Here is an 89,761-nt window from a genome sequence, read left to right on the forward strand (position 1 = left end):
AGCAGCCTGTATGACCTCCAATGGCCGATTTCTATAGAGCTACGGATCAGAAGGGTTTCGAACCGGCCGTCAGGATGGGAGCCAGGGCACTACACGCAAGGAACCGCCCACCGCTCCTACCGGGAGATCTTCTCGGCCGTGGTCACGCTGGCCGCACCGCCCGCCCACTTCTCCCGCACCGCCTGACGTGCGCGCCCGCCGCCCGCACCGCCGGGGCACGGCCCGTGTGCGGGACTCGGTCCGCCGCGGCAGCGGCGGACGGACCGGGCGCGGCAGACCGGTCGGGCCCGGCGCTCGGGCGTGCTACCCCGCGGACAGGCCGGTGCCCGCGGACGGGTCGGCGGCGGCCCGCAGTGCGTCCAACAGCCCCCGCAGCGCGGGCTGTTCGAGTGCGGTCTCCCGCACAACGGCCGAGATGACCCGGAGCGGCTCGGGGTTGCGGACCGGGCGCACGACGACACCCGGATGCCGGTTGCGGAGTCCCAGCCTCGGCATCAGTCCGACTCCGAGCCCGGCCGCGACGAACCCCTGAGCGGTGGCGTAGTCCTCACTCCGGATCACGAAGTCCGGGCTGAAACCCGCTGCCGCGCAGGAGTCGATCACCGGCTCCAGGCACGGACCGGGCGGCTCACTGCCGACCCACTGTTCACCGGAGAGCTCGTGCAGGTCGACGACCTCCCTGGCGGCAAGCACGTGACCGAGCGGCAGGACGGCGTCGTACGGATCGTCGAGGAGGTGGACGACCCGGAAGCCGGGACCGACACTGCCCCGCGCCTGCACGACGACGGCCAGGTCGGTCCGGCCCGGCGCCACGTCGTGGAACGGCTCGTCCACGTCGTTGAGTTCGAGGTCGATACGGACGCCGGGATGCTGCGCCCGGACCCCGGCCAGGGCGGGCGCCACCAGCGTGGAACCCGCCGTGGCGAAGTAGCGGACCGCCAGACGGCCGGTCCGCCCGGCCCGGAGATCGGCGAGCGCCGTCTCGGCCTGGGAGACCGCCGCACCGATCAGGGCCGCGTGCTCGGTCAGCAGCAGCCCCGCGGCCGTGGGGCGCACCCCCCGGCCGACCCGTTCGAGCAGGGGGGTGCCGGCCTGCTTCTCCAGGGCCGCCACCTGCTGGCTGACGGCCGAGGGCGTGTAACCGAGATTGGCCGCGGCGGCGGTGACCGTGCCACTCGTGACCACCGCACGCAGGACTTGCAGTCGCCTCACATCAAGCATGTAGCACAGCTTAACAGAACGAGTAGAACCATTCGCTTGTCCGTAAGGCTCGACTGAGGCACCTTCGAGGAGCGGGCACCGCCACGCACCACCCCGTGACAGCCGACCCCGTCCCGCAACGACGGACGAACCCGGTGGAGGAAGCATCGTGAACAGCAGCGCACAGAGTCTGTGGGGCGGCTTGCGGGTGGCCGTGCTCGCCCTGCTCTGGGGTTCCACGTTCCTCTGGATCGAACTGGCACTGAGGGGGCTCTCACCGCTCCAGGTCACGTTCGTCCGGTGCGGGCTGGGAGCCCTCGTCCTCGTGGTCGCCTGCTACACGACGGGGCACCGGTTGCCCCGGGGCGCTGCCGTGTGGCGGCACATAGCGGTCGCGGCGTTCTTCTGCAACGCCCTCCCCTTCGCGCTGTTCAGCCTCGGTCAGCAGACCGTCGACTCCGGTCTCGCGGGCGTCCTCAACGCGACGACACCACTCTGGTCGATCGCCCTCGGTCTGGCCCTCGGCTCGGAGCGGGGAATCCACCGGGTGCGGCTGACCGGCCTGCTGCTCGGCTTCGCGGGCACGATCGTCATCTTCGCCCCCTGGCAGACCACCGGCGACGCCGGCTGGGGCGCCCTCGCCATCCTCGGCGCGGCCGCCAGTTACGCCGTCGCGTTCACCTATATGGGCCGCACGCTGGTCCGCAAGGGGACCCCGACCATCTCGCTCTCCGCGGCCCAACTCCTCGCCGCGACCGGGCTGACCACCGTCGCGATGCCCGTCGGCGGGCTGGAGCGGATCGACCCCAGCCTCACGGTGGTGACGGCCGCCGTCGCCCTCAGCGTCCTCTGCACCGCGATCACCTTCCATCTCACCTACCGGATCATCAACGACGAGGGGGCCACCAACGCCGCCGTGGTCGGCTATCTGCTGCCCGTCGTCTCCGTGCTGCTCGGCGCCGTCGTCCTCGGAGAGGACCTCGGTATGCGGGTGGTACTGGGTATGGCCGTCGTCCTGCTGGGAGTGGGGATGACACGGCGGCCGGCCGCGGCGAACGCCGGGAAGCCGGCACTCGGGAAAGCGCACTCCGGGGAACCCGCCGCCGGCGAACCCGGTCCCGCAGCCATCGCGGGCGGCGCAGCGGTCTCCGGGGTCCCGGCGGGTGCCGCCCCCGCCCCGGCGGCCCCTGTCGCGGCGGCCACCACCCCGCCGGAGGAAGCCCGATGAGCGCCCGTGCGCCGGAGCACCGGCTGTGGTCGGCACACCGCGACCTGATCGAAACGGCGGTCCGCACCGACCTCACTCACCCCTTCCGGTCCGGGCAGCCGCACTTCCCGGGGTTCGGGGACGAGCGGCGCGAGACGGTGTTCAGCCTGGAAGGAGGCGACGACTTCACCGTGCACCGCTACACGCTGGTCGGCCAGTGGGGCACTCATGTCGACCCGCCGTCGCACTTCGTGGCCGGGGCCCGCACGTTGGACCGGATCCCGGTCGAGGAGATGATCCTGCCCCTGGTGGTGCTCGACGTGGCGGACCGCGTCCGCACCGACCCCGACACCACGCCCACCCTCGACGACGTGCGCTCCTGGGAGCGCAGGAACGGCCGCGTGCCGGCCGGGTCGTTCGTCGCCCTGCGCACGGGGTGGAGCCGGCGCCGGCCGGACCCCGTCGCCATGACCAACCGGGACGAGGACGGCGTCAGCCACACGCCGGGCTGGTCGGCGGAGGTCCTGCAGTACCTGTTCGAAGAGGTGGACGCCGCCGCCATCGGACACGAGCAGTCGGACACCGACCCGGGCATCGCCGGCTCCGCGGGCGACTGCGCCCTGGAGGCGTACGTCCTGGGGCGTGACCGCTGGCAGCTCGAGCTGATGACCAACCTGGACCGGCTCCCGGAGGCGGGTGCCCTGATCGTCGCCACCTGGCCCCGGCCACTGGGCGGTTCGGGCTTCCCCGCACGGGCGTTCGCCCTCAGTCACCCCTGACCGCTGTCCCCTCGCCACTGGAACTCTCGGCCGGGCTGGTCTCCAGAGGGTCCTCTTCAGGGTCGATCGCTTGGTCTGTCAGGAAGCCGTGTTCGTCCTCCAGGTGCTCCCAACTGCACCGGTAGAGTTGGTCGGCCACCGCGTTGAGACGGTCGGGCCATATGTGCCTGTACGTGGGCGAGCTGTCGCCGGGCGCGCGCCGTCGTTCGTCGATTTGCGAGCCGCCCGCTCCAGCCCGCGTGAGCAGCCCTCACGCCATGCCCCCCGCCTGCGCTGCCGCAGACGGGGGCTCCGCCCTGTGCGTTAGTTCTTCCGGCGACGCCCCTGCGCATAGGGGCCGTGGCGATCATGTTCCCGCCATTCCTCGTCGCGGGGGTCGCGGTCTTCGCCGCCCGCATTGTGTCCAGGAGTCGAGATGCGTTCCCCATTGTTGACCTTGGCCAGCAGCGAGGCGAGGGGATCAGGGGGATCGTCGCTGAAGCGATCGGAGCCGCGCTCGGACGGCGGCCCCGGCTCTATCCTGTCGTGACGCGACCGTGATGTACCGCTCATGAGCAGCCCTCTCCGACTCGCTGGTAACCCGACTTCGACCTTGCCAGTACTGTGCAATCCTGCCGCAAGCCGACCGCCCTTGGACACACTCCAGACCTCAACGTCTGTCCGTACCTTGTGCGTTGGCCTCGCTGGCGAGGCTAAGCGCATTCGCGTGATCGCGAATGGGCCTCTGTCGTGCCCCGGGGGGCCACACAGGGGGCCAACGGGTTCTGATCAAGCCCGGCGGGCGGTCACCCCGCGCCGCTGGGCAAAGATCACGTCCATGGCCTCTGCGCCCTCAGTGATGACCGGCCGGCGCCGCTTCCGATGGACGGCCTCTGTCGTCGCCTGACTGGTGTGCCCGACCAGATGCGCGATGCGCTCCAGCGGGAGTTCCTCACCGCACCGGCTGTCCGACCCCCAGGATGTTGCCCTCGCTGTCCCGGAGCCAGGCGCCGCGTTCGCCTCGGGCGCCCCTTTCCCGGGTAGTTGCCCTCGATGTCGGCGATCCCGTCCACCGTCCTCAGCCCGGGCAGGTCGACGGTCTCGAAGACCACTCCCCGACCCTTGAGCTCGGTGACGGCCGCGTCGATGTCGTCGGCCTCGAAGGCCATCTGCGCGAAGGTACCCGGCGAGGCGCCCGCGGACCGGAAGAGCGCGAAGTCCGAACCGCCGCACCGGTACAGCAGGCCGCCGGGGCGTTCGTCGACGGGGTCGAGGCCGAGCTTCTCGGAATGGAACCGCCGGGCCCTGTCGAGATCCTGGGCGGGGAGCCTGGTGGCGATGCGGGCGCCGGCAAGTGCGCTCATGCCCTTCGGCCTCCCTTCCGGTCCGTCGTCCGGCGTACTCCTGCCGCGGAGTCTCCTGAGGCGGTTTCACGGGGCGTTCGCGGCAGCGCGGCTCGTGTGGAACCCGGACCCCGGTCGGGCATCCGCCCGGGCCCGGTCACCCAGCAGTGTCCGTCGGGTGGCATCGGCCTCCGGCCGGCCTTGCGACACGCCCGGCGGCGCCTGCGACGCGCGTGTCGCCACCCGATCGCCACGTCGTTTCGATATTCCGTCCTTGAGCCTATTGCAGGCGCCGCGACCTGTGGGAATGTCACGACACGAGAACCACGCGGAATCGTCGGGCCATTTCGCTGCAGTCGTTTGATCACAAGAACTGGTTGCCTTTCCCCCTGAAGCGCGGCGTCCTCGTCGGGGCAACGAGTCCTGGCCCGCGCCACTCGGAGGGTGGTGAAAATGCGTACCGCACGTCTTCTCGCAGGAAGTGCCCTGGCCCTGGCCGCACTTGGCATCCCGGCTCCCGCGGCAGTCGCCGAAGGGTCCGAGGTCACGGTCAGTCCCGAGGTGGGATATCCCGGATCGACCATCACCGTCAGTACGTCTGGGGTGTGCGATCCGGCCGCGACCTACGCCAAGGGACAGGCGGAGATCGGAGGTCAGATCAATCTGACCGAGAGCGGCAGCGAAGGGGAACTGAAGGGCACGTTCACCGTTCCCGACAACGCGAAGGAAGGCACGTACAGCGTCACGGTCAAGTGCCCTCCCGGGGTCCGGGTCGAGTCCGAATTCGAGGTCGCCGGGCGTCCGAACGGTGCGGTGAGCGGTGGATTCGGCGGTGGCGGCGGGATGAACAGCACGGAGATGGCCATCGGGGCCGCGCTCGTTCTCACCGCGACGGCGGGCGGCGTCCTGACACTGCGGCGTCGTCACGGCAACGGTTCGGCGGTCTGAGCGTCCCCCGGCGTCGGCCGACGGGACCCGCCGCCTCCGTAACCGAGACCGGAGCCCGCACCACTATGGGACGCAAGCACCCCTCCCCCTTCACGTCGACCGGGGTCTTCTGCGTCATGCTGCTGGTCGGCGTCGGCTTGCTGATTCACGGGCTGCGCGGCGAGACGGCTCCCCAGCCGTCCGCCGCCCAGGCCTTCACCGCACCGGTGCCGGGCCCGGCGGTCTCCCACGTCCCGGCCGTCCCGCCACTTCTGGCCGCCCCGCGCGCCGCCGCGCCCAAGACCCCGCCCGGGTCCCGGCAGCGTTCCGTACCGGTGAGGCTGCGCATCCCCGCCATCCGTGTGGACACCCCGGTGATGAACCTCGCCCTGGGCAAGAACGGCGTGCTTGAGGTGCCGCCGGTCGACAAGGCCCAGATCGCGGGCTGGTACTCCAGAGGGCCGGCGCCGGGCGAGGTCGGCGCGGCCGTCGTGGCCGGGCATGTCGACACCCCCACCGGCCGCGCCGTCTTCTACCGGCTGGGCGCGCTCACCAAGGGCAGCGACATCCAGGTCACCCGGCTCGACGGGCGCACGGCGCACTTCTCCGTGGACGCCGTCGAGGTGTACTCGAAGCACTCCTTCCCCAGCAAGAAGGTGTATGCGGGCGCCGCTGTCCCCCAGTTGCGGGTGATCACGTGCGGCGGGGGCTACACCAAGAAGACGGGCTACCTCGGCAATCTCGTCGTCTACGCGACGCTCAAGCGCATGAGCTAGCCCTCCGCCCCGGAGCCCGGTGGCCGTGGCCGTGGCCGTGGCCGCATGATGGTGTCCTCACGCCGCAAGTACGCACCGGAGGGGCCGCCGTGATCGTCGTGCCGATGACAGCCGCGCACGCGGAGGAGGTCCTCGCCGTCTACCGGCTCGGCATCGACGAGGGCGACGCGACCTTCGAGACCCGCACTCCGGCCTGGGCCGAGTTCGACGCGGCCAGACTGACGGAGCATCGGTTCGTCGCCCTGCGGGACTCCGTGCAGACGCCGGCCACACCCCCGGCACGCCCGGAGGCCACGGGCGCCGCGGACACCAAGGGAGTCGCCGCCGCCCGTGTCGGACACGTGCTCGGCTGGGTCGCGGCGTCGGCCGTCTCCGACCGCTGCGCCTACGCGGGAGTCGTCGAGCACTCGGTGTACGTCCACCCCGCCGCCCGCGGCCGGGGGGTGGCCCGCGCCCTGCTGCAGCGGCTCGTCGCCTCGACCGAGGCGGCCGGCATCTGGACGATCCAGTCCGGCGTCTTCCCCGAGAACGAGGCCAGCCTCGCCCTCCACCGGAGCGTGGGCTTCCGGGTCATCGGCACGCGCGAACGGATCGGCCGCCACCACGGCGTGTGGCGGGACGTGGTCCTTCTGGAACGCCGCAGTCCCGTCATCCCCTGACCGGACGCGTCCGCGGCAGGACGGGTGCGCGGGGCCTGCGACGCAGCCCCTTCGGCCCACCGCTTCGGCCAACCGCCGGCGGCGGCCTCGCACCGGTCGGGAGGGGTTGGTGAGTACATGTCGCGGAGGTTGTCCACAGGCTGGGGGCGGGGCGAACGGATTGTGGGCGCGGCGGCGCAGAATGGTGGGCATGACTGAGATCACCGAATCCACGGCGTCCGACGCTCCCGCCGCCGTTCCCGCGGCCCCCGCCGGGGAGCGCACGGCGGCGTCCGCGGGCGGGCCCGCGGACATGCCGGCCTGGGAGCAGCGGTTCCGCGCGCCCCGGGTCTCGCTGCCCGACTGGGCGGAGGACGCCCCGGACCACGCCCTCTTCGTCTCGAACGCGACGGGGACGTACGAGCTGTACGCCTGGGACCGCGCCACCGGCGAACAGCGCCAGGCGACGCACCGGCCGAACGGGACGACGGACGGGATACTCACCCCGGACGGCGCATGGATCTGGTGGTTCTCGGACACGGACGGCGACGAGTTCGGCGTCTGGATGCGGCAGCCCTTCGGCGGCGGGCCGGACGAACCCGCCGCGCCGGGCCTCGCGCCCTCGTACAGCGCGGGCGTCGCCCTCGGCCGGGACGGCACGGCCGTGGTGGGCCGGTCCACGGACGAGGACGGGACGACGATCCACGTCGTGCGGCCCGGCGGGGCACCGGTGGAGATCTACCGGCACCGGGAGTCGGCGGGCGTCGGCGATCTGTCCCACGACGGGACACTGCTCGCGCTGGAGCACACCGAGCACGGCGACGCGATGCACTCGGCGCTGCGGGTCGTCCGGCTGGACGGCACGACGGTGTGCGAGCTGGACGACACCGAGGGCGGCTCGGTGGAGCTGGGGCTGGAGGTGCTCGGTTTCGCCCCGGTCCAGGGGGACACCCGGCTGCTGGTCGGCCACCAGCGGCGGGGGCGCTGGGAGCCCATGCTGTGGGACGTGGCGACGGGCGAGGAGACCGACCTCGCGATCGACCTGCCGGGCGATGTGAGCGCCGAGTGGTATCCGGACGGCTCCGCGCTGCTCGTCGCGCACAGCTTCGAGGCGCGCAGCGATCTGTGGCGGTTCGACCCGGCCACGCGCGAGCTGACCCGGGTGGAGACCCCGGCGGGGACGGTCTCGGGCGCGACGGCCAGGCCGGACGGGACGGTGGAGTACGTGTGGTCGTGCGCGGCGCAGCCGCCGAAGGTCCGCTCCACGACGGGCCGGGAAGTGCTGGATCCGCCGGGTATGAAGGCGCCCGGTTCGGTCGCTGTGGAGGACGTGTGGGTGGAGGGCCCCGGCGGCCGGATCCACGCGCTGGTGCAGCGGCCCGAGGGCGAGGGGCCCTTCCCCACCGTCTTCGACATACACGGCGGCCCGACCTGGCACGACAGCGACGCCTTCGCGGCCGCGCCGGCGGCGTGGGTGGACCACGGCTATGCGGTGATCCGGGTCAACTACCGGGGCTCGACCGGTTACGGGCGGGCGTGGACCGATGCCCTGAAGCACCGCGTCGGTCTGATCGAGTTGGAGGACATCGCGGCGGTCCGCGAATGGGCCGTGGCCTCCGGCGTGGCCGACCCGGCGAAGCTGGTGCTGTCGGGCGGCTCGTGGGGCGGCTACCTCACCCTGCTCGGACTCGGCACACAGCCCGGTTCCTGGGCCCTGGGCCTGGCGGCGGTGCCCGTCGCGGACTACGTCACGGCGTACCACGACGAGATGGAGGCCCTGAAGGCGATGGACCGCACACTGCTGGGCGGCACACCGGAGGAGGTCCCCGAGCGCTACGAGGCCTCGTCCCCGCTGACGTACGTGGACGCGGTCACGGCTCCGGTGTACATCTCGGCCGGGGTCAACGACCCGCGCTGCCCGATCCGCCAGGTGGAGAACTACGTGGACCGCCTCGCGGCCCGCGGCGCGGTCCACGAGGTGTACCGGTACGACGCGGGTCACGGCTCGCTGGTGGTGGAGGAGCGGATCAAGCAGGTACGGCTGGAGTTGGCCTTCGCCGAGCGGCACCTGCGGTAGCGGTGGCGCTTCACGGGCGCCACGGGTCCCGGCCGCCCACGGGTCCCGGAGGCCGCCCGAGCGGGCAGCCTCCGGGAGCGGCCGGGCGGGGCGCCAAACGGGACCCGGGAGAGGGGGAAAGCGGGGCGTTCCGTACCGTGGAGGTGTGTACCGGTTCCTGCTGACGCCCCGCTGGTGGGGGATCAATGTCTTCGTCGCGCTGGCGATCCCTTTCTGCATCTTCATGGGGACCTGGCAGCTCGGCCGGTTCGAGGACCGCGTCGACGCCCACCGGGCCGCCGAGCAGGGCCCGGAGCCGGGCGAGCGGGCCGCGGCACCGCTCGCGGAGCTGCTGCCCGTGGACAAGAACACCTCGGGGCGGCTCGCCACGGCCGCCGGCCGGTACGGCGAGCAGTTCCTCGTGCCTGGCCGGGAACTGGACGGCCGGCGCGGCTCGTACGTTCTGACGCTGCTCCACACCGACGACGGCAGGGCGCTGCCGGTGGTGCGGGGCTGGCTGCCCACCGGGGCGACGGCACCGGCCGCTCCCGCCGGTGAGGTGACGGTCACGGGAGCGCTGCAGGCGTCGGAGACGCAGGGCAGCGACGGGGTGCGCACCGCGGGCGGCCTGCCGAGCGGTCAGCTCGGCATCATCAGTGCCGCCTCGCTGGTGAACCTCGTCCCGGACGATGTGTACGACGCGTGGATCACGCTCACCGCGGCGCCGGACGGGATGCGTCCGGTGCCCGCGGCCGCGCCGCAGGGCAGCGGGCTCGACCTCAAGGCGTTCCAGAACCTCGGATACACGCTGGAGTGGTTCGCCTTCGCGGGCTTCGTGCTGTTCATGTGGTTCCGCTTCGTGCGCCGCGAGGCGGAGGCGGCCAAGGACCAGGCGCTCGGTCTCGACCCGGTGTGACGCGGCTCCACAGCACGGCGTGACCCGGCCTCCACGGGAGGAAGCGATGAGGTCCGGCAACTGCCCGGCTCACCCGGCGGCACGGCCGGTGAGCCGCCGGGTACCACCACGCCCCGCTAGGCGGGAAGGCCCTCCGGTCCGGCACGCGCCGTTGCACAGTGCATGGCGCACGCCGGTGACCGGTCAGCGCATCCACACCGGTGGACCGTCACCGGCCCACGCCGGGTCTCGACCGGCGTGCGGTCAGGACGGGTTGAGGACGCCCGTGCGGTAGATCGTGCCGGCGCACGCGTTGGAGATCGTGGCCTCCGCGTTCGGGCCGCCCGGCTCGGGGGTGTGCACCACCGAGATGCTGCCGTCCGCGACGGTCCCGTCGTCGAGCTGGGGCTCGGTGTTCGAAGCCGTGCCCGCGCCGTCGGTCGTGCCCGAAGTGCCGTCCGTGGGCGTGGGGTCGGGCGAGGCACCGGTCGTCGGACAGGTCTCCGAGGGGACGAAGGCGAACTTCACCTCGTACGACGCCTCGGGCTCGAGCACCACGGCGCTGACCTCCTGGGACGGGTCGGGCAGTCCGCTCGCCGCGTCCCCGGTGGTGTGCGTGACCACACTGATCTTCGTGGCGTCCGCGGCGCCCGCCGTACGGAAGCCCACCGCGCCCGCCGCCCCGATCGAGCACTCGCTCGGGGAGACGTTGGAAATGCGGAACGTGCCGTACACCTTGCCGTCGGCCTCGGCGGCGCCGGCCTGCGCCGCGCTCACACCGAGCTGGCCGGCTTCACAGGCGGGTGTGGAGGCGACGGCGCTGTCGGTCGGGGTGGTCCCCGTGCCGCCCGGGGTCCCCTCGGTCGCGGCGGCACCCGGGGTCGGCGACTGCTGGGGGGCGCTCGGCGCACCGGGGACGCTCGGCTGCCGCCCGGCGGGGTCGCCGTTCGCCGCCTGCCCGCCGTCGAGGCGGTCCTGCTCGCCGGTGCCGCCCTGGGCCTGCTCACCGTGCCCGGCGTTCACCGGGTGGTCGTCGAGACCGCCCGAGCTCGCCACGTGGACGAAGGCGGGGACGGCGGTGCCGAGCAGGATCACGGACGCCGCAAGGCCGACCACGGCCTGGCGCTTGCGTGCGCGCCGCGCCGGCACGGCCCGGCGCAGATGCTCCAGCGCACCGTCGGTGGGTTCGAGGGCGCCGACGGTGTCGTGGAGGAGCCGCCGCAGGGCCGGTTCGTCCTGGTCCTCCGGGGCCTCGTGGCCGGTCCCGGCCGACGTCGGTCCGTCCCGGCCGGGTCCGTCCTGGCCCGGTCCGCCCAGCAGGTCACGGAGCAGGCGGTCCCGGCCCGGCAGGTCGTCGGCGGGGGTGTCCGCGCCGGCGGGCAGGTCGCCCCGGGTTGCCTCACCCCCGAGCCCCTGCTCGCCCGTTCCGTTCTGCGGCCCGTCGTTCACAGTCTCTTTCCCAGTCCGGTCGTTCAACGGCCCGTCCGGCCCGTAAAGCTCAGTCGTGTGCTTCCCGTCCGGTGCTTCACCACCGGATGTGCCCCGCGTGGCGCCCTTCCCTCGGAGCTCGTCCCGCGGGGCGTTCTCGCGGCCGTGCTCGTGCCCGCGTCCGTGCCTGGTCATGCCGTGGCCTCCATGGCAACGCGCAAGGCCGCGATGCCCCGTGAGCCGTAGGCCTTCACCGAGCCCAGCGATATGCCGAGCGTCTCGGCGACCTGGGCCTCCGTCATGTCGGCGAAGTAGCGGAGCACCAGCACCTCGCGCTGCCGCCGCTGGAGGCCCTTCATGGCCTTGATGAGCGCGTCCCGCTCCAGCTGGTCGTACGCGCCCTCCTCCGCGCTCGCCATGTCGGGCATCGGCTTGGAGAGCAGCTTCAGCCCGAGGATCCGCCGGCGCAGCGCGGACCGGGACAGGTTGACGACCGTCTGCCGCAGATAGGCGAGGGTCTTCTCCGGGTCACGGACGCGGCGGCGCGCCGAGTGGACGCGGATGAACGCCTCCTGGACGACGTCCTCGCAGGACGCGGTGTCGTCCAGCAGCAGGGCCGCGAGACCGAGCAGCGACCGGTAGTGGGCGCGGTAGGTCTCGGTGAGATGGTCGACCGTGGTGCCCGCGGCCACCGCATCCTCAGCACTGTCGCGCTGGGACGGTATGGGGGCAGAGTGTGCAGCCGGCATGGGAGCGATCACCGGCATCCCGCCACCGGTGCCCCTGCCGGGGACCGGCGAAGGGCGGGGACCCCGGAGCGGGAGCACCGTGATGCCGCGTGCCGGAGCCCTGCCGGCGCCCCGGATCGGGGGCGGACCCGGGGGCCGGGCCGGAGCGAACGCCCTGCCGCGGACCGGGGCCACCGCGGTGATGTCGAGTACCTCTGCCACGCCTGTTGGACTTGCCGACCCCCCTCAGGGTTGTACGCGCACACCATCGCCCGTGACGACGCACCGTATACCCTCATGCGCTCCCGATCTTCCCCAATGCCCCATTTGTCATGGCTTATCGCGGCACCGCGAAGGGGCGACCGCATAGACGCTCCCCGCACAGCAACCGGTTGCACAGTGGCGCAAATGCATCGTCGGACATGCCATCACCCCAGTTCAAGGGGCACGTCCCGGTTGTTTGATCACAGGGGGTTCACAGATCCTACAAAGAAGCACCGACACTCTGCTCAGAATTCGCGGGCGATCGCCTCTGCCAACTGAGCGGTGTTCAGGGCGGCACCCTTGCGGAGGTTGTCCCCGCAGACGAAGAGATCCAGGGCCCTCGGGTCGTCCATGGCCCGCCGGACGCGCCCGACCCAGGTCGGATCGGTGCCCACCACATCGGCGGGCGTGGGGAATTCACCGGCCTCGGGGTCGTCGAAGAGCACCACGCCCGGCGCCGTGGCGAGGATGTCGTGGGCGCGCTCGACGGAGACCTCGTGCTCGAAACGCGCGTGCACCGAGACCGAGTGGGCCGTGACGACCGGCACACGCACACAGGTCGCGGAGACCCGGAGTTCGGGCAGATCCAGGAGCTTGCGGGTCTCGGCCCGGATCGCGAGTTCCTCGGAGGACCAGCCGTAGCCCTCCAGCGCCCCGGACCAGGGGACCACGTTCAGCGCCGTGGGCGCGGGGAACGGGCCGAGTCCGTCGCCGACCGCCCGGCGCACATCGCCGGGACCGGTGCCCAGTTCGGTGTCCGCGACCAGTGCGAGCTGGGTGCGGAGCGCCTCGACACCGCACTGTCCGGCACCGCTGACCGCCTGGAGGGCGGAGACCACGAGTTCGTCCACGCAGAACTCGGCGTGCAGCGCGCCCACGGTGACGATCATCGCCAGGGTGGTGCAGCCCGGACTCGCGACGATGCCGCGCGGCCGGAGCCGCACGGCATGCGGATTGATCTCGGGTACGACGAGAGGGACGTCGGGATCCAGCCGGAAGGCTGCCGAGTTGTCCACGACCACCGCCCCCTTGGCGGCGGCGACCGGCGCCCACTGGGCGGCGACCGGGGCCGGCACCAGGAACAGCGCCACGTCGACCCCCGTCAGCGCCGCCTCGGAGAGGGCTACGACCTCGGTCTCCTCGCCGCGGACGGCCAGCTTGCGGCCGGCCGAACGCGGTGAGGCGACCAGGCGTATCTCGCCCCAGACGTCCGCGCGCTGGGACACGATCTGGAGCATCACCGCGCCGACGGCCCCGGTCGCGCCCACGACCGCCAGCGTCGGCTTGCGGTTCATCGCGCGACCACCGTCGCGCGCCGAGCTGTCACCGGCCGGTGCCTCCGTAGACGACGGCCTCGTCGGAGTCGCTGTCGAGGCCGAAGGCGGTGTGGACGGCCCGGACGGCCTCCTTGACATCGTCGGCGCGGGTCACGACCGAGATCCGGATCTCGGAGGTGGAGATCAGCTCGATGTTCACGCCGGCGTCGGACAGCGCCTCGAAGAAGGAGGCGGTGACACCCGGGTTGGTCTTCATGCCCGCGCCGACGAGCGAGATCTTGGCGATCTGGTCGTCGTAGCGCAGCGACTCGAAACCGATGGCGCTCTTGGTCTTCTCGAGCGCGTCGATCGCCTTGCGGCCCTCGGTCTTCGGGAGGGTGAAGGAGATGTCGGTGAGGCCCGTGGACGCGGCGGAGACGTTCTGCACCACCATGTCGATATTGATCTCGTTGTCCGCGATGGTGCGGAAGATTGCGGCGGCCTCGCCCGGCTTGTCCGGGACGCCGACGACGGTGATCTTCGCCTCGGAGGTGTCGTGGGCGACTCCGGAGATGATGGCCTGCTCCACCTTGCGGGCTCCTTGCTCGGCGTGCGGTTCGTTGCTGACCCAGGTGCCCCGCAGCCCCGAGAAGGACGAGCGGACGTGGATCGGGATGTTGTAGCGGCGTGCGTACTCCACGCACCGGTGCAGGAGCACCTTGGAACCGGAGCTCGCGAGCTCCAGCATGTCCTCGAACGAGATCCAGTCGATCTTGCGGGCCTTCTTCACCACGCGCGGGTCGGCGGTGAAGACGCCGTCGACGTCGGTGTAGATCTCGCAGACCTCGGCGTCCAGCGCCGCGGCCAGCGCGACGGCGGTGGTGTCCGAGCCGCCCCGACCGAGGGTGGTGATGTCCTTCTTGTCCTGGGACACTCCCTGGAAGCCGGCGACGATGGCGATGTTGCCCTCGTCCAGCGCCGTCCGGATCCGCCCCGGCGTGACATCGATGATGCGCGCCTTGTTGTGGACCGAGTCGGTGATCACGCCGGCCTGGCTGCCGGTGAACGACTGGGCCTCGTGGCCCAGGTTTTTGATCGCCATCGCCAGCAGGGCCATGGAGATCCGCTCTCCGGCGGTCAGCAGCATGTCGAACTCGCGGCCGGCAGGGATCGGGGATACCTGCTCGGCGAGATCGATCAACTCGTCCGTCGTGTCACCCATCGCCGAGACCACGACGACCACCTGGTGGCCGTTCTTCTTGGCATCGACGATCCGCTTGGCGACCCGCTTGATGCCCTCGGCATCGGCTACGGAGGAGCCTCCGTACTTCTGCACGACAAGGCCCACGTGCGCTCCTCGCTCGGTCTCTGGCCGCAGTCATCACTGCGGTCTGCGTCAGTTTAACGAGCAGCCCGGAATCGCCGCCGCCGTATCACATCGCGAGATGTCCCGCTCACGTCGTGATCACCGGCAAGGCCGGGCTGCCCGAGGATGCATCTGCCCAAGGCCTCACGGGGTACGCGGTTCTGTGGGCGGCGTCACATGTTCGCGCGTGCTCCGGCGGTGCCGGCCGCGGGTCCGCGCAGGCGCAACCCGGGGGTCGGCGCAGGCTTCTGGAAGGTAGGCGCCGACCGGCCCCCGGTGGCGACGGTGCACACCCCGTACCGGCGGGCGGGTACCCGCCCCCTCGGGCGAGGGGAAGCGGGGAGGGGCCGGATCACTGGGCCGCGGGAGCCTTCCGCAACCCGAGCGGCCTCGCGATCTCCTCCGCCATCACGCGCCCCGCCTCCTCGGCGAGGTCGTCCTCGGCGAGGTCCTCGTCGGTGTCCAGCCCGTCCAGTTCCTGCAGCGGCTGGTCGAGGCGCACATGGGAGACCAGGGACTGCAGTGCGCGCAGCGTCGCCGAGGCGGTCGGGCCCCAGTTGGAGAAGTAGGAGAACTGCCACCACCACAGCGCCTCGGTCGTGCGGCCCGCGCGGTAGTGGGCGAGGCCGTGGCGCAGATCGGTGACGATGTCCGCGAGGTTGTCGGAGATCCGGAACGGCACCGGTGCCTTGCGGGGCTCGTAGGGGTCGAAGACCTCGGAGAAGACGTCGACCGGGTCGAGGAGCCGGGCGAACCGCTCGCGCAGGTCGTCGACGTCCACGTCCGGTCCGGTGTCCGTCTCGTAGCGCTCCTCGGGGACGATGTCCTCGTGGGCGCCCAGCCGGCCGCCCGCGAGCAGCAGCTGGGAGACCTCCAGCAGCAGGAACGGCACGGCGCTGTCCGGCTCGTCGCCCCGCGCCACCTCGGTGGTGGCCACGATGAAACTCTCGATCGAGTCGGCGATCTGGACCGCGAAGTCGTCCGGGTCCTGCGTGACGGAGTGCAGCGTTGCGTCAGACATCGAGAAGTCGTCTCCCCTCGAAGGCACGCCCGAGCGTGACCTCGTCGGCGTATTCCAGATCGCCGCCAACGGGAAGCCCGCTGGCGAGACGCGTCACCTTCAGCCCCATGGGCTTGACCATGCGCGCCAGGTACGTGGCGGTCGCCTCGCCCTCGAGATTGGGGTCGGTCGCCAGGATCAGCTCGGTGACCGTGCCGTCCGCAAGCCTCGCGAGAAGCTCGCGGATGCGCAGGTCGTCCGGGCCGACGCCTTCGATCGGGCTGATCGCGCCGCCCAGTACGTGGTAGCGACCGCGGAACTCCCGGGTCCGCTCGATCGCGACGACGTCCTTGGGCTCTTCGACCACGCAGATGACCGCCGGGTCGCGGCGCGCGTCCCGGCAGATGGTGCACTGCTCCTGCTGCGCGACGTTCCCGCACACCGCGCAGAAGCGGACCTTGTCCTTCACCTCGAGCAGCGCGTGCGCGAGGCGCCGGACGTCGGCCGGCTCGGCCTGGAGGATGTGGAAGGCGATCCGCTGCGCGCTCTTGGGACCGACGCCGGGCAGCCTGCCCAGTTCGTCGATGAGGTCCTGAACCACGCCTTCGTACAACGGAACGCCTCTCTCGGAATTACTTCGACGGTTACGGTAGTTGGTCCGGTCCGACCAGGGTCAAGACCGACGCGAAAGGGCGTCAGAAGGAGAGCCCGGGGATCCCGCCGCCGCCGAGTCCCTGAGCGAGCGGACCGAGCTTCTGCTGCTGCAGCTGCTGTGCGTTCTCGTTCGCGGCCTGGACGGCGGCGACGACGAGGTCGGCGAGGGTCTCGGTGTCGTCCGGGTCGACCGCCCCGGGGTCGATGACGAGGCCGCGCAGCTCGCCGGAGCCGGTGACGGTCGCCTTCACGAGACCACCGCCCGCCTGGCCTTCGACCTCGGTCGCCGCCAGCTCCTCCTGCGCACGGGCGAGGTCCTGCTGCATCTTCTGGGCCTGCTGAAGCAACTGCTGCATATTGGGCTGGCCACCACCGGGAATCACGGTCACTCCTGGCATTTCGACGTCGATTGTTCGGTAAACCGAGCCTACGTGGTCGGGGGACGGCATGCCCCGCCCAGTGGGCACCGACTCTTTCGAGTGACTTCCGCGGGAGAAGGCACGTCCTTCGCCTACCGGATCAGGACGCTCGTGCGGGCGGATTTACCGGGATTCCGCTCCCCCGGCCCACCGTTCGGCGGTAGGAAGAACCTGCGCACCAGAACCCCACGTACACCGCACGTCACGCAGGGTTGGCACGACTGCGCCCGAGGCCGCGTACCGACGTCGTCCGCAGTCGCCGCCGCAGTCACGCACAGCCGCAGTCACGCACAGCCGCAGTCACGCACCCGTAGTCACGCAGAGCGCAGAGGAGTGCCCCGGTGAGTCAGCCGGAGATGCAGCCTGGGGGGTCGGCCCGGGAGGAGGACGGGGCCGGGGTCCCGGAGAACGGCGGCGCCCCGGACTCCGGAAGCATCCCGCGCCGCGACCACGACCGCGACCGCGACCTGGCCGGCCGGCCGTTCCCGCTCGGCGACTGGGGCGAGCCGGCGGAGCGCCTCGACGAGCTGTACCGCTGGGTGGAGGCCAACGCGCTGCGGACCGCGGACTGGTATCTGGCCGACCGGGTACGCAAACGACGCGCCGCTCGTGCGCTGCGCGCCGGCACGGCCCTGGGCGTGGTAGCGGGGGCCGCGCTGCCCCTCCTGGACCTGACGGGGACGCTGACCGGCGCGGCGGGCTGGGGGTACCTGTCGCTGCTGCTGGGCGCCGCCTGCGTGGCCTGCGACCGGTACTTCGGCCTGACCTCGGGCTGGACGAGGGACATGGCCGCGGCACAGGCGGTGCACCGCAGACTCCAGGGCCTTCAGTTCGACTGGGCATCCGAGAGCGTCCGCGAGGTCCTCGGACCCACGGAGGGCACGGCGAGCGAGGCGGCGGAGCGGTGTCTCACCGTGCTGCGCCGCTTCTCGGAGGATCTGACGGAACTGGTCCGCGCCGAGACGGCCGACTGGATGCTGGAGTTCCGGGCCGGTCCGGCCCCGCTGCTGATGCAGTCGGCACCGGTGCCGTCGCGCCCCGACCACAGCCACCCGTCGGGCCGCTTCCCCCTGCCGCACCCGCCCACCCGGCCGAACATGCCGAGGCAGCGCCCGCCGGAGGCGCGGTAGCCGGTCCGGCCTCCAACTCGGCCTGCAGGCAATCGGTCTGGTCGTCGCTGAGCTGACAGGGAAAGCCACCAGGCCCCTTCGAGGCCAGGGCTGATCTGCCGCCGTCCCGCCAGGCCGCGTGCCAGGCGTAGGCCGACTTCCGCGACACCCGTAACCGGCGGGCCACCTCCGGCGGCCGCACCCCTTGCTCGAACATCTCCACGGCATCGAAACGCACCGCCTCACGCTTCGCCCGCCCCGCGGCGGTCAGACCGCCGCCATCCGCGTACCTCATGACGAGGATGTAGCACCGCCAACGCCCCCTGTCACCCCACCCTTTCAACCTCAGCGTCAAACACCCCAGAAGCCCCGCCGGATCCCGGCGGGGCTTCCCATTCGTGCTCGGAAGTAGATCCGATCAGATTCTATGACATGACTATTCGATCCACCTCTGGGAGCGAAGTCGGGGGTTCATCGCCATACCAGGCGTATTCAAGGCCGGACAACATGCCCGTTTCAGTCCAGAGAATGATTTCGCCAATAAGCTCACCCCCCTCGTCAATAACCGTGCAAGTTACCGGCACAACCCCATCCGAGATAGGAGCAGGAGGCGCGTCATCCGTGACTCGCAAGTCAACACTTGCAGAATTGGATCCCCACAGGGCCACCACCCAAACCCGATCAAGCTGATGGCGGAGCTCTGCCGCTCCAGGGAAATCCAGTTGCAGGATCTGCTCCGCTACTGCCCGCTCCTTAGTGGTCAGCGGGCGCGGTTCAACGGGAACCCGCATCACTTGCCTCCAGGGAACTTATCGGGGTTGAACGCCGTGCCGATTCTCGGAACGCCGTTTACGACAGCTCCTCGAATAGTCACGTTCTCACCATCAATGACTCGACCCACTTCAAATCGCCCCGCTGCCGGAAGGTCGCTTACATCTCCCAGACTGTCCACGATACGTCGCATTGCCTGCTCGCGGCCGCCAGAACGAGCGACTAGGTCAGCGAAGCCATGCTTCTCCGGGTCGATAACATGCTCCAGCTTTGCTGGCGTACTCGCCGACTTGTAGGTCTCGTCCAGGATTTTCGGACAGAGTCCACCCGAATTGTGTACGAGGACCGGAGTCTGCCCCGCCAGCACATAGTACGTGTGAACGTCCGCAACAGTGAGGTTGTACGTGTCCTGATAAGCACCGTAAGTGCGGGTCGCCGTTATGGAGACCGTGGCGCCGTCGTCGGTGCGCAGCGTCATGCCCGGCTCGAGGTCCCCGGCGTCGAGCCAGGCCTGCTCCGATTCGGACCAGAAGGGATGGTGGTCCGTCGTGGCGACGATCTCTGCGCCGTCTTCCGTGGAGACCGTCAGGTCCACGTAGGACTTGTCGTCCTCCGTCAGGATCGTGGCGGTGACCGTCTTGAGTGCCGTCTGCCCTGATACGGGGTCGGTGGCAACAACCTTGTCGCCGACTTCCAGATCCTCGATGGGCTTGGTCTCGCCATCCTCCATCAGGACTTCGGTGCCCGCGACGAAGCTGTGCTTGCGAGCGCTGCAGGGAGGCGCGGACATGATCCAGTCAAGGAACTTGCCGCCCTTACGGCTGGCAGCAATGCCGTCTCCGAGCACGGGGACCAGGGCGACCAGGCTCCAGCCGGCCTCGCTCCAGTTGCCCTCCGTGGCATAGAGGACGGCGTTGCCGACGTCAGCGGCGGCTCCGAGCCCGGGAGTGAAGCCGGCCGCGTCGAGGGCGCGATGGGCCTCGGCCCTGTTCCAGTCCCTCTCCTGCTTCGGAACCCACTGGCAGCCGACGCCGTCCTTTCGGCTGGCGCACTTCATCTGCTCCTGCTGGATCCTGACGTGTCTCTCGTTGACGCCGCCGCCGTACCTGGTCTTGACCGTGACCGTGGTGCGCCTGTTGTTGCCCGTCGAGATCTGCGTCTTCGTGGAGTTGTAGATCCATGTGCCGTTGGGGCCCATGGTCATGTAGTCCCTGGTGTAGCCGCCCTTTCCATCGCTGCAGCCGCGCTCACAGTCAGTGATCGGACGCAATCCCGTTGGGTCGGAGTACGACACCGGGCTGCCGTTGGCGTACGTGTATCCGTTCATCTGCATCGGGTCGGTCATGTCGATGAGCGGGTCGGCGCTGATGAAGCGGCCGGTGGTGGAGTCGTACTCGCGGGCGCCGATGTGGGTCAGGCCCGTGGCGGGGTCGTCGATGCCGACGCCCAGGTAGGTGTGGCGGTCGGGCCAGTTGGCAGGCTCGGTGCCGCGGGGGTTGCCGTACGGGTCGTACTTGCGGCGCAGGATTCCCTGGCCGGCGGTCTGGTTGACCGAGTTCGTGGCCGTGTTGTGGTGGTCGGTGAGCAGGACGGTCAGACTGTGGCCCGTGGTCTTGCCGCCCGTGCTGCGGACCGTGGTCGGGGTGCCCGGGTGGCTGTAGTAGCGGCGGGCGTCCATGGCCTGACCGGAGGTGTTGACGGTGATCTCGGCTTCGCCGAGGTAGAGGGTGCGGGTGGTGCCGTCGTCCTCGATCAGGCGGTTGCCCGAGGCGTCGTACAGGTACGTGACGTTGGGTGTGCCGTTGTTGTCCGTGTCGACCGACGTGAGCTTGTTGCGGCGGTCCCACGTCAGGGCCTGGGTGTCACCGCCGATCACCCGCTGGGTGGTGTTGCCGAAGCTGTCGTAGGCGTAGGTCTGCTGCGAGTCCACCGTCGAGCCGGGCTCGCGCACGGTCGACTCGACCTTGGTGAGGGTGTGGGGCTGGACCGTGGGTGCGGGCTGGGAGCCGCCGATGGTGGTGCCGTGGGTATAGGTGTGGACGTCGTCCAGGTCCGCGTCGGCGAGGTCGTGGACGGTCATCCGCGTGCGGTTGCCGATCGCGTCGAACGCGTACGACTGCCAGTAGCCGCCGCCGTCGATGCCCGGGGACACCTCGGCGCGGTCGGGGCCCGAGCCCTGGGCGCCCGAGGCGGCCGGGCAGCCCGTGGTGCCCGTCCAGGCGTGGACCAGGCGGCCCATCGGGTCGTAGGCGAAGCACTGGCGGTCCACGCGTGACGACGACTGGGTGTCGGTGATCGAGGTGATGTTGCCGACGGTGTCGTAGCCGTACGTCAGTGCCGAGATCCGGGACGGGTTGAGCGTCTCGCGGTCCGTGACCGACTGGTGGATGCGGCCGGTGTTGGCGTTGTAGATGTTGGTCGTCCACACACGCCGCGGCGCCTCCCCGGAGACCGTGCGCAGCACCTCTCCGTAGGGGCTGTAGCGGGTGTCGGCCGTGTACCAGGCGAGTCCCGACGTGGTGACCGGTGCACCCTCGCCGTCGTAGCGGGTGATCACCTTCTCCGCCGCCAGACCACCGGGCGTCGCCGGAAGCTGGACCGACTGGAGCCTGCCCGTCTCGGTGTAGGAGTGGGTGTAGGCGTAGGTGCCCGCCAGGCCCGTCGTCACAGACGTCGACGGGATCGTGGTCTTCGAGCCCGTCGGCCGGTACTCGCTGTCGTAACCGGTCACCTCGCTCGTGAACGCGGCACCGTTGTGATAGCGGGTGGAGGCGACCGGGTGGCCCTTGGCTCCCGGCAGCGAGTCGAACGTCCACTTGGCCACGAGGGACCCGGTCGGTGAATCGTCGCGGAGCTCGGTCTGCCGGCCGAGGACGTCGTAGACCGTGTGCTGCTCGCGGCCCTGGCCGTCCTTCGACCAGACCCGCTGGTCGAGGGCGTTGTAGCCGAACGTCGCCGATCCCATGTCCGGGTCCGTCGACGCCGTCAGCCGGCCGCGCGCGTCGTAGGTGTACGTCCAGTCGTTGCCCTCGGCGTCCGTGACCTGGGCGAGCTTGCCGCGCGGGTCGTACACGTACGAGGTGTCGGTCACGGTCGTGAGGTCGGTCGCGGTGAAGTGCTGGATCAGGGAGGTCCGGCCCAGCGCGTCCGTCCAGGTCTTCGCCGCGCGGCTGCCCGACAGCGGCGTCGTGCCGTCGGCCGACATGCCCGTGCGGGTCAGCGTCCAGTCACCGGAGTACTGGACCGTGGCCGAGTGCTGCGGCACGTCCTCGTGGAGCGTCGTCGTGCGGATCGCCCGGCCGAGGCCGTCGTACGCCGTCTCCGTGGAGTTCGGCACCTCGAACACGGTTTCCGGGAAGAAGAGCAGCGCCTCCGGCTCGCCCTCCGCGAGGTAGCCGTTGTTGGTCTGGCGGACCGTGCCGCCCGCGTTGTACAGGGTGTCGGTGACGATCCGGCCGCCGCCGAGCGCCTCCGCCTGGGTCTGGCGCGGCCGCAGCAGACCGTCGTAGATCGCGACCGTGTCCTCGTACGTGCCGTTGTCGCGCAGGGTGCGGGTGGTGACGGCCGGCGGCTTGTTGTCCGCGATCTGGTACGTGAAGAGTGCCGACGCGCTGTCCGTGCCCTGGGTGCGCGTCGGGGACCAGACACCGGTGACTCGACCGAGGTTGTCGTAACTGCTGGTGGTCTTGCGGCCGTTGGGGTCGGTGACGGACAGCACGGTGCCGCGGGCGGGGTCCGAGTCCGAAGTGGAGGTGTGTCCCAACGCGTTGGTCGCCGTGACCTCGAAGGCCGGCCCGGTGACGGGGCTGTAGGCGGTGGTGGTGGAGTTGCCCGCGGCATCGGTGACCTTGGTGACGCGGCCCAGCGCGTCGTACGTCGTCCGCTGGGAGGTGACCCAGCCGGTTCCGGCGGCGTCGACCGTGTCGGCCTGGAACGGCAGGCCCTTGACCGGGTTGGTGCCGAAGGCACCCAGCGCGTCGTACGAGGTGCGGACGTCGGAGACGACCTGGTCGCCGGTCGCGGAAGCGGCCGCGGCGCAGTCGCCCACCGTCGTGCGGGACCGCTCGGGCAGACCGATCAGGTGCTTGCCGATGTTGTGGACGTACGAGGTCGTCGCGCATGTCCGGTCGCCCGTGGTCCAGCCGCCCGAGCCGTCGGGGGTGAGGCTGCGGGTGTACGTGGTGACCGGGAGGTCGTGGGTGGACTCGTACGTCGTCGTCGCCCGTACCGTCCGGGTGGCACCACCGCTGACCGTCTGGATCGAGTCCGTCCGGGTCGTGCCCGTGCGGTACGCCTCCAGCGCGGGCAGGCCCTCCCGCGCCCGGGAGGCGGTCTTCCTGCTGTACGGCCAGGTCAGTTCGCGCGCGACGACGCTGCCGCCAGCCTTGGTGTAGGTGATGGTCTCCGCGACCCGGCCCTGGTGGGCCGGCAGATCCTCGCCCAGGGTCTCGGTGCCCGTGGAGTCCTTCACGGTGACCGCGGTGCGGCCGGCGTCGCCGGACATGCCGCGGAAGTAGCGGGTACGGGTCTGGGACTGCTCGGTCGCGTCGGACTCGCCCGCGTTGGCGGTGACGCCCTTTTTCACGACCACGCCGGCGTAGCCGCGCCACTGGTCGTACGTGCGCAGCTCCGACTTGGTGAACTCGTCGGTGCCCTTGGCCCAGGCGGCGCCGCCCTCGTAGGTGTACTCGGTGACCACGTCGGGCTGCCGCGCGACCCGGTCCTTCTCGGTGACGCTGTCGACGACGTACTTGTTGAACCACTCCAGCGGCGGTGTCTCCAGGTCCGGGTCGGGCGACCAGTGGACCGGGAAGCAACGGGAGGTATTGGCGGAGGGTGCGGGGTGGGTCGTGCCGACGGGGCACGGGTCGGAGTAGTCGACGTGTATCTCGGCACCCGTCTCCGTGCGGATGGTCTCCACCCGCAGTCGGTCGAAGTCCGGGGTCTGGTCGGTGGTTCCCTTCGCGACACGGTTGGGCATGTCGACCTACGTCTACCCCGGAGACGGATACGGCGGCTTCGACGTCGGGCAACGCCGGGAGATGCTGCTCCCGGGCGGCGCCCCGGCCCCCGGGACGCTCACCCAGATCCTGTCCGTCGGTGACGCCACCGGCGACGGACGCCCCGACCTGCTCGCCACGGCCGGCAGCGGCCTGTGGGCCTTCACCGGGTACACGGGGTCGAGTTTCAGCGCCGTCACCCAGCTCAGCGGGGACGACTGGTCGCAGCGGGATCTCGTGCAGGTCGACGACGTAAGGGGCGGCGCCGGGCTGGATCTCGTCTACCGGACCGACAGCACCGGCAGGATCTACCTCCGGCAGGGCAAGCTCGCCGGCGCCGGTACCGATCTGTCCTCGTTCGCCGTGCAGACGGCCGCCGAGGGCGGGGTCGACTTCCTCTACGGCAGCGCGGGATGGCACTCGGACGACGTGCCGTTCGTCCTGGGCACGCCCGATGTGACCGGCGACGGAGTACCCGACGTCTGGGCCGTACGTTCGGACGGCAACGCCTCGGTGTACCTCGGGAGCGGCACCGTCCGGCTCAGTTCCACCGCGATGTTCAACGTCATCAACACCAGTGTCGGGACCAGCTGGAGCGGTCACACCGCCATCGGCTGACCCGCCGTACGCGAAGAGGGCGGCCCGCGCACACGGTGCGCGGGCCGCCCTCACGTGCGCGGGGCGCCGTCCGGCGACTCCCTCCTGGTGCGGACGGGGTCGCGGACACGCGGTCAGCTGAAGATGATCATCGAGCCCTGGCCCAGGCTCCGGGTCGCCGCCGCGTGCAGCCCCAGCCAGACATGGCGTTCACGGGCGAACGGGCTGTCGTCGTAGGGGATGGGGCCCGCCGGCTCCTCCAGGGAGGTGGGGCGGGTGGGCGGGGCCGGGGCGGACGGGGGGTTGGCGGGGTCGATGCCGATGGACGGGGCCACGTACTCGAGTTCGCGCAGCAGGCCCTGGGAGGAGCCCAGCGGGCCGCCGCCGGCGAGGAGTTCCTCGTTGGACAGGGGCTCGGGGAAGTCGACGGGAACGTAGGCACCGGCGTGGTCGTAGTGCCACACCAGATGGGACTGCTGGGCCGTGGACTCGAACATCTCCAGCAGCTGCTCGTAGTCGCCGCCCAGCTCGTCGACGGGCGTCACCGCCAGCCCGCAGAGCTGGAGGAGGTACGCCCGGCGCAGGAAGTGCAGGGCGTCGTAGTCGAAGCCGGCGACCGGGGCGACGTCGCCCGAGAGGCCCGGCATGTAGGCGAAGACGGGAACGTTGGGCAGACCGGCCTCGGTGAGGGCCTTGTCGTACGAGGCGATCTCCTCGGCGAAGGGGTTGTCGGGGCTGTGGCACAGCACATCGACGAGGGGGACCAGCCAGAGGTCACAGGCCAAGACGGGCTCGCTCTCCATCGGAGTCGTAGCAGGTTGTGCGATGGTCGGGACAGCGTAGTGCTACTAGCACATCGCGCACAGTCAGCCGTCGCCGACGACGGCCCGGCCCGGGTGGCGGCACCGGTCCGGGGGTCTGCAGGTCACATACCCATCCTCGGCCGGTCCGCGCGGTCCCGGGGCCCGCGAGTTCCCGCCGGTGCCCGGCCCCCGGACGGCGGGTGCTCCGAGGGCGGGTCCTCCGAGGGCGCCGCTGCCGCCGCCGGGAGTCCCCCGCCGGTGACACTTCCGGCCGCTCAGAGTGCCCTGCCCGCGCCCGTACCGCCGGTCCGGGTCGCCCGTGCGTTCCGCCGTCCCCACCGGGGCCGCGATCCCCGCCGGTTCCGCCGTTCTCACTCCGCACGCCGCTCCAGGCGCTCCGCCCAGCGCAGGGCGAGGTCGTCGTCCACCGCGATCAGTGCCCGGGCGCCCGTGGCGTCGCCGCCGGTGATCGCGTCGACGAGCTGCTCGTGGCCGCTCCACAGCCAGTCCCCGAACTCGGGATCGGCCCGGAGCCGGGGCACGGCGAAGACCCAGGACTGCACGCGGAGCCGGTCGAGGAACCCGGCGATGTAGCGGTTGGTGACGAGGGCGCCCAGCTCACGCCAGAACCGCAGGTCGTAGCCGATGAGGACGGTCAGGTCCCCGCAGCGGGCGGCCCGTGCCGCCTCCTCCGCCCGGCGGCGGACGGAGACCAGGGCCGCGCCCGTCGCCGGCTGCGCACGGGGGGCGCCGCCCTCGCGGAAGATGCCGTCCATGATGAGCGAGCGGGCCTCGATCATGCCGCGGAAGTCCTCGACGGAGAAGCGGTGCACCTGGAAGCCGCGGTGCTGGTTGGAGTCGAGCAGGCCCTGTCCCGCGAGGTCGACGAGGGCCTCGCGGACGGGCGTGGCGGAGACGCCGTACTGCTCGGCGATCTGCTTGACCGTGAACTCCTGTCCGGGAAGCAGCCGTCCGGCCAGCACTTCGTCCCGCAACGCGCCGGCGATCTGCTGCCGCAGGGTGTTGCGGGTGACAGCTCCGCTCGCGGGCATGATGTCGGTCCCCTCCGTCCGGTTGCGGACACCCTAAGCCCCGCGACGGCCCCGCCCCGGCCCGCCCCACGTCGTCCCGGGGCCCGCCCCGGACGCACCGCGCCTCCCGGGCCCCGCGCGAGCCCGACCGCTCGGGCGCGGCCCCGGGTCCCGGACCCGTCCGCCCCGGACGGGCCGCCCGGTGCCCGCCGCCCCGGTCCCGGCGGAGGGTAAAGGCCCCCGGCCCCGGCGCAGGCGGAAGGGCCGAGGCAACCCGGCCCCGGCCCCGTGACGGGGCGCACGGGGCCGGGGCGCGTCGGACGGCGTGTCCTGTCGGCCGCCGCGTCAGACGGTGTGCTCGTCGGCGACGGTGAGGGCGGCGTCGAGGGCGGCGAGGCCCTCCTTGGCCTCGGCCTCGGTGATGTTGCAGGCGGGGACGGCGTGGGTGCGGTTCATGTTGATGAAGGGCCACAGGCCGTTCTTCTTGCAGGCCGCGCCGAAGGCGGCCATCGGGGCGGCCGCTTCGCCGGTCGCGTTGTAGGGCACCAGCGGTTCCCGGGTGTCCCGGTTGCGCACCAGGTCCAGGGCCCAGAACGCGCCGAGGCCGCGCACCTCGCCGACGGAGGGATGACGTTCGGCGAGCTCGCGCAGGCCGGGGCCGAGGACGTGCTCGCCGATGCGGGCGGCGTGCTCGACGACCTGCTCGTCCTCCATCGCCCGGATCGTGGCGACGGCGGCGGCGCAGGCGAGCGGGTGGCCGGAGTAGGTGAGGCCGCCGGGGTAGGGGCGCTTGTCGAAGGTCGCCGCGATCTCGGCGGAGATGGCGACGCCGCCGAGCGGCACGTAGCCGGAGTTCACGCCCTTGGCGAAGGTCATCAGGTCGGGCACGACGTCGTAGTGCTGGGCGGCGAACCAGGCACCGGTGCGTCCGAAGCCCGCCATGACCTCGTCGAGGACGAACACGATGCCGTACCGGTCGCAGATCTCGCGGACGCCGGCGAGGTAGCCGGGCGGCGGGGTCATGATGCCCGCGGTGCCGGGGACGGTCTCCAGCACGATGGCCGCGACGGTCTGCGGGCCCTCGAAGGCGATCGTGTCCTCCAGGTGCTGCAGCGCCCGCGCGCACTCCTCCGCCTCGGTGGAGGCGTAGAACGGCGACCGGTACAGGAACGGCGCCCAGAAGTGGACGACACCTGCGGAGGCGGTGTCGGAGGCCCAGCGGCGCGGGTCCCCGGTGAGGTTGATCGCGGTGGAGGTGGCGCCGTGGTAGGAGCGGTACGCGGCGAGGACCTTCGCCCGGCCGGTGTGCAGCCGGGCCATGCGCACCGCGTTCTCGACCGCCTCGGCGCCGCCGCTGGTGAAGAAGATCTTGTCCAGGTCGCCGGGGGTGCGCTCGGCTATCAGGCGGGCGGCTTCGGACCGGACGTCGACGGCGAACGCCGGGGCGAAGGTGGCCAGCCGGCCGGCCTGTTCCTGGATCGCCTCGACGACCCTCGGGTGCTGGTAGCCGATGTTGGTGTAGACGAGGCCGCTGGTGAAGTCGAGGTAGCGGTTGCCGTCGTAGTCCCAGAAGTACGAACCCTCCGCGCCGGCCACGGCGAGCGGGTCGATCAGGCCCTGGGCGGACCACGAATGGAAGACGTGGGCACGGTCGGCAGCCTTCACGGCCGCGCCGGCCTGCGGGTCGGGTTCGACATGAGGGGTCATACGGCCAGGTTAAGGAGGCGCGGCTCGGAGCCGACATGGCCACCTTGTATGGCCTCGGCCACTTTCATGGGCAAGGTGTCGCGGCACGGGAACACGACCCGGGGCGCTTGACAGCACGCTGTCGTTATGACAGTCTACTGTCATCGGGGAATTCCTACCGCAGGGCCAGGGAGGCCGGCATGACCGCCGACACGTCATCCGCCAGCAGCACCACCGCCGTCGCCGATACCGCGCCGGCCGGGCGGGCGGTCCACGTCGCCGTCTACGACACGTTCGCCGACTGGGAGACGGGGCACGCGACCGCCTGGCTCGCCCGCACCGGCCACACCGTGCGCACGGTCGGCCCCGACACGGACAGGCCGGTCACCACGATCGGCGGTCTGCGCATCCAGCCCGACCTGGGCCTCGACACCCTGCGGCCCGAGGACAGCGAGCTGCTCATCCTCACCGGGGCCGACCTGTGGGACACGGACGACGAGCTGGCGCCGTTCGCCCGCAAGGCGCGGGAGTTCCTGGACGCGGGGGTGCCCGTCGCCGCGATCTGCGGCGCCACGGCCGGGCTGGCCCGCGAGGGACTGCTGGACGACCGGAAGCACACCAGCGCCGTCTCGTTCTACCTGGCCGCCACGGGCTACGAGGGCGGCGACTACTACGTCGACTCCGACGCCGTGACCGACGGCGACCTGATCACCGCCGGCCCGACCGAACCGGTGGCGTTCGCCCGCGAAGTGCTCGGCAGGCTCGGGGCGTTCGAGGACGGCAAGCTCGACGCCTGGTACCGGCTGTTCCACGACTCCGACCCGGAGGCGTTCGAGGAGCTCAACGCATGACGGGCGGCAGACGCGACGGTGCGGGCCACGGCCCGCACCGCGCACCGGCCCGTACGGACCACGAGCGGATCCGGGCGCCTCGGGGGCCCGACGCCGCCCCGATACCCGGACCGGCGCAGGCACCGGGCGGCAGCCCGGACCATGGACCGCGCAACGGGCCGGACCACGGAACGGCCGTCGCACCCGCCCGGGAGCCGGCTTCGAAGCGGTCGGCCCGGGAGAGGCAGGAGATGCTCAGCACCGCCGCCATCAGCGTCTTCCGGCTCAACGGACAGTTCCTGGGCGTCGCGGAGGAGTTGGCCCGCCCGGCCGGGCTGACCTCCGCCTGGTGGCAGGTCCTCGGTGCCGTGCTGCCCGAGCCTCTCCCGGTTGCCGGTATCGCCCGTGCCATGGGCATCACCCGGCAGAGCGTGCAGCGGATCGCGGACCTGCTCGTCGGCAAGGGCCTCGCCGAGTACGTACCGAACCCGGCGCACCGCCGCGCCAAGCTGCTCCGGCCCACCGACGAGGGCAGGGCCGCGATCGACAGGATCAACCCGGGGCACGCCGAGTTCGCGGGGCGTCTCGCGGACCGGCTCGGCGACGAGCAGTTCACGGAGACGGTACGGGTGCTGGAGCGGCTCTCCGCCGCGATGGAGGCGCTGGCATCCGACGGGCGGCAGGAGACCGCGGGCGGGGACGGGCCCGCGGGGGCGAGCCGCTGACGCGCCCTCCGCCCCCGAGAGGACCCGCTCCCCGAGGGGCGCCCGGCTCCCGGAACCCGCAGGCCTGATCCCGCCTCCCGCCTCCCGCCTCCCGATCCGTCGATCCGTCGATCCGTCGTACCGTGCGATCGCGGTCCGGCATGCCGTGCCGCGGACCGTCGTGGCGTGTTCGTCCGTCCACCGCCCGGCCGTACGGCGACCGTCCGGGAACCGGCGGAACGGCCGCAGGTGTCTCCTCACGCAGGTGTCCCTCCGAGCGGGTGTCCGCTCCCGGCGACTCCCTCCTGGTGCGGACGGGGTCGCAACAGGCCGGAACGCGGGTGCGATCCGGCCTGATCCCGGCGGGGACGCGGTTGCCTGTGGGCGCCGGCTCGGGGCGCACTATTCTCGTGCGATCGGGCACGCGCACAGATCCGTACGCGCGCACACGTACACGCACACGTGCGTGTACGTCCACGTATGTCGGGGGAGGGGCGCTCGGCCATGGAGCAGCTGGCATCCGGAGATCCGCGCCGCATCGGGGCGTACCGACTGCTGGCCCGCCTGGGCGCCGGCGGCATGGGGCACGTCTATCTGGCCCGCTCCGACCGGGGCCGTACGGTCGCCGTCAAACTGGTACGGCGGGAGCTCGCCGAGCAGGAGGAGTTCCGCAGCCGGTTCCGGCAGGAGGTCGCGGCCGCCCGCCGGGTCGGCGGAGCGTGGACGGCTCCGGTGCTGGACGCGGACACCGAGGCCGAGGTGCCGTGGGTGGCGACGGGCTATGTCGCCGGGCCGTCCCTCCACTCCGTGATCTCCGGCGGACAGGGCGGCCCGGCCCACGGGCCGCTGCCCGAGCACTCCGTACGTACCCTCGCCGCCGGACTGGCCCGTGCGCTGACGGACATCCACAGCGCGGGCATCGTGCACCGCGACCTGAAGCCGTCCAACGTCCTGATCACCATCGACGGGCCCCGGGTCATCGACTTCGGCATCGCCCGCGCCCTGGAGACCGTCGCGGACGGCGGGCTGACCCGCACCGGGGCGCTGGTCGGTTCACCCGGGTTCATGGCCCCCGAACAGGTCCGGGGCGACCGGATCACCCCGGCCTGCGACGTGTTCTGCCTCGGCTCGGTCCTGGCGTACGCGGCGGGCGGGCGGCTGCCGTTCGGCTCCGCGGACAGCGGCGTCCACGCGCAGATGTTCCGCATCGCCGAGGAGGAGCCGGATCTGTCCGGGGTCCCGGAGTCGCTGCGGGAGCTGATACGGGACTGCCTGCGCAAGGAGCCCGGGGCCCGGCCCACGCTGGAGCGGATCCGGGAGCGGGCGGGGGGCGTGTCGGAGGACTCCAGCGTGCCGTGGCTCCCGGGGACCCTGATCGCCCAACTCGGCAGCCACGCGGTGAAACTGCTGGAGGTCGAGCACCCGGAGAGCTTCACGGACACCACGGGGGCAGGCCCTGCGGCAGGGGCGCAGGCGCCCGGATTCGGTCAGCGCTCCCCGGGCACCGCGCAAAGCCCGCCGGCACCGGGTCCCGCCGCGCACGACGCCCCGGCACAGGGCTCCCCGGCGCAGTTCCCCGTCGACGGCGCGCGGGCCGCCGCGGGCGGCACACCACCGCCCGGTGACCTGCCCTCCGCTCCGGGACACCCGGGCGGCGCCCGGGGCGCGACGGGTGTGCCGGGTGTGCACGCCCTTCCCACGATGGCCGGCCCTCCGACTCCTCCCCCGGGCCCGGCGCCCACCCCCACACCGTCCCCGCCTCCCGGATGGGCGACGCACCACCCGGCACCCGCCCCGCGCCCCGCGGCCCCTCCGTACGGCACCTACCCGCAGTTCGGCCCGCCGTCGGTGCCCGGGGCGCAGCGCAGTGACAGACGGGGCACGGTGGCCCTCGTCGCCGTGGCGGTGGTGGTCGCGGTGGCGGCCGGCAGCTCGGTCTACGCGCTCATGAACGGCGAGCACACGACTTCCCCCGCCGCACCGGGCCCGTCGACGTCAGCGCCCCGCTCGCCCGACGCCTCCGGGGGACAAGGCGGGCCGACCGCCGACGACACGCCCGCGACGACGGAGCCCTCCCCCACCGCACGCGCCGGGATCGTGCCGGAGGAGTACACGGGCACCTGGCAGGCCGAGTTCACCACCGCGGACGGCAACACCAACACGCGGATCATGACCATCACCAGCGGCTCCGCCGGCGACACCGTCATGACGCTGACCGGGCGGGGAGCCAACTACGACTGCCGCTGGTCCGCCACCCTGCGCGCCTCCGGCCCGCCCCTCGAACTCGGCCCGACGCAGGTCACCTTCGGCGACCGCCGGAGCTGCTCGCCGGGCCAGTGGAGCCGTCTCGACATGCCCGACGACCGGACGATCGTGCGCGAGCTCGTCGGCTCGGGGGGACAGCCGCTGACATACACGAAGGTGGGCTGAGCCCGAGGCGGGCCGCGGCCGGCCGGGTACGGGCGACACGGGCGGAGCACGGCAGACGCACACCGGGACGTACCGGGGGTGGGGGCGGGCTCAGCGGCGGTTCCAGCGGAGGGCGAGCGTCCCGTCCCCGCCGAGCTCGGGCTCCACCTGGGTGCCGAAAGCGCGCCCGGCCCTGCTCAGCACCTCGCACAGCCATCCGGAGTCCGGCGGCGACGCATGGTGGAGGGTCATCCGCCGCGCCTGCATGGGCACGATCCGCAGGGCCGCCAGCTCGCCGGTAGCCGCGTCCAGCGTGGGGAAGTAGAGCAGCCGCAGGTCGTCGCGGTAACGCTCGTAGCCCGTGATGCCCTCGTAGTCGTCGATGAGGTCGCCGCAGCCGTACAGGATGAGCTTGCCGCGGTGCACCTGGATCGGCCGGGGATGGTGGGAGGAGTGGCCGTGGACGAGGTCCACGCCGCCCTCGACGAGCCGGTGGGCGAAAGCGCTCTGGCTCTGCGACACCCCGTACCCCCAGTTCGATCCCCAGTGGATCGACACGACCGCGAGGTCGCCGGGCTCGCGCACCTCGCGCAGCCGCCGGACGAGCACGTCGGCGCTGCGGACCGACAGGTCGGGGACGTAGTCGACGCCCGGCCTTTCCTCGGCCGCCGCCCAGCGCGAGGGAACCCCGGCCGACGCCATCCCGCACGACAGGACCAGCACCCGGCCCCCGCTCCTGGTGGGGACCGCGACCGGCCGCTGCGCCTCGGCCCGGTCCCGTCCGGCCCCGGCCGGCCCGAGACCGGCGCGGCCGAGCACGTCCACGGTCTCCTCCAGGCCGCGCCGCCCGAAGTCCAGCACGTGGTTGTTGGCGAGCGCGCACACGTCGGGCCGCGCGGCCGCCAGGAACGGCAGGTTGTCCGGGTGCATCCGGTACGTCACCGCCTTGCCCGAGGCGAAGTCGTCGCTGGTCGTGACGCTGCTCTCCAGGTCGATCACACGGACGTCCGGGTCGAACCGGTCCAGCACGCCGAGCGCCGCGCCCCAGGGCCAGGTGTAGTCGACGGGGCGCGGGATCGCCCCGTTCACCGCCTCCGCGAGCGCCACGTAGTCCCGGGCGTCCCGGATGTAGCTCTCCCGCAGCGCGGGATCACCGGGGTGCGGAAGGATCTGGTCGACGCCCCGGCCCGGCATGACGTCGCCGCAGACGAACAGCGTCACGAGATCCCGGCCGTTCATGCGGCAATCTTCCCATGCATGACCGTTTTGTACGGGTACGGATGCGCGGGTGTACGGGAAGGGCCGCCGGCATCAATCCCGTCACACTCCGCAGCCGGGACAGCCCGCCGGCGCGAGCGCCGGAGAGCCCCATGGCGATGCCGGTCCACAGGCCGCCGCCACGGGGACGCTGTCAGCCCAGCAGCTCGCAGGCCGCCGTGCGCAGCAGCAGCGGGTGCACGAAGCGGTCGTTCGCGACGGGCGGGACGCGCCAGGCCAGAGGCCATGTCGGCCCGTCGAGCGCCGGGACGGGTACGTAACCGACGCCTCCGGCAACCGAGTTGTAACGGGTCACCCCGCGCGGCCACGAGCGGTGGGCCGTACTGGCCGCCGGGAGCAGGAAGTAGACGCCGCGGCAGCCGTTCGCCTCGGTGACGATGGGACCGGGGTCGCCGCCCGTCATACGGTCCAGCAGATCGGCCAGTCGGCGTCCGTCGTCGCCGTCGACGCGTACGGCGTCGAAATGCACGCCCGCCTTGCGGAGCCGGAATCCGGAGACCGGGATCCAGTCCATGTCCACTCGTCGATTATCCGTATTCACGGCGACAGTGTGATGCCGCCCGGATAGCGTTCTCCATAGCCTTGCGAGGCAGGTCGGACACCCTTTGACCTGCGCGGACCTGCCTTGATCAAGGTCGAATTCGGCGGGGACGGATTGAGACCGGTTGAGTCCGGTTGAGTCGAATGGTGATCGCAATGGCGCGAGCGGAGAACAAGCAACTGGCGGGTCCGACGGCACGGCTCGTGGCGGACGTCGCCCGCAAGTTGCGCGTACGGAAAGGCTGGACGCAGGAGCAGCTCGGGAAGGAGATCGGCTTCACGGGTTCGGCGGTGAGCGCGATGGAGACGGGCGCGCAGCCGGCGAGCGACGCGATGCTGGTGCAGCTGGAGCGGGTGCTCGGCGACGGGATGGACATCTTCGAGCAGGCGAGGACGTACGTACGGCTGGAGAAGTACCCGGCGCAGTTCAAGGACTACGCGCTGCTGGAGCAGAAGGCGATCGGACTCCATCTGTACGCGACGCTCGTGGTGCACGGACTGTTCCAGACGGAGGACTACGTGCGGGCCCTGATCGGCGGCGGATATCCGCCGCTGCCGGAGCAGCGGGTGGAGGAGCTGGTGGAGGCGCGGTTGGCGCGGCGGGCGCTGTTCGAGCGGGAGCCGGTGGCGCTGATCGAGGTGGTGCTGGAGGAGTCGGTGTTACGGCGGACGATCGGCAGCCATGAGGTCATGCGTGGCCAGATGCGGCACCTTGCGCAGTGCGCGCGGCGGCGTAACGTGACGTTGCAGGTGCTGCCGCTGGAGGCGGGGCTGGGCGGTGAACATGCGGGTGACCGAGGCGGGATGACCCTGGTGGAGACCCCGGAGCACGACCACCTGGTCTATCTGGAGATTCAGGGCGAGAGCCTGCTGATCAAGGACCCCGGAAAGGTGAGTACGTACGCACAGCGTTATGCGAAGATCCGGGCACAGGCCCTGGGTCCTCGTGAATCGCTGGGCCTCATCGAGCAGTTGGCGGGAGAGCAGAGATGACCGACAGCCTGCGCTGGTTCAAGTCGAGCTACAGCGACAGCGGCGGCGGCGAGTGCGTCGAAGTGGCCTTCGACTGGCGCAAGTCGTCCTACAGCAGCGACTGCACCGGCGCCTGCGTCGAGGTCGCCGCCTGCCCCCACGCCGTCCATGTCCGCGACTCCAAGGACCCCGAGGGCCCGGTCTTCACCGTGGCCCCCGGGGCTTGGGCGTCGTTCGTCGGCCACGCCGCCGGGGCGTAGCCGACAGGCCCGGGAGCCGGTCAGTCCTGGGCCGGCATCACCCGGGTCACCTTGCCCTTCAGATCGGCCTCCAGATAGCCGGCGACATGGTCGTCCACGCGATAGACGGCCAGCCCCAGCGGGGTGCCGAAGGTGTCGTCGGCCGGACGGACCAGGACGTAACGCATGGTCGGCCGCTTCACGTTCAGGTCCTTCTCCGCCCGCTTGAGCAGGGCGGGGACGACGTCCCAGTCGAAGTCGTCCAGGCTGAACGGGCGGTCGCCACTGATCAGGGAGCCGCTGATGATGCCCTTCCGCACGCCCTGGCCCGGGCGGTAGGTGTAGCTGTCGTACTTGGTGTCGCTGCCCTTGACCATGATCTCCGCGGACACGTAGTCCGCGTAGACGGTGAAGTCGGCCGCGCGGTCCGTCCCGGTCGCGGCCTTGATCTCCTTCACCGCCGTCCGGATGCCGTCCGGGGTCAGCAGATCGGTCTTCGCGTCGGCCTGGGACGCCGAAGCCGATGCCGAAGGGGCCGCCCCGGACGGTGCGGGCGTGGCGGCCTTCGTCGCGGTCGCGGCGGGGCCGGGTGAACTCGCCGCCTCCTCGCCGCCCTTGCCACCGCCCTCCGGCAGCAGGGTCCACACCAGGGCGCCTGCCAGCACGGTCGCGACGGCGGCCGCGGCGATCGCGACCCGGCCCTTCGCACGGCCGCCCGGTCCCGCCGGCGTCTGCCGTGTGGGGCCCGCCGGATAGGGGGTCGGCGGTCCGACCGGACCCGGCACGGCGTCGTGCGGAGCCGACGGCCCGAAGCCCATCGGCGGCCCGAAGCCCGCGGGCGGTCCGAACCCGCCCGGAGCCGCGGTCGGTGCGGCCGTCCGCCCCGGCGGAGGTGACAGCCGGTACGACGTGGTTCCGCCCGCCCCGCCCGGAGCAGTCGGAACACTCGGCGGACCCGGCGCGCCGGGAGCCGAGTCCCGGCCCTCGGCCGCTTCCGCGAGCATCCGGTCGGCGGTCTCCGCGTCCGCCCGGCCGGCCGGGTCCTTGACGAGCGCGGCGCTCAGGAAACCGGTCAGCGATCCGGCCTGGACAGGCGGCGGAAGCTCCTCGCTGAGGAGGGCCGCCAGCGTCGCGAGGGTGCTGCCCCTGCGCAACGGGTGACGCCCCTCGACGGCGACGTACAGCATCATCGCCAGCGACCACAGATCGGAACCCGGGCCGCCCTCGCTACCGGAGATGCGCTCGGGCGCCATGTAGTCGGGCGTGCCGATGATGGACCCGGTCGCGGTCAGCGCCGTCGACTCCCTGATGGCCGCGATACCGAAGTCGGTGAGGACGGGACGTCCGTCGGGGCGCATCAGGACGTTGGCGGGCTTCACGTCCCGGTGCTGGATGCCGACGTCGTGCGCGGCACGCAGCGCGGCCAGCACCTCGCGGCCGAGACGGGCGGCCTCGGCGGGCGCCAGCGGCCCCTTCTCCAGCCGGTCCTGGAGTGATCCGCCGGTCACCAGCTCCATGACGAGCCACGGGTAGGTGTGCTCCCCGCCGTCCACCACGTGGTGGATGGTCACCACATTGGGGTGGTCGACGCGGGCGAGCGCCCGTGCCTCGCGCAGCACCCGGGCCCGGAGCATCGCCGCGCCCTGCGGGTCGTACTCGGCGAGACCCGGATCGGGCGGCCGTACCTCCTTGAGCGCCACGGACCGGTCCAGGACCAGATCGCGCGCCCGCCACACCATGCCCATACCGCCGCCACCGAGCCGCGCCTCCAGCTCGAAGCGCCCGTCTATGACCCGTCTGCCGGATTCCCCGTCGCTCATGGCCGGGAGCCTACGAGATGCGGGCGGGACGGCCCCGCGCAGGTGGCTCCAACGCCCCGGCCAGGAGCGTCCCACGCCGACGTCGCGCGCGGATCCCACCCAGGAGCTCGCGAAGGCGCCGGGCCGTTCACCAGCAGGCTGACCCGGCGCGGCGCCGAGGGCGGGATCGCGGTCCGGGAGTCGCGTGCGGTGCGCGAACTCGGTACGCACCGGTGGCTACGCCTCACTGCGTGTCAGCCGAATCAGTCGGGGACGGCGGCGCAACGGGCGCACCCACCTGGCCGCCCCGCGGGCCGGGAACGACGGAGCGGGCGGCACGGGCCGCCCACTCCTGCCGATCCGCCGAACGCGTCAGCAGTACAGGTTCCCGCCCGTCGGCACGCCGAGGATCCGGGTGAAGCGCTGGTAGTTGTTCACACGGCTCTGGACCTGCGCCGGGTTCTTGCCGTCGCACTCCAGGGAGCCGTTGATCGAGCGGATCGAGTGGCCGAACCCGGCCTGGCTGACCATGGCGTTGTGGCCGGTCATCGTGCCGGGGCCGCTCTGGGTGTTCCAGTACCAGAGGCCGGTCTTCCAGGCGACGGCGGACTCCCGCTCCACGCGCCAGGGGTTGCCCAGCAGGTCGATGCCGAGGGCGTCACCGGCGGCCTTGTAGTTGAAGTTCCAGCTGAGCTGGATCGGGCCGCGGCCGTAGTAGGCGGCCTGGCCCGCCGGGCAGCCGTAGGGCTGGCCGCGGTCGCAGTAGTGCGGATAGTTGGCGGTGTTCTGCTCCACGATGTGGACCAGGCCGCCCGTCTCGTGCGCGACGTTGGCGAGGAAGGCGGCGGCCTCCTGCTTCCGGACCGTGTCGCTGCCGGTCTTGGCGAAGGCCGGGTACGCACTCATCGCCGCGGTCAGCCCGCTGTACGTGTAGAAGGAATTCCGGTTCGGGAACATCTGGTTGAACTGCGACTCGCTGACGACGAAGCCCGAGGGATCCGGGTTCGGGTTGCCGCCACCGCCGCCGCAGGCGCCCCGGTCGGCCCAGACCTCGGCGGAACCGGGGGTCTCGTTCTGGGTCCACCACCTGGCCTGCCAGTTGCGGCCGTTGTGGGACGCGGTCATGCCGCCGGTGTAGACGGACGAGGAGTTCCAGGCCGCGGCGCATGCGGCCGCGGACGCGGTCGAGGGGACGAGGGCAGTGAGTCCGAGCACCGCCACGAAGGCGGCGAGCAGGGTGATGATGCGACGCGACAACGTTATCGTCCTTTCCCTGTGGGGGCTGTGGGGGATGCGGGGCGGGGGAGGAACGCGGGACGGGATTCCCAAGTCGTGTCGCCCTATGGCGTGTTGAGCACTGAACAGGTATTGGTCTGAACCTGTCAAGGTCTAGACCAGGACTGGACCAGGAATGGCCTGAACCCCGCCTCCCCGTTGCCGCGGCGGGCACCGGGGGGGGCGTACAGAAGGGAGTTCGGCGTCGAGGGGCCGGCCCGTGCGGCACCGCCCGTCGCGCACGGTCACGGTCGTCCACGGCGGGAGACGGACCCCCGGTCAGAAGCACCGTCCCGTCGCGCAGGAGCACGGCTCCGCGGGACGGGGCCCCCGCGCGGTGCGCGGGGGCCGTCCGGCCGTGCGTCATCGCCCGCCGGGGCGGGCCGGTCGGCCGGGGCGGCCCGGGAAACCCCGGGCCGCGCAGCGCCGTCCTGTGCCAGACTCGGGCGCGTGAGCCGACGACATTGACGCACGGCAGCAGGTCCTGGAACGGGCAGTCGCGGACCGCCGCGGCGGGTGAGCACCCGGCGTCCCCGTCCGTTCCGCAGAAGGACCACCACCCATGCCCCTCACTTCGTCCTGCCCTCCCCCGCTCCGGGCCGGTGTGCGCCGGCTCGAGCGAACGCTCTACCTCTACGCGGGACTCGAGGACTTCGTCCTGCTCTACCCCGTCTACGCACTGCTCTTCGCCCGGCACGGCCTGGACACCGCCCAGATCTCGTCCCTGTTCGCCCTCTGGTCACTGACCGGACTGCTGGTCGAGGTCCCGTCGGGTGTCTGGGCCGACACCGTGTCCCGCAGGCTGATGACCGTCACCGGGCCGCTGCTCACGGCTGCCGGGTTCGCCCTGTGGGTCCTGTTCCCCTCGTACGGCGCGTACGCCGCCGGATTCGTGCTGTGGGGTGCCGGGGGGTCGCTCCGCTCCGGTGCCATGGAGGCCCTGGTTCACGACGAGCTCGAACGGCTCGGTGCCGCTTCACGCTACGGCCGGATCATGGGGCGCGCCGCCGCCGTGAGCATGGGCGCGACCGCCACGGCCACCGCGGTGGCGGCACCGGCCTTCGCCTGGGGCGGCGAGCTGCTGGTCGGCGCGGCCGGCGTCGCCGCCTGTCTGCTGTGCGCCGCCGTGGGCGCGACGCTGCCCGAACACCGAGGGCCCACCGACCGGGGTGCACAACGGCGCACTCGCCGCGGGGCGTACACGGCGGCCCTGCGGGCGGGGTTCACCGAGGTGCGCGGCAGCCGTCGGGTGCGGCACGCCCTGCTGCTGTCCGTCGTCGTCACCTCGGTCTGGGGCGCGCTCGACGAGTACGTACCACTGCTGGCCGCCGCCACCGGTGTCGCGACGGCGACGGTCCCGCTGCTGGTCCTGGTGGTCTGGGTCGGGGTGACGGTCGGTTCGCTGCTGGTGGGGCCGGGCGAGCGGCTCTCCGGGCGGGCGCTCGGGGCCGCCGTCGCGGCGGGCGCCGCGGCGCTCGCCGCGGGTGCGCTGAACGGCGGCCCCGGTGGGTTCGTCCTGGTGGGGGCGGCGTTCCTGGTCTTCCAGCTGACCGATGTGCTGGCCGACGCCCGGCTGCAGGAGGCGATCACCGGCCCGAGCCGGGCCACCGTGACCTCCCTCGCGGGTCTCGGGACGGGACTCACCACACTGCTGGTCTACGGGACGTACGCGGGGCTGTCCGCTCACGCGCCGCACGGCACCGTGTTCGCCCTGCTCGCCCTGCCGTACCTGGCGGTCGCCGCGGCGCTCGGCAGGACACGGACGTGAGGCGGAACGGACGTGAGGCGGGGAACGGACGTGGGCCCGGGGGACGCCGCCGGGAGAGCAGACGCGGAAGCCGCGGGCCGGTCTCAGCCGCGGCCCCGGGGAGAGGCCGAGGGCCGGGCGGAGGCCGCGTGAGCGGCGAACAGGCCGGTGGCCGGCGAGCACTCGGCTCACCGGCCACCGGCCGTGGTAACGGCGACGTGCCGCGAGGGGTCCCGCGGACCTACAGGAACGAGTTGATCTCGATCGTCTCGTCACGGCCCGGGCCGACGCCGATCGCGGAGATCGGCGCCCCGGACATCTCCTCCAGGGCCTTCACATAACCCTGCGCGTTCTTCGGCAGGTCGGCGAAGGACTTGGCCTTGGTGATGTCCTCGGACCAGCCCGGCAGGTACTCGTAGACCGGCTTGGCGTGGTGGAAGTCGGTCTGCGAGTACGGCAGCTCCTCGACGCGCCTGCCGTCGATCTCGTACGCGACGCAGACCGGGATCTGCTCCCAGCCGGTCAGCACGTCGAGCTTGGTGAGGAAGAAGTCGGTCAGTCCGTTGACGCGGGTCGCGTAGCGGGCGATGACCGCGTCGAACCAGCCGCAGCGGCGGTCGCGGCCGGTGGTGACACCGCGCTCACCGCCGATGCGGCGCAGCGCCTCGCCGTCCTCGTCGAACAGCTCGGTCGGGAACGGGCCGGCGCCGACACGGGTCGTGTAGGCCTTGAGGATGCCGATGACCCGGCTGATCTTCGTCGGGCCCACGCCCGCGCCCGTGCAGGCGCCGCCCGCCGTCGGGTTCGAGGAGGTGACGAAGGGATACGTGCCGTGGTCCACGTCGAGGAGCGTGCCCTGGCCGCCCTCGAAGAGGACGACCTTGCCGTCGTCGAGGGCGTTGTTCAGGATCAGCGTGGTGTCGGCGACGTACGGCCGGATCTGGTCGGCGAAGCCGAGCATCTCCTCGACGACGCGGTCCGTCTCGATGGCGCGGCGGTTGAAGACCTTGGCCAGGAGCTGGTTCTTCTGCTCCAGCGCCGCCTCGACCTTCTGCGTCAGGATCGACTCGTCGTACAGGTCCTGGACCCGGATGCCGACTCGGTTGATCTTGTCGGCGTACGTCGGGCCGATGCCGCGGCCGGTGGTGCCGATCTTGCGCTTGCCGAGGAAGCGTTCCGTCACCTTGTCGAGCGTGACGTTGTACGAGGTGATCAGATGGGCGTTTCCGCTGATCAGAAGCTTGGACGTGTCGACGCCACGCTCGTTCAGCCCGCTCAGCTCGGAGAGCAGGACCGCCGGGTCGACGACGACTCCGTTGCCGATGACCGGGGTGCATCCCGGCGAGAGGATTCCGGAAGGGAGGAGGTGGAGCGCATACTTCTGGTCACCGACCACCACGGTGTGGCCGGCGTTGTTACCACCCTGGTAACGCACCACGTAATCCACGGATCCACCGAGGAGGTCGGTGGCCTTTCCCTTGCCTTCGTCACCCCACTGAGCACCGAGCAGCACAAGTGCGGGCACAGGCGTACACCCCTTCCGGGCGGGGCATGTCCATGGTCGGGGGCCTGAGCCGCCAACCGGTGTGCCCCGGAATAGACGAAGCCCCTGGCGCAATAGCGCAAGGGGCTCTTGCACAAAGATGCTACCCGAGGAAGGACCGAGGTGTCGGCTCCCGACCAGCTCCTGGTGGTCATCGACCCGGTCGCCCGCCGTTTCGACGGCGAGTCCGTTCGTATCGCGAAGGATGTGCTGTGTGCCGGATCGGCGGCGAAGATCTGCCTGCCCGACGGTCCCGAGGAATTTTCCCGTGCCCTCGCCCGCAGGGGGTCCCGGCGCCCCGTCGTGATCGGTGACGACCGCGCGCTGCTGCGCACCGTGGGCCTGCTGCACCGGGCGCGGGAGCTCGCCGACGAGGCCCTTTCGCTGGTCCCGGTCGGGGGCGGCACGTCCGTGGAAGTGGCCCGGTCGCTGGGTGTGCCGACCGGCGCGGTGGCGGCCGCCCGGGCGGTCCTCGACGGAGCCGCTCATCCGCTGGACCTGCTCGCCGACGACAGCGACGGGGTGGTGCTGGCCGATCTGCACATCCCGGCGGGTCCTGCCGCCGCGGGGGCACCGGGGCGGACCGGCTCGGTGTGGCACACCTGCCGCTCCCTGGTGCGCACGTTCGTCCGTCCCGTTCCACCGGCGCCTCCGGGTGTACGGACGCACCGGCTGCGGGTGGAGGCGGACGGAGTGCTGCTGAGCGATCTGGACGAGCCGGTCGAGGACGTACGCGTCCGCGCGGCCGAAGGCGCCGCGGAGGTGACCGTGCACCGCAGATCCGACCCGGGCCCCGTACGGAGCCTGGCCAAGGTCGTCACCGTCTCGGGTGCCGACTTCCGCTACCGCGCAGACGCCCTCGTCGCCGGACCGGTCCGGCGACGCACCTGGACCCTGCGGCCCCGGGCGTGGTCACTGACCCTGCCGGGGCCGCGGACCGCCGGGGAGTGACGTGACCGTCCGCCGGCGCCCGCCACCGCATCCTTCGGCGGGCGCCGTACCGGTGCCGTCGTACGCGCGCGCCGTACGGACGGGGTCGGGTGCTGTGGGGCGGCCGGTTCTCTCAGCGACGCATCGCGTCGGCGAGGGCCGCCGGTACGGTGACCCGGACGGCCGGTCCGTCATGGCCGTCGGCGGCCGTCCTCCGGACCGGGGAGTGCCGCATCGCCGTGGAGCCGGGAACCCGTGTCAGGGACGGTCGAGCATCCGCTCGCGGTGCTCCCGCCAGCGCTCCATCATCGCCGTGAGCTCGTCCTGGACGAAGTCGAAGAACGCGACGGTCTCCGCGAGCCGGCGGCCCGCCGGCGTCTCGGCGCCGAGGCTCGTCACCCCTTCTCGCAGGGATTCCGACCAGCGCTTCAGAACGGCATCGCGGTTGGTGAGCGCCTCGTACCACTGGTCGCTGTGGACCCGGTAGCGCTCGCGGCGGGAACCGGGCTCGCGTTCCCGCGAGACCATGTGCTGCTGCGACAGATAGCGCACGGCGCCGGACACCGCCGCAGGGCTGACCTGCAGTTGCTCTCCGAGCTCGGCGGAGGTCAGCGCGCCGGAGTCGGAGGAGAGCAGCGCGGCGAAGACCCTGGCGGGCATGCGCGTCATGCCGGCCTCGACGAGCTGGGCCGCGAAGCGTTCCACGAAGCGCGAGACCGCCTCTGCGTCCCTGGCCTTCTCCGTCATCGGCGTCATCCCCGGATCATCTCCCCTGTTCACGGACCCGGATCCGAGTTTATACGCTTCCTTAACTTCACAAACTTATGAAGATAGCTTAGCTTCTGAATCATGACGAAGGCCATCAGTGTCGCCGGACTGCACAAGTCGTTCGGCCGGGCACTCGCACTGGACGGTCTCGACCTGTCGGTCGGAACCGGCGAGGTCCACGGCTTCCTCGGGCCCAACGGCGCCGGGAAGTCCACCACCATCCGCATCCTGCTGGGACTGCTGCGCGCCGACTCCGGCGCAGCCCGGCTGCTGGGCATGGATCCCTGGAGGGACGCCGTCGAACTGCACCGCCGGATCGCGTACGTCCCCGGGGACGTGACGCTCTGGCGCAACCTGTCCGGCGGCGAGGTCATCGACCTCTACGGCCGGCTGCGCGGCGGACTCGACAGGGCACGCCGGAACCGGCTGACCGAGCGGTTCGAGCTCGACCCCACCAAGAAGGGGCGTACGTACTCCAAGGGCAACCGTCAGAAGGTGGCCCTGGTCGCCGCGTTCGCCTCCGAGGTCGACGTGCTGATCCTGGACGAACCGACGAGCGGGCTCGACCCGCTGATGGAGGAGGTCTTCCAGAGCTGCGTCGCCGAGGAGCGCGACCGCGGCCGGACGGTCCTGCTCTCGAGCCATGTGCTCAGCGAGGTCGAGGCGCTGTGCGACCGTGTCAGCATCATCCGCAAGGGGCGGACGGTGGAGAGCGGTTCGCTCGCCGACCTGCGGCACCTCACCCGCACCAGCGTCAGCGCCGATCTCGCGGGCCCGCCCGACGGGCTCGCACGACTGCCCGGTGTGCACGACCTCGACGTCCAGGGCCCGGCCGTCTCCTCCGAAGGCGCCGGATGCCGGGTGCGGTTCCAGGTCGACACGGACAAGCTGGATCCGGTGCTGCGCTCGCTCACCGAGTCGGGTGTGCGGTCGCTGACCAGCACCCCGCCCACGCTGGAGGAGCTGTTCCTCCGCCACTACCAAACCGATGCACACGGCACGGGCACGGGCGCGGAAGAGGCGATGTCACGATGACCGCCGTCGCACGGACCACGGCACTCCCCTCGCACAGGGGCGGAGCACGGCCACTGGCGGGCACGGGGACACTGGTCAGGCTCGCCCTGCGCCGCGACCGGCTCATGCTGCCCATCTGGGTGGTGGTGATCGGCGCGATGGTCGTCAGCGGTGTCGGATCGCTCCAGACGCTGTACGACACCGCCGCCAAGCGCACACAGCTCGCCGAGTCGATGTCCGCGAACAGCTCACTGCGCAGCCTTTACGGGCCGGTGTTCGACGACAGCATCGGAGGGCTGGTCGCCTGGCGGTTCGCCACCTTCGCCGCCGTGCTCGCGGCGGTGATGAGCCTGATCATCGTGGTCCGCCACACCCGAGAGGAGGAGGAAACAGGACGTCAGGAACTGATCTCGTCGGCGATGGTGGGGCGACGGGCGCCGCTCACCGCGGCTCTTCTCACCGCGGTGATCGCCAACACGTCGGTCGCGCTGCTGATCACCGCCGGGCTGTCAGGGCAGGGATCCGCGGGCGCGCTCGCCCTCGGGCTCGCGGTGGGTGGGACCGGCGTGCTGTTCGCCACGACGGCGGCGATCGTCGCCCAGCTGACCGAGAGCGCCAGGCCCGCCAAGGGAATGACGGCCGGCGTGCTGGGGCTTGCGTTCGTGCTGCGTGCGGCGGGTGACGCGAGCACCGTCGACGGATCGTCCGTGCTGACCTGGCTCTCGCCGATCGGCTGGGCCGAGAACGTCCGGGCCTTCGGCGGCGAGCGCTGGTGGGTGATCCTGCTGATCGCCGCCGCCGGAGGTGTCCAGGGTGTCATCGCGTACACGCTGGCCGGGCGACGCGACGTCGGCATGAGCTTCCTGCCGACCCGTCCCGGACCGACCGAGGGGAAGCTCACCACTGCGGGCGGGCTCGCCTGGCGGCTGCAACGCGGCACCCTGCTCGGCTGGGCAGGGGGCTTCCTGCTCGCCGGGATCGTCTTCGGCGGGATGGCGAGCGGCGCGGCCGACATGGTCGGCGACAACGAGCAGGCCAAGGAGATCTTCCAGCGGATGGGCGGGCAGTCGGCACTCACCGACGCCTTCCTCGCCGCGATGGTCGGCATGTTCGGGCTGATCGCCGCCCTGTACGCGGTCGGGTCCGTCCTGCGCATGCACGGCGAGGAGACCTCCCAGCGCGCGGAACCGGTCCTCGCGAACGCCGTCGGCAGGACCGCCTGGGCCGCCGGTCATCTGGCCGTCGCCTTCGGCGGCACCGTACTGATCATGCTGCTCGCCGGGGCGGGCCTGGCCCTCGGCCACGGCGGGGACCTGCCCGCGATCACGGGCGCCGCGCTCGCCCAGGTGCCGGCCGTGTGGACGCTCGCGGGCGTGGCGCTGCTGCTGTACGGGGCCGTCCCCAGGGCTGCGGCGGCGGGCTGGGCCGTGGCGGGGCTGTGCCTCGCGCTCGGCTGGGTCGGCCCGGCACTCGACCTGCCCCGGGCCGTGCTGGACCTCTCGCCCTTCGGCCATCTGCCGAGGCTCCCGGGGCCACGGATGGACTGGCCGCCGGTGCTGCTGCTGACGGCGCTGGCAGTGGCCCTGGTGGCCGCCGGACTCGCGGCCTTCCGCCGCCGGGACCTGCAGACCTGACCACCGCCCTCCCGGGCACCCGGCGTCCCAACCGTCGTGGAGCGGGGGCGCCGAGGCCCACCCCGCCGGTCTCCGGAACCACCGGGGACGCTCCCGCGTCCGTGGCAGTCATGAGGGAAGAGACCAAGGGCTCCGCGGGCTGCCTCCTCGCGGCCGGGGGCGCGGCCACCGCGCTGCTCGCCTGGGCACCACTGGCCAGGATCAGCATCGACGGCGGCTTCGAGCATTGGCACCGGGACCTGAGCGTGCTCTACGTCGACCTCCCCCTGATCGCCCTGGGCGGAGCACTGCTGCCGCTCGCCGTCTGGGCCGCCGGTCTGCGGTGGCTGCACCGCCCCTGGCTCGCCGCGGTGGCCGCGGTGGCCGTGCTCGCCCTCGGTGTCTGGGGCCTGACCAGCTGGTGGATACCGTACGAGCGACCGGAGTTCGTCTACTGAGACCGCACGCACGGGAGCACCTCACAGCTCCACGCGCAGCTCCCGCAGCCCTCTGATCACATAGCCCGGCTTCCACTCCGGCTCCGCCGCGAGCCGCATCGTCGGTGCCTGCCGCAGCAGTTCGCCGAAGGAGGCGGTCAGTTCGACCCGGGCCAGGGGAGCGCCCAGGCAGTAGTGGATTCCGGCTCCGAACGTGATGTGCGGGTTGTCGGCGCGGCCGAGGTCGAGGTCGCCGGGGCGCTCGAAGCGGGACGGATCCCGGTTGGCCGAGCCGAAGAGCAGGGCCAGCTCCGAGCCTCGCGGGACGACCGTGCCGCCGATCTCGATGTCGTCGAGCACCCAGCGCTCGAACATCTGGAGCGGGGTGTCGTACCGCATCAGCTCTTCCACGGCCGTGGACAGCAGCGCGTGGTCGGCCCGCAGCCGCGCCAGTTCGCCCGGGTGGCGGAACAGCGTCCACCAGCCGTTGGCGGTGGTGTTGACGGTCGCCTCGTGACCCGCGTTGAGCAGCAGCACGCAGGTGGACACCAGCTCCTGCTCACTGAGCGTCTCCCCCTCGTCGTGCGCCGAGATCAGCGCCGAGACCAGGTCCCCGCCCGGCTCGGCGCGGCGCGCGGCGATCAGCTCCCGCAGATACGCGGAGAACTCCACCGAGGCCCGGACGGCGCGCGCCGCGGTCTCCTCGGACGGGTTCAGCTCGAACATCCCGCAGATGTCCGCGGACCAGGGCCGCAGCAGGCCCCGGTCGGACTCCGGTATCCCCAGCATCTCCGCGATGACCGCGACCGGCAGCGGCTCGGCGACCTCCGCCAGCAGGTCGCCGCCGCCGTTCTTCACCAGCCCGGCCACCAGTTCGGCGGCCAGCCTGCGCACGGTCGGCTCCAGCGCCTGCACCGTGCGGGGGGTGAACGCCTTGGTCACCAGCCGCCGGATCCGCGTGTGGTCGGGTGCCTCCAGGTCCAGCAACCCGTTGTCGTTCAGCGTGTGGAAGGGCTCGTGCCCCGGCGGCGGGGGCGTGCGCCCGAACTCCTCGTGCGTGAAGCGGTGCAGATACGTACGGCCGAGCCGGCGGTCCCGCAGCAGCGCGGACACGTTGGCGTGGTGCGGCACGAGCCACTGCCGCGTGGGCTCGAACCAGTGCACCCGCCCCCGGGCGCGGAGTTCGGCGTATGCCGGATACGGGTCCGCGGTGAAGGCGGGCGACCAGGGAGCGAAGACAGCGGCATCCATACGCGGACGCTAGCCGCCCGCGGCGCGGTTCGGGAGGGGTCCCCGGGTGGTTCGATGAGGGAGGTCACCATGCGTGCCGACCCGACCGCGCCGGGTCACCACCGCACATACCGTCCTGGAGGCACCGATCCTGTCCACCCCCCTCGCGGAGGCACTGTCCGTCCTCCTGCTGCTCCTCGTGCTCGCCTGCGCGGTGGCCAGGCCCTTCGGCCTGCCGGAAGCCGCCGTCGCCGTACCGGCGGCCGCCGTGCTGATCGCCGCCGGCGCGATCTCCCCGGGTCACGCGGCCGAGGAGGCGGCACGACTCGGCCCGGTGATCGGCTTCCTGGCCGCGGTACTGGTACTGGCCCGGTTGTGCGACGACGAAGGGCTGTTCCGTGCCTGCGGTGCCTGGATGGCGCGGCGGTCGGCGGGGCGGCCGGGGCGGCTGCTCGCGTCCGTCTTCGGGCTCGCCTCGGTGATCACCGCGGTGCTCAGCCTCGACGCGACGGTCGTGCTGCTCACCCCCGTCGTCTTCGCGACCGCCGCCCGGATGGGCGTCAGGCCGAAGCCCCACGTCTACGCGTGCACCCATCTGTCGAACACGGCATCGCTGCTGCTGCCCGTGTCCAACCTGACGAACCTGCTGGCGTTCTCGGCCAGCGGTCTGGGCTTCACCCGGTTCGCCGGGCTGATGGCCCTGCCGTGGCTGGCCGCGATCGCCGTCGAGTACGTCGTCCTCCGCCGGTTCTTCGCCGCGGACCTGAACACCGGGGCCGGCGCCGGGACGTCCGGCGCACCCGTCGCCCTGCCGGTCTTCGCGCTCGCCACCGTGGGCTGCACACTGGCCGGCTTCGTCGCAGCCTCCGCGCTGGGTCTCGAACCCGCCTGGGCGGCCGCCGCGGGAGCACTCGTCCTCGGCGTCCACGCGGCCGCCCGCAGGCGCAGCACCGTGCGCGGCATCGTGAACGCCGCCTCCCTGCCGTTCCTCGCGTTCGTCCTCGGACTCGGCATCGTGGTCCGCGCGGTCGTCGACAACGGTCTCGCGGACGTCCTCGGGCAGATCGTCCCGTCCGGCACGTCGCTGCCGGAACTGCTCGCGCTCGCGGCCCTGGCCGCCCTGCTCGCCAATCTGATCAACAATCTGCCCGCGGTGCTGGTGCTGCTCCCCCTGGCCGCCCCCGCCGGACCCGGCGCGGTGCTGGCCGTCCTGCTGGGCGTCAACATCGGCCCCAATCTGACCTACGCGGGATCGCTGGCCACGCTGCTGTGGCGCCGGATCCTGCACCAGCACGAACACGAGGTGGACCTCGGAGAGTTCACCCGGCTCGGTCTGCTCACGGTACCGGCCGCACTCGTGCTGTCGGTCGTGGCACTGTGGGCGTCACTGCTCGTGCTCCAAGGCCCGGGAGGCTGATTCCCATGCCCGTGATCGCCTGGATCGTCGAGGGCACCTGGCCCGCGTGCGTCGAGGCCGTGCGCGCCCGTGCCGCCGAGGGCGAGGACGTGACGCTGCTGCACGTCAGCGAACCGGCCTCGGCGGGCGTCGCGCACGGAGCGTTCGCCGGACTGCTCGGGCGGGGCCACCACGAGGACGATCCGGGGGACCGGGTGGAGAGCCTCGGGGCCGACTCCGCCGTACGGCTGCTCGCCATGGCGGCGGAGCGGTTCGGCCGGCCGTGCACACGGCTGGAACGCACCGGCCGGGCGGAGCGGGAGGTCGTCGCTGCGGCCGAGGGCGCCGATCTGCTCGTCGTCGCCAGGGACGGGGACCGCGGGCACCTCGGGCCGCGCAGCCTGGGCCCGGCCGCGCGGTTCGTCGTGGACCACGCCCCCTGCCCCGTACTGCTCGTGTGGCCGGAACCGGCGCCGGAGCTCGGGAGCCTGCCGCCGGAACCGACGCACCCGCCCGGCACACCACCGCGGCCCCCGGATCCCCCGCCGCACGAGCCCGGACCGCCGCCCGGAGCGCCCCCGCACGCCCCGCCACATGCACCGGGACCGCCCGGCACACCACCGCGGCCCCCGGATCCCCCGCCGCACGAGCCCGGACCGCCGCCCGGAGCGCCCCCGCACGCCCCGCCACATGCACCGGGACCGCCCGGCACACCACCGCGGCCCCCGGATCCCCCGCCGCGCCCGCCGCGCTGAGCCGCCCCACCCGCCCGAACCCCGCCCGCCGTCCGCGACGTGCGCAGACCTCCCGTGGGGTACGCCCTGCCGGCAACGGCCGTCAGCCCGGCGTGACCAGCCTCGCCTCGTAGGCGAACACCGCCGCCTGCGTCCGGTCGCGCAACCCCAGCTTCACCAGGATCCTGCTGACGTGGGTCTTGATCGTGGACTCCGCGACGACGAGGTGCGAGGCGATCTCCGCGTTCGACAGACCCTGCGCGATCAGGACGAGTACCTCCGTCTCGCGTTCGGTCAGATCGCCGATCCGGGCGAGGGCGGGCGTCCTGGGCTCCGCCGAGATCCGGGAGAACTCCGTGATCAGCCTGCGAGTGACGGTCGGCGCGAGCAGGGCCTCGCCGGCCGCCACCACCCGTACCCCGTCAGCCAGTTGGCGGGCGGAGGCGTCCTTCAGCAGGAAGCCGGAGGCACCGGCGCGCAGCGCCTGGTACACGTACTCGTCCAGGTCGAAGGTCGTCAGCACCAGCACCTTCGCGTCGCTGTCGGCCGCGACGATCTCCCGGGTGGCCTCGATGCCGTTGAGCTCGGGCATGCGGATGTCCATCAGGACCACGTCGGGGCGCAGGGCGTCGACCTGCGCGACCGCCTCCCGGCCGTTGACCGCCTCGCCGATCACCTCGATGTCGGGCATGGCGTTCAGCAGGACGGAGAAGCCCTCGCGGACCATCGCCTGGTCGTCGACGATGAGGACGCGGATGGTCATGCGGTCTCGTCCTTCGCGACGGGGAGGAACACGGCGACCTCGTAGCCGCCGTCCTCCGTGGGGCCGGTGGTCATCTCGCCGTTCAGCATGGAGACGCGCTCGCGCATCCCCGTGAGGCCGTGGCCGGTTCCGGTGGAGAGGGGCGGGCGGAGCCCTCGTTCGGAGGAGCCGGCGGGGTGACGCGCGGGTTTCACCGGGCCGCGGGCCGGGGCGTTGACGACGCGGACGCCGAGCCCGCCGAGGACGTACGACACCTCGACCTTCGCGGACGCGCCCGGCGCATGGCGCAGAGCGTTGCTCAGGGCCTCCTGGACGATGCGGTACGCCGAGAGCTCGACGCCCGGGGGGAGCGGCCGGACCGCTCCGGTGACCGCGAGTGAGACCTCGAGGCCGGCGTCCCGGACGTTCCCCAGCAGACCGTCGAGATCGGCGAGGGTCGGCTGGGGCGCGTCGGGGGCCTCGTAGTCCTCCGCCCGTACGACACCGAGGACGCGGCGCAGTTCGGCGAGCGCGGCCACGGCGTTCTCCCTGATCGTCGCGAACGCCTGCTCGAGCTCGGGCGGCGGGTTCTCCACGCGGTAGGGAGCGGCCTCCGCCTGGATGGCGACGACCGACATGTGGTGGGCGACCACGTCGTGCAGTTCGCGGGCGATGGTGGTGCGCTCCTCCAGCAGGGTGCGCCGGTCGCGCTCGACGGCGGTGACGCTCTGCTGGGCCGCGACCTCGCGCTCCGCGTCCCTGCGGACCTGCGCCAGTGCCACGACGAGCAGCGCGACGGCGGCGACGAACATCAGCGGTGCGGTGACGCCGGGATAGCCGCGGCCGAGGACGGACTCGGCGAACAGGCCGTACGTCCCGGTCAGCAGCCACATCCAGAAGGCGGCCCGCGGCCGGGTCCGTGCCGCGACGACGGTGAGCACGGCGAGATGGGAGGCCATGGTGGCCGGTGCCCACGGCCACTCGCCCCATGTTCCGGCGAGGACCGCGAGGAACGGCGTCGTGGCGAGCGAGGCCCAGAAGGCCAGCACCGGACGGACCAGCGTCATCAGCACCGTGGCCGCGGGAACCGCCGCGAGGACGAGGAGGACGAGGCCGAAGGCATCGGCGGTGGTGGAGGCGCCGATGAGCAGCACCAGCAGGGCGCCGCCCGCGACGACCGCGTGCGGGGTCCAGGCGGCGTACCGGCGGATCCGCGCCGGCAGCCGCCGGACCACCGGTCCGTCGCCCGCCAGCGGAGCCAGCGGCCGGTACGCGAAGGCGTCGTGGATGAGGTCCTGCCGCAGCCCGCCGAGCGCGCCCATGGCCAGGCGGAACTCGGGGCTGCGGCTGTCGGCTGCGGTGCGCGGTATGCGCTGCGTGGTCGGCGTGTCGGTCACGTCAGCAAAGGTACGGCCGGAGTACGGACGCGGTCGTCACCTGTGGTGGGGATCCTTCCGCGTCCGTCCCAGGTACTACTCGGGTCCTCCCGGGTCAGGCACGGAACGCGGGCGCGTGCTCGGCGGCCCACTCGGCGAAGGTCCGCGCCGGGCGGCCGGTGACCCTCCGCACGGTGTCGACGACGGTCCGGCCCTCGGGCGGGGTGTTGCCGTACACGTCGAGCAGGAAGTCGACCGCGTCCTGCGGCAGACCGGCGGCCCGCCACCTCGAGACCGCCTCGTCCGGGGTGAGTTCCGTCAGTGCGATGTCCCGGCCCCGGGCCTTCGCGAGCGTGTCCACCTTGTCCTGCAGGCTCAGCACCTCGGGCCCGGTGATCAGGTACGTCTCCCGGTCGTGGCCGTCCTCGGTGAGGGCGACCGCGGCGACGGCTCCGATGTCGGCCTCGTGGACCATGGCGCTGAGCCGGTCGATGAACGGCTCGCCGACCGTGTCCTCGGCGCGGATCCCGTCGGCCCACGCCAGTGCGTTCGCCATGAACTCGACCGGCATCAGCACCGTCCAGGCGAGACCGCTCTTCTGCACGGCGTCCTGGAGCGGGGTGTCACCGCCGCCGTTCAGCACGGTGATCCGCCGCACCCCGGCCTCACGGGCGAGTGCGACGATCTCCGGTCCGGTCTCCAGCGGGGCCGTGTACTCCCCGCCGAAGGTGATGAGGTGCAGTCCGGTGACACCCCCCAGGGCCGGTGCCAGGCTCGCCGGATCGGTGAGGTCGCCGCGGACCGCCTCGGCGCCCGCAGGCAGCGAGGCGCGGGCCCGGCCGGGGTCGCGGGTCAGGGCGCGGACCGTGTGCCCGCGGTCGAGCAGTTGGGCGACGACCTGGCGGCCGACCGTCCCGGTGGCTCCGGCGACGAGGATCTTCTGGGGGTGCGTGGGGTTCGTCATGCGCTCACCGTAGGAAGGCTTGCGGACACCTTCCGTCCGCGTCTCTTCCGTGCACGGCACCCGGTGGCGACCGCCGCGCCCGCCGGGGCGGGGCGGAAGCCGTCACCAGGCGAGCTGCGCGATCTCCTCCGCCACCACCGCACAGGCGTCCGCCGACGGGTCGATGAGCGGGAAGTGGCCGACGTCGCCGAGCAGGGTGAGACCGACCGTCTCGCCCGCCTTCGCGGCCGCGTCGACGAAGGACTCGGCGACGGCCTGTGGGACGACGGTGTCCTCGCGGCCCTGGACGACGGCCGTGGCGATCCCGGTGGGCAGCAGCACGGCCGGATCCGCGGAGCCCGCGCGCGCCTCGAACTCCGCGTCCCCGCCGAGGAGCTGGTGCACCGCCCCGCCGCAGACGTCCAGCTCGGCCGCCCGCCCCAGGTCGGCGATCGGCGCCAGTGCGACGACCCCGCGCAACCGCGGCGCGGCCGGGAGCCGCCAGGGCGAACCCGCCGGCAGCACGTGCCGGGCGGCCGCCCACAGCGCGAGATGCCCGCCCGCCGAATGGCCGGTGAGGACCGTGCGCCGCGGGTCGGCCTGCGGCAGCGCCGTGCGGGCCAGCTCCGGCAGCGCGTCCATCGCCGCCGCGACGTCGTCGAACGTCTCCGGCCAGCGCCCGGCGACCGGCCCGCCGCCGCCCTCCTCGCCGCGCTGCTGGGGCAGCGACGCACCCCTGCGGTACTCCACGTTCGCCACGGCGAAACCGCGCCGCGCCAGGAAGTCCGCGAACGGGGTGACGTGCTGCCGGTCGTACGGCGCCCGCCACGCCCCGCCGTGCAGCACCACCACGAGCGGCGCCGGCTCCCGGCCCTCACGCGGCGCGTAGAAGTCGACGACCTGGTCCGGGTGTTCGCCGTAGGCCGCCGAGGCGTCCGGTGCGACGGCCGGGTGCGACAGGGCCGAGGCCTCCTCGGCGGCGTCGCGAGCGGCGGCGGGGTCCGGCATGCTGCTCCAACCTTTCGGTGAGGGGGCCGAGTCGGCCTGGCCAGCCGGGACGGTACCAGGCCGACTCGGCCCCTGTGATCAGCCGCCGGCCGCGGAGTTCGCCGCGGCCAGGACCTCGGCGAGGACCCGTGCCGCGCGCTCGGTGTCCGCGAAGCCGACGTACAGCGGGGTGAAGCCGAAGCGCAGCACGTCGGGGCGGCGCAGATCGCCGACCACACCGCGTGCGATCAGGGACTCCATGACCGCGGGTGCGTCGGGGCAGGCCAGCGCCACCTGGCTGCCCCGCTCGGCGTGCGCGGCCGGGGTGAGCGAGGTGACCCTGCCGCGCGGCACGTACGCCTCGACGCACTCGAGGAAGAAGTCGGTGAGGGCGAGGCTCTTGGCCCGCACCGCCTCCACCGTGACCCCGTCCCACACGTCGAGCGCCGCCTCCAGCGCCAGCATCGAGAGGATGTCGGGCGTGCCGACCCGGCCGCGCACCGCACCCTCGGCCGGTGTGTAGCCGCGGGTCATCCCGAAGGGGTCGGCGTGCGAGTTCCAGCCGGGCAGCGGCGAGTCGAAGCGGTCCTGGTGGCGTTCGGCCACGTACAGGTACGCGGGCGAACCCGGCCCGCCGTTGAGGTACTTGTACGTGCAGCCGACCGCGAGGTCCACCCCGTGCTCGTCGAGGCCGACGGGCAGCGCGCCCGCGCTGTGGCACAGGTCCCAGACGGCGAGCGCGCCCCGCTGGTGCAGTGCGGCCGTGATCCCGGGCAGGTCGTGGAGGCGGCCGGTGCGGTAGTCGACGTGGTTCACCAGCGCGGCGGCCGTGCGCGGGCCCACCGCGTCCGGAACGTCGGCGGGGTCGACGACGACCGTCCGGTGGCCGGTGAGCCGGGCGGCCGACTCGGCGATGTACCCGTCGGTGGGGAAGGTCGTGGCGTCGACGAGGATCTCGTCACGGCCCTCGGGCGCCATCCGCACCGCCGCGACCACGGCCTTGAAGACGTTCACGCTCGTGGAGTCGCCGACGACGACCTGACCGGGGGCGGCCCCGACGAGTGGGGCTATCCGCTCGCCGATCCGCTCCGGCGCCGTCCACCAGCCGCTCTCGTCCCAGGAGCGGATGCGCAGTTCGCCCCACTGCCTGCCGATGACGTCGGCCATCCGGTCCCGGACGTGGCGCGGCAGGGCGCCGAGCGAGTTCCCGTCCAGGTAGACCGTGCCGTCGTCGAGCGCGAACAGCTCACGCCGCTCGGCCAGTCCATCCGCCGCGTCCAGCTTCGCGGCCCGCTCCGTCAGACGCGTCTCAGACATGGCTGCGCGCCGTCCACAGCTCGGGGAACACGTTCTTGGCGGCACGCTTCTCCAGCCAGGCGACGCCGGCGGAGCCCCCGGTACCCGCCTTGGCGCCCATGGCGCGCCGGGTGGCGACGAGGTGGTCGTTGCGCCAGCGCCACACCAGTTCACCGACGTCGGTCAGCGCCTCGCCGAGGCGGACGAGCTCGGCGTCCTGGTCCTCGCTCGCGTACACCTCCGCCCACACCCGCTCGACCTCGGGCGACGGCTCGTAGCGCTGCGACAGGTCGCGGTCGAGGACGGACCGCGGAACGGGCAGGCCGCGGCGGGCGAGCAGCCGGAGCACCTCGTCGTAGAGGCTCGGCTCGTGCAGGGCCTTCTCCAACTCGGCGTGGACGCGCGGGGCGCCGCGGTGCGGCACCAGCATGGACGCGGACTTCTCACCGAGCAGGAACTCCATCCGCCGGTACATCGCGGACTGGAAGCCGGAGCCCTCGCCGAGGGCGCTGCGGTAGGCGTTGAACTGCACGGGGGTGAGTTGCGCGAGCGGCCGCCAGGAGGCGTTGAGCGCGTCCAGCTCCCGCACGGAGCGCTTCAGCGCGTCCATCGCGACGGGCACCTCGTCGCGGCGCAGCGCCCGGGAGGCGGTCTCCCACTCGTGGACGATGACGGTGAACCAGAGCTCCATCACCTGGGTGGTCACCAGGAACACCATCTCGCCGGGATCGTCGGAGAGGGGGTGCTGGAGGTGGGTGAGGACGTCCGCCTGGACGTAGTCCTCGTACGGGGTCGTGCCCGCGAAGTCGAGGTTCGGGGTGACCGAACCCGCTCCGGAGGCATCGGGAAATTGCGACATTCGCCGTCTCCTGACACATGTGTCCGGGTAGCGGTCCGCTCCTTCCGTAGGTGGTCTCGGAGCCCCGGTCCCCTGCGCGCATCATAAACACGGGTCCCGCCGGTGACGCGAGGGGCGGGTGCCCGGTCGGGGCACCCGCCCCTCGTGCGGATCGGATCGGCGGGGCTCAGCCGAGAGTGTCGGCCGCCGTCTCGGACGAGTCGCGCAGGAACGTGCTGCAGCGCTCGTACTCGCCCTGCTCGCCGATCGCCTGCGCGGCGCGGGCGAGCGCGTGCAGGGCACGCAGGAAGCCGCGGTTCGGCTCGTGCTCCCACGGCACCGGGCCGTGGCCCTTCCAGCCGCTGCGGCGCAGCGCGTCCAGGCCCCGGTGGTATCCCGTACGCGCGTACGCGTACGACTCGACGACCCGCCCGGCCTCGAACGCCTCGTCGGCGAGCTGGGCCCAGGCGAGCGAGGAGGTGGGGTACTTCGCGGCGACATCGGCGGGGGCCGTGCCGTTCGCGAGCATCTCCCGCGGCTCGGGATCGTCGGGCAGGTGGGTGGGGGGCGGTCCCCCCAGCAGGTTCTCGTGGATGGCCATGGGTTCAGTGTCACAGGTCGCCGGCGGATCCGTGGAGCCGGTGCCCGCCCGTGCCGCGACGGCGTCGTCCTCTCCGGCCGGGTCCGGGACGCGCCGGGACGGGGGCCGTGACGTGCGACGGAGCAGGGCCGCGGGGAGACGGCGGGCGGAGGCGGCACGCGGCGGAGCGGCGGAGCGTGGATGAGGCGCCGTGTGGATGGGGCGGTGGCGGTCGTCCCGGGGCCGTGACCCCCGCCACGGCGTCATCCGGGTCGTCGATCCGTCCGGCCGCCCCCGGTGTCCCCGCGCTCCGGCTCGGGCACCGGCTCCAGAGGTGGCGCGCCCACACCGCAGTGCACCTTGCATGCGGCATGGCCGGGCACCTCCGCCGGCCGCCGCACCATGGCCCACGCCAGCACCGCGCCCACCACGAGGATCAGCGCGCACAGGGGCATCGCCCGGGCGAAGGCCGCCGCGAACTGCTCCGGAATCCGGTACGCCTCCGGCCCCATCCCGGCCAGCATCGGCAGCGCGGCCACGGCGAGCAACCCGGCGGCCCGGGCCGCCGCGTTGTTGACACCGCTGGCGATCCCGGCCCGCGCGGTGTCCACGGACGCCAGCACGGTCGCGGTCAGCGGGGCCACCAGGATCACCATCCCCAGGCCCAGCACCAGCAGCGCGGGCAGCACATCGGCGGCGTAGGCGGCGTCGGGTCCGACACGCAGCATCAGCAGCATCCCGGCCGCGCACAGCAGCGGCCCGACGGTGAGCGGGATGCGCGGTCCGATCCGCTCGCCCAGCTGGCCGGCCTCTGCGGAGAGCAGCAGCATCAGCACGGTGGTGGGCAGCAGCGCGGTACCGGCGGCCAGGGCCGAGTAGCCCGAGACGACCTGGAGTTGCAGGGCGGTGAGGAAGAAGAAGCCGCTGAACCCCGCGTACACGCAGACGGTGACCAGATTCACCGCCGTGAACAGCCGGGAGCGGAAGATGGACACCGGCAGCATCGGATCCTTCCGGCGCTGTTCCAGCCGGACGAACACGGCGCCCGTGAGCACGCCGGCGACCCCTGTCCACCACGAGCCGTCGATCAGCGCGTACGTCACCAGCGCGAGGCTCAGCGCCCCCAGCGCCGCGCCCAGCACATCGAAACGGCCGTGCGCCGCGGGGTCCTTCGACTCGGGGACACGGCGCATCGCCACGGGCACGCACAGGGCGGCCAGCGGCACGTTCAGCAGGAAGACCCACCGCCAGCCGGGGCCGTCGACGAGCCATCCGCCGACGAACGGCCCGACCGCCGCGCCGACGCCGCCGAAGCCGGACCACAGCCCCACGGCCCTGGCCCGGTCGTCCGGGTGGAAGCTCGCCTGGATCAGCGCGAGCGACCCCGGAGTGAGCAGCGCCCCGCCGACGCCCTGCAGGGCCCGGGCGACGATCAGCACACCGGCGTTCGGCGCCAGTCCGCAGGCGAGCGACGCCAGCGCGAACCACACCACTCCGACGAGGAACACGCGCCGGCGCCCGTACCGGTCCCCCAGCGCCCCGCCCAGCAGGATCAGCCCCGCGAGGGTGAGCATGTAGGCGTTGACGGTCCACTGGAGTTGGGCGAGATCGGCGTCGAGGTCCTCACCGATGTGGGGCAGGGCGACATTGACGACGGTGGAGTCGAGCATGGCCATGCTGGACCCGAGGACGGTCGTCAGGACGATCCAGCGCCCGGTGGCCGACGCGAGCCTGATGTCCATAGGGCGAATCATTCCGCCCCACGGTTATCCCGGCGACCCGGCTGCGGGTCGTGGAACCGCGGCCGGAGCGGCTCGGTACAGGGCCCGCGCGGGGCGGGCCGGAGACCAGGGCCGGACCCGGTCCGGGGGCTCGGCTCGCTCCGGTCCCGGCCGGGCCCACGGCCGGGGGCACGAGCCGGTCGGCCCCGGGCGGCGGCGTCAGACCAGCCGGGTCAGGGCCCGCACCAGCGCCTCCGCGCCCGCTTCCGCCTTGGACCGGGGACACCCCAGATTGAGGCGGACGAAGCCGTGGGCCCCGTACACCGCGCCCGGCATGATCGCGACGCGTTCCCGCTCGACCAGCTCCCGCTGCAACGCCTCGTCGTCCACGCCCAGCGCCCGGAGGTCGATCCACGCCAGGTACCCCGCCTGCGGCGGCTCCCAGCCGAGGACCGGGAAGGCCGACCGCAGCCGCTCCTCCAGCATCGCCAGGTTGCCCGCCACATAGCCGCGGGCGGCGTCCAGCCATCCGGCCCCGTCCCGGTACGCGGCGACGTGCGCCGTCAGCGAGAGCACGGCCGGGGAGGCGAGCCCCTCACCCGTCTCCATCCGCCGGACGAACGCCGCATGCTCCTCCGGGTCGCCGATGATCCCGTAGGAGCCGTTCAGCGCCGGGAAGTTGAACGCCTTCGACGCCGAGGTGACCAGGGCCCACCGCCCCCGGTCGTCCGCGAACCGGGTCCACGGCANAGCGAGAGCACGGCCGGGGAGGCGAGCCCCTCACCCGTCTCCATCCGCCGGACGAACGCCGCATGCTCCTCCGGGTCGCCGATGATCCCGTAGGAGCCGTTCAGCGCCGGGAAGTTGAACGCCTTCGACGCCGAGGTGACCAGGGCCCACCGCCCCCGGTCGTCCGCGAACCGGGTCCACGGCAGGTGCCGGTGCCCGTCGTGCACGAAGTCCGCGTGGATCTCGTCCGAGATCACGGCGACCCCGTACGTCTCCGCCAGCAGGGAGAACCCCTTCAGCTCGTCCTCGGTCCACACCCGTCCGGTGGGGTTGTGGGGCGAGCATAGGATCAGCACCTTCGCGTCCGTCCGGGCCAGCTCCCGCTCCAGCCCCGCCCCGTCGCCCACCGCGACCCCCCGGAGCCGGCGCCCGAGGCCCGTCACCGCCTTGCGGAATCCGTCGTACGTGGGGGTGTGGACGACGACCCCGTCCCCCGGCTCCGTCCACATCCGCAGCAGTTGCGACACCTGGTTGAGGACCGACGGTGCGTACACGATCCGCTCCGGATCGAGCGCGGTGTCGTGCCGCCGGGCGTACCAGCCGCGTATCGCCTCGCGGAACGCGCCGAGCCGCCAGTCGGTGTACCCGAAGACCCCGTGTGCGAGGCGCTCGCGCAGCGCGTCCAGCACCTGCGGCGGCGACGCGAAATCCATGTCGGAGATGGTGAACGGCAGCAGTCCGTCCGCGCCGAACCGGTCGGCGGCACCGTCCCACTGCACGCTGGCGGTGCCCCGCCGGTCGACGGGGGTGTCGAAGTCGTACGGAGCGTGGTGCGTCAACGTCGGATCCCTCCGGACAGGACGAAGGCCCGGCACCGTTCGCCGGTACCGGGCCTCACGTCGGCTGGGTCTCGTCCCGCTCGCCTCGGCCTGCCGCCGGTTACTTCATCCTGTTGCCGGCGGCGCGCAGCACCTGGCAGGCCTCGAGGACACGCTTCGACATGCCCGCCTCGGCCGCCTTGCCCCAGGTGCGCGGGTCGTAGGTCTTCTTGGAGCCGACCTCGCCGTCGACCTTCAGCACACCGTCGTAGTTCTTGAACATGTGGTCCGCGACGGGGCGGGTGAAGGCGTACTGGGTGTCGGTGTCGAGGTTCATCTTGACGACGCCGTTCTCCAGCGCGACCGCGATCTCCTCGGCCGTGGAGCCGGAGCCGCCGTGGAAGACGAAGTCGAACGGCTCGGACTTGCCGTACTTGGCGCCGACCCCCTCCTGGAGCTCCTTCAGCAGCTCGGGGCGGAGCACGACGTTGCCCGGCTTGTAGACGCCGTGGACATTGCCGAAGGACGCGGCCAGCAGGTAGCGGCCCTTCTCGCCCAGGCCGAGCGCCTCGGCGGTGCGGATGGCGTCCTCGACGGTGGTGTACAGCTCGTCGTTGATCTCGTGCGAGACGCCGTCCTCCTCACCGCCGGTCGGGGTGATCTCGACCTCGAGGATGATCTTGGCGGCGGCCGCACCGGCCAGCAGTTCCTGGGCGACGGACAGGTTGTCGGCGAGGGTCTCGGCCGAGCCGTCCCACATGTGCGACTGGAAGAGAGGGTTCTGCCCCTGGGCGACACGCTGCTCGGAGATGGCCAGGAGCGGGCGGACGTAGCCGTCCAGCTTGTCCTTCGGGCAGTGGTCGGTGTGCAGGGCGATGTTGACCGGGTACTTGTCGGCCACGATGTGCGCGAACTCGGCGAGGGCGACGGCGCCGGTCACCATGTCCTTGTTGTACTGGCCACCCAGGAACTCCGCACCACCGGTGGAGATCTGGACGATGCCGTCGCTCTCGGCCTCCGCGAAACCGCGCAGCGCAGCGTGCAGGGTCTGGGACGAGGTGACGTTGATGGCCGGGTAGGCGAACTTGCCTGCCTTCGCCCGGTCGAGCATCTCGTTGTAGACCTCGGGGGTTGCGATGGGCATCTGTCCGCTCCTTGTGATGTGCGGTTTGCGTTGCTTGGCACCCTGACCTGGGGGCGACGTCATCGTCGCACCTATCTTCCCANCCGGTCGAGCATCTCGTTGTAGACCTCGGGGGTTGCGATGGGCATCTGTCCGCTCCTTGTGATGTGCGGTTTGCGTTGCTTGGCACCCTGACCTGGGGGCGACGTCATCGTCGCACCTATCTTCCCAGACGCCCATGGGGGCTCAGGGGACAAGGGGCGGGACGTTTCACGTGAAACGCCCGCCCTTTGCGATAAGCGCAGGTCAGATCCGGCCGCCGGAATCAGGCGAGACCGAGGTCCGACAGTTCGAATCCGGTCAGATAGGGCAGCCCCGCCTCGGCGATCGCCCCTGCGGCGCCGCGGTCCACGATCGTGGCCACGGCGACGACCTCGCCGCCGGCCTCACGAACGGCCTCCACCGCGGTGAGCGGCGAACCACCGGTCGTGGAGGTGTCCTCGACGACGAGGCAGCGGCGGCCGTTGACGTCCGCGCCCTCGATACGCCGCTGCATCCCGTGCGTCTTCTGGGCCTTCCGCACGACGAACGCGTCCAGGCGCCCGCCGCGGGCGGCGGAGGCGTGCAGCATCGCGGTCGCGACGGGGTCGGCGCCCAGCGTCAGACCACCGACGCAGTCGAAGTCCAGGTCCTTGGTCAGATCGAGCATGACCTGGCCGACCATGGGCGCGGCCTCACCGTCCAGCGTGATCCGGCGGAGGTCGATGTAGTAGTCGGCCTCACGACCCGAGGAGAGGGTCACTTTGCCGTGCACCACGGCCTTGTCCTTGATCTGCTGGAGCAGCTCAGCACGTACGTCAGTCATGGCCATGAGCTTAGGCCCTGCTCTGCGGCCCCGGCCGGGACCGCCTCCGGCGCCCGCCACGCTCCGAGCCCACCGGCGCGGGCCCCGCGCCGGTGTCGCCTCCGAACCCCGGCCCGGCCGCCCGGCACCGGAGGGCGCCGCCGCTGGTGCCGTATCAGGCGACGTTCGCCCCGTCGCGGCGCCCGGCACGGCGACTCGCGGCGTTGCCGGATCAACCGAGTGGGCCCACCACGAGGCCGATCCGGCGCCTTGCGATCCTTCCCCCCGGCCCGGAGGGCCGGGGGAGACCCCGTGCACCGGACGCCGCTCCCTGACGGGCAGACCCCGCCTGACACGGCACGGGCTAGACGAGCCGTCGCCACGACCATGTCGTCGCGATCTCGAGGGGGTCGATGGGCGTGACCAGGCGCGGGTGCGTGTTGAGGCCGTTCGGCGGGCCGGACTGCGGCTCGACGCAGACCGCCTCCTCCTGCTCGTCGTAGACGACCACCCACTCGGTTCGGCTCTTCACCGTCAGTTCCAGCTGTTCCGGCCAGGTGAGGGTGACGTCGACACCGTCCTCCATGCCGAAGCAGTCGTCCCAGGGGCCGGGCGTCGGCCCGATCCGCCGGCCGGTGGGCAGGTAGTCGGAGCCACGCTCCTCCTGCCAGTCGGCGATGAAGTCGAGCCGGACCCCCTTGGCGTCGGGGAAGGCGTGGCGCTGGAACCACGGGTGCCAGCCCGCCTGGGCGGGGAACGAGTCGTCGTACGTCTCCACGCCGAGTTGGAGCGTCAGTGAGTCCTCGCTCAGCTCGAACGTCTGGGTGACGAGCCCCGTGTACGGCCAGGGTTCGCCGAGCTCGTAGGTGAAGACGGCCTCGGTGGGGCCGGTACGGGCGGTCCGCCACGCGGTGTCCCGGCCGGTGCCGTGGATGGCGTGCGGCGGGTTGTTGACGGGCAGCTGGTGCTCCACACCGCCGTTGCGGAAGCGGCCGTTCTCGGTACGGCCGCACCAGGGAACCATCGGGAAGCAGCCGTATCGCTCGCCCTGCCGCAGCAGCTCGGTGCCCGCGATGCGCAAGCTGCCGATGCGGCAGCCGTTGCGCGGAGTGACGGTCAACTCGACGTCGCCGGCGGTGAGCCGGACGTTCTGTTCGCTACTCACACCCCGACCCTACTGGCGGACGGCCGGGCGCGCCCGAGTCGCGTGGGCCGGTCGGGGGCCCTCGGCTACCTGCGGCGGCGCAGTGCCCGTCCGACGACGACGGCGGAGGCGATGGCGAGCGCGGCGGCGGGGGCGACCCAGCGCAGCGTGCTTCCGGCGGAGGTGGGCTGGGGTGCCGGGACGGGTGCGTACCGGCCGCGCGGCGGTGCGTGGTCCACCTCCTCCGCACTGCGGCCGATCATCGTCCGGCGGGCGTGGGCCGCTTCGGCGGGCGGCTCGTCGTCCTCGCCGAACACCTCGTCGGCCAGGGGGTCCAGCGACGAGGGGGGCACATCGACCCCGAACAGGGGCGCGTTCTCGTCCTGGTCGTCCGCCGCGTCCTCGAGCGCATCGCTCCCGTTCGCCGAAGCCCCCGCCGGGTCACCGCCCGGGGCAGGGGACGCGCCTCCGGCCGTCGCGTCCGGCCGCCCTGCCGCGTCGGCCCCGCCGGCGGCCGCGTCGGCGGCCGCGTCGGCGTCGGCGACCGGGGCGGTCCTGTCGGCCGTGCCAGAGTCGCTCGCGGGTGTGGCTCCGGCCGCGGACGCGCTGCCGGACTCGTCCGGACCGGCAGGTGCGCCCGCGTCCTCGTCCGCGGCGGCCGCCCCGCGCGTGTCGTCCTCCGCCGTGGCACCCAGGGACGACGCGAAGCGGTCGAGCAGCCGGATCGCGGCCTGTTCGGCCCTTCCGGGGGCCGCCTCGGCGAGACGGCCGTCCGCATGGGCCGTTCCGGTGAAGACGAGCGCGGTGCCGCCCTCCGCCTCGGTGAGCCGGAGGGTCAGTGCCAGCTTGGCCGAGCCGTGGCCACGGGCCTCGGTGCCCTCACCCTCGACGGCGAAGCCGCCGTCCCGTTCGGAGATCCGGAGCGCACCGCGGTAGGTGATCGTGTGACCGCCCACACGGACCTTCAGGCGGCCCGCGAGCGGGCCCGCCGACGCGTCGGCGTCCCGCTGTAGTCCCGGAACGCACCGGGCAACCCGCGCGGGGTCGGCCAGCGTCCGCCGAAGCCTGTCTGCCGGTACCGGAACGAACACCTCATGCTCCATGGGAACCGAGCCTACTCAGCCCCGGCCCGACGGGGGCCCTTCTGCGCGGAACCGGCACAGTCCACGGCCCTCACTCGGCGTACCGCGGGCGCAGCAGCGTCGACGGCGGGACGTCCCGGGGACGCTCGTCCTCGACGCCGAGCACCCCGGGCCCGAGGGGCGGCGGGGCGCCCCGCGCCGCGGGGACCGCGAGGACGAAGCCGCGGTCGGGCCGGCCAGGCGCGCGGTACGGCCGGGTCGTGAAGCCCGCGGCACGGATCGTGGACTCGACCGTCCAGTACGCGTGCGGGCGCGCCCCCACCGCTCCCGCGTGCACGGCGAGCCGTCCGCCGTCCGCGAGGACCCCGGCGGCGAGCCCGTAGAACTCCTGCGAGTACAGCTTGGTGCTGGGCGTGACGCCCGGGTCCGGCAGGTCCGAGACCACCACGTCGTAGGCGTGGCGGGGTGCCGACGCGCCCCGCAGCCAGCGGAACGCGTCCGCGTACACGACCTTCAGCCGCGGGTCCCGGTACACCTGCCCGTTCAGCGCGGACAGCGCCGGATCGGTGCGCGCCAGGTGCACCATCCCCGGGTCCAGTTCGACCACGGTGACCGAGCGCACCCCCGGGTGGCGCAGCACCTCGCGCGCCGCCATTCCGTCACCGCCGCCGAGGACCAGCACCCGCGCGTGCGGGCCCCGGCGCATCGCCGGATGCACCAGCGCCCGGTGGTGCCGGTCGTCGGCCCCACCGCTCATCTGCAGCCGGCCGTCCAGGAACAGATCGACCGGCCCGTCCTCCGCACCGGTGAGGACGACCTCCTGCACCCCGGTGTGCACGGCCACCCGCACCGGCTCGCCGTACACGGCCCGCCGCGCGGCGGCCTCGAAGTCGGCGACCAGCGCCGTGGCGGTGGCCAGCACGGCCAGGACGGTCAGGTTCGTCCCGAGCAGCCACCACCTCGACCGTGGCGAGATGTCCCGCCGGAACAGCCACAGCACCAGCGCCCCGCCCGCCACCGCGTTCACCGCGCCCGTGAGCAGCGCACCGGTCAGCTGGCCGAGCCATGGCAGCAGCAGGAACGGGAACGCGAGACCGCCGACGAGCGCGCCCACGTAGTCGGCCGCGAAGAGGTCGGCGACCGTGCCCGCGGCGTCCTCCTCGCCCCGGCCGCCGCGCCGGGACGCCCGCTGGATCAGACTCATCAGCAACGGGATCTCGGCGCCGATCAGCACCCCGATCGCGAGTGAGAAGGCAACCAACGCGTACCGGGCCTCACCGAGCCAGGCGAACGCCGCGTACAGCACGAAGGCCGAGCAGCCGCCGATCAGCGCGAGCGCCGCCTCCACCAGTCCGAAGCCGACGGCGGCGTGGCAGCGCAGGCGCTTGGCGAGGAGCGAACCGACGCCCATCGCGAAGACCATGACCGAGAGGACGACGGACGCCTGGGTGACGGAGTCGCCGATCAAGTACGAGGCGAGGGCGACCAGTTCCAGCTCGTACACCAGACCGCAGGCGGCGCAGACGAAGACCACGAGGAGGACGAGGAACCGGCCCGTGTCCGGACGGACGGGCGGTGGCCGCATCCCGCCCTGCACCGGTGCTGACACAGGCTGGTCGATCATGCCGTAACGCTACGTCACTCATCCATACCGAAGCGTCACCCACACGGGTGCAACCGCCCCGAAATGCCGCGGCGACGGTTGGGGTCAGCGCGGGGCGGGCACGCGTGCGCCGACGTGGGTGCGGGTCACTACCAACTGGCCCTCCTGCGGGTACGCGTGCCAGGTCCGCCACCGCACCTGGCCGTCCACCTGCTGGGCGACCATCGCCGTGAACGCGTGCGGCGAGCCGGGGAACGTGCCGGCCAACCCGTGCGGATGGTCCGCCACCAGCGCCAGCAACTCCTGCGCGCGCCCCGCGAAAGAGCCCTCGGACAGCGTCTCCACGCGCGCGGCGAACTCGTACTCCCAGTGCCCGAGCCGCCGCGCCACGCCCAAGGGCAGCGGTGTGCTGCGGCCTGGCATGCACGCCACCGTCTCGGAGCAGATGCCGTGCTCCCCTTCGAGCAGCACCTGGTGCGAGGCGCCCAGAAGTCTCAACTGCAGCTTCGTACCAGCCAGTTCCAGATCGAGCTCGGCGAGCGCGGGCAGCGGCTCCCGACCCAGTGCCCAGGCCAGGTCGGCCGCGCGGGTGTCGGTATAGGAGGTCTTCAGGGTCGTGAGCATGGGTCGGCTCCGCAAAACACGCGTGACGGGTGGACCGGGGCGCCCCGGAGGCAGCACAGGGAGGGTGGGGGATCTGCCGACTCGGGTCCACAGACGGTCCGAGGGCTGGATGTTCTCAACAGCGAGGGAACCATGAAGTACGCGGCGTCCACAGTGCTTTTACCCAACTTGACGTGCATTCCATCCCCTGGGGGGCCTTACGGTTCAACTGTTCAACAGAAACCCATGACGGAAGTGCACAACGACGGCGGATTAGTGCATCGCCCGTCAACAGGAAGGCGCCCGGCGGAAGTTCGCTCCGCCCGGGCGCCCCCGGCTCCGGCGAGCCGGCTGCCCCGTGTCAGCCGCCCCGCCGTCGTACGGGTCGTGGTCAGTCGGGTCGTGGTCAGTTGCCGCCTCCGCAGCCACCGCCACCGCCACCGCCACCGCCACCGCCACCGCACGAGGATCCTCCGCCACATGACGAGCCCCCGCCGCAGGAGGAACCGCCGCCTCCGCCGGCCCACCAGCTGTTGCCGCCACTGCTGCGACGCGAGCGCCCCCCGCGCCTGCCGTTCGACGCCGCCACCACGAGCCCGATGGCGACGATCACCCCGATGGCGATCACGATTCCGATCATTTGGCCTCACCCTCCTTCGCCCCCGAAGCGAGGCTGCTTCCGGCATGCCTGGGGGATGCCCGCGGCCCGCACGGCCCAAAGCGGACTTGAGCTAGTCCAGAGGTTCCGCGCAGGATGGCCGGCATGACAGCTCCAGGAAGTGCACCGGGCCCCCGGCCGCTGCTCAACCGCCGCCTCGCCGAGTTCGGTACGACGATCTTCGCCGAGATGTCCGCGCTGGCCGTGCGCACCGGCTCCATCAACCTCGGCCAGGGCTTCCCGGACGCCGACGGCCCCGAGGAGGTGCGGGAGGCGGCGGTGCGCGCGCTGCGCGACGGCCGCGGCAACCAGTACCCGCCCGGCCCCGGCGTGCCCGAGCTGCGCACCGCGATCGCCGCCCACCAGTGGGACCGGTACGGCCTCGGGTACGACCCCGACACCGAGGTGCTGGTCACCGCCGGCGCCACCGAGGCGATCGCGGCCTCGCTGCTCGCCCTCGTCGAGCCCGGAGACGAGGTGATCGCCCTGGAGCCGTACTACGACTCGTACGCCGCCTGCATCGCCATGGCCGGAGGTACCCGCGTACCCGTCACCCTCCGGCCCCGGGACGGGGCCTACGCGCTGGACCTGGACGAGCTGCGCGACGCCGTCACCGACCGCACCCGCGTCATCCTGCTGAACACCCCGCACAACCCGACCGGCACCGTCCTCACCCGGGACGAACTCGCGGCCGTCGCGGAGCTGGCGGTCGAACGCGATCTGCTGGTCGTCACCGATGAGGTGTACGAGCATCTGGTCTTCGACGGCGAGCACACGCCGGTCGCGACCTTCCCGGGGATGCACGGGCGCACCGTGACCATCGGCTCGGCGGGCAAGACGTTCTCGTTCACCGGCTGGAAGGTCGGCTGGGTGACCGCCGCGGCGCCACTGGTCACGGCGGTCCGCTCGGCCAAGCAGTACCTCACCTACGTCTCGTCGGGCCCGTTCCAGTACGCGGTCGCCGAGGCGCTCGCGCTCCCGGCCGCGTACTTCGACGGACTGCGGGAGGACCTGAGGGCCAAGCGGGACCTGCTGAGCTCGGGGCTCGCGGCGACCGGCTTCGAGGTGTACCGGCCCGCCGGGACGTACTTCGTCACCACCGACATCCGGCCGCTCGGAGAGTCGGACGGCTTCGCGTTCTGCCGCACCCTGCCGGAACGCTGCGGGGTCGTGGCGATCCCCAACGCGGTCTTCTACGACCACCAAGAGGCCGGGGCGCCGTTCGTGCGGTTCGCCTTCTGCAAGCGCGTCGACGTACTGGAGGAGGCCGTCTCCCGACTCAAGGCGCTGGCCGCCTGACAGCCGCAGACCCACGAGCGGATGCAACGGCCACCCGCCCTGGTTGCTCCGAGCCGCCGCGCACCCGCACTCGACTGCCGCCCGGTCGACCCGGACACCGGTGATCGGCAGTCATGTCACGCGGCCCGCCTGTCGGCGGACACGCTTCCATCAGCGATCAACCCGGACGGCAAGGGCTGCGTCCTCGACCTCTTCGATGAACAGCTCCGTGTCCCGGTAACCTGCCCGGGACCCCAGAGCCGGCACGTACAGCCATCGCTCGGGATCGTCGTCCTCCTCGGCCTCGGGCCCAGGCCCCAGCTCATCGGTGAATGCAGGCCGGCACTCCCTTGCGGCCGCTCTTGCACGAGTGCGCCGAGCCTTCCGGGCGCGGCCGACGCGAGCGCCGTGGGTACCCGGTGCCCGTGCCGCCAACTGCCTGAGCTCGTCGGGCCCGGCCCGACCAGGAACGACCACGTCCGGCGACGGCGGTGCCGACAGCACGGGCCCGACCGGGCCGGAGTCCCTCGTCAGCGGGCGTTCGCCTCGGGCTCCGGGCGCGGAAGTTCGTCGAGGTCGAGGTGAAGGTGCGGCCGTCGGCCAGGGGGATGGGGAACTTGCCCGTGCCGTACTTGTGGGTGTGTGCGGCGATGTAACCCGTGGCGGTCGGCTGGGTGTGAAGGACGACCTCCTGGGCGTAGGGGTCCACGACCAGGTAGATCGGGATTCCATAGCGGCCGTACTTCGCGGTGCAGTCGTCGTAGTCCTTGCGCGCGGAGGAGGTCGAGACGACCTCGGAGATCAGCAGGACGTCCTCGAAGCTGTAGCGCTTGCCTTCCTTGCGTGCGTCCTCGCGCAGGATCGCAAGATCGGGGGCGGAGTTCTCGTCGGCGGGGAAGTCGATGTGGACGTCGGAGGTGGCCTTCGCGTGACGGCCGAGGGCAAGAGCGGAGCTGGGGGACGGCCCTAGCGTCCGGGCAGTCCGCTGTCACGGCGACACGCGTTTCCGGCCCGCCCGCGCGGGCGATCCACCCGGGCGGCTGCCAGCGGTCGCGCACCGCCCGCGCACCGCCGAAGGTCGGGGTGACCGCACCCGCGCGTGCACGGAGGTGCCCCCTGTTCGCCGAGACCTTCGACAAGGCAGCGTCCGCCGACCGCCGGTCCCCCGCCCGCCCGCGCGCGGCGCTCCACCGGGCGGCGCCCGCCCTGGGACTGTTCGCGGCCGCACGGCTGACCGGCATGCTCGTGGCGGCCCTGTGGGCGTGGCACATCGGCCGGTCGCCGCGAGCGCTGCTCGCCACCTCGTGGGACTCCAAGTGGTACGTCGGCATCGCCGCGAACGGCTACGGCCACACGGTGTACTGGCCGGACGGGGCAGTCCAGTCCGATCTCGCCTTCTTCCCGCTCTACCCGGGACTGATCCGGGCCGTCACGTCCGCGCTGCCGGTCACGGGAGGCACCGCGGGAATGGCGCTCTCGTGGGCCGCGGCGGGCGTGGCGGCATGGGGCATCTACGCGGTCGTCGAGCGGCTCCACGGACGCGGGCTCGCGACCCTCGTCGTGCTGCTGTGGGGGCTGCTGCCGCACTCGGTCGTCCTGTCCATGGCCTACACCGAGCCGCTGCTCACGGCGTTCGCCGCCTGGTCGCTGTACGCGCTGGCGACCGGCCGCTGGCTGTGGGCCGGAACGCTCGCCGGGCTCGCCGGGCTGACCCGGCCCAACGGCATCGCGGTCGCCGCGGCCGTCTGCGTGGTGGCCGGCTGCGAGCTGTGGAGACGGCGGGGCACGAAGGGCGGCCGGGCGCCGGTCTGGGCCGCCGCCGCGCTGGCGCCCGCCGGCTGGCTGGGCTACGTGCTGTGGGTCGGAGTGCGCAAGGGCGATGTGCTCGGCGGCTACTTCGCCGTGCAGAGCGGCTGGACCTCGCGCTTCGACCTGGGACTCGGGTCGCTGAAGGTCATCCGCAGCATGGTGACCGCACCGACGTTCTTCGGCTTCCCGATGGCGCTGGTGATCGCGGGGGCCGGCGTCCTGCTCTTCGCCCTCTTCGTGCTGGACCGGCCGCCCATGTCGCTGCTGGTGTACACGGGGGTGCTGGTGCTGATCACAGTCGGCGGTTCCGGTTTCTTCGAATCCAAGCCGCGCTTTCTGCTGCCGGCGTTCCCGCTGCTGCTGCCGCTGGCCGCCGCACTGGCAAGAGCCCGGCCCAGGGCGGCGATCACGGTGATCGCCGCCCTGGCCGGGCTCTCGTTCTGCTACGGGACGTACCTGACCGTCGCCCCGATCGCGCTGTGAGCCCCGCGGGGGTGCGCTCACCACCGCGGCGCCCCTTCGGCCGGGGCGCTCGGACCGCCGGTCCGTTCAGGCGTCGTCGGCGGGCTTCTCGTCCGCCGGCTCCCCGGCCGGGGTGAGGCCGAGCTGCTCCACCAGCCACTTGTCGAACTCGATGGCCGCGCGCACCCAGCTGACCGTCGACGAGACGAAGTGCTCGAGGCTGACGCCCGTGCCGATCAGCATCTGGGCCTCGCCGATGAGGCGGACGGTCGTGGGCTGTCCCTCCTCCTCGTGGGTGTGCGTGTAGACCTTCGGCCACAGCGTGCGGCGGTTCCAGTCATCGACGGCATCGAGGACCTGGGCCTTGTCCTCGAGCGCGTGGGGACGGTCGTAGAACGTCCGCACCGAGAAGACCTGCTGCTCGTTCTCGCCGCGGAACATGAAGTACGTGCGGAACTCCTCCCACGGCGCCGCGAGGTCACCCTCGTCGTCGACGACGTACTTCAGCTCCATCTGGTCGAGGAGCTGCTTGACCAGGTCCTGGTCGGGGACGACCGGGCCCGCTGGTCCTGACGCGGCCTGAGGCTGGGGCTGGCCCCCGAAGTTCGGAATCGAGGACGGGTCGATGCTCACCAGGTGTTTCCCTTCGTACGGATGCGGCCATCCTCCCCCATCCCGGGCGGGGGCTGGCAACCCCCACCCGGGCGTGGCTCATTGCGCCGGACCCACGATCAGGCCGCCGTCGGCACGGTCGACGCGGACCGTGTCCCCGTCCTTCACCTCACCGGCGAGGATCTCCTTGGCGAGCCGGTCGCCGATCGCCGTCTGGACCAGCCGGCGCAGCGGGCGCGCGCCGTAGGCCGGGTCGTTGCCCTCGTCGGCCAGCCACTCCAGGGCCTCCGGGGTGACGTCCAGGGTGAGCCGGCGTTCGGCGAGCCGCTTGGCGAGCCGTGTGATCTGGAGCTCGGCGATGTGGGTCAGCTCCTCCTTGTCCAGGGCCGAGAAGACGACGAGGTCGTCCAGCCGGTTCAGGAACTCCGGCTTGAACGAGGCCCGTACGACTTCCAGGACCTGCTGCTTCTTCTCCTCCGCTCCGGTCAGCGGCTCCACCAGGTACTGGCTGCCGAGGTTGGACGTCAGGATCAGGATGGTGTTGCGGAAGTCCACCGTCCGGCCCTGCCCGTCGGTCAGCCGGCCGTCGTCGAGGACCTGCAGCAGGACGTCGAAGACCTCGGGGTGCGCCTTCTCCACCTCGTCGAGCAGCACCACGCTGTACGGGCGGCGGCGGACCGCCTCGGTGAGCTGGCCGCCCTCCTCGTAGCCCACGTACCCGGGCGGGGCACCGACGAGCCGCGCCACGCTGTGCTTCTCGCCGTACTCCGACATGTCGATGCGGACCATGGCCCGCTCGTCGTCGAAGAGGAAGTCCGCGAGCGCCTTGGCCAGCTCGGTCTTGCCGACACCGGTCGGGCCGAGGAAGAGGAACGAGCCCGTGGGACGGTCGGGATCGGCGATCCCGGCCCGGGAGCGGCGCACGGCGTCGGACACGGCCTGCACGGCCTCGGTCTGGCCGATCAGCCGCCTGCCGATTTCCGCCTCCATGCGCAGCAGCTTCTGGGTCTCGCCCTCCAGTAGCCGGCCGGCCGGGATGCCCGTCCAGGAGGCGACGACGTCGGCGATGTCGTCCGGGCCGACCTCCTCCTTGACCATGGTGTCCTTGGCGGCCTCCTGCCGGGCCTCGGCCTCGCTGGCGGCCTCCAGCTCCCGCTCCAGCGCCGGGATCTCCCCGTACAGCAGCTTGGACGCGGTGTCGAAGTCGCCGTCGCGCTGGGCCCGCTCGGCCTGGCCGCGGAGCTCGTCGAGCTTCTCCTTGAGCTCACCGACGCGGTTGAGGGACTGCTTCTCCTTCTCCCAGCGCGCCGTCAGCCCGCGCAGTTCCTCCTCCCTGTCGGCGAGGTCTCGGCGGAGCTTCTCCAGCCGCTGGACACTCGCCTCGTCGGTCTCCTTGGAGAGTGCGAGCTCCTCCATGCGCAGCCGGTCGACGGAGCGCTGCAGCTCGTCGATCTCGACCGGGGAGGAGTCGATCTCCATCCGGAGCCGGGACGCGGACTCGTCGACGAGGTCGATGGCCTTGTCGGGCAGGAAGCGGGAGGTGATGTAGCGGTCGGATAGCGTCGCGGCGGCCACCAGGGCGCTGTCCGCGATCTGCACCTTGTGGTGGGCCTCGTAGCGGCCCTTGAGGCCGCGGAGGATGGCGATGGTGTCCTCGACCGTGGGCTCGGCGACCAGCACCTGCTGGAAGCGGCGCTCCAGCGCCGGATCCTTCTCGATCCGCTCGCGGTACTCGTCGAGGGTCGTGGCGCCGACCATGCGCAGCTCGCCGCGGGCGAGCATCGGCTTCAGCATGTTGCCGGCGTCCATGGCGGAGTCGCCGCCGGCGCCCGCGCCCACGACGGTGTGCAGCTCGTCGATGAAGGTGATGATCTGGCCCTCGCTCTCCTTGATCTCGGAGAGGACGGTCTTGAGCCGCTCCTCGAACTCGCCGCGGTACTTCGCGCCGGCGACCATGGCGCCGAGGTCGAGGGCGACCAGCCGTTTGTCGCGGAGGGACTCCGGTACGTCGCCCTTCACGATGCGCTGGGCGAGGCCCTCGACGACGGCCGTCTTGCCGACGCCGGGCTCGCCGATCAGCACGGGGTTGTTCTTGGTACGGCGGGAGAGCACCTGGACGACCCGGCGGATCTCCTGGTCGCGGCCGATGACGGGATCGAGTTTGCCCTCCCTGGCCGCGGCCGTGAAGTCGGTGCCGAACTTCTCCAGGGCCTTGTACTGGCCCTCGGGGTCGGGCGTGGTCACCCGGCGCCCTCCTCGTGCCTTCTCGAACGCCTCCTGCAGCCTCCTCGCGGTGGCGCCCTCTCCGGAGAGCACCTCGGCGGCCCGCCCGCCCTTGGCGGCGACGCCGATGAGGAGGTGCTCGGTGGAGAGGTAGTCGTCCCCGAGCTCCTTGGCCCTCCGGTCGGCGTCGGCGATGACGGCGAGCAGCTCACGGTTGGGCTGCGGGGGCGCGACGGTCGATCCCGTCACGCTGGGCAGGTCCGCGAGGACGCGCTCCGCTCCCGACCGTACCGCGGCCTGGTCGGCGTCGGCGGCCGCCAGCAGGTCGGTGATGTTCTCGTTGTCCTGGCCCGCGAGCAGCGCCAGCAGCAGATGCGCGGGGGTCAGGTCGGCGTGTCCCTCGGACACGGCCCGGGTGGTCGCGGCGCTCAGCGCGTCCCGGCTCCTGTTGGTCAGCTCAGCGTCCACGTGCGGCTTCTCCTCCTCGCCTAGGCTGCGTATCGCCCTGACTCTTATACGGTACACAAAGTTGAGCCGGATCCGCTCAACTATTCACACCTTCCTCTTCCCGGATTCGTCGACGCGTACTCCCCCGGGTATGTTCCGGGCATGGCCATCGACCCCAGCCGCCCCCACGAGTCCTTTCTCGGCTTCTGGCGCGAATACCACATGTGCACGCTCACCACTCCCCGCCCCGACGGCACTCCGCACGTCGTGGCGGTGGGTGTGACGTACGACCCGGAGGGCGGGGGGAAGGGCGTCGCCCGGGTGATCACCAACAAGAACAGCCGCAAGGTCGCCAACGTGCTGGCCGCCGGGCCCGAGGGGGCGGCGGTCGCGGTCTGCCAGGTGGACAAGGGCCGCTGGGCGACGCTCGAGGGTCGCGCCACGGTACGCACGGACCCGGAGGCCGTCGCCGACGCGGTCGCCCGCTACGCGGAGCGCTACGGCCGCACGCCGTCGCCGAACCCGGACCGCGTGGTCATCGAGATCGCGCTGACCCGCGCGATGGGCCGGGCGTAGCGGACGCGCCCCCCGCCACACGCGCACAGCACAGCGGCGCCATCGTGTTTCAGGTCCACGATGGCGCCGCTGTGTGGGGGAAGCGCCTGAGCGATCTTGAACGACGGGGGAATCGCTCAGGCACTGCGGGGGGTGGCGGTGGTGGTCTCGCGCTCGACCAGCTGGTGGTCGCGCTGGTCGAGATTGACGAAGATCATGCCGTACCGGATGGCACAGCGGACGGGGCGTGGGGCCCCGCGGGGCCGGCGAAGGCACCGGTAGGCGCGGACGTCCTCGTCGTCCTCGCGGGCGACGACGATCGGCTCCCCGAAGAGAGTGACCATCAGCGAGTCGCCACGGTGGGGGATTGCCGTGACGAGGTCGATGAAGTGCCACCCGGATCGGTACGCGGTCGCCATCTCCCGCCGGAAGACGCGATCGTCCGGGGGCATGCTCATGCGTCTGCGTCCGCCGGCGCGCTCTCCCAAGTGGGTTCGCCCGGGGTCGCGGTCACCGTCGTGGGCGCCGACTCCCACGTCGGCTCACCGCTCGCCGCGAGACCGCCGAGAGCAGCCGCAACGGCTATAGCGCACAGTGCACGAACCATCCTGGTCATGGCCGATCTCCACCTCTATTAATCACTACCTCCCCCCGCGTCTAGAACGATGGCTCACTCCGAACGCCTTCACCAGCGCGGCCAGGCATCATGTTCCTGTAATTCAGGACCCTGAGGGGGGTGCATATGGAGACGAAACAGGGCGATGGGGGAGATAAGCACAGTCACGACGAGCTGTGCGAGGCCGGTAAGAACCTGTATGCGTCCGCTCTGCGCAGTGGCCGCATAGCCCGGTCGGAGGTGACCGACGCGCCGTGCCTCATGGATCTGGGCATGTTGCGCCCCGACCCCGACGACACCGAGTGGCTTCGTCCGGTTCCGCCGTCCGTCGCCCTGCACCAGCTGATGCACCCCATAGAGCGGGAGATCCAGGAGCGGAGACGGCTCACCATCTCACTGGCGGAGTCGTTCGAGCCATTCATGACGCTGAACGCACACGATCCGTCCACGACACATGCGATCACCGTCCTCGAGGGACTCCACCTCATCAACGCGACGCTGGACCGGGTCATCGCCGAGTGCCGGGAGGAACTGCTGACGGTGCAGCCGGGCAGCGGCCGCCGGCCGGCGACCCTCCAGGAGGGGCTGCGACGCGTGGGGATGCTCGTCGACCGGGGCGTCTCGATGCGCACGCTGTACCAGCACACGGCACGTCACCACCCGGCCACCATGGCCTACGTGGAGCGGGTCGCCCCCTACGGCGCGGAGTTCCGCACCCTCGAGGAGATCATCGACCGGCTCATCATCGTCGACCGCAAGGTGGCCTTCATCCCGGCACGCAGCGACCGCAGGGTCGCCCTGGAGCTGCGCCACGAGGGTCTGGTGCAGTATCTCGTCGGTGTCTTCGAGCAGTTCTGGCTCCACGGCATCGCCTGGGACGACCAGGTCGTCGCGTACGCCCCCGAACCGGACGGCGTCAGCGGCGTCCAGCGCTCCATCGCGAAACTCCTCGTCGAAGGCCACGTGGACGAGGCCATCGCCCGCCGTCTCGGGATGAACGTCCGCACGTGCCGGGCCCACATCGCCAAGCTCGCCTCCGCCCTCGGCAGCGGCTCGCGGGCCCAACTCGGCTACCTCATCGCCCAGTCCGGGATCCTGGAACAGGATCATTGACCACGGACCGGACCGACTCCGACCCGCCGTCCGTCACGACCACACCGCGGGCGTCGTCGAAGTGGCCGGATCCGGCCTTCCGCTGGTGCGCACCGCCCGCTCCCCGCACGGAACCGCAGCCGCACCCCCCGACGGGCACCCGTGACCGGGCCCCCTGGGGCTCGCCGTAGAGCTCGGCCTGTCGCCGGTGCACATCGCGTCGCGGTCCGGGGACGCCGGTGGGGTGCCCGGGGGAACGACCACGGCGAGACGGCATGGATCGCGCCCGGCGGGGGCCGGCTGCCGCGCGGCTCCTCCCGCGTCGACACCTTCGCCGGGGACGCCTTCACCGGGGAGACCCGCCACCGCCTGGCGCCCTGCTCACAGAAGTCCGGTCGCCCCGGTGGGCGAGTCGACCCTCGACCGGCCCGCAGCGGACCACGAGGGCGTACGCACCGCCGGGTCCGCGGCCCGGAGCGCGTGAGGAGGGACCGCGAGGTCCACACCTCCCGGTCCCTCCTCCGCCTTCCCTGCGCCACCGACCGGCGGGAACGCTCAGCCGTCCCGCTTCGGCCGCCACACCACCAACGCGCTCGTCTGCTGCACGTCCTGGTAGGGCACCAGGTCGCGCCGGTACGACGCGTGCACCTGGGCCTCGCGCTGCTGCATGGCCAGCGCCGCGCCCTCGACCGCCGCGGACAGCTCCGCGACCTTGGCCTGCAGGGCCGTCACCTGGTTCTCCAGCTCGATGATGCGCTTGATTCCGGCCAGGTTGATGCCCTCGTCCTGGGACAGGGACTGGACCTGGCGGAGCAGTTCGATGTCCCGGGCCGAATAGCGCCTGCCGCGCCCCGCCGTGCGGTCCGGGGAGACCAGACCGAGGCGGTCGTACTGCCGAAGGGTCTGCGGGTGCAGTCCGGACAGCTGAGCCGCCACCGAGATGACGTACACCGGCGTCTCGTCGGTCAGTTCATAGGCCCTGCCACCGAACCCGGGCTGTCGACGTCGGCCGTCCATCGCATCATGCTCCCTTCGCAGCCTGGAACAGTTCTGCCCGCGGGTCGTGACCCTCAGTCGCCTTGCGGTACGCCTCCAGTGCCTCACGCGCCTCGTCGCCGAGTTCCGTGGGCACCGAGACCTCCACGGTGACCAGCAGATCGCCCCGGGTGCCGTCCTTGCGGACGGCGCCCTTGCCGCGGGCCCGCATCGTACGGCCGTTCGGCGTACCCGCGGGCAGTTTCAGGGTGACCGGAGGCCCGCCGAGGGTCGGGACCTTCACCTCGCCGCCCAGCGCGGCCTCCGTGAAGGAGACCGGCACCGTGACGGTGAGGTTGTCGCCCCTGCGCCCGAAGACCGGGTGCTCCCCGACGTGGACCACCACGTACAGATCGCCGGCCGGTCCGCCGCGCTCGCCCGGTGCCCCCTTGCCGCGCAGCCGGATCCGCTGGCCGTCGCTCACCCCGGCGGGGATGCGGACCTGCATAGTCCGGGACGACTTGGCGCGGCCGCTGCCGTGGCAGACCTCGCAGGGGTTCTCGGCGATCAGCCCGCGGCCCTTGCAGTCCACGCAGGGGTCGGTCAGCGAGAAGGACCCGCTGCCGCCGCGCGAGACCTGACCGGTGCCGACGCAGGTCGGGCACACCCGGGGCGTGCCGTTCTTGTCGCCGGTGCCCGAACAGGCCTTGCAGGGCTGCTGGCTGGACATCCGCAGCGGGACCGTGGCCCCGTCCACCGCCTCGGTGAAGCTGAGCGTCACCTCGGACTCGATGTCCTGGCCGCGGCGCGGCTGGGTACGGGGGCCCGTGCCGGCCCCGCGGTTGAACAGGCCACCGAAGACGTCCCCGAGTCCGCCGCCGAAGCCGCCGGCGCCGGCGCCGGTGCCCGCACCCCCGGCCTGGGCGCCCCCGAAGAGGTCGCCCAGGTCGAAGTTGAACGTTCCTCCGGCTCCGGGACCGGCCCGGAAGCCACCGTTGCCGAAGAGCGCCCGCGCCTCGTCGTACTCCTTGCGCCGCTTGGGATCGCCGAGCACGTCGTTGGCCTCGGAGATCTCTTTGAAGCGCTCCTCGGCCTTCGCGTCGCCCTTGTTGGCGTCCGGGTGGTTCTCGCGGGCGAGCTTCCGGTACGCCTTCTTGATCTCCGCGTCGGTGGCGTCCTTGGGGACGCCGAGAACCTTGTAGTAGTCCTTCTCGACGAAGTCCTTCGTGCTCACCGACGTCCCTCCTTCCGGTGCCTGCCGTCTGCGTCAGCCCTCGTCCGGGCCACCGCTCTCCTCGTCCGTCGCCTGCTCGGCCGCCTGCTCCTTCGGCTGGGCACCCGGCTGCGGCTCGGCCACCGCGACCCGCGCCGGCCGGATGGTCCGCTCGCCGATCCGGTAGCCCGGCTGCAGGATCGCCACACAGGTCGTCTCGGTGACGTCCGGCGCGTAGCTGTGCATCAGGGCCTCGTGGACCGTCGGGTCGAAGGGCTCGCCCTCCTTGCCGAACTGCTGCAGCCCCATCTTGGCGGCGACGGTCTCCAGCGATTCCGCCACCGACTTGAAGCCACCGAGCAGTTCCCCGTGCTCACGGGCACGGCCGATGTCGTCGAGCACGGGCAGGAGCTCGGTCAGGAGCTGCGCGACCGCGATCTCCTTGACCGTGATCCGGTCCCGCTCCACCCGACGGCGGTAGTTCTGGTACTCGGCCTGCAGCCGCTGCAGGTCCAGCGTGCGCTCGTTGAGCGCTGTCCGGACCTGGTCCAGCTGGGCCGTCAGCCCCGCGTCGGCAGCCGTGCGGGCCGTCTGTGCTGCGTCCCCGGCCTGGGCCGCCCCCTCGTCCGCCGAGGGGGCGGCGGCCTGCGCCGCGTCATCGGGAGTGGCGCCGGAGGGGACGTCGGGCTTCTCCTCGAAACCCGGGGTCTCCTCCGTCATCAGGCAGCGCCACCCTTCTGGTCCTTCTCGTCGTCGACGATCTCGGCGTCGACGACGTCGTCGTCGGCCTTCGCCTGGGAGGCCCCGGCGTCCGCCCCGCCCGCGGCCTGCTGGCCCTGGGCGTCGGCGTACATGGCCTGGCCGAGCTTCTGGGAGACCGCCGCGACCTTCTCGGTGGCGGTGCGGATCTCCGCTGTGTCCTCGCCCTTCAGCTTCTCCTTGAGCTCGGTCACCGCCGTCTCGACCTCGGTCTTGATCTCACCGGGGACCTTGTCCTCGTTGTCCTTGAGGAACTTCTCGGTCTGGTAGACGAGCTGCTCGGCCTGGTTCCGGGTCTCGGCGGCCTCGCGGCGGCGGTGGTCCTCCTCCGCGTACTGCTCGGCCTCCTGGCGCATCCGGTCGACCTCGTCCTTCGGCAGCGAGGAGCCGCCGGTGACGGTCATCTTCTGCTCCTTGCCCGTGCCCAGGTCCTTGGCGGTCACGTGCATGATGCCGTTGGCGTCGATGTCGAAGGAGACCTCGATCTGCGGGACGCCGCGCGGGGCGGGCGGGAGGCCGGTCAGCTCGAACATGCCGAGCTTCTTGTTGTACGCCGCGATCTCGCGCTCGCCCTGGTAGACCTGGATCTGCACGGACGGCTGGTTGTCCTCGGCCGTCGTGAAGATCTCCGAGCGCTTCGTCGGAATCGTCGTGTTGCGCTCGATGAGCTTGGTCATGATGCCGCCCTTGGTCTCGATGCCGAGGGACAGCGGGGTCACGTCGAGGAGCAGGACGTCCTTGACCTCACCCTTGAGGACACCGGCCTGGAGGGTGGCACCGATCGCCACGACCTCGTCCGGGTTCACACCCTTGTTGGCCTCCTTGCCGCCGGTCAGCTCCTTGACGAGCTCGGCGACGGCGGGCATACGGGTCGAGCCGCCGACGAGGACCACGTGGTCGATCTCGGAGAGCTGGATGCCCGCGTCCTTGATCACGTTGTGGAACGGGGTCTTGCAGCGCTCCAGCAGGTCCGCCGTCAGCTGCTGGAACTGGGCGCGCGTGAGCTTCTCGTCCAGGTGCAGCGGGCCCTCGGCGGACGCCGTGATGTAGGGGAGGTTGATCGTCGTCTCGGTGGAGGACGACAGCTCGATCTTCGCCTTCTCCGCGGCCTCGCGGAGACGCTGGAGAGCCATCTTGTCCTTGGACAGGTCGACGCCGTGACCGCTGGCGAACTGCTTCACCAGGTAGTCGACGACGCGCTGGTCCCAGTCGTCACCACCGAGGTGGTTGTCGCCGTTGGTGGCCTTCACCTCGACGACGCCGTCGCCGATCTCCAGCAGCGAGACGTCGAAGGTACCGCCACCGAGGTCGAAGACGAGGATCGTCTGGTCGTCCTTGTCGAGGCCGTACGCCAGCGCGGCGGCGGTCGGCTCGTTGACGATGCGCAGGACGTTCAGACCCGCGATCTCACCGGCCTCCTTGGTGGCCTGGCGCTCGGAGTCGTTGAAGTACGCGGGGACGGTGATGACGGCGTCCGTGACCTTCTCGCCCAGGTACGACTCGGCGTCCCGCTTCAGCTTCTGCAGGATGAACGCGGAGATCTGCTGCGGGTTGAAGTTCTTCCCGTCCAGCTCGATCGCCCAGTCGGTGCCCATGTGGCGCTTCACCGAGCGGATCGTCCGGTCCACGTTGGTCACTGCCTGACGCTTCGCGACCTCGCCGACGAGCACCTCACCGTTCTTGGCGAAGGCGACGACGGACGGCGTGGTCCTGGCGCCCTCGGCGTTGGTGATGACGGTGGGCTCACCGCCCTCCAGAACGCTGACGACGGAGTTAGTCGTGCCCAGGTCGATGCCGACCGCACGTGCCATTTCGATTCCTCCAGTGGACTTGAGTGGGACTGGCTCAAGGATGCACCACCAGCCCCGCGGCGTCAACAGACCTGAGTCGAGTCGACTCAACTATAGTGCCACCCCTCTTCGCCTGCCCGCCCGGCGCGGCCTGCACACACCCCCATGGCCACCGTGCCATCGTTCTGCAAAGCGCGCGAAAGGTTCATAGACGCGTCTTACTGGACAGAAACCACCAGGTATCGACTGAGAAAAGACAGAACGGTCAGGTGAGTGCCTTGCGCCCCGTGCAGTCGGTGCGATCGGCGGGACCGGCCCCATGGGCGCCGGCCGCGCGGCCCCCGGACCCCAAGCGCCTCCTCGACCTGACCCTCGGCACACTGCTGCTGATCCTCGCCGCACCGCTGCTGGCCACCGCGGCCTGCTCCCTCGCCCTGCGCCGCCCACCCGGCGGGATCGTCGCGCGGGAGCTGAAGACGGGGCTCCACGGATACCCCTTCACCGTCCGCTCACTGCGCACCCGGCGCTGGCGGCTGGATCTGCTCTCCAGGCTGCCCCATGTGGTCACCGGTGAGATGTCCCTGGTCGGCCCGGCGGCCCTGGCTCCGGAGGATCCCCGCGCCGCCGCCCCCTGGCGGCAGACCGTCCGCCCCGGCCTCACCGGCCCCGCCCAGTTGCACAGGCGCTCGACGCTGCCCTGGGACGAACCGGAGCTGCTCGACCAGCACTACGTGGAGCACCATTGGATCGGGCTGGATCTGGCCGTCCTGGCGCGCACGCTTCCGACCCTGCTCCCGCCTCGCACTCAGGGTGCCCTGAGCGACGCAGATCACCGCCCACCTGGCTACAGTGCGACGGAATAAGTGGGTACGCTCGGCACGGACTGGATAAGTTACCGCTTAGTAAGTGCCGATTCCCCACCCTCGCAGGCCCGAGGAGCCCCCAAATGCAACTCGCCGCGATCATCGTGTCGCTGGTCCTGACCGTGGTCGGCGTTGCGCTCATCGCCCGAGCCGTCGCGCAGATCTACCGGTTCGTGAAGCTCGGTCAGCCCGTGCCTGCGGGCAGCCGTACCAACGATCCCAAGGCCCGTACGGTCACCCTGGTCAAGGAGTTCCTCGGCCACACCCGGATGAACCGCTGGGGGATCGTGGGCTTCGCCCACTGGTTCGTCGCGATCGGCTTCCTGACGCTGCCGCCGACGCTCGCGCAGGCGTACGGCCAGCTGTTCCAGGCCGACTGGACCCTGCCGGTCCTGGGCGGATTCCTGCCCTTCGAGATGTACATCGAGTTCATCGGCCTGATGACCGTCGTCGGCATCCTCGTGCTCATCGCGATCCGGCTGCTGAACCTGCCGTCCCGCGCGGGCCGCAAGTCGCGCTTCGCCGGCTCCAAGGCATGGCAGGCGTACTTCGTCGAGTACGTCATCCTGACCATCGGTCTCGCGATCCTCGCCCTCCGCGGACTGGAGGGCGCGATCCACCACGTGGACCACTACGAGGCCGCGTACTTCGTCTCGTACCCGCTGGTCCTGGCCTTCGACGGACTGAGCGTCCCCACCCTGCAGACGCTGGTCTACCTCACCGCCATGATCAAGATCGGCGTGTCACTGATCTGGATGATCACGGTGTCGCTGAACACCAACATGGGTGTGGCCTGGCACCGCTTCCTGGGCTTCCCCAACATCTGGTTCAAGCGCAACGCCACCGGCGAGACCGCGCTGGGCGCCCTGCAGCCGATGACCTCGGGCGGCAAGGAGATCGACTTCGAGGACCCGGGCGAGGACGACGTCTTCGGCGTCTCCCAGGTCGAGCAGTTCTCCTGGAAGGGCATCCTCGACTTCTCCACCTGCACCGAGTGCGGTCGCTGCCAGTCGCAGTGCCCCGCCTGGAACACCGGCAAGCCGCTCTCCCCGAAGCTGCTGATCATGTCGCTGCGCGACCACGCGCACGCCAAGGCCCCGTACCTGCTGGCCGGCGGCGGCAAGACCATGGAGGGCGAGGAGAAGGCGTCCGATGAGCAGCTGAAGGACGTCCCGGCCGCCGCGCTGGCCGAGGCCGAGCGCCCGCTGATCGGCACCGCCGAGGAGAACGGCGTCATCGACCCGGACGTGCTGTGGTCGTGCACCACCTGCGGCGCGTGCGTGGAGCAGTGCCCGGTCGACATCGAGCACATCGACCACATCGTCGACATGCGCCGCTACCAGGTGATGATCGAGTCCTCGTTCCCGTCCGAGGCGGGCACGATGCTCAAGAACCTGGAGAAGAAGGGCAACCCCTGGGGCCTGGCCAAGAAGCAGCGTGTCGAGTGGACCAAGGAGGTCGACTTCGACGTCCCGATCGTCGGCAAGGACGTCGAGGACCTCACCGAGGTCGACTACCTGTACTGGGTCGGCTGCGCCGGCGCCCTGGAGGACCGGGCCAAGAAGACCACCAAGGCCTTCGCCGAGCTGCTGCACATGGCGGGCGTCAAGTTCGCGATCATGGGCGGGGACGAGAAGTGCACCGGTGACTCCGCCCGCCGCCTCGGCAACGAACCCCTGTTCCAGCAGCTCGGCCAGGAGAACGTGGCCATGCTGAACATGGCTTTCGGGGAGTCCCTCGGCGAGGACGGGGAGGTGGACGAGTCCACGAAGAAGCCGAAGGCCGCCAAGAAGATCGTCGCCACCTGCCCGCACTGCTTCAACACCATCGCCAACGAGTACCCGCAGCTCGGCGGTGAGTTCGAGGTCATCCACCACACCCAGCTGCTCCAGCACCTCATCGACGAGGGCAAGCTGATCCCGGTGACCCCGGTCGAGGGCCTGATCACCTACCACGACCCCTGCTACCTGGGCCGCCACAACAAGGTCTACACACCCCCGCGCGAGATCATGGACAAGGTGCCCGGCCTGCGCCAGCAGGAGATGCACCGCCACAAGGAGCGCGGCTTCTGCTGCGGCGCCGGCGGCGCCCGCATGTGGATGGAGGAGCGGATCGGCAAGCGCATCAACACCGAGCGCGTCGACGAGGCCCTGTCCCTCAACCCGGACATCGTCTCCACCGCCTGCCCGTTCTGCCTGGTGATGCTGTCCGACTCGGTCAACGGCAAGAAGGGCGAGGGCAAGGCAAAGGAGTCCCTCCAGGTCGTCGACGTGGCCCAGCTGCTGCTCGACTCGGTGAAGACCCCGGCCGGCCCGGGCGACGACGGCGACGCGGACGACACGGCACCGGCGGACTCGCCGGACCCGGAACCGGAACCCGTGAAGTAGTCGTCCGCAAGGACGAGCAGCAAGCGGCCGGATCTGCCTCGGGGGCAGGACCGGCCGCTTCTGCGTTCGCGGCGACGCGGCACCGGCCGCTCCCCGGCCCGGCGAACCGCCGGCCATCCGGCCATTGGCCGATGCACCTGACAGGGGCATGATGATGCAACCCGGGTTCCGCTTCCCGGGCCCGGCAAAGCGGATGGACGAACGGGAGTGGTGCCGTCGTGGTGCGTCTACTGCGCAACGCCGCGCTGACGGGCGCGGCCGCGCTGCTGCTGGCGCCGCTGGCCGGCTGCGGCCTCGCCCCGCCCTCCCGCTCAGGGCCCGAACGCCCCGCCGCACCCCGCTCTGCCCCGCCGCGGGCCCTCGCGGGCCAGGCGGCGCCCCCGGCCCTCCCGGTCCCACGCGGCGGCGGCAGCCCCGTACCGGAGGACTTCAACGGCGACGGCCACCGCGACCTCGTCCTCAACGACCTGGTCAAGGCGCCCGGAGCTGGCCACGACGACGACGCGGGCATCGGCATCGTGTACGGCACCGGCGGCGGCACCGCGACCGCCTCCGCCGCGAAGGGCCCCGTCTCCCCGGCCGTCCGTCAGCTCCTGTCGCCGCGCGCCAACGGGGCACCCGTCGCCGGCACCCTGCCCGCCGCCTTCGACGCCGCCGCCGCGTGCGACCTGGACGGGGACGGCTTCAGCGACCTGGTCGTCGTCACGGACCCCCCGTACGACGGCACCGGACGCCCGCCCGTCCCGCTGCAGCTGCTCTTCGGCGGCCCGTCCGGACTCACCGGCAGGGCTGTCGTCCTGCGGATCCCCGAGCGGGCCCGGTACGGCAACGAGTGGCCCGACCACCCCGTCTGCGGCGACTTCGACGGCGACGGTGCCCAGGACCTCGCGGTGACCGCGAGCGAGGGCCGGGTGAGCTTCCTGCGCGGCCCCTTCGGACGCACCGGCGCGCCGCGCGCCGCCGCAGCAGCGGTCCCGGGTGCGGGCCCCGTGCTCGCCGCCCCCACGCCGCGGCCGGACACGGACGGCGACGGCTACGACGACCTCGTCCACGCCACCGGCCCCCTGGTCCCCGGCACGGAGGCGGAGTGCATGCTGCTGCGCGGCGGCCCCGACGGCCCCGGCCGGCCCGGCGGCCCGTACAGGTTCAAGGCCGTGCCGCTACCACCCGCGCCCCCTCTCCCGACCGGCGAGACCGCTCCCGTCACCGAGCTGCTCCGCCGCGCGGACTTCGACGGGGACGGGCACGCGGAGATCGTGACCCGTACGCACCGGGGCGAGAACGCGGACGTCATCGCCGTCCACCCGGGCGCGGGCGACCGGAACCGGCCCCTGGTCACGTTCAGCACCTCGGTGTTCCTCGGCTGAGGCGCGGCGACGGGCGGCCGAGCGGGGACACGGCCGGCGCAGCCCCGGGCCGATCGCCCGGAGAGCCCGGCAGCCGGAGGTCACACGTGGCCCGGGACCGAGGTCACCGGCGCCCGGAGACCAAGTCACCTGCGGCCACGAGCGCAGCCGAGTCCGTGACCTCCTCCTGCGGACGACCGGCCGCCGGGGTCCCCCTAGGGGATGTCACAGCTCGGCCGCAAAGGTCCCCCGGTTACCCGGCTCCGGACACCGGACACAGCGGGACCGGGTACGTTCGAATGCGTGGCTGGATTCAGGATCGGACGCGGCCGGGACAACAACCGCACCCCGCAACAACAACCGCAGCAGGCGCCCCCGTCGCCGTACGGACAGCAGTACGGCCCCGGAGGAGGCCAGGCGGCGCCCTCGTACCCTCCGCAGCAGTGGCCCCGCAGAGGCGGCGGACAGGGCGGACAGGGCTACGCACACGGGAACGGGAACGGGCACGGGCACGGGCACGGGCAGCCGTACGGCGAGCCCGAGTACTTCGGCGACCCCTACCAGCAGCAGGGGGGTCACCAGGGCGGCCACGGCGCCGACCCGTACGCCGACAACCCCGGCCACACCCGAGCCTTCAGCATCGGCGAGGACCCGTACGGCGACGGCTCGACGTACCACGCAGGCGCCGCGCCCGTCCCGTCCGGCCCGCGCCTGCACTGGAAGGAACTGCTGAGCGGGATCGTGCTGCGCCCCGGCCCGACCTTCCTCCAGATGCGGGACTACCCGGTCTGGGGCCCGGCGCTGAGCGTCACGTTCCTCTACGGCCTGCTCGCGATCTTCGGATTCGACCAGACGCGCGACGAGGCGATCAACGCACCGTTCGCGAGCGCGCTGACGTCCGTGATCATCACGGGTGTGGGCTTCGTACTCGGCGGTCTGGTCCTCGGCGCGGTCACCCACACCCTGGCCCGCCAACTCGGGGGCGACGGGGCGTGGCAGCCGACGGTGGGCCTCTCGATGCTGATCATGTCCCTCACGGACGCCCCGAGACTCCTCGTCGCCCTCTTCCTCGGCGGGGAGAACTCGCTGGTGCAGGTGGTCGGCTGGGCGACCTGGCTGGCGGCCGCTGCCCTGTTCACCTCCATGGTGAGCAAGTCGCACGACCTGCCGTGGCCGAAGGCGCTCGGCGCCTCGGCGCTGCAGCTGATCGCGCTGCTCGCGATCATCAAGCTCGGCACGATCTGACCGTCGTCCCGGTCACGGGACGGACCACGACCAAGGCCCCTGCCGCGTACGGACGCTGCTTGGGTTCTCACGGTCCTCGCAACACCCGCGATCTGTGGGAGTTGCGAGGACCGTGGCCGTTGAACGCGATGATCTTTCGGGGTTGAGGGAGCGTTTCCTTGCGCGGCTGGATGCTGTGGGGAACGTGACCGTGGTGGCGCGTGAGCTGGGGGTGAACCGGAACACCGCCTTCGGCTGGGCCCGGAAGGCCGGACGGAGCTCGGTGCGCCTGCCTCGGCGGCGGTCCGGTCGATCGGCAGCAGGATCCCGTCCAGCAGCACGAACGCCTTCGCGGATGCCGTGCGGACCGTCCCCAGGTCAGGACCCACAACGCGCCCACCGTGCTCGCCGCCTTTCGCGACGTGATCCGCAGCGCGCTCAAGCTCGGCGGCTACGTCAGCGACGCCGCCGGACGACGAGCCCGCACTGAACGCCCCCGCATCCTCGCCCTCTACGGCATCACATGATCAAACCGGACGATCCAGGCACTCGCCGGGGCACTGGACGTGAGACCGGTCGGGGTGAAGGTTCCAGTTGACCTGGGCGAGGGACGGGTGCCGAATGTCGAACCGTCGGCGAAGCGGACGATGGGCACGATCATTCAGCCTTTGACTCCGCTCAGGTAAATGGTGACCTGGCGTACGCGGTTGGAGGACGTTGGGCCGAACTGCATGTCGCCCGAAGCGTTCCTGAACCGCTGCGTGCCCCCGGTCACCTCAGCAGGGAAGGTCTGGAAGTTCACTTCCGTGATGGCCTTGTACCCGATCTGACCGTCGGGCGTTCTGAACCCCCCCATACACATCAGTCTACGGGGAGTTGCAGACTCAACCTGGCAGGCGTTGACGTAGCTTCCGTACGACTCGCCGTCCTTTTCCACGGTTCCTGTCGCACCGAAGAAACTACCGGGCGTATTGTCGGCGGTGTTGCCGTACGAGTTCTCGTTTGTCAGGGTCAGCGTTAGGACCACGGTCTTCTTGTGCCCGTCCGCCTGAACCGGCGATCCCACCGCCGCCAGTCCCCCGAGAGCGAGAACCGCCGCGATGGCTATTCGTGACGACTTTGCCTTGTGCATGATCAGACTCTTTCGCTTCTGGATTGATGGCTGCCCGATGGATGCCGGGCGATTGCCTCATTCTCAGTAGCGGAACTGAGGGCTGCCACCACAGGAGCGCAACCGTTGGGCCATTCAGCCTCCAGCGGCACCGACCGTGAAGAAGGGGTACTTCGGCTCCCTCGGCGTCGCAGCTTGCCGTAGCCGTTCATCCAGGAGTGGGAACGCTCGCCCACCCACCCCTTGCCGGCCTGGATCGGTGCGGGCACGCCCTTGCGGGTGGTCTCGCCGGTGAAGCGCCAGTGAGTCCGTGGCGGTTGGCGCCTGTGAAGACGATCCCCAGAGGGACTCCGGCCGCGTCGAAGGTCACCGATCGTTTCAGGCCCTACTTGCCCCGGTCGACCGGGGAGCGTACGGCTCACTCACCGCCCGAGGGAGCCTTCGGATGCAGCCTTCCACAGGAGATCTCGGCCAGTGCCAGGCCGATCGTTCCCGGGCATGACCATCACCGCAGCGATACGTCCAGGGGCGGGATGAGCGGGCGCCGAGCAGTCAGCACCAGCTCAGCGCACAGACCATGATCAGCGACGACCAATGCAAACGAACGGCAAGATCAGCCAAGTTCCGTAGGCCACCGCATCTGCCCGTTCGCCAAGGCCAGACACTGAGTACTAAGCAGCCAGCCCGAAGTACTCCACGTTGACCAGGTGCACGTTCTTGCAGTCCGACGCCTACGCCGGCCCGCCGGCCACGAAGACACCGCCGCGCGCGATCGACAGGACCAAGTCCGGCTCGAAGCCGTCGCCGGCGATCGTCTGCGCGAGCTCACGGGCCGCGACGCCGAACTACGCCTACGTCAGGTTCTCCCGTATCCCTCTCATCGCGTACCGGCCCTCACACCTGCGTCCGATGGAAGTTCATGAACGACCGCGAGGCCGTCGGCCCCCGCTGCCCCTGGTACCGGGACCCGTACTTCTCGGAGCCGTACGAGTGCTCCGCCGGCGAGCTCAGCCGGAACATGCACAGCTGCCCGATCTTCATGCCCGGCCAGAGCTTGATGGGCAGGGTTGCCAGGTTCGACAGTTCCAACGTGACGTGCCCGGAGAACCCGGGGTCGATGAAACCGGCCGTGGAGTGCGTGACCAGACCGAGCCGGCCGAGCGAGCTCTTGCCCTCCAGCCGGGAGGCGATGTCGTCGGGCAGGCTGATGACCTCGTACGTCGACGCCAGCACGAACTCGCCGGGGTGCAGGATGAACGCCTCGTCGCCCTCCGGCTCCACCAGCCGCGTCAGGTCCGCCTGCTCGACGGCGGGGTCGATGTGGGGGTAACGGTGGTTCTCGAACACCCGGAAGTAGCGGTCGAGCCGCACGTCGATGCTCGAGGGCTGCACCATCGAATCGTCGAACGGGTCGATGCGCACCCGTCCCGCGTCGATCTCGGCCCGGATGTCCTTGTCTGAGAGAAGCACGCCCCGAGGATACGCAGAGCACGCGGGCCCGCCCCAATCGGGCGGAGCCCGCACGCCCCGTCCGCTCTCGCGCCGCTCCGGGCCGGCCGACCCGCCGCCCCGTCCAGCGGGACCGCCCCGGCGTTCCGGCGGTGGCACGCGCGGGTGCCACCGCCGGCACCAGGCGGGTGGTACGGGCCCGTCCGCGCGTCCGTCAGCGGTTCTGCAGCACCACGGGGACGGCCTGCCGCAACCGTGCGCACCGGGGACAGCGGATGAGCCGCCCGGGCCCGATCCGGCCGGCACCGAGCTGCTGCATGGGGAACGACGAGGTGGTGAAGACATGCCCTTCGGCACAGCGGACGACGGTGCGCGAGAGTGAACCGCCTTGATCCATCGAGTACTTCGAGTCCATCGGCTGCATCAAGTCCCTTCCCCGACAAGCTGGATGAGACAGCTACATTAGGGGATCAACAGGACAGCACTCCACGCGGCACTCCGCCGTCAAAGGTACGCCCCAACGCCTCCACGTCGCAGCCGCATCGGACACCGCACGGAGGGCCGCGGCCCTCGCCGGCGGACGCCTCGCCGGTCCACCGGTCGCCGACGGGCACGGGACCCGCGGGGGCGGGCGAGGACGGACGGCCGGTGGGCGCAGTCGACGACCGGCGAGCGGCGACCGAACCGCCGGAAATGCACGGAAGCCCCCCCCCGGTGCAATACACCATGGGCCTTCGATGGGGTACAGTGTGCAACGCTGCGGCATTGATCAACCAAGCCGCTTCGCGGGTGTAGTTTAATGGTAGAACATGAGCTTCCCAAGCTCAGAGCGCGGGTTCGATTCCCGTCACCCGCTCCAGACAGAAGCCCCAGGCCATCGGCCCGGGGCTTTGTGGTTGTCTAGACCCGTACTTCGCGGGTCGTTGATTCGTATGGTGTGACCGGCCTGGGGGTGTCCTGGGCCGGGGGTGTGGCGTTGGATCGGGTGTGTCGATGACTTCCCGGTCCCCGCGGCCACGGTCTCAGCGTCAGCGTCTTGAAGTGGCGGTGACGTCCGTGGTGGAGAAGCGTCTGGGTGCTCTGCCTGTCGCTG

Annotated in this window: 74 protein-coding genes, 1 tRNA gene and 7 pseudogenes; 31 read left to right on the forward strand and 51 right to left on the reverse strand. The window is 71.8% G+C overall.

Annotated elements, in window-relative coordinates; genetic code table 11:
• Nucleotides 1-303: 303 nt before the first annotated feature.
• Nucleotides 304-1,221, reverse strand: coding sequence for a LysR family transcriptional regulator (locus tag QMZ92_RS05480; RefSeq protein ID WP_283296094.1), 918 nt, complete (start codon nucleotides 1,219-1,221; stop codon nucleotides 304-306).
• Nucleotides 1,222-1,369: 148 nt separating this feature from the next.
• Here QMZ92_RS05480 and QMZ92_RS05485 point away from each other — a divergent pair, with 148 nt between their 5' ends.
• Both QMZ92_RS05485 and QMZ92_RS05490 read left to right on the forward strand, forming a co-directional pair.
• On the forward strand, nucleotides 1,370-2,428 hold the full coding sequence (locus QMZ92_RS05485; protein ID WP_283296095.1) for a DMT family transporter: 1,059 nt from the start codon (nucleotides 1,370-1,372) through the stop codon (nucleotides 2,426-2,428).
• Nucleotides 2,425-3,186 (forward strand): cyclase family protein, encoded by a 762-nt coding sequence (locus QMZ92_RS05490; protein ID WP_283296096.1) that lies wholly within the window; start codon nucleotides 2,425-2,427, stop codon nucleotides 3,184-3,186. Before QMZ92_RS05485 ends, QMZ92_RS05490 begins: the two co-directional genes overlap by 4 nt.
• Nucleotides 3,187-4,117: 931 nt before the next feature.
• On the opposite strand, the pseudogene QMZ92_RS05495 reads toward QMZ92_RS05490, so the two are convergent.
• A pseudogene (locus QMZ92_RS05495) lies at nucleotides 4,118-4,529 on the reverse strand (VOC family protein).
• A gap of 432 nt (nucleotides 4,530-4,961) precedes the next feature.
• On the opposite strand from QMZ92_RS05495, the gene QMZ92_RS05500 reads away from it, so the two are divergent.
• From QMZ92_RS05500 to QMZ92_RS05520, 5 genes are all read left to right on the forward strand, one after another.
• Nucleotides 4,962-5,456, forward strand: coding sequence for a hypothetical protein (locus QMZ92_RS05500; protein WP_283296097.1), 495 nt, complete (start codon nucleotides 4,962-4,964; stop codon nucleotides 5,454-5,456).
• A gap of 65 nt (nucleotides 5,457-5,521) precedes the next feature.
• The gene (locus tag QMZ92_RS05505) at nucleotides 5,522-6,211 is read left to right on the forward strand and encodes a class F sortase (RefSeq protein ID WP_283296098.1); all 690 of its coding nucleotides are present in this window, start codon (nucleotides 5,522-5,524) and stop codon (nucleotides 6,209-6,211) included.
• 104 nt (nucleotides 6,212-6,315) lie between these two features.
• Nucleotides 6,316-6,870 (forward strand): GNAT family N-acetyltransferase, encoded by a 555-nt coding sequence (locus tag QMZ92_RS05510; RefSeq protein ID WP_283296099.1) that lies wholly within the window; start codon nucleotides 6,316-6,318, stop codon nucleotides 6,868-6,870.
• A gap of 181 nt (nucleotides 6,871-7,051) precedes the next feature.
• Nucleotides 7,052-8,926: a S9 family peptidase gene (locus QMZ92_RS05515; protein WP_502961994.1), complete on the forward strand. Its 1,875-nt coding sequence runs from the start codon at nucleotides 7,052-7,054 to the stop codon at nucleotides 8,924-8,926.
• 145 nt (nucleotides 8,927-9,071) lie between these two features.
• Entirely contained in the window at nucleotides 9,072-9,821 is a 750-nt protein-coding gene (locus tag QMZ92_RS05520) for an SURF1 family protein (RefSeq protein ID WP_283296100.1), read from the forward strand.
• Between the two features lie 243 nt (nucleotides 9,822-10,064).
• On the opposite strand, the gene QMZ92_RS05525 is transcribed toward QMZ92_RS05520, so the two are convergent.
• From QMZ92_RS05525 to QMZ92_RS05555, 7 genes are all read right to left on the reverse strand, one after another.
• Nucleotides 10,065-11,249 carry a hypothetical protein gene (locus QMZ92_RS05525; RefSeq protein ID WP_283296101.1) on the reverse strand — a complete coding sequence of 395 codons (1,185 nt, stop codon included), beginning with the start codon at nucleotides 11,247-11,249 and terminating at the stop codon, nucleotides 10,065-10,067.
• Nucleotides 11,250-11,419: 170 nt separating this feature from the next.
• Nucleotides 11,420-12,178 (reverse strand): SigE family RNA polymerase sigma factor, encoded by a 759-nt coding sequence (locus QMZ92_RS05530; protein WP_283296102.1) that lies wholly within the window; start codon nucleotides 12,176-12,178, stop codon nucleotides 11,420-11,422.
• Nucleotides 12,179-12,465: 287 nt separating this feature from the next.
• Entirely contained in the window at nucleotides 12,466-13,515 is a 1,050-nt protein-coding gene (locus QMZ92_RS05535; protein WP_283296103.1) for an aspartate-semialdehyde dehydrogenase, read from the reverse strand.
• A 28-nt stretch (nucleotides 13,516-13,543) separates the two neighbouring features.
• On the reverse strand, nucleotides 13,544-14,824 hold the full coding sequence (locus QMZ92_RS05540) for an aspartate kinase (RefSeq protein WP_269729218.1): 1,281 nt from the start codon (nucleotides 14,822-14,824) through the stop codon (nucleotides 13,544-13,546).
• Nucleotides 14,825-15,194: 370 nt separating this feature from the next.
• Nucleotides 15,195-15,863 (reverse strand): DUF5063 domain-containing protein, encoded by a 669-nt coding sequence (locus QMZ92_RS05545; RefSeq protein WP_283296104.1) that lies wholly within the window; start codon nucleotides 15,861-15,863, stop codon nucleotides 15,195-15,197.
• On the reverse strand, nucleotides 15,856-16,455 hold the full coding sequence (recR, locus tag QMZ92_RS05550; RefSeq protein WP_283296105.1) for a recombination mediator RecR: 600 nt from the start codon (nucleotides 16,453-16,455) through the stop codon (nucleotides 15,856-15,858). Before recR ends, QMZ92_RS05545 begins: the two co-directional genes overlap by 8 nt.
• 82 nt (nucleotides 16,456-16,537) lie before the next feature.
• Entirely contained in the window at nucleotides 16,538-16,879 is a 342-nt protein-coding gene (locus QMZ92_RS05555; RefSeq protein WP_283296163.1) for a YbaB/EbfC family nucleoid-associated protein, read from the reverse strand.
• Between the two features lie 377 nt (nucleotides 16,880-17,256).
• Here QMZ92_RS05555 and QMZ92_RS05560 point away from each other — a divergent pair, with 377 nt between their 5' ends.
• The gene (locus QMZ92_RS05560) at nucleotides 17,257-18,045 is read left to right on the forward strand and encodes an SLATT domain-containing protein (RefSeq protein ID WP_283296106.1); all 789 of its coding nucleotides are present in this window, start codon (nucleotides 17,257-17,259) and stop codon (nucleotides 18,043-18,045) included.
• Here the strand turns inward: QMZ92_RS05560 and QMZ92_RS36280 are convergent.
• Both QMZ92_RS36280 and QMZ92_RS05570 read right to left on the reverse strand, forming a co-directional pair.
• Nucleotides 18,044-18,319 (reverse strand): annotated as a pseudogene (locus QMZ92_RS36280) (helix-turn-helix domain-containing protein); the annotation flags it as partial. The gene QMZ92_RS05560 and the pseudogene QMZ92_RS36280 sit on opposite strands and share 2 nt — an antisense overlap.
• Before the next feature lie 495 nt (nucleotides 18,320-18,814).
• Nucleotides 18,815-23,776, reverse strand: coding sequence for a polymorphic toxin-type HINT domain-containing protein (locus QMZ92_RS05570; RefSeq protein ID WP_283296107.1), 4,962 nt, complete (start codon nucleotides 23,774-23,776; stop codon nucleotides 18,815-18,817).
• Here QMZ92_RS05570 and QMZ92_RS05575 point away from each other — a divergent pair.
• Nucleotides 23,775-24,413, forward strand: a complete 639-nt coding sequence (locus QMZ92_RS05575) for a hypothetical protein (RefSeq protein ID WP_283296108.1) — start codon at nucleotides 23,775-23,777, stop codon at nucleotides 24,411-24,413. The genes QMZ92_RS05570 and QMZ92_RS05575 overlap by 2 nt on opposite strands.
• A gap of 113 nt (nucleotides 24,414-24,526) precedes the next feature.
• Here QMZ92_RS05575 and QMZ92_RS05580 read toward each other — a convergent pair whose 3' ends face one another.
• The 3 genes from QMZ92_RS05580 to QMZ92_RS05590 form a co-directional block, all read right to left on the reverse strand.
• On the reverse strand, nucleotides 24,527-25,177 hold the full coding sequence (locus QMZ92_RS05580; RefSeq protein WP_283296109.1) for a putative DNA-mimic protein: 651 nt from the start codon (nucleotides 25,175-25,177) through the stop codon (nucleotides 24,527-24,529).
• A gap of 389 nt (nucleotides 25,178-25,566) precedes the next feature.
• On the reverse strand, nucleotides 25,567-26,247 hold the full coding sequence (locus QMZ92_RS05585; protein ID WP_283296110.1) for a GntR family transcriptional regulator: 681 nt from the start codon (nucleotides 26,245-26,247) through the stop codon (nucleotides 25,567-25,569).
• A 324-nt stretch (nucleotides 26,248-26,571) separates the two neighbouring features.
• A complete protein-coding gene (locus QMZ92_RS05590; RefSeq protein WP_283296111.1) occupies nucleotides 26,572-27,933 on the reverse strand; it encodes an aspartate aminotransferase family protein in 1,362 nt (453 codons plus the stop codon).
• 179 nt (nucleotides 27,934-28,112) lie between these two features.
• Between QMZ92_RS05590 and QMZ92_RS05595 the strand changes: the two genes are divergently transcribed.
• The 3 genes from QMZ92_RS05595 (at nucleotide 28,113) to QMZ92_RS05605 (ending at nucleotide 31,876) form a co-directional block, all read left to right on the forward strand.
• Entirely contained in the window at nucleotides 28,113-28,763 is a 651-nt protein-coding gene (locus QMZ92_RS05595) for a DJ-1/PfpI family protein (protein WP_283296112.1), read from the forward strand.
• 230 nt (nucleotides 28,764-28,993) lie between these two features.
• Nucleotides 28,994-29,467, forward strand: coding sequence for a MarR family winged helix-turn-helix transcriptional regulator (locus QMZ92_RS05600; protein WP_283296113.1), 474 nt, complete (start codon nucleotides 28,994-28,996; stop codon nucleotides 29,465-29,467).
• A 483-nt stretch (nucleotides 29,468-29,950) separates the two neighbouring features.
• Entirely contained in the window at nucleotides 29,951-31,876 is a 1,926-nt protein-coding gene (locus tag QMZ92_RS05605) for a serine/threonine-protein kinase (protein WP_283296114.1), read from the forward strand.
• A 90-nt stretch (nucleotides 31,877-31,966) separates the two neighbouring features.
• On the opposite strand, the gene QMZ92_RS05610 is transcribed toward QMZ92_RS05605, so the two are convergent.
• Together QMZ92_RS05610 and QMZ92_RS05615 are read right to left on the reverse strand one after the other, a co-directional pair.
• Nucleotides 31,967-33,094 carry a CapA family protein gene (locus QMZ92_RS05610; protein ID WP_283296115.1) on the reverse strand — a complete coding sequence of 376 codons (1,128 nt, stop codon included), beginning with the start codon at nucleotides 33,092-33,094 and terminating at the stop codon, nucleotides 31,967-31,969.
• A gap of 172 nt (nucleotides 33,095-33,266) precedes the next feature.
• Nucleotides 33,267-33,647 (reverse strand): hypothetical protein, encoded by a 381-nt coding sequence (locus tag QMZ92_RS05615; RefSeq protein ID WP_283296164.1) that lies wholly within the window; start codon nucleotides 33,645-33,647, stop codon nucleotides 33,267-33,269.
• Nucleotides 33,648-33,829: 182 nt separating this feature from the next.
• Between QMZ92_RS05615 and QMZ92_RS05620 the strand changes: the two genes are divergently transcribed.
• Together QMZ92_RS05620 and QMZ92_RS05625 are read left to right on the forward strand one after the other, a co-directional pair.
• Complete coding sequence (locus QMZ92_RS05620; RefSeq protein ID WP_283296116.1) at nucleotides 33,830-34,666, forward strand: helix-turn-helix domain-containing protein; 837 nt, start codon at nucleotides 33,830-33,832, stop codon at nucleotides 34,664-34,666.
• Nucleotides 34,663-34,905: a DUF397 domain-containing protein gene (locus tag QMZ92_RS05625; RefSeq protein ID WP_283296117.1), complete on the forward strand. Its 243-nt coding sequence runs from the start codon at nucleotides 34,663-34,665 to the stop codon at nucleotides 34,903-34,905. Before QMZ92_RS05620 ends, QMZ92_RS05625 begins: the two co-directional genes overlap by 4 nt.
• 20 nt (nucleotides 34,906-34,925) lie before the next feature.
• Here the strand turns inward: QMZ92_RS05625 and QMZ92_RS05630 are convergent, their stop codons facing one another.
• Nucleotides 34,926-36,704 (reverse strand): serine/threonine-protein kinase, encoded by a 1,779-nt coding sequence (locus tag QMZ92_RS05630; RefSeq protein ID WP_283296118.1) that lies wholly within the window; start codon nucleotides 36,702-36,704, stop codon nucleotides 34,926-34,928.
• 351 nt (nucleotides 36,705-37,055) lie between these two features.
• Entirely contained in the window at nucleotides 37,056-37,940 is an 885-nt protein-coding gene (locus tag QMZ92_RS05635) for a glycoside hydrolase family 19 protein (protein WP_283296119.1), read from the reverse strand.
• A 580-nt stretch (nucleotides 37,941-38,520) separates the two neighbouring features.
• Between QMZ92_RS05635 and QMZ92_RS05640 the strand changes: the two genes are divergently transcribed.
• The gene (locus tag QMZ92_RS05640; RefSeq protein WP_283296120.1) at nucleotides 38,521-39,726 is read left to right on the forward strand and encodes an MFS transporter; all 1,206 of its coding nucleotides are present in this window, start codon (nucleotides 38,521-38,523) and stop codon (nucleotides 39,724-39,726) included.
• Nucleotides 39,727-39,946: 220 nt separating this feature from the next.
• On the opposite strand, the gene QMZ92_RS05645 is transcribed toward QMZ92_RS05640, so the two are convergent.
• Complete coding sequence (locus QMZ92_RS05645) at nucleotides 39,947-41,230, reverse strand: adenylosuccinate synthase (protein WP_283296121.1); 1,284 nt, start codon at nucleotides 41,228-41,230, stop codon at nucleotides 39,947-39,949.
• Nucleotides 41,231-41,371: 141 nt separating this feature from the next.
• Between QMZ92_RS05645 and QMZ92_RS05650 the strand changes: the two genes are divergently transcribed.
• The gene (locus QMZ92_RS05650; protein ID WP_283296122.1) at nucleotides 41,372-42,199 is read left to right on the forward strand and encodes a diacylglycerol kinase family protein; all 828 of its coding nucleotides are present in this window, start codon (nucleotides 41,372-41,374) and stop codon (nucleotides 42,197-42,199) included.
• A gap of 237 nt (nucleotides 42,200-42,436) precedes the next feature.
• On the opposite strand, the gene QMZ92_RS05655 is transcribed toward QMZ92_RS05650, so the two are convergent.
• A complete protein-coding gene (locus tag QMZ92_RS05655) occupies nucleotides 42,437-42,934 on the reverse strand; it encodes a GbsR/MarR family transcriptional regulator (protein WP_502961995.1) in 498 nt (165 codons plus the stop codon).
• 93 nt (nucleotides 42,935-43,027) lie between these two features.
• Between QMZ92_RS05655 and QMZ92_RS05660 the strand changes: the two genes are divergently transcribed.
• From QMZ92_RS05660 to QMZ92_RS05670, 3 genes are all read left to right on the forward strand, one after another.
• Complete coding sequence (locus QMZ92_RS05660) at nucleotides 43,028-43,981, forward strand: ABC transporter ATP-binding protein (protein ID WP_283296123.1); 954 nt, start codon at nucleotides 43,028-43,030, stop codon at nucleotides 43,979-43,981.
• Complete coding sequence (locus QMZ92_RS05665; protein ID WP_283296124.1) at nucleotides 43,978-45,594, forward strand: ABC transporter permease; 1,617 nt, start codon at nucleotides 43,978-43,980, stop codon at nucleotides 45,592-45,594. The genes QMZ92_RS05660 and QMZ92_RS05665 overlap by 4 nt, the downstream gene beginning before the upstream one ends.
• 110 nt (nucleotides 45,595-45,704) lie before the next feature.
• The gene (locus QMZ92_RS05670; protein WP_283296125.1) at nucleotides 45,705-46,031 is read left to right on the forward strand and encodes a hypothetical protein; all 327 of its coding nucleotides are present in this window, start codon (nucleotides 45,705-45,707) and stop codon (nucleotides 46,029-46,031) included.
• A 21-nt stretch (nucleotides 46,032-46,052) separates the two neighbouring features.
• Here the strand turns inward: QMZ92_RS05670 and QMZ92_RS05675 are convergent, their stop codons facing one another.
• Nucleotides 46,053-47,261 carry a cytochrome P450 gene (locus QMZ92_RS05675; protein WP_283296126.1) on the reverse strand — a complete coding sequence of 403 codons (1,209 nt, stop codon included), beginning with the start codon at nucleotides 47,259-47,261 and terminating at the stop codon, nucleotides 46,053-46,055.
• Nucleotides 47,262-47,391: 130 nt separating this feature from the next.
• Here QMZ92_RS05675 and QMZ92_RS05680 point away from each other — a divergent pair, with 130 nt between their 5' ends.
• Both QMZ92_RS05680 and QMZ92_RS05685 read left to right on the forward strand, forming a co-directional pair.
• A complete protein-coding gene (locus QMZ92_RS05680) occupies nucleotides 47,392-48,657 on the forward strand; it encodes an SLC13 family permease (protein ID WP_283296166.1) in 1,266 nt (421 codons plus the stop codon).
• Between the two features lie 5 nt (nucleotides 48,658-48,662).
• On the forward strand, nucleotides 48,663-49,391 hold the full coding sequence (locus QMZ92_RS05685; RefSeq protein ID WP_283296127.1) for a universal stress protein: 729 nt from the start codon (nucleotides 48,663-48,665) through the stop codon (nucleotides 49,389-49,391).
• A gap of 82 nt (nucleotides 49,392-49,473) precedes the next feature.
• Here the strand turns inward: QMZ92_RS05685 and QMZ92_RS05690 are convergent, their stop codons facing one another.
• From QMZ92_RS05690 to QMZ92_RS05770, 17 genes and pseudogenes are all read right to left on the reverse strand, one after another.
• On the reverse strand, nucleotides 49,474-50,133 hold the full coding sequence (locus QMZ92_RS05690; RefSeq protein ID WP_283296128.1) for a response regulator: 660 nt from the start codon (nucleotides 50,131-50,133) through the stop codon (nucleotides 49,474-49,476).
• Complete coding sequence (locus QMZ92_RS05695; RefSeq protein ID WP_283296129.1) at nucleotides 50,130-51,509, reverse strand: sensor histidine kinase; 1,380 nt, start codon at nucleotides 51,507-51,509, stop codon at nucleotides 50,130-50,132. The genes QMZ92_RS05690 and QMZ92_RS05695 overlap by 4 nt, the downstream gene beginning before the upstream one ends.
• Before the next feature lie 94 nt (nucleotides 51,510-51,603).
• Complete coding sequence (locus QMZ92_RS05700; RefSeq protein ID WP_283296130.1) at nucleotides 51,604-52,452, reverse strand: NAD(P)H-binding protein; 849 nt, start codon at nucleotides 52,450-52,452, stop codon at nucleotides 51,604-51,606.
• A gap of 102 nt (nucleotides 52,453-52,554) precedes the next feature.
• Nucleotides 52,555-53,439 (reverse strand): alpha/beta hydrolase, encoded by an 885-nt coding sequence (locus QMZ92_RS05705; protein WP_283296131.1) that lies wholly within the window; start codon nucleotides 53,437-53,439, stop codon nucleotides 52,555-52,557.
• Nucleotides 53,440-53,517: 78 nt separating this feature from the next.
• On the reverse strand, nucleotides 53,518-54,735 hold the full coding sequence (gene kynU, locus QMZ92_RS05710) for a kynureninase (protein WP_283296132.1): 1,218 nt from the start codon (nucleotides 54,733-54,735) through the stop codon (nucleotides 53,518-53,520).
• Entirely contained in the window at nucleotides 54,728-55,573 is an 846-nt protein-coding gene (gene kynA, locus QMZ92_RS05715) for a tryptophan 2,3-dioxygenase (protein WP_283296133.1), read from the reverse strand. The genes kynU and kynA overlap by 8 nt, the downstream gene beginning before the upstream one ends.
• A gap of 166 nt (nucleotides 55,574-55,739) precedes the next feature.
• Nucleotides 55,740-56,153 carry a DUF3151 domain-containing protein gene (locus QMZ92_RS05720; RefSeq protein ID WP_283296134.1) on the reverse strand — a complete coding sequence of 138 codons (414 nt, stop codon included), beginning with the start codon at nucleotides 56,151-56,153 and terminating at the stop codon, nucleotides 55,740-55,742.
• Between the two features lie 242 nt (nucleotides 56,154-56,395).
• On the reverse strand, nucleotides 56,396-57,874 hold the full coding sequence (locus tag QMZ92_RS05725; protein ID WP_283296135.1) for an MFS transporter: 1,479 nt from the start codon (nucleotides 57,872-57,874) through the stop codon (nucleotides 56,396-56,398).
• A gap of 198 nt (nucleotides 57,875-58,072) precedes the next feature.
• Nucleotides 58,073-58,600, reverse strand: a pseudogene (locus QMZ92_RS05730) (aminotransferase class I/II-fold pyridoxal phosphate-dependent enzyme); the annotation flags it as partial.
• A gap of 5 nt (nucleotides 58,601-58,605) precedes the next feature.
• Nucleotides 58,606-59,319, reverse strand: a pseudogene (locus tag QMZ92_RS05735) (aminotransferase class I/II-fold pyridoxal phosphate-dependent enzyme); the annotation flags it as partial.
• Nucleotides 59,320-59,521: 202 nt separating this feature from the next.
• Nucleotides 59,522-60,544, reverse strand: a complete 1,023-nt coding sequence (fbaA, locus tag QMZ92_RS05740; RefSeq protein ID WP_283296136.1) for a class II fructose-bisphosphate aldolase — start codon at nucleotides 60,542-60,544, stop codon at nucleotides 59,522-59,524.
• A 304-nt stretch (nucleotides 60,545-60,848) separates the two neighbouring features.
• Nucleotides 60,849-61,388, reverse strand: a complete 540-nt coding sequence (pyrE, locus tag QMZ92_RS05745; protein WP_283296137.1) for an orotate phosphoribosyltransferase — start codon at nucleotides 61,386-61,388, stop codon at nucleotides 60,849-60,851.
• Nucleotides 61,389-61,731: 343 nt separating this feature from the next.
• Nucleotides 61,732-62,532 carry an aldose epimerase family protein gene (locus QMZ92_RS05750; protein WP_283296138.1) on the reverse strand — a complete coding sequence of 267 codons (801 nt, stop codon included), beginning with the start codon at nucleotides 62,530-62,532 and terminating at the stop codon, nucleotides 61,732-61,734.
• 65 nt (nucleotides 62,533-62,597) lie between these two features.
• Nucleotides 62,598-63,614 carry an SRPBCC family protein gene (locus QMZ92_RS05755; RefSeq protein ID WP_283296139.1) on the reverse strand — a complete coding sequence of 339 codons (1,017 nt, stop codon included), beginning with the start codon at nucleotides 63,612-63,614 and terminating at the stop codon, nucleotides 62,598-62,600.
• Nucleotides 63,615-63,684: 70 nt separating this feature from the next.
• The gene (locus QMZ92_RS05760) at nucleotides 63,685-65,217 is read right to left on the reverse strand and encodes a polyamine aminopropyltransferase (RefSeq protein WP_283296140.1); all 1,533 of its coding nucleotides are present in this window, start codon (nucleotides 65,215-65,217) and stop codon (nucleotides 63,685-63,687) included.
• Between the two features lie 84 nt (nucleotides 65,218-65,301).
• Nucleotides 65,302-65,820 carry a DUF2617 family protein gene (locus tag QMZ92_RS05765; RefSeq protein ID WP_283296141.1) on the reverse strand — a complete coding sequence of 173 codons (519 nt, stop codon included), beginning with the start codon at nucleotides 65,818-65,820 and terminating at the stop codon, nucleotides 65,302-65,304.
• Between the two features lie 385 nt (nucleotides 65,821-66,205).
• Nucleotides 66,206-66,439 carry a hypothetical protein gene (locus tag QMZ92_RS05770; protein ID WP_283296142.1) on the reverse strand — a complete coding sequence of 78 codons (234 nt, stop codon included), beginning with the start codon at nucleotides 66,437-66,439 and terminating at the stop codon, nucleotides 66,206-66,208.
• 123 nt (nucleotides 66,440-66,562) lie between these two features.
• Here QMZ92_RS05770 and QMZ92_RS05775 point away from each other — a divergent pair, with 123 nt between their 5' ends.
• Nucleotides 66,563-67,756, forward strand: coding sequence for a pyridoxal phosphate-dependent aminotransferase (locus QMZ92_RS05775; protein ID WP_283296143.1), 1,194 nt, complete (start codon nucleotides 66,563-66,565; stop codon nucleotides 67,754-67,756).
• Nucleotides 67,757-68,057: 301 nt separating this feature from the next.
• Here the strand turns inward: QMZ92_RS05775 and QMZ92_RS05780 are convergent, their stop codons facing one another.
• Nucleotides 68,058-68,639, reverse strand: coding sequence for a Uma2 family endonuclease (locus QMZ92_RS05780; protein ID WP_349307706.1), 582 nt, complete (start codon nucleotides 68,637-68,639; stop codon nucleotides 68,058-68,060).
• Nucleotides 68,640-68,818: 179 nt separating this feature from the next.
• Between QMZ92_RS05780 and QMZ92_RS05785 the strand changes: the two genes are divergently transcribed.
• Nucleotides 68,819-70,027, forward strand: coding sequence for a putative hexosyltransferase (locus QMZ92_RS05785; protein ID WP_283296144.1), 1,209 nt, complete (start codon nucleotides 68,819-68,821; stop codon nucleotides 70,025-70,027).
• A gap of 66 nt (nucleotides 70,028-70,093) precedes the next feature.
• Here QMZ92_RS05785 and QMZ92_RS05790 read toward each other — a convergent pair whose 3' ends face one another.
• Together QMZ92_RS05790 and clpB are read right to left on the reverse strand one after the other, a co-directional pair.
• Nucleotides 70,094-70,639, reverse strand: coding sequence for a type III secretion system chaperone family protein (locus QMZ92_RS05790; RefSeq protein ID WP_283296145.1), 546 nt, complete (start codon nucleotides 70,637-70,639; stop codon nucleotides 70,094-70,096).
• 78 nt (nucleotides 70,640-70,717) lie between these two features.
• Nucleotides 70,718-73,309: an ATP-dependent chaperone ClpB gene (gene clpB / locus QMZ92_RS05795; protein ID WP_283296146.1), complete on the reverse strand. Its 2,592-nt coding sequence runs from the start codon at nucleotides 73,307-73,309 to the stop codon at nucleotides 70,718-70,720.
• A gap of 141 nt (nucleotides 73,310-73,450) precedes the next feature.
• Here clpB and QMZ92_RS05800 point away from each other — a divergent pair, with 141 nt between their 5' ends.
• A complete protein-coding gene (locus tag QMZ92_RS05800; RefSeq protein ID WP_283296147.1) occupies nucleotides 73,451-73,864 on the forward strand; it encodes a pyridoxamine 5'-phosphate oxidase family protein in 414 nt (137 codons plus the stop codon).
• Nucleotides 73,865-73,980: 116 nt separating this feature from the next.
• Here QMZ92_RS05800 and QMZ92_RS05805 read toward each other — a convergent pair whose 3' ends face one another.
• Complete coding sequence (locus QMZ92_RS05805; protein ID WP_138054021.1) at nucleotides 73,981-74,301, reverse strand: Rieske (2Fe-2S) protein; 321 nt, start codon at nucleotides 74,299-74,301, stop codon at nucleotides 73,981-73,983.
• Between the two features lie 284 nt (nucleotides 74,302-74,585).
• Here QMZ92_RS05805 and QMZ92_RS05810 point away from each other — a divergent pair, with 284 nt between their 5' ends.
• The gene (locus QMZ92_RS05810; protein ID WP_502961996.1) at nucleotides 74,586-75,572 is read left to right on the forward strand and encodes a helix-turn-helix transcriptional regulator; all 987 of its coding nucleotides are present in this window, start codon (nucleotides 74,586-74,588) and stop codon (nucleotides 75,570-75,572) included.
• Nucleotides 75,573-76,106: 534 nt separating this feature from the next.
• Here the strand turns inward: QMZ92_RS05810 and QMZ92_RS05815 are convergent.
• From QMZ92_RS05815 to dnaK, 4 genes are read right to left on the reverse strand one after another with little or no spacing between them, the layout of a single operon-like run.
• Nucleotides 76,107-76,568: a heat shock protein transcriptional repressor HspR gene (locus tag QMZ92_RS05815; RefSeq protein WP_283296148.1), complete on the reverse strand. Its 462-nt coding sequence runs from the start codon at nucleotides 76,566-76,568 to the stop codon at nucleotides 76,107-76,109.
• Between the two features lie 4 nt (nucleotides 76,569-76,572).
• A complete protein-coding gene (gene dnaJ / locus QMZ92_RS05820; protein WP_283296149.1) occupies nucleotides 76,573-77,760 on the reverse strand; it encodes a molecular chaperone DnaJ in 1,188 nt (395 codons plus the stop codon).
• 33 nt (nucleotides 77,761-77,793) lie between these two features.
• Nucleotides 77,794-78,459 (reverse strand): nucleotide exchange factor GrpE, encoded by a 666-nt coding sequence (gene grpE, locus QMZ92_RS05825; RefSeq protein ID WP_283296150.1) that lies wholly within the window; start codon nucleotides 78,457-78,459, stop codon nucleotides 77,794-77,796.
• Nucleotides 78,459-80,309, reverse strand: coding sequence for a molecular chaperone DnaK (gene dnaK, locus QMZ92_RS05830; protein ID WP_283296151.1), 1,851 nt, complete (start codon nucleotides 80,307-80,309; stop codon nucleotides 78,459-78,461). Before dnaK ends, grpE begins: the two co-directional genes overlap by 1 nt.
• A 248-nt stretch (nucleotides 80,310-80,557) precedes the next feature.
• Here dnaK and QMZ92_RS05835 point away from each other — a divergent pair, with 248 nt between their 5' ends.
• The 5 genes and pseudogenes from QMZ92_RS05835 to QMZ92_RS05855 all read left to right on the forward strand — a co-directional run.
• Nucleotides 80,558-81,151 (forward strand): sugar transferase, encoded by a 594-nt coding sequence (locus QMZ92_RS05835; protein WP_502961997.1) that lies wholly within the window; start codon nucleotides 80,558-80,560, stop codon nucleotides 81,149-81,151.
• Between the two features lie 83 nt (nucleotides 81,152-81,234).
• Complete coding sequence (locus QMZ92_RS05840; RefSeq protein ID WP_283296152.1) at nucleotides 81,235-83,538, forward strand: (Fe-S)-binding protein; 2,304 nt, start codon at nucleotides 81,235-81,237, stop codon at nucleotides 83,536-83,538.
• 221 nt (nucleotides 83,539-83,759) lie between these two features.
• Nucleotides 83,760-84,905 carry an FG-GAP-like repeat-containing protein gene (locus QMZ92_RS05845; protein WP_283296171.1) on the forward strand — a complete coding sequence of 382 codons (1,146 nt, stop codon included), beginning with the start codon at nucleotides 83,760-83,762 and terminating at the stop codon, nucleotides 84,903-84,905.
• Nucleotides 84,906-85,187: 282 nt separating this feature from the next.
• Nucleotides 85,188-86,129: a Yip1 family protein gene (locus QMZ92_RS05850; RefSeq protein WP_283296153.1), complete on the forward strand. Its 942-nt coding sequence runs from the start codon at nucleotides 85,188-85,190 to the stop codon at nucleotides 86,127-86,129.
• Between the two features lie 344 nt (nucleotides 86,130-86,473).
• Nucleotides 86,474-86,635: pseudogene (locus QMZ92_RS05855) on the forward strand (ISAs1 family transposase); the annotation flags it as partial.
• A gap of 134 nt (nucleotides 86,636-86,769) precedes the next feature.
• On the opposite strand, the gene QMZ92_RS05860 reads toward QMZ92_RS05855, so the two are convergent.
• The 5 genes and pseudogenes from QMZ92_RS05860 to QMZ92_RS05880 all read right to left on the reverse strand — a co-directional run bounded on the left by QMZ92_RS05860 (nucleotide 86,770) and on the right by QMZ92_RS05880 (nucleotide 89,092).
• Nucleotides 86,770-87,240 (reverse strand): hypothetical protein, encoded by a 471-nt coding sequence (locus QMZ92_RS05860; protein ID WP_283296154.1) that lies wholly within the window; start codon nucleotides 87,238-87,240, stop codon nucleotides 86,770-86,772.
• Nucleotides 87,241-87,404: 164 nt separating this feature from the next.
• Nucleotides 87,405-87,706, reverse strand: a pseudogene (locus tag QMZ92_RS05865) (IS5/IS1182 family transposase); the annotation flags it as partial.
• A gap of 247 nt (nucleotides 87,707-87,953) precedes the next feature.
• Nucleotides 87,954-88,031: pseudogene (locus tag QMZ92_RS36285) on the reverse strand (phosphoribosyltransferase); the annotation flags it as partial.
• A gap of 82 nt (nucleotides 88,032-88,113) precedes the next feature.
• Nucleotides 88,114-88,689: a dCTP deaminase gene (gene dcd / locus QMZ92_RS05875; RefSeq protein WP_283296155.1), complete on the reverse strand. Its 576-nt coding sequence runs from the start codon at nucleotides 88,687-88,689 to the stop codon at nucleotides 88,114-88,116.
• Nucleotides 88,690-88,882: 193 nt separating this feature from the next.
• Nucleotides 88,883-89,092, reverse strand: coding sequence for a hypothetical protein (locus QMZ92_RS05880; protein WP_502961998.1), 210 nt, complete (start codon nucleotides 89,090-89,092; stop codon nucleotides 88,883-88,885).
• 361 nt (nucleotides 89,093-89,453) lie between these two features.
• Between QMZ92_RS05880 and QMZ92_RS05885 the strand changes: the two genes are divergently transcribed.
• Nucleotides 89,454-89,527 (forward strand) — tRNA-Gly (locus tag QMZ92_RS05885).
• Nucleotides 89,528-89,761 lie beyond the last annotated feature (234 nt).

This window comes from Streptomyces sp. HNM0645 (assembly GCF_030056615.1).
GTDB lineage: Bacteria > Actinomycetota > Actinomycetes > Streptomycetales > Streptomycetaceae > Streptomyces > Streptomyces marianii.

Bases quoted from the DNA above. Each gene is read 5' to 3' on its own strand.
- QMZ92_RS05640 (WP_283296120.1), top strand. From the start codon at position 38,521: ATGCCCCTCACTTCGTCCTGCCCTCCCCCGCTCCGGGCCGGTGTGCGC.
- QMZ92_RS05480 (WP_283296094.1), bottom strand. From the start codon at position 1,221: ATGCTTGATGTGAGGCGACTGCAAGTCCTGCGTGCGGTGGTCACGAGT.
- QMZ92_RS05615 (WP_283296164.1), bottom strand. From the start codon at position 33,647: ATGGACTGGATCCCGGTCTCCGGATTCCGGCTCCGCAAGGCGGGCGTG.
- QMZ92_RS05505 (WP_283296098.1), top strand. From the start codon at position 5,522: ATGGGACGCAAGCACCCCTCCCCCTTCACGTCGACCGGGGTCTTCTGC.
- QMZ92_RS05600 (WP_283296113.1), top strand. From the start codon at position 28,994: ATGCTCAGCACCGCCGCCATCAGCGTCTTCCGGCTCAACGGACAGTTC.
- QMZ92_RS05500 (WP_283296097.1), top strand. From the start codon at position 4,962: ATGCGTACCGCACGTCTTCTCGCAGGAAGTGCCCTGGCCCTGGCCGCA.
- QMZ92_RS05490 (WP_283296096.1), top strand. From the start codon at position 2,425: ATGAGCGCCCGTGCGCCGGAGCACCGGCTGTGGTCGGCACACCGCGAC.
- QMZ92_RS05595 (WP_283296112.1), top strand. From the start codon at position 28,113: ATGACCGCCGACACGTCATCCGCCAGCAGCACCACCGCCGTCGCCGAT.
- QMZ92_RS05545 (WP_283296104.1), bottom strand. From the start codon at position 15,863: ATGTCTGACGCAACGCTGCACTCCGTCACGCAGGACCCGGACGACTTC.
- QMZ92_RS05625 (WP_283296117.1), top strand. From the start codon at position 34,663: ATGACCGACAGCCTGCGCTGGTTCAAGTCGAGCTACAGCGACAGCGGC.
- QMZ92_RS05760 (WP_283296140.1), bottom strand. From the start codon at position 65,217: ATGATCGACCAGCCTGTGTCAGCACCGGTGCAGGGCGGGATGCGGCCA.
- QMZ92_RS05700 (WP_283296130.1), bottom strand. From the start codon at position 52,452: ATGACGAACCCCACGCACCCCCAGAAGATCCTCGTCGCCGGAGCCACC.
- QMZ92_RS05755 (WP_283296139.1), bottom strand. From the start codon at position 63,614: ATGGAGCATGAGGTGTTCGTTCCGGTACCGGCAGACAGGCTTCGGCGG.
- fbaA (WP_283296136.1), bottom strand. From the start codon at position 60,544: ATGCCCATCGCAACCCCCGAGGTCTACAACGAGATGCTCGACCGGGCG.
- QMZ92_RS05620 (WP_283296116.1), top strand. From the start codon at position 33,830: ATGGCGCGAGCGGAGAACAAGCAACTGGCGGGTCCGACGGCACGGCTC.
- QMZ92_RS05690 (WP_283296128.1), bottom strand. From the start codon at position 50,133: ATGACCATCCGCGTCCTCATCGTCGACGACCAGGCGATGGTCCGCGAG.
- pyrE (WP_283296137.1), bottom strand. From the start codon at position 61,388: ATGACTGACGTACGTGCTGAGCTGCTCCAGCAGATCAAGGACAAGGCC.
- QMZ92_RS05725 (WP_283296135.1), bottom strand. From the start codon at position 57,874: ATGGACATCAGGCTCGCGTCGGCCACCGGGCGCTGGATCGTCCTGACG.
- QMZ92_RS05685 (WP_283296127.1), top strand. From the start codon at position 48,663: ATGCCCGTGATCGCCTGGATCGTCGAGGGCACCTGGCCCGCGTGCGTC.
- QMZ92_RS05670 (WP_283296125.1), top strand. From the start codon at position 45,705: ATGAGGGAAGAGACCAAGGGCTCCGCGGGCTGCCTCCTCGCGGCCGGG.
- QMZ92_RS05765 (WP_283296141.1), bottom strand. From the start codon at position 65,820: ATGCTCACGACCCTGAAGACCTCCTATACCGACACCCGCGCGGCCGAC.
- QMZ92_RS05720 (WP_283296134.1), bottom strand. From the start codon at position 56,153: ATGGCCATCCACGAGAACCTGCTGGGGGGACCGCCCCCCACCCACCTG.
- QMZ92_RS05705 (WP_283296131.1), bottom strand. From the start codon at position 53,439: ATGCCGGACCCCGCCGCCGCTCGCGACGCCGCCGAGGAGGCCTCGGCC.
- QMZ92_RS05605 (WP_283296114.1), top strand. From the start codon at position 29,951: ATGGAGCAGCTGGCATCCGGAGATCCGCGCCGCATCGGGGCGTACCGA.
- QMZ92_RS05590 (WP_283296111.1), bottom strand. From the start codon at position 27,933: ATGACCCCTCATGTCGAACCCGACCCGCAGGCCGGCGCGGCCGTGAAG.
- QMZ92_RS05810 (WP_502961996.1), top strand. From the start codon at position 74,586: ATGGAGACGAAACAGGGCGATGGGGGAGATAAGCACAGTCACGACGAG.
- grpE (WP_283296150.1), bottom strand. From the start codon at position 78,459: ATGACGGAGGAGACCCCGGGTTTCGAGGAGAAGCCCGACGTCCCCTCC.
- QMZ92_RS05575 (WP_283296108.1), top strand. From the start codon at position 23,775: ATGTCGACCTACGTCTACCCCGGAGACGGATACGGCGGCTTCGACGTC.
- QMZ92_RS05585 (WP_283296110.1), bottom strand. From the start codon at position 26,247: ATGCCCGCGAGCGGAGCTGTCACCCGCAACACCCTGCGGCAGCAGATC.
- QMZ92_RS05610 (WP_283296115.1), bottom strand. From the start codon at position 33,094: ATGAACGGCCGGGATCTCGTGACGCTGTTCGTCTGCGGCGACGTCATG.
- QMZ92_RS05675 (WP_283296126.1), bottom strand. From the start codon at position 47,261: ATGGATGCCGCTGTCTTCGCTCCCTGGTCGCCCGCCTTCACCGCGGAC.
- QMZ92_RS05510 (WP_283296099.1), top strand. From the start codon at position 6,316: ATGACAGCCGCGCACGCGGAGGAGGTCCTCGCCGTCTACCGGCTCGGC.
- QMZ92_RS05665 (WP_283296124.1), top strand. From the start codon at position 43,978: ATGACCGCCGTCGCACGGACCACGGCACTCCCCTCGCACAGGGGCGGA.
- QMZ92_RS05655 (WP_502961995.1), bottom strand. From the start codon at position 42,934: ATGACGCCGATGACGGAGAAGGCCAGGGACGCAGAGGCGGTCTCGCGC.
- QMZ92_RS05815 (WP_283296148.1), bottom strand. From the start codon at position 76,568: ATGGACGGCCGACGTCGACAGCCCGGGTTCGGTGGCAGGGCCTATGAA.
- QMZ92_RS05660 (WP_283296123.1), top strand. From the start codon at position 43,028: ATGACGAAGGCCATCAGTGTCGCCGGACTGCACAAGTCGTTCGGCCGG.
- QMZ92_RS05775 (WP_283296143.1), top strand. From the start codon at position 66,563: ATGACAGCTCCAGGAAGTGCACCGGGCCCCCGGCCGCTGCTCAACCGC.
- dnaK (WP_283296151.1), bottom strand. From the start codon at position 80,309: ATGGCACGTGCGGTCGGCATCGACCTGGGCACGACTAACTCCGTCGTC.
- kynA (WP_283296133.1), bottom strand. From the start codon at position 55,573: ATGTCGCAATTTCCCGATGCCTCCGGAGCGGGTTCGGTCACCCCGAAC.
- QMZ92_RS05805 (WP_138054021.1), bottom strand. From the start codon at position 74,301: ATGAGCATGCCCCCGGACGATCGCGTCTTCCGGCGGGAGATGGCGACC.
- QMZ92_RS05630 (WP_283296118.1), bottom strand. From the start codon at position 36,704: ATGAGCGACGGGGAATCCGGCAGACGGGTCATAGACGGGCGCTTCGAG.
- QMZ92_RS05840 (WP_283296152.1), top strand. From the start codon at position 81,235: ATGCAACTCGCCGCGATCATCGTGTCGCTGGTCCTGACCGTGGTCGGC.
- kynU (WP_283296132.1), bottom strand. From the start codon at position 54,735: ATGTCTGAGACGCGTCTGACGGAGCGGGCCGCGAAGCTGGACGCGGCG.
- QMZ92_RS05535 (WP_283296103.1), bottom strand. From the start codon at position 13,515: ATGAACCGCAAGCCGACGCTGGCGGTCGTGGGCGCGACCGGGGCCGTC.
- QMZ92_RS05570 (WP_283296107.1), bottom strand. From the start codon at position 23,776: ATGCCCAACCGTGTCGCGAAGGGAACCACCGACCAGACCCCGGACTTC.
- QMZ92_RS05515 (WP_502961994.1), top strand. From the start codon at position 7,052: ATGGTGGGCATGACTGAGATCACCGAATCCACGGCGTCCGACGCTCCC.
- QMZ92_RS05880 (WP_502961998.1), bottom strand. From the start codon at position 89,092: ATGCAGCCGATGGACTCGAAGTACTCGATGGATCAAGGCGGTTCACTC.
- QMZ92_RS05800 (WP_283296147.1), top strand. From the start codon at position 73,451: ATGGCCATCGACCCCAGCCGCCCCCACGAGTCCTTTCTCGGCTTCTGG.
- QMZ92_RS05770 (WP_283296142.1), bottom strand. From the start codon at position 66,439: ATGATCGGAATCGTGATCGCCATCGGGGTGATCGTCGCCATCGGGCTC.
- QMZ92_RS05860 (WP_283296154.1), bottom strand. From the start codon at position 87,240: ATGCACAAGGCAAAGTCGTCACGAATAGCCATCGCGGCGGTTCTCGCT.